General features: G+C 42.9%; 103 protein-coding genes, 2 pseudogenes, 1 riboswitch and 2 other annotated features (2 of these 108 cut by a window edge). Of the genes and pseudogenes, 81 read left to right on the top strand and 24 right to left on the bottom strand.

What is annotated here, in order from left to right; all coding sequences use genetic code 11:
* The 9 genes from ACIFOD_RS06760 to murC form a co-directional block, all read left to right on the top strand.
* Positions 1-217: the 3' end of a hypothetical protein gene (locus ACIFOD_RS06760; protein ID WP_430314015.1), read on the top strand. Its footprint begins 290 nt before the window's first position; 217 of the gene's 507 nt are visible here — the last part of the coding sequence; its start codon lies beyond the left edge, outside the window; the stop codon is at positions 215-217.
* 717 nt (positions 218-934) lie between these two features.
* Complete coding sequence (locus ACIFOD_RS06755; protein WP_430314014.1) at positions 935-1,966, top strand: PTS transporter subunit IIC; 1,032 nt, start codon at positions 935-937, stop codon at positions 1,964-1,966.
* 1 nt (position 1,967) lies between these two features.
* A complete protein-coding gene (locus tag ACIFOD_RS06750) occupies positions 1,968-2,285 on the top strand; it encodes a thioredoxin family protein (RefSeq protein WP_430314013.1) in 318 nt (105 codons plus the stop codon).
* Positions 2,286-2,452: 167 nt separating this feature from the next.
* Entirely contained in the window at positions 2,453-3,262 is an 810-nt protein-coding gene (locus ACIFOD_RS06745) for a DUF1444 domain-containing protein (RefSeq protein ID WP_430314012.1), read from the top strand.
* A complete protein-coding gene (gene ytpR / locus ACIFOD_RS06740; protein ID WP_430314011.1) occupies positions 3,262-3,867 on the top strand; it encodes a YtpR family tRNA-binding protein in 606 nt (201 codons plus the stop codon). Before ACIFOD_RS06745 ends, ytpR begins: the two co-directional genes overlap by 1 nt.
* Positions 3,868-4,326: 459 nt before the next feature.
* Positions 4,327-7,221: a DNA translocase FtsK gene (locus ACIFOD_RS06735; protein ID WP_430314010.1), complete on the top strand. Its 2,895-nt coding sequence runs from the start codon at positions 4,327-4,329 to the stop codon at positions 7,219-7,221.
* Between the two features lie 108 nt (positions 7,222-7,329).
* Positions 7,330-8,433, top strand: coding sequence for a nicotinate phosphoribosyltransferase (locus ACIFOD_RS06730; protein ID WP_397551819.1), 1,104 nt, complete (start codon positions 7,330-7,332; stop codon positions 8,431-8,433).
* An 8-nt stretch (positions 8,434-8,441) separates the two neighbouring features.
* Positions 8,442-9,110 carry a hypothetical protein gene (locus ACIFOD_RS06725; protein ID WP_430314009.1) on the top strand — a complete coding sequence of 223 codons (669 nt, stop codon included), beginning with the start codon at positions 8,442-8,444 and terminating at the stop codon, positions 9,108-9,110.
* A gap of 157 nt (positions 9,111-9,267) precedes the next feature.
* A complete protein-coding gene (murC, locus tag ACIFOD_RS06720; protein ID WP_430314008.1) occupies positions 9,268-10,584 on the top strand; it encodes a UDP-N-acetylmuramate--L-alanine ligase in 1,317 nt (438 codons plus the stop codon).
* A gap of 198 nt (positions 10,585-10,782) precedes the next feature.
* Here the strand turns inward: murC and ACIFOD_RS06715 are convergent, their stop codons facing one another.
* Positions 10,783-11,898 carry an aminopeptidase gene (locus tag ACIFOD_RS06715; RefSeq protein WP_397551821.1) on the bottom strand — a complete coding sequence of 372 codons (1,116 nt, stop codon included), beginning with the start codon at positions 11,896-11,898 and terminating at the stop codon, positions 10,783-10,785.
* A 205-nt stretch (positions 11,899-12,103) separates the two neighbouring features.
* Here ACIFOD_RS06715 and ACIFOD_RS06710 point away from each other — a divergent pair, with 205 nt between their 5' ends.
* The 4 genes from ACIFOD_RS06710 (at position 12,104) to ACIFOD_RS06695 (ending at position 14,975) form a co-directional block, all read left to right on the top strand.
* A complete protein-coding gene (locus ACIFOD_RS06710; RefSeq protein ID WP_148970968.1) occupies positions 12,104-12,616 on the top strand; it encodes a DUF948 domain-containing protein in 513 nt (170 codons plus the stop codon).
* Positions 12,617-12,633: 17 nt separating this feature from the next.
* On the top strand, positions 12,634-13,122 hold the full coding sequence (locus tag ACIFOD_RS06705) for a YtxH domain-containing protein (RefSeq protein ID WP_428976615.1): 489 nt from the start codon (positions 12,634-12,636) through the stop codon (positions 13,120-13,122).
* A gap of 131 nt (positions 13,123-13,253) precedes the next feature.
* Positions 13,254-13,568 (top strand): bacillithiol system redox-active protein YtxJ, encoded by a 315-nt coding sequence (gene ytxJ / locus ACIFOD_RS06700; RefSeq protein WP_430314007.1) that lies wholly within the window; start codon positions 13,254-13,256, stop codon positions 13,566-13,568.
* Between the two features lie 822 nt (positions 13,569-14,390).
* Complete coding sequence (locus ACIFOD_RS06695) at positions 14,391-14,975, top strand: YtxH domain-containing protein (RefSeq protein ID WP_430314006.1); 585 nt, start codon at positions 14,391-14,393, stop codon at positions 14,973-14,975.
* A gap of 55 nt (positions 14,976-15,030) precedes the next feature.
* On the opposite strand, the gene ACIFOD_RS06690 is transcribed toward ACIFOD_RS06695, so the two are convergent.
* Positions 15,031-17,184, bottom strand: a complete 2,154-nt coding sequence (locus tag ACIFOD_RS06690) for a cell division FtsA domain-containing protein (protein ID WP_430314005.1) — start codon at positions 17,182-17,184, stop codon at positions 15,031-15,033.
* A 204-nt stretch (positions 17,185-17,388) separates the two neighbouring features.
* On the opposite strand from ACIFOD_RS06690, the gene ACIFOD_RS06685 reads away from it, so the two are divergent.
* The 4 genes from ACIFOD_RS06685 (at position 17,389) to motS (ending at position 21,584) form a co-directional block, all read left to right on the top strand.
* Positions 17,389-18,465, top strand: coding sequence for a bifunctional 3-deoxy-7-phosphoheptulonate synthase/chorismate mutase (locus ACIFOD_RS06685; protein WP_113969781.1), 1,077 nt, complete (start codon positions 17,389-17,391; stop codon positions 18,463-18,465).
* 517 nt (positions 18,466-18,982) lie between these two features.
* Positions 18,983-19,981: a catabolite control protein A gene (ccpA, locus tag ACIFOD_RS06680; protein ID WP_430314004.1), complete on the top strand. Its 999-nt coding sequence runs from the start codon at positions 18,983-18,985 to the stop codon at positions 19,979-19,981.
* A 60-nt stretch (positions 19,982-20,041) separates the two neighbouring features.
* On the top strand, positions 20,042-20,857 hold the full coding sequence (motP, locus tag ACIFOD_RS06675; RefSeq protein ID WP_397551828.1) for a flagellar motor protein MotP: 816 nt from the start codon (positions 20,042-20,044) through the stop codon (positions 20,855-20,857).
* Complete coding sequence (motS, locus tag ACIFOD_RS06670; RefSeq protein ID WP_430314003.1) at positions 20,847-21,584, top strand: flagellar motor protein MotS; 738 nt, start codon at positions 20,847-20,849, stop codon at positions 21,582-21,584. Before motP ends, motS begins: the two co-directional genes overlap by 11 nt.
* 108 nt (positions 21,585-21,692) lie before the next feature.
* On the opposite strand, the gene ACIFOD_RS06665 is transcribed toward motS, so the two are convergent.
* The 3 genes from ACIFOD_RS06665 to ACIFOD_RS06655 are packed head-to-tail and all read right to left on the bottom strand — an operon-like array spanning position 21,693 to position 24,181.
* A complete protein-coding gene (locus ACIFOD_RS06665; RefSeq protein ID WP_113969777.1) occupies positions 21,693-22,868 on the bottom strand; it encodes an acetoin utilization protein AcuC in 1,176 nt (391 codons plus the stop codon).
* Positions 22,865-23,512 carry an acetoin utilization AcuB family protein gene (locus ACIFOD_RS06660; RefSeq protein ID WP_397551830.1) on the bottom strand — a complete coding sequence of 216 codons (648 nt, stop codon included), beginning with the start codon at positions 23,510-23,512 and terminating at the stop codon, positions 22,865-22,867. Before ACIFOD_RS06660 ends, ACIFOD_RS06665 begins: the two co-directional genes overlap by 4 nt.
* A gap of 36 nt (positions 23,513-23,548) precedes the next feature.
* A complete protein-coding gene (locus ACIFOD_RS06655) occupies positions 23,549-24,181 on the bottom strand; it encodes a GNAT family N-acetyltransferase (RefSeq protein WP_113969775.1) in 633 nt (210 codons plus the stop codon).
* A gap of 253 nt (positions 24,182-24,434) precedes the next feature.
* Here ACIFOD_RS06655 and acsA point away from each other — a divergent pair, with 253 nt between their 5' ends.
* Positions 24,435-26,153 carry an acetate--CoA ligase gene (gene acsA / locus ACIFOD_RS06650; RefSeq protein ID WP_397551832.1) on the top strand — a complete coding sequence of 573 codons (1,719 nt, stop codon included), beginning with the start codon at positions 24,435-24,437 and terminating at the stop codon, positions 26,151-26,153.
* Between the two features lie 131 nt (positions 26,154-26,284).
* On the opposite strand, the gene ACIFOD_RS06645 is transcribed toward acsA, so the two are convergent.
* Positions 26,285-29,233 (bottom strand): transglycosylase domain-containing protein, encoded by a 2,949-nt coding sequence (locus ACIFOD_RS06645; RefSeq protein ID WP_430314002.1) that lies wholly within the window; start codon positions 29,231-29,233, stop codon positions 26,285-26,287.
* A gap of 188 nt (positions 29,234-29,421) precedes the next feature.
* Positions 29,422-29,631, top strand: a binding site (T-box leader).
* A gap of 52 nt (positions 29,632-29,683) precedes the next feature.
* Here ACIFOD_RS06645 and tyrS point away from each other — a divergent pair.
* On the top strand, positions 29,684-30,946 hold the full coding sequence (gene tyrS, locus ACIFOD_RS06640) for a tyrosine--tRNA ligase (RefSeq protein WP_430314001.1): 1,263 nt from the start codon (positions 29,684-29,686) through the stop codon (positions 30,944-30,946).
* Between the two features lie 132 nt (positions 30,947-31,078).
* Here tyrS and rpsD read toward each other — a convergent pair whose 3' ends face one another.
* Positions 31,079-31,681: a 30S ribosomal protein S4 gene (gene rpsD / locus ACIFOD_RS06635; RefSeq protein ID WP_430314000.1), complete on the bottom strand. Its 603-nt coding sequence runs from the start codon at positions 31,679-31,681 to the stop codon at positions 31,079-31,081.
* 346 nt (positions 31,682-32,027) lie between these two features.
* On the opposite strand from rpsD, the gene ACIFOD_RS06630 reads away from it, so the two are divergent.
* The 3 genes from ACIFOD_RS06630 (at position 32,028) to megL (ending at position 35,853) form a co-directional block, all read left to right on the top strand.
* Positions 32,028-32,636, top strand: a complete 609-nt coding sequence (locus ACIFOD_RS06630; RefSeq protein WP_430313999.1) for a hypothetical protein — start codon at positions 32,028-32,030, stop codon at positions 32,634-32,636.
* Between the two features lie 62 nt (positions 32,637-32,698).
* Positions 32,699-34,510: a sensor domain-containing diguanylate cyclase gene (locus ACIFOD_RS06625; protein ID WP_430313998.1), complete on the top strand. Its 1,812-nt coding sequence runs from the start codon at positions 32,699-32,701 to the stop codon at positions 34,508-34,510.
* Between the two features lie 161 nt (positions 34,511-34,671).
* Positions 34,672-35,853 carry a methionine gamma-lyase gene (gene megL, locus ACIFOD_RS06620; protein WP_430313997.1) on the top strand — a complete coding sequence of 394 codons (1,182 nt, stop codon included), beginning with the start codon at positions 34,672-34,674 and terminating at the stop codon, positions 35,851-35,853.
* A gap of 57 nt (positions 35,854-35,910) precedes the next feature.
* Here megL and ACIFOD_RS06615 read toward each other — a convergent pair whose 3' ends face one another.
* Together ACIFOD_RS06615 and ACIFOD_RS06610 are read right to left on the bottom strand one after the other, a co-directional pair.
* Positions 35,911-36,552, bottom strand: coding sequence for a phosphatase PAP2 family protein (locus tag ACIFOD_RS06615; protein ID WP_430313996.1), 642 nt, complete (start codon positions 36,550-36,552; stop codon positions 35,911-35,913).
* A 242-nt stretch (positions 36,553-36,794) separates the two neighbouring features.
* Positions 36,795-37,280 carry a GAF domain-containing protein gene (locus ACIFOD_RS06610; protein ID WP_430313995.1) on the bottom strand — a complete coding sequence of 162 codons (486 nt, stop codon included), beginning with the start codon at positions 37,278-37,280 and terminating at the stop codon, positions 36,795-36,797.
* Positions 37,281-37,564: 284 nt separating this feature from the next.
* Here ACIFOD_RS06610 and refZ point away from each other — a divergent pair, with 284 nt between their 5' ends.
* The gene (gene refZ, locus ACIFOD_RS06605; RefSeq protein WP_430313994.1) at positions 37,565-38,218 is read left to right on the top strand and encodes a forespore capture DNA-binding protein RefZ; all 654 of its coding nucleotides are present in this window, start codon (positions 37,565-37,567) and stop codon (positions 38,216-38,218) included.
* 54 nt (positions 38,219-38,272) lie between these two features.
* Here the strand turns inward: refZ and hisJ are convergent, their stop codons facing one another.
* Positions 38,273-39,064, bottom strand: coding sequence for a histidinol-phosphatase HisJ (gene hisJ / locus ACIFOD_RS06600; protein ID WP_430314040.1), 792 nt, complete (start codon positions 39,062-39,064; stop codon positions 38,273-38,275).
* 353 nt (positions 39,065-39,417) lie between these two features.
* Between hisJ and ezrA the strand changes: the two genes are divergently transcribed.
* Entirely contained in the window at positions 39,418-41,112 is a 1,695-nt protein-coding gene (gene ezrA / locus ACIFOD_RS06595) for a septation ring formation regulator EzrA (protein ID WP_430313993.1), read from the top strand.
* A 123-nt stretch (positions 41,113-41,235) separates the two neighbouring features.
* Here ezrA and brnQ read toward each other — a convergent pair whose 3' ends face one another.
* Positions 41,236-42,576 carry a branched-chain amino acid transport system II carrier protein gene (gene brnQ / locus ACIFOD_RS06590; RefSeq protein ID WP_430313992.1) on the bottom strand — a complete coding sequence of 447 codons (1,341 nt, stop codon included), beginning with the start codon at positions 42,574-42,576 and terminating at the stop codon, positions 41,236-41,238.
* A 342-nt stretch (positions 42,577-42,918) separates the two neighbouring features.
* Here brnQ and ACIFOD_RS06585 point away from each other — a divergent pair, with 342 nt between their 5' ends.
* From ACIFOD_RS06585 to rarD, 7 genes are all read left to right on the top strand, one after another.
* Complete coding sequence (locus tag ACIFOD_RS06585; protein ID WP_430313991.1) at positions 42,919-44,070, top strand: cysteine desulfurase family protein; 1,152 nt, start codon at positions 42,919-42,921, stop codon at positions 44,068-44,070.
* A complete protein-coding gene (gene thiI / locus ACIFOD_RS06580) occupies positions 44,067-45,278 on the top strand; it encodes a tRNA uracil 4-sulfurtransferase ThiI (RefSeq protein WP_430313990.1) in 1,212 nt (403 codons plus the stop codon). The genes ACIFOD_RS06585 and thiI overlap by 4 nt, the downstream gene beginning before the upstream one ends.
* An 85-nt stretch (positions 45,279-45,363) precedes the next feature.
* Positions 45,364-45,567 (top strand): alpha/beta-type small acid-soluble spore protein, encoded by a 204-nt coding sequence (locus ACIFOD_RS06575; protein ID WP_044339433.1) that lies wholly within the window; start codon positions 45,364-45,366, stop codon positions 45,565-45,567.
* Positions 45,568-46,425: 858 nt separating this feature from the next.
* Entirely contained in the window at positions 46,426-48,009 is a 1,584-nt protein-coding gene (mbcS, locus tag ACIFOD_RS06570; RefSeq protein ID WP_430313989.1) for an acyl-CoA synthetase MbcS, read from the top strand.
* A gap of 353 nt (positions 48,010-48,362) precedes the next feature.
* On the top strand, positions 48,363-48,653 hold the full coding sequence (locus ACIFOD_RS06565; protein ID WP_430313988.1) for a hypothetical protein: 291 nt from the start codon (positions 48,363-48,365) through the stop codon (positions 48,651-48,653).
* 16 nt (positions 48,654-48,669) lie between these two features.
* Positions 48,670-50,271, top strand: a complete 1,602-nt coding sequence (locus tag ACIFOD_RS06560) for an amidohydrolase (RefSeq protein WP_430313987.1) — start codon at positions 48,670-48,672, stop codon at positions 50,269-50,271.
* 74 nt (positions 50,272-50,345) lie between these two features.
* Complete coding sequence (rarD, locus tag ACIFOD_RS06555; RefSeq protein ID WP_430313986.1) at positions 50,346-51,260, top strand: EamA family transporter RarD; 915 nt, start codon at positions 50,346-50,348, stop codon at positions 51,258-51,260.
* A 230-nt stretch (positions 51,261-51,490) separates the two neighbouring features.
* On the opposite strand, the gene ACIFOD_RS06550 is transcribed toward rarD, so the two are convergent.
* On the bottom strand, positions 51,491-52,291 hold the full coding sequence (locus tag ACIFOD_RS06550) for an NAD kinase (RefSeq protein WP_430313985.1): 801 nt from the start codon (positions 52,289-52,291) through the stop codon (positions 51,491-51,493).
* 159 nt (positions 52,292-52,450) lie between these two features.
* On the opposite strand from ACIFOD_RS06550, the gene sppA reads away from it, so the two are divergent.
* The 9 genes from sppA (at position 52,451) to ACIFOD_RS06505 (ending at position 60,014) form a co-directional block, all read left to right on the top strand.
* Complete coding sequence (gene sppA / locus ACIFOD_RS06545; RefSeq protein ID WP_430313984.1) at positions 52,451-53,461, top strand: signal peptide peptidase SppA; 1,011 nt, start codon at positions 52,451-52,453, stop codon at positions 53,459-53,461.
* 65 nt (positions 53,462-53,526) lie between these two features.
* Positions 53,527-54,012: an RDD family protein gene (locus ACIFOD_RS06540; protein ID WP_430314039.1), complete on the top strand. Its 486-nt coding sequence runs from the start codon at positions 53,527-53,529 to the stop codon at positions 54,010-54,012.
* Between the two features lie 387 nt (positions 54,013-54,399).
* Positions 54,400-55,110, top strand: coding sequence for a DUF2953 domain-containing protein (locus ACIFOD_RS06535; RefSeq protein ID WP_430313983.1), 711 nt, complete (start codon positions 54,400-54,402; stop codon positions 55,108-55,110).
* A 15-nt stretch (positions 55,111-55,125) separates the two neighbouring features.
* The gene (gene ytfJ, locus ACIFOD_RS06530; protein ID WP_428976641.1) at positions 55,126-55,608 is read left to right on the top strand and encodes a GerW family sporulation protein; all 483 of its coding nucleotides are present in this window, start codon (positions 55,126-55,128) and stop codon (positions 55,606-55,608) included.
* A gap of 130 nt (positions 55,609-55,738) precedes the next feature.
* Positions 55,739-56,239, top strand: coding sequence for a thiol peroxidase (gene tpx / locus ACIFOD_RS06525; RefSeq protein ID WP_034756208.1), 501 nt, complete (start codon positions 55,739-55,741; stop codon positions 56,237-56,239).
* A 134-nt stretch (positions 56,240-56,373) separates the two neighbouring features.
* Positions 56,374-57,360 carry a class I SAM-dependent methyltransferase gene (locus tag ACIFOD_RS06520; protein WP_430314038.1) on the top strand — a complete coding sequence of 329 codons (987 nt, stop codon included), beginning with the start codon at positions 56,374-56,376 and terminating at the stop codon, positions 57,358-57,360.
* Between the two features lie 106 nt (positions 57,361-57,466).
* A complete protein-coding gene (locus tag ACIFOD_RS06515) occupies positions 57,467-57,664 on the top strand; it encodes a hypothetical protein (RefSeq protein ID WP_430313982.1) in 198 nt (65 codons plus the stop codon).
* 164 nt (positions 57,665-57,828) lie between these two features.
* Positions 57,829-59,022 (top strand): acetate kinase, encoded by a 1,194-nt coding sequence (locus tag ACIFOD_RS06510; protein ID WP_148970924.1) that lies wholly within the window; start codon positions 57,829-57,831, stop codon positions 59,020-59,022.
* Between the two features lie 152 nt (positions 59,023-59,174).
* Positions 59,175-60,014, top strand: a complete 840-nt coding sequence (locus ACIFOD_RS06505) for an EcsC family protein (protein ID WP_397551852.1) — start codon at positions 59,175-59,177, stop codon at positions 60,012-60,014.
* A 19-nt stretch (positions 60,015-60,033) separates the two neighbouring features.
* Here the strand turns inward: ACIFOD_RS06505 and ACIFOD_RS06500 are convergent, their stop codons facing one another.
* Positions 60,034-60,351 (bottom strand): hypothetical protein, encoded by a 318-nt coding sequence (locus ACIFOD_RS06500; protein WP_430313981.1) that lies wholly within the window; start codon positions 60,349-60,351, stop codon positions 60,034-60,036.
* Between the two features lie 210 nt (positions 60,352-60,561).
* On the opposite strand from ACIFOD_RS06500, the gene ACIFOD_RS06495 reads away from it, so the two are divergent.
* The gene (locus ACIFOD_RS06495) at positions 60,562-61,773 is read left to right on the top strand and encodes an argininosuccinate synthase (protein WP_430313980.1); all 1,212 of its coding nucleotides are present in this window, start codon (positions 60,562-60,564) and stop codon (positions 61,771-61,773) included.
* Entirely contained in the window at positions 61,770-63,164 is a 1,395-nt protein-coding gene (argH, locus tag ACIFOD_RS06490) for an argininosuccinate lyase (RefSeq protein WP_430313979.1), read from the top strand. Before ACIFOD_RS06495 ends, argH begins: the two co-directional genes overlap by 4 nt.
* A 62-nt stretch (positions 63,165-63,226) precedes the next feature.
* On the opposite strand, the gene ACIFOD_RS06485 is transcribed toward argH, so the two are convergent.
* The gene (locus ACIFOD_RS06485) at positions 63,227-63,679 is read right to left on the bottom strand and encodes a universal stress protein (RefSeq protein WP_113969746.1); all 453 of its coding nucleotides are present in this window, start codon (positions 63,677-63,679) and stop codon (positions 63,227-63,229) included.
* Positions 63,680-63,788: 109 nt separating this feature from the next.
* On the opposite strand from ACIFOD_RS06485, the gene ACIFOD_RS06480 reads away from it, so the two are divergent.
* From ACIFOD_RS06480 to ACIFOD_RS06470, 3 genes are all read left to right on the top strand, one after another.
* The gene (locus tag ACIFOD_RS06480) at positions 63,789-63,941 is read left to right on the top strand and encodes a hypothetical protein (protein WP_430313978.1); all 153 of its coding nucleotides are present in this window, start codon (positions 63,789-63,791) and stop codon (positions 63,939-63,941) included.
* Positions 63,942-64,215: 274 nt separating this feature from the next.
* Positions 64,216-65,181 (top strand): quinone oxidoreductase family protein, encoded by a 966-nt coding sequence (locus ACIFOD_RS06475; protein ID WP_430313977.1) that lies wholly within the window; start codon positions 64,216-64,218, stop codon positions 65,179-65,181.
* A gap of 73 nt (positions 65,182-65,254) precedes the next feature.
* Complete coding sequence (locus ACIFOD_RS06470; RefSeq protein ID WP_430313976.1) at positions 65,255-65,911, top strand: YdbC family protein; 657 nt, start codon at positions 65,255-65,257, stop codon at positions 65,909-65,911.
* Positions 65,912-66,057: 146 nt separating this feature from the next.
* On the opposite strand, the gene ACIFOD_RS06465 is transcribed toward ACIFOD_RS06470, so the two are convergent.
* Complete coding sequence (locus tag ACIFOD_RS06465; protein ID WP_430313975.1) at positions 66,058-66,612, bottom strand: TetR/AcrR family transcriptional regulator; 555 nt, start codon at positions 66,610-66,612, stop codon at positions 66,058-66,060.
* 171 nt (positions 66,613-66,783) lie between these two features.
* Between ACIFOD_RS06465 and ACIFOD_RS06460 the strand changes: the two genes are divergently transcribed.
* The 6 genes from ACIFOD_RS06460 to ACIFOD_RS06435 all read left to right on the top strand — a co-directional run bounded on the left by ACIFOD_RS06460 (position 66,784) and on the right by ACIFOD_RS06435 (position 73,208).
* Complete coding sequence (locus tag ACIFOD_RS06460; protein ID WP_430313974.1) at positions 66,784-68,841, top strand: efflux RND transporter permease subunit; 2,058 nt, start codon at positions 66,784-66,786, stop codon at positions 68,839-68,841.
* A 2-nt stretch (positions 68,842-68,843) separates the two neighbouring features.
* Positions 68,844-70,634, top strand: a complete 1,791-nt coding sequence (locus ACIFOD_RS06455; RefSeq protein ID WP_430313973.1) for a YhgE/Pip domain-containing protein — start codon at positions 68,844-68,846, stop codon at positions 70,632-70,634.
* A gap of 163 nt (positions 70,635-70,797) precedes the next feature.
* Complete coding sequence (locus ACIFOD_RS06450; protein WP_430313972.1) at positions 70,798-71,460, top strand: hypothetical protein; 663 nt, start codon at positions 70,798-70,800, stop codon at positions 71,458-71,460.
* Positions 71,461-71,568: 108 nt separating this feature from the next.
* Positions 71,569-72,108 (top strand): GNAT family N-acetyltransferase, encoded by a 540-nt coding sequence (locus ACIFOD_RS06445; RefSeq protein ID WP_430313971.1) that lies wholly within the window; start codon positions 71,569-71,571, stop codon positions 72,106-72,108.
* A gap of 99 nt (positions 72,109-72,207) precedes the next feature.
* Positions 72,208-72,579, top strand: a complete 372-nt coding sequence (locus ACIFOD_RS06440; protein WP_430313970.1) for an iron chaperone — start codon at positions 72,208-72,210, stop codon at positions 72,577-72,579.
* Positions 72,580-72,617: 38 nt separating this feature from the next.
* On the top strand, positions 72,618-73,208 hold the full coding sequence (locus ACIFOD_RS06435) for a YdeI family protein (protein ID WP_397551865.1): 591 nt from the start codon (positions 72,618-72,620) through the stop codon (positions 73,206-73,208).
* 359 nt (positions 73,209-73,567) lie between these two features.
* Here ACIFOD_RS06435 and ACIFOD_RS06430 read toward each other — a convergent pair whose 3' ends face one another.
* Entirely contained in the window at positions 73,568-74,050 is a 483-nt protein-coding gene (locus ACIFOD_RS06430) for a hypothetical protein (RefSeq protein WP_430313969.1), read from the bottom strand.
* Positions 74,051-74,557: 507 nt separating this feature from the next.
* Here ACIFOD_RS06430 and ACIFOD_RS06425 point away from each other — a divergent pair.
* The 3 genes from ACIFOD_RS06425 (at position 74,558) to ACIFOD_RS06415 (ending at position 76,517) form a co-directional block, all read left to right on the top strand.
* Positions 74,558-75,379, top strand: coding sequence for a sugar nucleotide-binding protein (locus tag ACIFOD_RS06425; RefSeq protein WP_430313968.1), 822 nt, complete (start codon positions 74,558-74,560; stop codon positions 75,377-75,379).
* A 141-nt stretch (positions 75,380-75,520) separates the two neighbouring features.
* Positions 75,521-76,006 carry a hypothetical protein gene (locus tag ACIFOD_RS06420; protein ID WP_430313967.1) on the top strand — a complete coding sequence of 162 codons (486 nt, stop codon included), beginning with the start codon at positions 75,521-75,523 and terminating at the stop codon, positions 76,004-76,006.
* Positions 75,999-76,517, top strand: a complete 519-nt coding sequence (locus tag ACIFOD_RS06415; RefSeq protein WP_430313966.1) for a hypothetical protein — start codon at positions 75,999-76,001, stop codon at positions 76,515-76,517. The genes ACIFOD_RS06420 and ACIFOD_RS06415 overlap by 8 nt, the downstream gene beginning before the upstream one ends.
* A gap of 67 nt (positions 76,518-76,584) precedes the next feature.
* On the opposite strand, the gene ACIFOD_RS06410 is transcribed toward ACIFOD_RS06415, so the two are convergent.
* Positions 76,585-77,523 carry a DMT family transporter gene (locus ACIFOD_RS06410; RefSeq protein WP_430313965.1) on the bottom strand — a complete coding sequence of 313 codons (939 nt, stop codon included), beginning with the start codon at positions 77,521-77,523 and terminating at the stop codon, positions 76,585-76,587.
* A gap of 211 nt (positions 77,524-77,734) precedes the next feature.
* Here ACIFOD_RS06410 and ACIFOD_RS06405 point away from each other — a divergent pair, with 211 nt between their 5' ends.
* On the top strand, positions 77,735-78,211 hold the full coding sequence (locus ACIFOD_RS06405; RefSeq protein WP_148970901.1) for an Lrp/AsnC family transcriptional regulator: 477 nt from the start codon (positions 77,735-77,737) through the stop codon (positions 78,209-78,211).
* A 171-nt stretch (positions 78,212-78,382) separates the two neighbouring features.
* Here ACIFOD_RS06405 and ACIFOD_RS06400 read toward each other — a convergent pair whose 3' ends face one another.
* Both ACIFOD_RS06400 and ACIFOD_RS06395 read right to left on the bottom strand, forming a co-directional pair.
* A complete protein-coding gene (locus tag ACIFOD_RS06400; RefSeq protein ID WP_430313964.1) occupies positions 78,383-78,733 on the bottom strand; it encodes a DMT family transporter in 351 nt (116 codons plus the stop codon).
* A 12-nt stretch (positions 78,734-78,745) separates the two neighbouring features.
* Positions 78,746-78,898: a hypothetical protein gene (locus ACIFOD_RS06395; RefSeq protein WP_397551872.1), complete on the bottom strand. Its 153-nt coding sequence runs from the start codon at positions 78,896-78,898 to the stop codon at positions 78,746-78,748.
* Between the two features lie 323 nt (positions 78,899-79,221).
* Between ACIFOD_RS06395 and ACIFOD_RS06390 the strand changes: the two genes are divergently transcribed.
* Together ACIFOD_RS06390 and ileS are read left to right on the top strand one after the other, a co-directional pair.
* Complete coding sequence (locus ACIFOD_RS06390; RefSeq protein WP_219927342.1) at positions 79,222-79,311, top strand: putative holin-like toxin; 90 nt, start codon at positions 79,222-79,224, stop codon at positions 79,309-79,311.
* Between the two features lie 279 nt (positions 79,312-79,590).
* Positions 79,591-79,846, top strand: a binding site (T-box leader).
* Between the two features lie 51 nt (positions 79,847-79,897).
* Positions 79,898-82,990, top strand: a complete 3,093-nt coding sequence (ileS, locus tag ACIFOD_RS06385) for an isoleucine--tRNA ligase (protein WP_430313963.1) — start codon at positions 79,898-79,900, stop codon at positions 82,988-82,990.
* Positions 82,991-83,117: 127 nt separating this feature from the next.
* Here the strand turns inward: ileS and ACIFOD_RS06380 are convergent.
* A pseudogene (locus tag ACIFOD_RS06380) lies at positions 83,118-83,467 on the bottom strand (GIY-YIG nuclease family protein).
* An 83-nt stretch (positions 83,468-83,550) separates the two neighbouring features.
* Here ACIFOD_RS06380 and ACIFOD_RS06375 point away from each other — a divergent pair.
* The 17 genes and pseudogenes from ACIFOD_RS06375 (at position 83,551) to ACIFOD_RS06295 (ending at position 101,538) form a co-directional block, all read left to right on the top strand.
* Positions 83,551-84,129: a GNAT family N-acetyltransferase gene (locus tag ACIFOD_RS06375; protein WP_430313962.1), complete on the top strand. Its 579-nt coding sequence runs from the start codon at positions 83,551-83,553 to the stop codon at positions 84,127-84,129.
* Positions 84,130-84,402: 273 nt separating this feature from the next.
* Positions 84,403-84,921: an MgtC/SapB family protein gene (locus tag ACIFOD_RS06370; RefSeq protein ID WP_187443304.1), complete on the top strand. Its 519-nt coding sequence runs from the start codon at positions 84,403-84,405 to the stop codon at positions 84,919-84,921.
* Positions 84,918-85,094: a hypothetical protein gene (locus ACIFOD_RS06365; RefSeq protein WP_430313961.1), complete on the top strand. Its 177-nt coding sequence runs from the start codon at positions 84,918-84,920 to the stop codon at positions 85,092-85,094. The genes ACIFOD_RS06370 and ACIFOD_RS06365 overlap by 4 nt, the downstream gene beginning before the upstream one ends.
* A gap of 105 nt (positions 85,095-85,199) precedes the next feature.
* Complete coding sequence (locus ACIFOD_RS06360; protein WP_397551875.1) at positions 85,200-86,645, top strand: spore germination protein; 1,446 nt, start codon at positions 85,200-85,202, stop codon at positions 86,643-86,645.
* A gap of 313 nt (positions 86,646-86,958) precedes the next feature.
* Positions 86,959-88,155 carry a sensor histidine kinase gene (locus tag ACIFOD_RS06355; RefSeq protein ID WP_430313960.1) on the top strand — a complete coding sequence of 399 codons (1,197 nt, stop codon included), beginning with the start codon at positions 86,959-86,961 and terminating at the stop codon, positions 88,153-88,155.
* Positions 88,156-88,812 (top strand): response regulator, encoded by a 657-nt coding sequence (locus ACIFOD_RS06350; protein ID WP_430313959.1) that lies wholly within the window; start codon positions 88,156-88,158, stop codon positions 88,810-88,812. It begins immediately after the preceding gene.
* Positions 88,813-88,958: 146 nt separating this feature from the next.
* Positions 88,959-89,634 (top strand): annotated as a pseudogene (locus ACIFOD_RS06345) (ABC transporter ATP-binding protein); the annotation flags it as partial.
* Between the two features lie 271 nt (positions 89,635-89,905).
* Positions 89,906-91,120, top strand: a complete 1,215-nt coding sequence (locus ACIFOD_RS06340) for an ABC transporter permease (protein ID WP_430313958.1) — start codon at positions 89,906-89,908, stop codon at positions 91,118-91,120.
* Between the two features lie 13 nt (positions 91,121-91,133).
* Positions 91,134-92,291, top strand: coding sequence for an ABC transporter permease (locus tag ACIFOD_RS06335; protein ID WP_430313957.1), 1,158 nt, complete (start codon positions 91,134-91,136; stop codon positions 92,289-92,291).
* Between the two features lie 219 nt (positions 92,292-92,510).
* The gene (locus tag ACIFOD_RS06330; RefSeq protein WP_430313956.1) at positions 92,511-93,788 is read left to right on the top strand and encodes an ABC transporter substrate-binding protein; all 1,278 of its coding nucleotides are present in this window, start codon (positions 92,511-92,513) and stop codon (positions 93,786-93,788) included.
* A gap of 89 nt (positions 93,789-93,877) precedes the next feature.
* Positions 93,878-94,768 carry a carbohydrate ABC transporter permease gene (locus ACIFOD_RS06325; RefSeq protein ID WP_397551881.1) on the top strand — a complete coding sequence of 297 codons (891 nt, stop codon included), beginning with the start codon at positions 93,878-93,880 and terminating at the stop codon, positions 94,766-94,768.
* A gap of 15 nt (positions 94,769-94,783) precedes the next feature.
* Positions 94,784-95,593, top strand: a complete 810-nt coding sequence (locus ACIFOD_RS06320) for a carbohydrate ABC transporter permease (protein WP_430313955.1) — start codon at positions 94,784-94,786, stop codon at positions 95,591-95,593.
* A gap of 11 nt (positions 95,594-95,604) precedes the next feature.
* Entirely contained in the window at positions 95,605-96,345 is a 741-nt protein-coding gene (locus ACIFOD_RS06315; RefSeq protein ID WP_430313954.1) for an MBL fold metallo-hydrolase, read from the top strand.
* A 114-nt stretch (positions 96,346-96,459) separates the two neighbouring features.
* Positions 96,460-97,245, top strand: a complete 786-nt coding sequence (locus tag ACIFOD_RS06310) for an HAD-IIA family hydrolase (RefSeq protein ID WP_430313953.1) — start codon at positions 96,460-96,462, stop codon at positions 97,243-97,245.
* A 312-nt stretch (positions 97,246-97,557) separates the two neighbouring features.
* Positions 97,558-98,475, top strand: a complete 918-nt coding sequence (locus tag ACIFOD_RS06305) for a proline dehydrogenase family protein (RefSeq protein ID WP_430313952.1) — start codon at positions 97,558-97,560, stop codon at positions 98,473-98,475.
* A 53-nt stretch (positions 98,476-98,528) separates the two neighbouring features.
* On the top strand, positions 98,529-100,160 hold the full coding sequence (pruA, locus tag ACIFOD_RS06300) for an L-glutamate gamma-semialdehyde dehydrogenase (protein WP_430313951.1): 1,632 nt from the start codon (positions 98,529-98,531) through the stop codon (positions 100,158-100,160).
* 106 nt (positions 100,161-100,266) lie between these two features.
* The gene (locus ACIFOD_RS06295; protein WP_430313950.1) at positions 100,267-101,538 is read left to right on the top strand and encodes a PucR family transcriptional regulator; all 1,272 of its coding nucleotides are present in this window, start codon (positions 100,267-100,269) and stop codon (positions 101,536-101,538) included.
* 182 nt (positions 101,539-101,720) lie between these two features.
* Here the strand turns inward: ACIFOD_RS06295 and ACIFOD_RS06290 are convergent, their stop codons facing one another.
* Positions 101,721-102,392, bottom strand: coding sequence for a permease (locus tag ACIFOD_RS06290; RefSeq protein WP_430313949.1), 672 nt, complete (start codon positions 102,390-102,392; stop codon positions 101,721-101,723).
* A 504-nt stretch (positions 102,393-102,896) separates the two neighbouring features.
* Entirely contained in the window at positions 102,897-105,878 is a 2,982-nt protein-coding gene (locus ACIFOD_RS06285) for a lamin tail domain-containing protein (protein WP_430313948.1), read from the bottom strand.
* A gap of 407 nt (positions 105,879-106,285) precedes the next feature.
* On the opposite strand from ACIFOD_RS06285, the gene ACIFOD_RS06280 reads away from it, so the two are divergent.
* Positions 106,286-106,807, top strand: a complete 522-nt coding sequence (locus tag ACIFOD_RS06280) for an MgtC/SapB family protein (RefSeq protein ID WP_430314037.1) — start codon at positions 106,286-106,288, stop codon at positions 106,805-106,807.
* A 44-nt stretch (positions 106,808-106,851) separates the two neighbouring features.
* On the opposite strand, the gene ACIFOD_RS06275 is transcribed toward ACIFOD_RS06280, so the two are convergent.
* Both ACIFOD_RS06275 and ACIFOD_RS06270 read right to left on the bottom strand, forming a co-directional pair.
* A complete protein-coding gene (locus ACIFOD_RS06275; RefSeq protein WP_430313947.1) occupies positions 106,852-107,421 on the bottom strand; it encodes a glycerol-3-phosphate responsive antiterminator in 570 nt (189 codons plus the stop codon).
* A 404-nt stretch (positions 107,422-107,825) separates the two neighbouring features.
* Positions 107,826-108,998, bottom strand: a complete 1,173-nt coding sequence (locus ACIFOD_RS06270) for an iron-containing alcohol dehydrogenase (RefSeq protein ID WP_430313946.1) — start codon at positions 108,996-108,998, stop codon at positions 107,826-107,828.
* 516 nt (positions 108,999-109,514) lie between these two features.
* A riboswitch (SAM riboswitch) is annotated at positions 109,515-109,619 on the top strand.
* A gap of 119 nt (positions 109,620-109,738) precedes the next feature.
* Here ACIFOD_RS06270 and ACIFOD_RS06265 point away from each other — a divergent pair.
* The 6 genes from ACIFOD_RS06265 to ACIFOD_RS06240 form a co-directional block, all read left to right on the top strand.
* Entirely contained in the window at positions 109,739-110,764 is a 1,026-nt protein-coding gene (locus ACIFOD_RS06265) for a methionine ABC transporter ATP-binding protein (protein WP_430313945.1), read from the top strand.
* Entirely contained in the window at positions 110,754-111,416 is a 663-nt protein-coding gene (locus tag ACIFOD_RS06260) for a methionine ABC transporter permease (RefSeq protein ID WP_430313944.1), read from the top strand. Before ACIFOD_RS06265 ends, ACIFOD_RS06260 begins: the two co-directional genes overlap by 11 nt.
* A gap of 11 nt (positions 111,417-111,427) precedes the next feature.
* Positions 111,428-112,264 (top strand): MetQ/NlpA family ABC transporter substrate-binding protein, encoded by an 837-nt coding sequence (locus tag ACIFOD_RS06255; protein ID WP_430313943.1) that lies wholly within the window; start codon positions 111,428-111,430, stop codon positions 112,262-112,264.
* Positions 112,265-112,276: 12 nt separating this feature from the next.
* Positions 112,277-113,473: a M20 family metallopeptidase gene (locus ACIFOD_RS06250; RefSeq protein ID WP_430313942.1), complete on the top strand. Its 1,197-nt coding sequence runs from the start codon at positions 112,277-112,279 to the stop codon at positions 113,471-113,473.
* A gap of 379 nt (positions 113,474-113,852) precedes the next feature.
* Positions 113,853-114,815, top strand: coding sequence for a helix-turn-helix transcriptional regulator (locus ACIFOD_RS06245; RefSeq protein ID WP_430313941.1), 963 nt, complete (start codon positions 113,853-113,855; stop codon positions 114,813-114,815).
* Between the two features lie 75 nt (positions 114,816-114,890).
* Positions 114,891-115,343 carry the 5' portion of a type 1 glutamine amidotransferase family protein gene (locus tag ACIFOD_RS06240; protein ID WP_430313940.1) on the top strand. It continues 180 nt past the right edge of the window, so 453 of the gene's 633 nt are visible here — the first part of the coding sequence; its start codon is at positions 114,891-114,893; its stop codon lies off the right edge, out of view.

The raw sequence follows: 115,343 nt of genomic DNA, 5'->3' as shown, positions 1-115,343 counted from the left end.
CATTAGTGACAATGAAAATCTCTTGAAACATGGGATTTTTAAAGAGGACAATCGCTTAGGATACTATGTCATTAAGAAACTGCCCGATACAGAAGAATACGAACTAATTGTTGGAGTGGGTGGAACGAAAGTAACGACACAGGCGGAATTAGATGATTTAGCAGATCATGCAGAGATGATGATGAAAATGGCAGCTTCAGTTAAACATAAATCATAACGATAGAAACCGATTTTCCACTTAGGTGGAAAATCGGTTTTTTTTAGGCTCTTTTTCAAAGATTGTTGTTCAATCACTTGGGATCTGCCAGGACTCTGTCAATCAGTATGCGCTTGATGGTGAGGGGAACCGCTCCGCTTTCCGCGGACGCTCGGCCGAGCCTCCTCAGCTTCGCTTCCGGGGTCTCGGCATGCCCGTATTTCCGCAGGAGTCTACGCAGTTCCCCTCACCATCTTTAAGAGATTTTTGGTGACAGAGCTACAAGGTGTCAAAAAACAATCTATTTAGAAAGTTGAATTATCCTTCTTTAATAAGACTAAACCTCTACTCAACTTAAGAAGGTTGTTTGCTAAAAGTTTTTGTATTATTGATTTCTTTTAAAGAATCATGCTCAGAAAGTTGATTGGAGCGGAAGGATGCTCGACTCCTGCGGGAATAGCTGGACAGGTGAGACCCCACAGGCGAAGCCGAGGAGGCTCACCGCCAGCCCCGCGGAAAGCGAGCATCCTGTAGCGGAAATCAACTACTACTTTCTACTCTAAGATAACCATAATCTTTGCGAAAAGAGCCAATTTTATTATACGTGAATAGGTACGCTTGATTAAAAGGAGAATAGAAAGAAATTGATTGTTGGGTAAAGGAAAATATATAGACAAAATACACAAGTGTCTTTACACTAGTAAAAGGAAGAAGGTTAACACAGAGGAGAGAAACCACGTGAGAGAATTCTTAAAGAGTAAAGGCATTACATTATCTGCAAAGGTGTATTTCATAGATGCGTTAAGTTATATGGCTTTAGGATTGTTCAGTTCGCTGATCATCGGATTGATCATTAAGACGATCGGGGAACAGCTTCCCATTTCCCCTGGTTTGAGTGAATTTTTCATTGAGATGGGTGGTCTGGCGATCAGCTTGATGGGTCCTGCGATCGGGGTAGCCATTGCCTTTGGTCTTGGGGCACCACCGCTTGTCTTGTTTGCTGCGGTTGTTACGGGAGCAGCAGGCGCAAGCTTAGGTGGACCGGCGGGAGCTTATGTAGCAGCTGTTATATCAACGGAAATTGGTAAGTTAGTCAGTAAAACAACGAAAGTCGATATCATTGTCACTCCATTCGTCACCATCTTTTCAGGGTTTACGATAGCTTACTTTATCGGACCGGGAATTGCCGACTTTATGAGCATGTTTGGCAGCTGGATCAGCTGGGCGACTGAGCAACGCCCGATTATCATGGGGGTTTTGGTGGCTGCCCTCATGGGTCTTGCTTTGACAGCCCCGATATCAAGTGCCGCCATTGCCCTTATGCTTGAATTGAATGGAGTCGCTGCCGGAGCCGCAACGATTGGATGTGCTGCTCAAATGGTAGGATTTGCTGTCATCAGTTACCGGGAGAATAAAGTAGGTGGATTATTGGCTCAGGGAATAGGTACTTCCATGCTTCAAGTACCTAATATCGTCCGAAATCCCCGCATTCTCATTCCTCCCACCGTAGCGGGCATGATATTGGCACCCATCGGAACCACGATATGGTTGATGGAAAACAATGCTGCAGGAGCCGGAATGGGAACAAGTGGATTCGTCGGTCAAATCATGACCTTTAAAACGATGGGATTCACCTGGGATGTAACATTGAGAATCCTTCTGTTGCATTTTGTTGGACCTGCATTCATAAGCCTGTTAATATCTGAATATATGCGTAAACTAGGTTGGATCAAACCTAATCAAATGACGATTGAAACAGGGGGCAAATAAAATGCGTAAACTTGAATCAGTGGAAGAGTTTCACCAGTTGAAAGAAAGCGGCAAGCATGTATTTATGTTTTCAGCGGACTGGTGTCCGGATTGCAGGATCATCGAGCCGATCCTCCCGGAAATCGAGAGCCAATACTCAGAGTACACATTCCTATACGTAGATCGAGATCAATTCATTGATCTGTGCATTGAATTGGATATTTTCGGAATCCCAAGCTTTCTGGCATACGGAGACGGCCGTGAACTTGGACGATATGTTAATAAGGACCGTAAAACAAAAGAACAAATCGAGAACTTCATGAACACATTATCTTCATAATAGGATGAAAAGGGATCACCTTATTTTGGGATCCCTTTTCTTTTTGCCTGAAATGAAACAGGTTCCTTTTGTATTCTAAGCATTTTGATGTAAAATGTTATAAGTGAATGCATCAGCGATGGATCGATACTTTCTATTATAATAGTACAACCAAAGGAGGATCAGATTTGGACATAAAAAAGCTAAAAGGTATACTCCAGGAACGATTAGAGAAACCGAATCGTACGTTTACATATGATCGAGATAAAGATTCACTTAGAATTGAGAACACTGATACAAAAAAAGGCATCAACGTCGCCCTGCCACCGATTGTATCCAAGTGGAAAGAAAACAATAAATCCATTATCGATGAAGTGGTGTATTACGTGGAAGAAGCTTTAAACGTAATGGGTACTGAAGCAGACCTTGGGAATAAAGAGAAGAAAGTGTTTCCAGTGATACGTTCCACTTCTTTTGCCACAGAATCCAATGAAGGGGTTGCCCTCGTTACAGATGATCATACAGCTGAAACACGTATCTATTATGCTGTTGACCTTGGGAAAACCTACCGCCTATTAGATGAAAATATGCTAAAGGATGAAGGATGGTCTCACGAGCAAATGAAGGAGACCGCTTTATTCAATGTGAGAAGCCTACCAACTGAAATGAAGAAGGATGAAGTGGCAGGAAACATCTTCTATTTTCTAAATAATAATGATGGTTATGATGCAAGTCGTATTTTGAATGATGCTTTCTTAAAGCAGGTAAGCAAGGATGTTCAAGGTGAAATGACTGTATCCGTACCTCATCAGGATGTTTTGGTAATCGGGGATATTCGCAATGAAACGGGCTATGATGTTCTTGCCCAATTGACGATGAGCTTCTTTACGACGGGAAATGTTCCGATTACGGCACTATCCTTTGTGTATGAAGAAGGGGAACTGGAGCCGATTTTCATTCTGGCAAAAAACCGCAAAAAGGAAAGGGAGAAGAAATAATGAACGTATTTTATAACTTAGAAGGTATTGGTGATACCCTGATCGTTACATTGGAACCAGGGTTTGAAGGAGAAGTTTTACACGAAAGAAAAGAAGATGCTGCACGTTTGTTTGATGAGAAAACAGGGAAAACACTTGGATATAACCTATTCCATGCATCAAAGTATATGGATTTAAGTGAAGTGGGACCTGTCGAAATGAATGAAGAGAAGCTCCAATTGATCAATGAAGCCATCAAAAAGAACGGTTTTGATGAAGTATTGGAAGCAGACTTTTCACCAAAATTCGTGGTAGGATTTGTGTCTGAAAAAGAAAAGCATCCAAATGCAGATAAATTGAACATTTGTACCGTGGATGTTGGGGATGAAACCCTGCAAATCGTGTGTGGTGCTCCTAACGTTGACAAAGGACAAAAAGTCGTTGTTGCGAAAGTTGGCGCTGTCATGCCAAGCGGAATGGTCATCAAGGATGCAGAGCTTCGCGGAGTGGCATCATCAGGCATGATTTGTTCTGCCAAAGAACTGGCACTTCCAGATGCTCCTCAAGAAAAAGGAATCCTCGTTCTTGAAGACACTTACCAAGTGGGTCAACCATTCACAGCTTAAAAATATATACCTGGGTCCGGAGTATGGGCTCAGGTATTTTTGTTTTTATTAATGTTAGAGGTCGTATGATTGAAAACTTATAGAAACTTGTTCATAGTAGTTTTTCATTAAGATTTTTTATTGAGTACTGGTACGTGACAGGATCATTCATAAGTTGATTGGAGCGGAAGGTGCTCGACTCCTGCGGGAATAGCGTGAAAGTTGAGACCCCGCAGGGCAAAGCCCGAGGAGGCTCAACTCACGCCCCGCGGAAAGCGAGCACCTGAAGCGGAAATCAACCACTACTGGCTTAGTAACACAGCTCTGAAATTAGCCTTGCAAAATTCGTATTACATTCTCTTTACACCTATGTTTATTTCGACACAATCCTTTAACAATTCTCTTATTCTATCGAAATGACTCGAATTTTTCTCTTTAACTGATAAAATAATAATAAGTATGAAAGAAAGAGTGATGTTTGTGAGCTGGATAAAAAAAATATTTGGTAAATTATCAGATAATGATGATCAATTTGAAGAGTACTATGATGAAACTAATGATGAAGTTCAGCATGTTGAACGTAAAAAGACTGAACGTAAAAATATAGTAGGGCCCAATCATTCACGTGATGTAGAAGCAAGGATGACGTATCAATATCCTAAAGGGACTTTTCGCTTTCCCCTCATTTCGGATGGAGAAAACATAGATCGTCCACGAACGAATAGAAATCGAAGAAGTCAAGAAAAGGAAGAGCCAGCTAGGGAACAAAAGAATAAGAGTCAGGACCACTCTTCTAAAAATAGAAAGTGGAAAGAAGAAAAACCAGCGGCTGCAGTCCAACCGAAGAAATCCCCTAAAGTGGAAAAGGGAAACAGCAGGCCGTTCACCCCTACGGAAATTCCTTCACCTATTTATGGTTTTAGAGGACGACCGGCAAAAAAAGAAGACCAGGTAGAGTTCGAGCTTAAGAAATTTTTACATAAGGAAGAAGAGAGCAAAGAAGCTGTGACTGATCATGAGGCTCTATCTGTAGTAGAGAATTCAATTCCTGTGGAAAATGAATCAGCATCCATTGTCGATGGTGAAACAACTGAATTGAAAAATTCCATTAAAGTTGAACCAGCTGAATCGGAAAAGCCTATTGACGATGAACCTGTTGGGATGATGATGAATTTCCCGGAAGAAAAACGTGAAGAATCTCTGATTGAAGATACGCTAATGGTTGAGGCTGAAGACATCAATGAAACCACTCCAGTTGAAGATCCAAATCAAAAAGTGGAGCTCACTGAAGAAGTTTCCCAGAAGCCAAATGAACGTGTTTCACTTATATCTGAAACGGAGCAACCAGCACCAGAGTATTCATCACATAAAGAGAAAGAGCTTATTAATCACTCTGTGCAAGAAGAGCCACCACAACCCGTTCATTCTGCGCGGGAAAATGAAGAACAAGTCCAGGAACCCGTTCATCCTGTTCAAGAGACACCTGTTCAAGAGACACCGGTTGAAGAGACACCGGTCCAAGAGACACCAGTTCAAGAGAAACCGGTTCAAGAACCCGTTGTACAAAGTGAATCTACGAGTGAGGAGAAACGAGTAGAAGAAAAGTCAGAACCTGCCCGTTCCCAACATGCGCCGAAGGAGGAAGAACCTCAGAGACGTAAGAGGTCTCACCTTCCTTTTAACGTATTGATGCTGAAACAGGATAAGCGACAGTTAGATACGCGAAAACGATCAGCTCTTAATGATTCGACTCCCACCCGCAAGGAAGGTGAGGGCGAAACATTAACTCAGACTGAAGCAGAACCCGAGAAGAGAGAACAACCTGTACGGGAAGTTAAGCAAGAAAAAGTGGAAGAAGCGACATCCATTCATCATCCTGAACAGAAAGCATCTCAACAAAGTTCTGTTCAAGGAGAAGAGGCGGTAAAGAGTTACAGCGAATTAAGCTCATCTTCCAAAAGGACAAGAGACTATGTCTTTCCTGAAATGGATTATCTAATGCCTCCTGTATCAAAGGAAATGAGCGAAGAGTGGCTCGATTCACAAAGAATATTACTCGACGAAACCCTTCATAACTTTAACGTAAGGGCCAAAGTAGTGAATGTCACACAAGGTCCATCCGTTACGAGGTTCGAGGTTCAGCCGGAACCTGGAGTGAAGGTGAATAAGATTACCAATCTATCAGATGATATTAAGCTGAGCCTGGCTGCAAGGGATATTCGAATGGAAGCCCCTATTCCCGGTAAGCATACGATTGGTATTGAAGTGCCTAACCGGGAGAGCCGTCCTGTCTGCATCAGTGAAGTGATCGCAAGTCCTGAGTTTCAAGAGCCAACTTCCCCTCTGACCGCCGCTCTTGGTCTCGATATTTCCGGACAGCCGATCGTGACTGATTTAAGCAAAATGCCACATGGACTCATCGCCGGTGCTACCGGATCGGGGAAAAGTGTATGTATCAACTCGATACTGGTGAGTCTCTTGTACAAAGCATCACCGGATGAATTGAAGATGCTTCTCATTGATCCGAAGATGGTAGAGCTTGCTCCCTATAACCGGATTCCACATCTCGTCAGTCCGGTCATAACAGATGTGAAAGCAGCTACTGCAGCTCTTAAATGGGCTGTTGAGGAAATGGAAAGAAGATACGAATTATTCGCTCATACAGGTGTAAGGGATATTAAACGCTTTAATGAACTGGCCAAACGGAATAAACAATACAGCGATATGCTGCCGTATTTAGTCATAGTCATTGATGAGTTAGCTGACTTGATGATGATGTCGCCTGCAGATGTTGAAGAAGCGATTTGCCGGATCGCACAGAAGGCCCGTGCATGTGGGATTCATTTAATCATTGCGACTCAGCGGCCTTCAGTCGATGTCATTACAGGCTTGATAAAAGCCAATGTACCGACACGAGTGGCGTTTTCCGTATCATCAAGCGTCGATTCAAGAACGATCATTGATGGAAGCGGTGCCGAGAGGCTTCTTGGTAAGGGAGATATGCTCTTTTTGGAAAATGGTTCATCAAAACCGGTCCGCTTGCAGGGAACCTTTGTGTCAGATGACGAAATCGATGACATCATCAACCATGTAAGAGAGCAAAGAGAGCCGGATTATCTCTTCCAACAGGATGAATTGATCAAGAAAGCACAGGTTACCGAGGAAGAAGATGAATTATTTTTAGAAGCCTGTGAGTTTGTCGTCGACCAGGGAGGGGCCTCTGCATCGGCCTTGCAGCGCAGATTCAGAATCGGTTATAACCGCGCGGCAAGATTGATGGAAATGATGGAGAGTAATGGAATTATTTCAGAGTCCAGAGGCAGTAAACCAAGGGATGTCCTGATTTCGGAAAGTGAATTGGAGACTCTGGCATAGACTAGTAGAATCACTTAATACATGGTATTCTGTTTATATGTGTCCTTTTAGGATTCAGTAAACAGAATACCTATTTTTGTGTAGGAAGAGCCATAAGGAGCTTTAGTGATGAAAGAAATAGAATTGAAACTTCAAGGAAAACTCAACAGATTGACCAATCATACATTTAAGTTTGACGAAAGAATCAAGGACGGCTGGTTTTCAGCGGTTTATTTTTTGAAAACGAAGGAAATTGCCAAAAAGTATAAACCGGATGCCTTTGTCACCATGCAATTCTTCCAAAAGAACCATGCCGTTATCTGCGGAACGGATGAAGTGATTGCACTTCTGCATAGTTTCGCTGATAATCCGGAAAATCTTGAAATCCATTCCTTAAAAGATGGAGATCAAATCTCACCCTTTGAAACGGTTCTGACCATCAAGGGTCGTTATCAGGATTTTGGCTATTTAGAAGGAATCATAGATGGCATCCTGGCAAGAAGAACGTCAGTGGCGACGAGTGTCTATAATGTGATGAAAGCTGCCTCTATTTCAGGTAAACAAAAACCTGTCATCTTCATGGGTGATCGGGATGATCACTTTACCCAGCAGGCCGGGGATGGATATGCAGCCTTTATCGGGGGATCCACAGCTCAGGCTACCCATGCCATGAACGAATGGTGGGGAAAGAAAGGGATGGGAACCATGCCCCACGCCCTGATCCAATTATTCAATGGCGATATCGTGGAAGCCACGAAAGCTTATCAGGAAACATTTCCTGAAGACGAGCTCATTGCCCTGGTAGACTACAATAATGATGCCATTACAGACTCATTAAAGGTAGCACGGGAGTTTGGCCCTGAATTAAAAGGGGTAAGGGTAGATACATCACGAATGATGATCGATAAATACTTCCTGCGTAATCAACATGTGCTTGGAACATTTGATCCCCGGGGAGTTAACATGCAACTGATTAATGCATTAAGACATGCCTTGGATGAAGAGGGGTTCCGCCACGTCAAGATCGTGGTGTCAGGTGGATTTAACGAAGATCGTATTCGCCAGTTTGAGGAAAATCAGGTTCCAGTCGATATGTATGGAGTGGGAAGCAGTCTTCTAAAGATCCATGTCGGGTTTACAGGAGATAACGTCGTAATTGACGGTTCCCCTGAAGCCAAGGCAGGAAGAAAGCTCCGTCCAAACCCCCGCCTGGAAAAAGTAGAATTCGAATAGGTGAGAGGATGCAAGAACCAGAAAGCCTTTTAAATCTAGAGCAATATAGACAAAAAAAGCAGGGAATGGCCGAGGAACATATAAAAGACCTCTATAGAAAAGCTTCCGTGTACGCTTTAAAGGAAACGAATATCAGAGAAAAGGTACGGGCCAAGATGATTTTCTCTAAACGTTTCCTATTACAGGATGAGACGCAAGTGGATGGAGAAGTCGATAAGCTGTTTCAGGAATGGTTTTTGTTTGATTATAAGACCATTAAAGGCCAAACTCTGTTCTTTCAATTTCTTCAGTCGCATTCACTGCATGAATCGGTCAAACTGCTTGGTGCCATCGTGCTGACTGCAGCTTGGGAACCCGTCATCATTAGAAAAAGCGATACCCAGAATGAACACATGGTCCTTACTTGTCAAAATGTGATTCAGGATGATGAAGTTTCTGTTAAAACAAACCTTGGTTGTAAAGAAAAGGGAATCGTTGAGGGTGGGGTCTATTTCATGAGAAAAGTCCCATTAGTAACCCATCAGTGGATCTTAGGTCCTGTTTTTCCCGTTGAATCAAAGGAGATTTTAATAGATGTGAAAAATCATTATGGTCAAATGAATCAAAATACTGGGGTATTATGGAGAACGTATTTAAAAGAAGAAGCGCCAAACTTCATTATCTCCAGTCTTTCGTAGCTTGTGCATGGTCAGGGATTTTAAAAAATGATATAATGTTTCAAGTTGAAGAAAGTTCGCTTTTTTTAATACTCAATATCAAAAGCTAAAGACAGATAGCAAAATAATATTCATTTCATATAATGCTTTTAGATAGACGATTGTTGGAGGTTCTATTATGACTATATATCATTTCGTAGGAATTAAGGGGTCGGGCATGAGTGCATTAGCCCAAATACTCCACGATATGGGCTACGAGGTCCAAGGATCTGACGTAGATAAATATTTCTTTACTCAGAAAGCTCTGGATGAATCAAATATAAAAATTCTCCCTTTCCAAAAAGAAAACATCGGAGGGGATATGCATGTGATTGCAGGAAATGCATTTCCGGATACACATGAAGAAATTCAGGCAGCTGTAGAGCAAGGTCTACCCCTCACTAGATATCATAAATTTCTTGGAGACTTCATGCAGAAATTTACAAGTGTAGCGGTAACCGGTGCACACGGAAAAACGTCTACAACCGGATTGTTGGCACATGTCATCAGTGGCGCAAAGCCAACATCCTTCCTGATCGGGGATGGAACAGGGAAAGGGGAAGTGGATGCTCAATACTTTGTCTTTGAAGCGTGCGAATATCGCCGTCACTTCCTGTCTTATTTTCCTGACTACGCCATCATGACAAATATTGACTTCGATCATCCCGATTATTTTGCCAATGTGGACGACGTTTTCTCTGCTTTCCAGGAGATGGCGATGCAAGTGAAAAAGGGAATCATCGCATGTGGAGATGACGAACAATTACAGAAAATCCAGGCTCAAGTGCCAGTCGTATTTTATGGCTTCGCTGAGGAGAATGACTTCCAGGCGAGAAACGTAACAAGGGACAGAACCGGCACTTCATTCGATGTGTTTGTCCGTAATGAATTTTATGCGGCATTCAAAATCCCGACATTCGGTGACCATAACATCATGAATGCTTTATCGGTCATTGCCATCTGTCATTACGAAGAGCTTGATACAGCCATCGTCCAGGAGAGATTAAGCTCATTCAAAGGCGTTAAACGCCGTTTTTCTGAAAAAGAAGTGGGCAACCAAATTCTGATCGATGACTACGCTCATCATCCGACTGAAATCAAAGCAACCGTAGATTCGGCAAGACAGAAATATCCTGAAAAAGAAATTATCGCTGTCTTCCAGCCTCACACATTTACACGTACGCAAACCTTCCTTTCTGAGTTTGCAGAAACCCTGAGTCTTGCAGACAAAGTGTACTTATGTGAAATCTTCGGTTCCGCACGGGAAAATCATGGGAAACTTTCGATCAACGATCTTGGAAGCAAGATTGAAGGATGCGAGATTATAGATGAACAAGATACGACTTCTTTACTCAAACATGAAGACGCAGTGCTGATTTTCATGGGAGCAGGAGATGTACAAAAGTTCCAACAAGCGTATGAAAAAACGCTGAAGGAACAGGTAGCAGAAAATTAATGTGGAAAAACCGGTTCTTAAGGGAGCCGGTTTTTTTTGTTTTGAGGTTTCCGATTTTCGGCCTGTTAAAAAATGAGGGGAATTCAGCAGTTAAAATTAGCATGAAATTTAACAGGTGGATGTGAGCAAGAATTCAACAGGCAAGTTATCAGACACAAAAAACCACCGTCATAAATCTTGACGGTGGTTTTATCAAATTTATTTCAAATTCTCAGGATTCAGCACTTCAAGTTCTTCAATGACAAACCGTCCATCTTTTCGAATCAACACATCATCAAAATAGATTTCTCCGCCGCCATACTCAGGACGCTGGATCATCACCATATCCCAGTGAATATTCGAGTGGTTTCCATTGTACGCTTCTTCGTAGCATTCGCCCGGTGTAAAGTGGAAGCTGCCATCAATCTTTTCGTCAAAGAGGATATCCTGCATCGGATGCTGGATGTATGGATTCACACCAATGGCGAATTCACCTACGTACCTTGCCCCTTCATCTGTATCAAAGATTTTGTTGATTCGGTCTGTATCGTTTGCAGTGGCTTCTACAATCTTACCTTCTTTGAATGTCAATTTTACGTTTTCGAAGGTAAATCCATTATAAGGTGACGGTGTATTGTAGGAAATGATTCCATTTACTGAATCCTTTACAGGTGCACTGTATACTTCTCCATCGGGAATGTTCAGGCGTCCCGCACATTTCACTGCAGGAATGTCCTTGATTGAGAATGTAAGGTCCGTCCCTTCTCCGACAAGGCGGACTTTATCCGTATGGTTCATGAGCTCAACCAGGTTATCCATGGCTTTGTCCATTTTGCTGTAGTCCAGGTTGCAGACATCGAAGTAGAAGTCTTCGAAGCCTTCTGTACTCATATTGGCAAGCTGTGCCATGGACGAAGTCGGATAGCGCAGTACGACCCATTTTTTCTTAGGGACGCGAATTTCTCTATGTACTTTTTTACCGATTGTATTTCCATGGATTTTCATCTTTTCGTCAGGTACATCCGATTGCTCGCTAATATTATCACCTGCACGCAAACCGATATACGCATCCACCTGCTCCATGACATTCGCCTCGAAGCTTGCGATCATATTGTATTGTTCTTCTTGTGCCCCCATCAATAATGCGCGGTCGACTGCGTGATCCTTGATGGATACGAAAGGGTATCCCCCGGCTGCATATGCTTCTTTTACGAGTGCCGTCACCAGTTCCCGCTGCAAACCGAAGTTTTCGATCAATACTTTCTCTCCAGGTTGTAACTGAACGGAATATTGAATTAAATTTTTTGCCAGTTTTTCTATGCGTGGGTCTTTCAAGTCATCTTCCCCCTTTTATATAGTCCATTTTATTGTACCCTAAAACATTTATTAATGGATGAAAGAAACAAAATGAGAAATGCTAAAACAAGAAATATTTTTATTTTTTCATGCAGGAGAATTCAAGGGAAAAGAAGAAATACTAGTATAATGTTTATTTGTTTATGATAAGGGTAAAGAATCTCTATACATGGAGGTGTGGCATATGGAAATCATTCTTTATCTAAGCGTGGCTGTGATAGCAGTTGCATTTTTTATTTTAGTTATGAGTGTCATGAAGACCTTGAAGTCTTTAGGATCTACCCTTGACAGTGTTTCGACGACATTGACGGGTCTAGAGAGTCAGCTTCAGGGAGTAACCAAAGAATCTACTGAATTACTACATAAAACAAATTTATTAGCTGAGGATATCCAGAAGAAATCTGAGGATCTGAACACTGTTGTTTATGCAGTAAGAGATGTAGGGCATTCCATCCAGAACCTTAATAACTCGGTTAAGAAAGTAAGTACTTCCATTTCAACTGAACTTGAACGCAATCAAGGGAAGATATCACAGGTGGTTCAGTGGGGAAATGCCTTTATCGAGTTAAAGGACAAATGGAAACAAAAACAGGAAAAACAGCCAAGTCAACCTGATGCAGCTGTTCAAAACCAAGCATCTAAAGAAGTTCGATCTCGAGAAAAATTGATTAAAAGAGCAAGATCTTATAACAATTAGAGAGGGGAATTTTAAACATGACACAACAGTACAATCAAAATCAGAACCAAAACCAGAACCAAACAAACGACAGCAACAACATTAATTCAAAGGACTTCATGATCGGAACACTGATCGGAGGAATCGTAGGGGCGGCATCAGCTCTTCTTCTGGCTCCTAAATCCGGTAAAGACCTTCGTCATGATATCAATGAGCAGGCTGGCGTGCTGAAAGAAAAGACAGGTCAGTGGAAAGACACGGCTGTAGAAAAGAGCAATGAGCTTGCTGCAGTAGCAAAAGAAAAATCATCTGCACTTTCAAAATCAGTACAGGAGCAATCCAACAATGTCGTTGGAAAGCTGAAAACATACCGCTCAAATAATAACGAGCTACAAGAAACAAACGATGAACTTCAAGCTGTTGCTGTGGGTGATACAACACCTGTGGAAGAAACAGAAGATGTGAATCAAAAGCTCGAAGAAACAAAAAAGGCATTTGACGAAACTGAAAAAACATACAAACAATAATAATTGATTCCAAGGGCGGTGAAGTGATATGATTACTTCACCGTTTTTTTGTTGGAATAAAAATGCTAAGAGGCACGTCTGTCTCCAGCTATCTAATAATGCAAATTTTTATGTAAAGGAGTATGAATGATATGCAAAAGATTGAAACCGTTCAAGAGTTTGAACAGCTTTCCGAAACGAATTCCCGCTTCTTTTTTATGAAGCACAGCTTAACCTGCCCGGTGAGCTCAAATGCTTTCAACGAATACCAGTCCTTCTTGAACAAGCATGAAGAGGAAGAAGGCTACTATTTAGCCGTTCAAGATTCAAGGGAGCTATCCAATCATATTGCCGAAAAATACGGCATCAGGCATGAATCACCCCAAGCCTTCTTATTTATTGAAGGAAAACCGGGCTGGAATGCTTCACATTGGAATATTACTGAGAATGAATTGAATAAGTTGTAGAAGTGAAAGGACTCTGTTTAATTGCAGGGTCTTTTTTTAAAAAGCTCTTTTCGTAAATATTATTGCTATGAACTAGTGTTTGTGTGAAAACATGGACCGTTCCTTTTCGCTCCAGGCACTTGCTTTCCGCGGGGAGGAAGTCGAGCCTCCTCGGGCTTTGCCCTGCGGGGTCTCGACCTTTCCTCTATATCCCGCAGGAGTCAAGTGCCTTCCGCTACAATCCACTCTGTGCTTCTACATTGTGAATGCTATAAGTATAGATACTTAATCTCTAAATTGCTCCTATTGTGACCTTGTTGAGCGTTGTTCCTAAAACAAACTATCAAGAAGATCATTGAACTATCTTTCAAATAAATGAATCAAACAATGCTCCCACGTTAAAAAAATTCATTGTAAGAGAGCGAATTCCGTTTTCTCCAGATAGTTTTTGTTACTTTAAAGCTCTGTCACGAAATTTTCTTATAGATGGTGAGGGGAACTGCGTAGACTCCTGCGGAAGTACGGGCGTGCCGAGACCCCGGAAGCGAAGCTGAGGAGGCTCGGCCGAACGTCCGCGGAAAGCGAAGTAGTTCCCCTCACCATCCAGCACATACTAATTTGACAGAGCCCAAGCAGATCTTATGTTAATGAACAACAATCTTTGTGAAAAGAACCTTTTTTTATGGCGAGGGAGGTTATGTATTTTTCTATAAGAGTACAGAAAGAATGCGTGCATTTATATAAAAATTTGGTAATTCCCTCCCAAGTGTTTATTTTCTGTCATAGAGGGAATTTACTCTATAAGAATAAAATTTATTTAAAGTAAATTAGGAGGAACGATTCATGACACAGACTGTACCTTATAATACTCAAACAAGTAATACGACAAATACGACTGCAATGAACGGCACTTCCGGTGAGAAGAACGGTAAGTTGTTAAAAGGCATGGTAGTGGGAGCTGTAGTAGGCGGCGCACTGGCTATGCTTGATAAAACAACGAGAAAAAGAGTTTCATCCAGAACAACCAATGTGAAGGACTCCACAATGGGGATGGTGGCAAAGGTAAGGGAGAATCCATCGGGAGTTGTGAACGACTGGCAGGATCGCCTTAAAACGGCTTCCACTGTATTAAAGGATGCGATCAACGACGCACAGAACCTTTATGAAAAGGTGAATGATGATGTAATCGATCAAGTGAATCAAGTAAAGGAAGATTCTTCAGAAATTATCGCTACAACAAAGGAAGCGGCAGAGGAATTGAAGGATATAGGCGGTAAAGTGAAAGAAGCAAGTGATGAAGTGACAGGCGACACGACTTCTTCAGTAAACAGCTCACAGACTTCAACGAGTTCAACGGCTAACGATAACAACAACAATATCCATCCAACGAATCGTACGAGCAGCGTACCTGGACAAGTTGGATCATAAGCAAAAAAACTGGCGTAAATGCCAGTTTTTTTGTTGTTTGCTGCTATTCTTTCATTCAGCGTGTGGACTGAGGCCAGACGATTTCGAGTTCATCCCCCTGTTGAATTTCTTCATAAAAGGTGGTTTCCTCTCCGTTTTTCAAAAGCACGAAGCTCCCGTTAGCATGAGAAGGCATGTTGATTTCCACAGTGTTAAATAAGTCCTGGAAAATAAATGAGCTTATTTGTTGTTCTTCCAGATCAATCGAATCCCCCGCAAATATATGATCATCCATTTCAAGTCTATTGCCATTGCGATAAACACGGCTGCTCTCTTTCATAAGCTCTACTTTCTTTCCGTTAAAAGTAATAGTGATAGTAGCCCTTGTGGTGAGCTGTTTCTTGGCGAGAAGCTCCTTTACCGTTGGAGTAAAGCCTGGTTTATATGAAATGATATCGCCCTGTTGAATCTTTGATGAGAGCTTCGCCTCAAAACCGTTGATGAACAGCTTTCCACTATAAGCAGGGAAGAAGGTGTCTTTACCATTGATGGAAATACGATAGGGCTTAGTGCTCTCTAACCATTCTTCATACCCTGAATGCTTTAACACGTCGAAGAGTGATTCCATTAATTCGATCCGGATAGAATCACGGTCCTGAATGATTTCCTCAAGAGATGCAGGATGATCGTTTCTGTAGACGAGTGGAGCTAGTAAAAAAGGGTTCTCATCTATCACAATCTGTTTTGAAGAGGTGTCTAATAGATCTCCAATCGTTACACATGGTGAAGTCCCGTTCTCTCCTTTGTGAACAGTGATCATATCGTTATGATTGATGTTTTCGTCCAGTGCACTGGGCTGACCGTTTTTTTCAATAAGAGGTGCCTGACCGTGACCTCCTGGTAAGGATATATCTTGGCCATTGACGGTTACAAAGAAACCATTCCCTGGAACCCCGTGCCACTTACTCAGTTTTAAGCCCGCAGCCAATATACAGTCCCCGACCGTTAAGTCCTTTACTTCAAATAATCGGACAGGTTGATTGTTCACGTGGGCTGTGACGTATTGAACAGGTGTCTGTTTAGCGGCAATGGCGATTCCGATAGGTGTAACGAGCTCGGGTCCTTTCGTGACTTCATCCAATATGGTGATATTCTGAATCGCCTCCACGCCTCTTACAGCGACCCGGTTGTGTGGAAGTTGTAAGGATGAGGCTAATTTGCCCGGCAGATCAGGTGTTAAGCTGCCTCCTCCTACAAGCATGACTGCTTGTGGAGGCTTCCCATTGTTCAGACGGAGAATCTCCTTAGAAATCTCCCCGGCTAAACGATCGACAGCTGGACCAATTCTCTCCACGACCTCCAGTGCAGGGAAACTCGTTTCAAAACCAAGAATATCGGTAACCGTAATCTCCTCTCCGGAATGAAGCTCCCTTTTTGCTTGCTCGGCTAAAGGAAAATCCAGCAATAGTTCATTGCTGATGGCTTCTGTTATTTCATCACCGGCTGTCGGAACCATTCCATAGGCAATGACTGTGCCCAGATTGGTAATGGCGATATCGGATGTTCCTGCTCCGATATCAACAAGTACTACATTGAGTCGTCTCATGGATTCTGGAATCAGCACATTGATCGCAGCGATAGGCTCCAATGTCAAGGCCTCCATTTCAAGGCCCGCCCGGTTCAATGCCGCAATCAGGGATTCAACCACGACACGTGGAAGGAAGGTTGCGATGATCTCGACGGTGGCCTCTTCCCCCTGCTGATCGATGAGGCTGCCGATTTCCTCACCATCCAAACGGTAAAAAAGGACAGAATAACCAACACAGTAATAGTGATAGCTCTTCGCATCATTTTCGTTCTCTGCAGCCAATGCTTGAGCCTGTTGGACAGCGCTTAATTCGAGATGGAGTATATCGTTTTTTTGAAGAAGTGGTTTCCCTTTTATAGTTAAAGTGGAAGCTGCGGTTTCCGTTTTTAGAGCTCTTCCGGCAGCTGCAACGCACACTTTATGAAGGGGGCCGTGTATCTTTTCCAATTGTGCTTTAATGGAGGAAATGACCTCGGCAACTGCTGGGACGTCATGAATCTGACCATCCAGCATGGCTCTCTTTTTATGCTCTTCTACTAAAATATCTGAAACTTGAAATATTCCGTTTATTTCTTCTAAAATAATCCCGACGACCGATCGGGTTCCGATGTCCAAAGCAAATATTTTTTGCGTATTTTTCAATTAGTGTTCACCCACTTTAGCCTATTCTCATACAATACTAAATACTTTAGCGCTTAAAAGCGTCTAATTAATAAAGAATTTTATCGTGACATTTTGGATATGTTCTATTATAATAAGTTTCAATATCAAAAATGTATCATACTTTCTTAAAACTATAACAGTTTTTACGTATGAACAGGATAAAAAAAGAAAGGGTGCTGTATTGTGAGTAATCAAGAGCTCGATCAATTACGAAAACAAGTAGACGAGATGAACTTAAAACTATTAGACACCATTAATGAACGTGCTAAACTAGTTCAGGAAATCGGGCGTGTCAAGGAAACTCAAGGAGTATACCGCTATGATCCTGTTCGAGAAAGAGGCATGCTTAATCTGATCAAAGAAAATAATAATGGTCCATTTGAACATTCGACCGTTGAACATATTTTTAAAGAAATCTTTAAAGCCGGTTTGGAGCTTCAAAAAGATGATCACCGTAAAGCACTGCTGGTTTCCCGTAAAAAGAAACCGGATGATACGATTGTAACGATCAACGGAGATTCAATTGGAGACGGAAAGCCTCACTTCATTTTCGGTCCATGTGCGGTTGAATCATACGAGCAAGTAGCAGAAGTGGCCAAAGCCGTCAAAGCAAAAGGGCTTAAATTGCTTCGAGGCGGAGCGTTCAAACCGAGAACATCACCTTATGATTTCCAGGGCCTCGGCATTGAAGGCTTAAAAATTCTTAAAAAAGTGGCCGATGAATATGATCTGGCTGTCGTCAGTGAAATCGTGAATCCGGCCGATATCGAACCCGCATTGGAATACATCGATGTGATTCAAATCGGAGCGAGAAATATGCAAAACTTCGAGCTGTTAAAAGCAGCAGGAGCAGTGAAGAAGCCCGTATTGCTTAAACGCGGTTTAGCTGCAACGATCGATGAATTCATCAACGCTGCAGAATATATCATTTCACAAGGAAATGGAGACATCATCCTTTGTGAGCGTGGAATTCGCACGTACGAGAAAGCGACTAGAAACACATTGGACATTTCAGCTGTCCCAATTCTTAAGCAAGAAACGCATCTGCCAGTATTCGTGGATGTAACGCACTCAACCGGACGCAGAGATCTGTTGCTTCCAACGGCGAAAGCAGCACTTGCCATCGGTGCAGATGGTGTAATGGCTGAGGTTCATCCTGATCCTGCCGTTGCCTTATCCGATTCTGCCCAACAAATGGATTTAGATCAATTTGATCATTTCTATCAGGAGCTGTTAAAAGGAAGAACGATCGAAGTATAATATATATAAAAGAAGGGTTGGATCCTATTTATGGGGTTCAACCCTTTGTTTTTGATTTTTAAAACGGTTTTTTGCTGTCATTTGGAGTTTTTTTTATTTATGAGCAGCATACGGTTTAAATAATTAGTGAATATCAGGTGACCAAACCGATTTTTATTAAGGATTTCAGCGGAAAATTCATTTTATCGGCGAAATTCTGATTATAACGGCGAAAAACCAAATATATCGGCGAAACGCATCCTCTACACCCAGTAAGCATGTATTCTGGTCGTCGCGTTTTCTGCATGCTATAATGAACTTTTTATCAAACGAAGGCTGAGTCGTTGCACGAATATAGAGACTGTCGTATGATTATCAAGGTAATTGCAGATAAATAACCTATATACATTGAAAAAACACTAACGTGAATATAAATATGTGCATTTTTTAACAAACTATTGTAATCGCTTTTTTCTTTAGGTTTATTTAGTGTAAAATAAGATAAATAAATGAGTAGAAGAGTAAAGGAGAGTTAGCTATGAACGTTACAATATATGATGTAGCAAGAGAAGCAAATGTTTCCATGGCAACCGTTTCACGTGTGGTCAACGGAAATCCCAATGTTAAGCCGGCAACAAGAAAGAAAGTACTGGAGGTCATTGACCGCCTTGGATACCGTCCAAATGCTGTAGCAAGGGGACTTGCAAGTAAGAAAACAACAACGGTCGGAGTCATCATTCCGGATATTTCTAATATTTTCTATGCTGAATTGGCACGTGGAATCGAAGATATCGCAACGATGTACAAGTACAATATTATCTTAAGTAACTCGGATCAAAATGTGGAGAAGGAACTTCATCTTCTCAACACGATGCTTGGTAAACAAGTGGACGGAATCCTGTTCCTTGGCGGGCACATCTCCGAGGAGCACGTTCAGGAATTCGAGCGTTCCCCGGTTCCAATCGTATTAGCTGGAGCAGTGGAAGAAACAAACAAGGTTCCTTCAGTTAATATCGACTACAAAGCGGCTTCCTACGATGCTGTTTCGGAATTGTTGGAAAAAGGACATAAGCGTATCGGATTTGTAAGCGGTCCTTTCCACGATACAATCAACATGAAGTTTAAATTAGAAGGGTATCGCGAAGCCCTCGCTAAAGCGGGAGTGGAATATAGTGACGACCTGGTTGTTGAAGGTGAGTACACGTATGACTCAGGACTTGAAGCGTGGCAGAAGTTTTCTGAGCTTGGGGACAAGCCGACCGCTATATTCGTCGGAAATGATGAGACGGCCCTTGGAGTCGTTCACGGTGCTCAGGATCAAAACGTGTCCATTCCTGATGAAGTTGAAGTAATCAGCTTTGATAACACAAGACTGGCGCTTATGGTTAGACCACAGTTAACCTCCGTTGTTCAGCCTTTATATGATATCGGGGCTGTGGCGATGAGATTATTAACGAAATATATGAACAAAGAAACGGTTGAAGAATCCACAGTTGTTCTTCCTCATCGACTTGAACATCGGAACTCAACAAAATAAGAAGTTTGTCGATATAAAAGGTAAAGACAAACAGAACTTATTTTTGTAGGGAGAGTCAAAATGAAAAAGCTTGATGTTCTTACACCGATCGGGGTTGTAGTTGGGTTTCTATTCGTCGCTTTCGCCATCATTACGAATGCTGGTATTACAGGCTTCAGTTCCTTCGTAGATCTGCCGTCCATGTTTGTTGTGATAGGCGGTTTGATCGCTGCCATGCTGGTCAGCTTCTCTATTAAGGAATTGAAGCAATTGGGGAAAGTGATGAGAGAATCCTTTCGTGACGAGGAATACGATCTTCAAGGCCTCATTCGCACGTTTGTGACGCTATCAGAAAAAGCCAGGCGTGAAGGTCTTCTCGCATTAGAGGCGGAAGTGGAAGAGGTCGAGGATCCTTTCATTCGAAAGGGAGTCCTGTTAGCCGTCGATGGAATTGAGCAGGACGTGATTGTCGATATCATGAATGCCGAGATCATCGCTTTAGAAGAGCGGCATCGTAAAAATAAAAGTTTACTGGATAAGGCTGGGGAGTATGCGCCTGCCTGGGGGATGATCGGCACCTTGATTGGTCTCGTACTGATGCTGAAGAATTTAAATGACCCAGCGTCATTAGGACCTAATATGGCCATCGCCTTATTAACGACTCTATATGGATCGATTCTTGCAAATCTTGTCTTCTTACCTATGGCATCAAAATTAGCGATGAAAACAGAAAAAGAAGTGTTTATGAAACAAATCGTGATAGAAGGTGTCGTTGGGGTACAATCCGGTCAAAATCCGAAAATATTGGAAGAGAAATTAAGAGTGTTCTTATCCAATGAGGAACTGGAAATGTACTTCAGCAGGAAACAAGAGGAGGCAACACTCGATGAAGCGTAGACGAAGACAAGCGTCTCAGCCCACGGGTGCACCGAAATGGATGGTAACCTTTTCTGATCTCATTACTCTTATTCTCGTATTCTTTATTTTACTATTTTCCATGTCTCAAATTGATATCGTGAAATTCAGGACCATCGCAGATTCCTTTCAGCAGCGTCAAATACTCGAGTTTTATCCTTCTGTCATCCCATTCGAGAATCCCTCTGCCGAGCCTGAAATGGAGAAGGAGAAAACTCAGCCTCAGAACAGTGAGGGAACCAATAAAGAGTTGAATCAACTTTTAGCCGATATTCAAAGCTACTTAAATGAAAACAAACTAAGTGACGTTGTAGTGGCCACAAGAACCGAGCGTGGACTCGTGCTGGTCCTACAGGAGCAAGCCCTGTTTGCTTCAGGTGAAGCAACGGTCCTTGAGGACGCTTATCCGTTCTTAAATAAAGTGGGCGATCTCTTATCGAGAATCCCAAACTTCGTGAAAGTGGAGGGACATACAGATAATCGTCCCATCGGTACATATCGGTTTCCATCAAACTGGGAGCTCTCCTCTGCAAGGGCAAGCAGTGTGATCCGATATCTCGTTCAAACCGAGAACTTAGATCCGAAGCGTTTCATTGCCGTCGGATATGGGGACACACGACCCATTGCACCTAATGACACAAGGGAAAATCTTCAAAAGAACAGGCGTGTGGAAGTGATCATAACAGATCCTGCATATGAGGAACAATAAAAACCAAGGACTTCTCAATGTGATGAGAGTACCTTGGTTTTTTTATTGAATCGATGGGGTCCTGTATGTAGATGGGGCATAATGTTTATCGCATCTGCCCCCTACGCTTTAGCTACCAGGTTTTTGCCTGAGCTGCTGCCGGATGGAGTATAGGGCTTTCTCCACGGTTTGTTTGTTTTTCTCCGTGATTTCGCCTTTTCTCGGGATCGGCTTGTAAATGTCAGGTCTATCCCACCATTCAGATGGCAGGGTGACCCCTGCTTTACTTTGCCAGCGTTCTGTCCATTTAGCAGGGAATGAAGAGGTGCGGTCCAATCGATCGGTCATTTGCATCCAAATCAGCGCCCAGGCTCTCGGAACCACTCTCCAAATGTCGTAGCCCCCGCCTCCAACGGCAATCCATTTGCCCCCGCAGTACTCATGAGCCAACTCGTGGGCGATACGTGGGATTTCCCGGTATATATTCATGGTAGCCGAAAGGTGGGTGAGTGGATCATAATAATGGGCATCTGCCCCGTTTTGAGTCAATATGACGTCCGGCTTGAAGAATTCAATCACTTCACGAAAGGACGTTTCGTAAGCTTCGAGCCACGATTCATCCTCTGTAAAGGCATCGAGGGGGATATTGAACGAATACCCATATCCTTTTCCGTGACCGCGCTCATTAATATTGCCTGTCCCTGGGAAGAGGTAACGACCCGTCTCATGGATGGAAAGGGTACACACGTCGGGATCATCATAAAAGGACCACTGAACGCCATCTCCGTGATGAGCATCTGTATCGACGTATAGGACCCGGGCCCCGTACTTTTCCTGCAAGTAGCGGATCGCCACCGAACTGTCGTTATAAATACAGAATCCTGATGCTTTTCCTTTGAAACCATGATGCAGACCACCGCCGAGATGGAGGGCATGCTTCGCTTTTCCTGTCATGACAAGATCAACGGCCGTTAACGTACCGCCTACCAAATAAGCACTCGCTTCATGCATTCCTTGAAACATCGGTGTATCTTCTGTACCAATTCCAAACCCTTCTGCCTGATCTTGAGAGAGTTGGCCGACACTCGCTCGTTTGACGGCGCTTACATAGTTGGGATCGTGATTAAGAAATAACTCTTCATCGGTAGCCATTCGTGGTGGAACGATTTCATCTGATTGAAGAGCGTTTGCTTCTTTGAGTAAGTCCATCGTCAGGGTCAACCGGGTTTGATTGAAGGGATGCTCATCAGAGAACCGATACCCGAGGAGTTCGTCTGAATAGATGAAAACAGCATCCTTGGTCATGATGAGATTCCTGGCATGTTTGGCCATAACACGTCATATCCTTCTTTCTTCAGATCATTGATCACATTCATCGGATTCATCGTTCTTACTCGGAACACAAGGATTTTATACTGTTCGTCCTTTTTATCCGGATACACGAGTACACTTTGAATATTGGAGTTATTCCTTCTGATGATACCGGCTACCTCGTAAAGTATTCCCGCTTTATGCGGGACTTTCACTTCGATTTGAGAGCCGGGTTGGTGGGCTCCCGTCAGTTGAATGAGAGTGTACAACAGGTCTGTTTCAGTAATGATTCCAACGAGCTTCTTTTCCTTCAAAATAGGAAGGCAGCTGATCCGGTGCTCATAAAAGAGTGCCGCAACCTCTTCGACAAAATCCAGTGGATGACCTGTGATGACATCTTTCTTCATGATCAATTTAAGCGGATTCTGCAATTCACTGGTTGAGGACTCATCATGAAAAATAGATGGGGTCCCATCTTTTACATCACGGTCACTCACGATCCCGATCACTTCCATATCACGATTGGTAATCGGGATATGCTTGATCTTTTTTTCCCGCATTAATTTTATGGCTGTTTCAATTGTATCGTCTGCCTTTAATGTTTCGACTTTCGTTTTCATAATTTCTTCTACAATCACGTTCTCCACCCCTTTAGAAAACTTGTCAGAATTCCATTAATACATAAAACGATTCATAAACCTCAGTTGATCAAATCGTTGGATGGAATCCGGGTCCACTCTGGTACCGATTCTCGCCATTAAACAATTAGCTGGATGGGAACTGATTTCAGGGTCATCCGTTGCGTAATATTCCAATCCGCCGGCGTTCATCATTTTTTCCATCACTTTACGATATTCCCACACGTTCAGGCCAGTCCCTTTTAAATCCCAATGCCAATAATATTCAGTCGTAATGACGATGTAGTCATTCATATAATCATCCATCATGGAAACCTTTAATAGATTCTTTCCGACGGAAGCCCCGCGGAATTTGGGGATGACTTCGATTGCTCCAAGCTCGATCAGATTATCCATTTTTCCTTGAGACCAGCGTTCAAGGGGATCTGGATATAAATATGTAACATATCCAACAATCGTATGATTATCTCTCGCAATCAGGATTCGGCCTTCTGGTAAACTCGCAATCTCTACAAGGGCTTTATGCTGCTGGGCAGGGGGCCTGAAAGCGACCAAGTCCTCGTGAAAGTCAAGCCTGGCTAATTCTTCAGCGGAAATAGGGCCTTCAATAATGATATTTCCCTTTGTTGTTTTCAATTCTGTTGCATTATAGGTTTTTTTCAATTTCATCTGGACACCACCTAAAGATATTCCTCAAGTCCATTATACATGAAATTGATAAATGTATAGCGCTTTCACAAAATTTTCAGACGTTTGAAGCAAGGAAATTATTCTGCAATACCTATCTGGAACAAGGGTTTGAAGAGTTTTTATAAGAAATACACCAAAGAGTACTTTTAGGCAGATTTTTTAAAAAATTGAGAAAATATTAAATTTATACTATAATAAGATTGTAATTTCTTACATAAGGGGGATGCGGTATATGAAAGTGGAAGCGTTACCAGTAACTAAGGGAAACTATAATCTTGAAAGCTATGAAAATACGTATGAATCATTTGATTGGAAAGATGTCGAAAAAGAATTTTCATGGGCGGAAACAGGACGAGTCAATCTGGCTCATGAAGCGATCGACCGACATGCAGTATCTTTCAGGAAAAATAAAGTCGCTCTTTATTACCGAGATGCAGAACGTGATGAAAAATATACGTACTCTGATATGAAGAAGATGTCGAACAAAGCAGGAAATGTATTGAAACGTTTTGGGGATGTTGAAAAAGGTGACCGTGTCTTCATCTTCATGCCGAGATCACCGGAACTGTATTTCTCCGTATTAGGTGCAATCAAACTGGGTGCCATCGTCGGTCCACTGTTTGAAGCATTCATGGAGGGAGCCGTTCGTGATCGTTTAGAGGATAGTGAAGCAAAGGTACTGATCACAACTCCCGAGCTATTGAAGAGGGTTCCCGTAAGTGAACTTCCGAACCTAAAGCATGTTTTCTTAATTGGAGAAGATGTACAGGAGGACGATGTCCATGTAGACTTTATGACTAAATTTGCTGAAGCGAGCAATAAATTGCAAGTAGAATGGGTAGACCGGAACGATGGGTTGATCCTTCATTATACATCAGGGTCCACCGGTAAACCAAAAGGGGTCCTTCATGTCCATAACGCTATGATCCAACATTATCAAACTTCCAAGTGGGTGCTCGACCTTCAGGAAGAGGATGTGTATTGGTGCACAGCGGATCCGGGCTGGGTCACAGGGACTTCGTATGGAATCTTCGGTCCGTGGCTGACAGGTGCCTCGAACGTCATTGTAGGGGGACGCTTCAAGCCGGAGAACTGGTATCAAACGATTGAAGATTATGGGGTGACGGTCTGGTACAGTGCTCCAACGGCCTTCAGGATGTTGATGGGTGCCGGTGATGAAGTAGTGAAACAATTCGACTTAAGCTCCCTTCGTCATATCCTGAGCGTAGGAGAGCCTTTAAACCCTGAGGTTGTCCGCTGGGGAATGAAAGTATTCAACCTGCGCATCCATGATACTTGGTGGATGACTGAAACAGGCGGTCAATTGATCTGTAACTATCCGAGCTTGGAAATCAAACCGGGATCCATGGGGAAACCATTCCCGGGAGTGAAAGCGGCGATTGTGGATGATCAAGGAAACGAAGTGCCTCCTTACCGTATGGGGAACTTAGCGATCAAAAAAGGCTGGCCATCCATGATGAACCAGATCTGGAATAATCCACAGAAGTATGACTCATACTTCATGCCTGGCGACTGGTATGTTTCAGGAGATTCAGCTTATATGGATGAAGACGGTTATTTCTGGTTCCAGGGCCGGATTGATGATGTCATCATGACGTCCGGGGAACGAGTAGGTCCGTTTGAGGTAGAAAGCAAGCTTGTAGAACATCCGGCAGTCGCCGAAGCAGGTGTCATTGGGAAACCTGATCCGGTTCGCGGCGAAATCATCAAAGCGTTTATCGCTCTTCGCGACGGCTACGAAGTGACAGATGAGCTGAAAGAAGAGATTCGTCAATTCGTGAAAAAAGGATTGGCTGCCCATGCGGCCCCTAGAGAAATCGAATTCCGAGACAAACTTCCAAAGACAAGAAGCGGAAAAATCATGCGCCGAGTATTGAAGGCATGGGAGTTAGACCTGCCTACCGGTGATTTAAGTACAATGGAAGATTAATAGTTGGAAGAACCCCCGCTCGTGAAGTGGGGGTTTTTTTGTGATTACTTTTTTGGAGGGATGTGAAATTTGCATTCATCAAAAAAACGAGCGAAAAGTAAACACTTTTCGCTCGTTTTTTAACTTGTTAACTAGTTCTCCTCAGCAGGTGGCTCAGGCTCAGCAGGTGGCTCGGTTCCGCCGCCATCGTCACCGCCTCCGCCATCACCGCCGCCATCATCAGCTGGCGGTGGTGGCTCAGGCTTGTCTGGTTTAGGGGGAGGATCGGCCGGTTTATCACCAGGCGGTTTCGGATCCGTTGCCGGCTTCTCAGGCTTCGGTTCCGGTTTTGGCTCTGGTTTTCCGATTTGTACAGTGTTGGAAGATGCAGATTGTTTACCGGCTACATCAACGGCAACCACATAGAAATCACCATTTCCAACGGAAACTGAATAACTCCCGCCAGAATTGACACTGCCGACTTTGCCGCCGGATTTACTATATACACGATATCCAACGACATCTCCGCTTGCAGACGGGGTCCAAGTGATGGTATTACCATTGGCACTTGCTCTTACCGTCCCTGGAGCTGCTCCATCGTCTGAAATTTTGTTTTCTGCAATCAGAACATTTTTGAATCGATTGTCACCTTCCGGAATGAGTTTGTTTGGATCTCCAGGTACAGAACCAAATACATTCTTCACAAAGTCAGGATTCAAGATCACTCCCGGCTGTGAAAATTCTTCCGGCGTATTAGGCAGAGCTAAATATTTCTTTCCGTTTACCATGACATAGCGGCTCATGAGTAAGCTGTCATCGGTTTTGGTCGGTACATATTTAGCGTTGAATAAGTCACTTTTCACTAACCCGGCCTGACTGCATGCTTCTGATGGCAGCAATCCCGAAATCGAGCAGAAGGATCTTCTTACAACACCTTCCGGCTGCTGGAATTGTGCATCGGGATCAATCAGCTCAGGAGCCAAGTCCCTCGTGTCATTCAATAAGTAGGACCATAAACGGATATTACGTAATCCATAATGTCCATACTGTGCCCGGGATCCCGGTGTATTTAAGGAAGAAGGTGTGTCATATCCAAACCACGTTCCGAATGTAATGCTCGGATTGGATGCGACAAACCAGTGATCCTTGTATTCCTGACTCGTTCCGGATTTCCCGGCCCAGTCAGAACCAAAGTTCAGGAATTTCTTCGCATAACGTCCCGTACCTAGTGAATGATCCAGGGTATCCCTCATCATATCGATGGCAAGGTAAGCAGTCTGCGGACTGAATACATCCACCGGTTCTACTTTATGTTCGAATACCACATTGCCATCTTGATCGACAATTTTATCGATCATGTAGGCATCTATGAATTTCCCGCCATTAGCAAAAGTAGTATAGGCATTTACATTTTCTTCGACTGTTACACCACTTGTAGTGGCTCCGAGTGCAAGTGACAGGTTATTGTCATATCGGCTGGTTAGTGATGAAAAGCCCATCTTCAGAAGGAATTCTTTAAATGGATTTCGGTTATAGATGTTGGCATATGTTCTTACAGCAGGTAAGTTCAATGATTCTGCCAGTGCATGTCTTGCAGGGAAAAGTCCACGTTCATTAAGCGAGTAGTTTTCAGGCGTCCAGCCATTGATGTTTACACCAACGTCAGGAATAGGGGATCCAGGTGAAATGTATCCGTATTCCAGTGCCGGTGCATATGCAAGTAATGGCTTCATGGTAGAACCGTTTGATCTCAGGGACTGGGTGGCGTGGTTGATTTGTTCTGTTTTAAAGTCACGTCCGCCGATGAAACTGATGATGCGTCCCGTTTTATTTTCAATCATGATCGCTCCGACCTGAACCGGTTCCTGTACTTCCACTTCTTCTCCTGTTTCAGGGTCAGTTGCCGATACATATTTAGAAGGTCCATACATTTCGTAGGCATCTTTAGTCTTTTGCATTTGATCATAGATTTTTTTATTGATGGTTGAGTGAATCTGATAACCGCTTTGACGGACATTGCGGTCCGCGAGGGTTCGGTACTTTTCTTCCAGTTCATCATTATTTTCAAGATCCTGTTTTGAATAGCCGTCTTTTTCGGCAAGTACATCCGTCATGATATCCACTGCCCTGCTTTCAAGTTCGGCAGTCAGCCAAGGATACTGTTCACTCGGTGATGGTTTAGGCTTGATGAAATCTTTCGATAGATCATAAGCAACGGCTTCACCGTACTCTTTCTTTGTAATATATCCTTCTCGGTGCATTCTGTAGAGTACTGTGTCTTTACGGCTCATTCCGGCTTCCAGGTTCTCTTTCATTTCCCCACTATTCGTAAAGGGAGTGTAAGAGAATGGAGCTTGTGGAAGTCCTGCAATGAACGCAGATTGAGGCAAGGTTAAGTCCTTGGCATCCACTCCGAATATCCCTTGGGCAGCAGATTGGACCCCGGCGATATTCCGACCGGAAGAATTACGTCCAAGTGTCGCTACATTCAAGTACGCTTCCAGAATTTCGTCCTTTTCAAAGAAACGTTCCAAGCGAAGGGCGAGGAGTATTTCCTTTGCTTTTCTTTCAAACGATACTTCATTCGTCAATATTTGGTTTTTGATTAGCTGTTGTGTGAGTGTACTTCCACCTGATTGAGTGGAGGAATTGGTGAATTCCTGAAGTACGGCACGCATGATCGCTTTCGGTACGACACCGTTATGTTCTTTGAAGTATTCATCTTCCGTGGCAATAACAGCATTTCGCAGATCTTCTGAAACATCTTCAAGCTTCACTTCTTCGCGCTCTAAGTCTGTTCGGAATTTCCCCAAATATACATCATTGGCGAAGTAAAGCTTCGACGTTTCTTCGTAATTGTAAATATCCTTTTTCATTTGGTCATAAGGACGTATCGGTTCTTCCTTCACGAGAGAAGCGAAATATCCCGCTCCAACTCCTCCTGCAAATACAAAACCTAATACAAATAGTACCAAAAGGATCAAGGATAGGTTCCAAAATACTCCGTATGTAATTCTTGCTCGTTTTTGAACTCCAGTATTTGAAAAGAACCTGATTGCAGGGTCTAGTTTTTCGAGTAATATGTTCCATTTTTCCTTCATATAATCATTCCCCCCAGAACATTCCCATTATAGCATATTTACAGGAAGGCTGTCGTAAAAAGTCAAAGAAAAGGGTCTTTTATCAGGCATTTAGTTGACTATTATTTGAGAATATGGTAAAAACCTTATATAACGAATAGAATGACAATCTGACTTACAGTCGGATTTACTTACAAAAAAATGAACGTGTGATCGCAATGAGAGGAACAAGTAGTCTGCCTTCCCTGTTATAAAGAGAGTCAGTGGTTGCTGTGAACTGACACAAATGGCAGATGAATTACATCCTGGAGCTTTTGCTGTGAACCTTTAGTAGCAGCAAACGGTTAAAGCCGTTATCTTTAATGAGTGAAGGATGTAATTCCTTAATTTGGGTGGTACCGCGCGACAGCGTCCCTGCATTTATGCAGGGACTTTTTTGTTGTCTTGTTTTACAAAAAAGGAGGAAATAACATGGATTTGATAAAGGACTTGGAATGGCGTGGAATCACGTATCAACAAACGGACGCTGAAGGGTTGAAGGGCCTGTTGAATAAAGAGAGTATCTCCATTTACTGCGGGATTGATCCGACAGCAGACAGTATGCATATCGGGCATCTCCTTCCATTTTTAACATTGAGACGCTTCCAGAATCAAGGGCATCGTCCACTTGTACTAGTGGGAGGGGCAACCGGATTGATCGGTGATCCGAGCGGTAAAAATGAAGAGCGTAAACTGCAGACAATTGAAGCGATTCAGGGGAATGTGGCGAGCATTAAAGTGCAGTTGGAAAGCATCTTTGATTTCGAAGGGGAAAATGGTGCAGTAATGGTGAATAACTATGACTGGATCGGAGCGATGGATGTTGTCACATTCCTTCGTGATTTCGGTAAGCATGTGGGTGTGAATTACATGCTGGCAAAAGATACAATCGCGTCACGCCTGGAATCAGGTATTTCGTTCACTGAATTTACGTACACCATTCTGCAGGCACTGGACTTCAATCATTTATACGACAACTACAATTGTAAGCTTCAAATCGGAGGCAGTGATCAGTGGGGGAATATCACGACTGGCCTTGAGCTGATCAGGCGTACCCATGAAGAAGAAACGAAGGCGTTCGGTTTCACGATTCCACTTGTAACGAAAGCAGATGGAAGTAAATTCGGTAAAACTGAAAGTGGAGCAATTTGGTTGGATGCGAAAAAGACGTCTCCTTACGAGTTCTACCAGTTCTGGATCAACGCAGCCGATGCAGATGTCGTGAAATACCTGAAATACTTTACATTCCTTTCACACGAAGAGATCGATGCTCTGGCACAGTCTGTTGAAACGGAACCTCATCTTCGTAAGGCGCAAAAGGCACTGGCTGAAGAAATGACAAAACTGATTCATGGTGAAGAAGCTCTTGATCAAGCCATCCGCATTACACAAGCATTATTCAGTGGTGAGATCAAATCTTTATCGGCTTCTGAAATTCTAGAAGGATTCAAAGATGTTCCATCATTCGAACAGGCTAAAGGAGAAGAGATCGGATTGATCGACCTTCTTGTAAATGCAAAAATCTCACCATCCAAGCGACAGGCTCGTGAAGATGTCGGAAATGGTGCAGTATACCTTAACGGTGAACGTGTAACAGACCTTCAACATGTGATGGATGAAAAAGATATGATCGAAGGACAATTTACCATCATTCGCCGTGGAAAGAAGAAATATTTTAGAATTCAGTACGTATAATACTAGTATTGAATCTGACAGTGCGGTATCCGTTTCTCTTTTGTGGAGCGGGTACCGTGCTTTTGTTGTGGTTCCGGATTTGAACACAAAAAAGCACTGTCCATAAAATGGACAGTGTTTTTCTTACAAAGATTAACGAGAGTAGAACTCAACGATAAGAGCTTCGTTAATTTCAGCTGGTAATTCAGAACGTTCAGGAACGCGTGTGAATGTACCTTCTAATTTGTCAGCATCGAAAGTTAGGAATTCAGGAACAAAGCTGTTCACTTCCATCGCTTCTTTGATGATGTCAAGGTTAGCTGATTTTTCACGAACTGAGATTGTTTGACCAGGAAGAACGCGGAATGAAGGGATATCTACGCGAGATCCGTTCACTGTAACGTGACCGTGGTTAACAAGTTGACGTGCTTGACGACGAGTACGAGCAAGACCTAAACGATAAACAACGTTATCCAGGCGGCACTCAAGTAGCGCCATGAAGTTTTCACCGTGTTTACCTTGTAATTTGCCAGCTTGGTCAAATAGGTTACGGAATTGACGCTCAGTTACTCCGTACATGTGACGAAGTTTTTGCTTCTCTTGAAGTTGTAAACCGTACTCAGAGATTTTTTTACGTTGGTTAGGACCATGTTGTCCAGGAGCGTAAGGACGCTTTTCTAATTCTTTACCCGTTCCGCTTAGAGAGATTCCAAGACGACGAGATAATTTCCAGCTTGGGCCAGTATATCGAGCCATGAATGACTCCTCCTTTATTGTTTTTATTTTGTTGTAAAATAAAAACACCTGTGAATAAACAATTATGTGCATTTTGTTTTCATGTACCTTCGCCCTAGCAGCAGAGGGTTACAAGATACACCTCAATATGTAGAGGAACAAAATACGAACATAAAGGACTTCACTGAAGCTGCATTATTTTACACAAAGAATATTATATGACGGGAGAGACTAGAAGTCAAGGAAGGATTTTAAGATGAACGGATTTCATAGATTCTTGCGAGTGTTGTTCTCTAAACAAAATAGTCCAAAAGTCATTTCTTGTGATATAATAAAAGTGGAAAATATGTTGAATAGGTGAATGTCGTTGAAAGAATCAAAAAGAGAAAAGACCCTTCGATTTGTATTGATCGGTCTGTGCGTCCTGGTTGTTTTCGGAGGGTTTGTTTATTCTTCCGATTCCCCGGAAAGAGTGGATGAGTCCGGGCAATCGATCCATGCGGAGGTACTAACTGCAGGAAATAGAGAGCAGAACCCCGTCATCGCTGTAGCAAAGATGGCTCAAGATCAGCCTGTCCTTATTATATATGAACTTGATAGAAGCAATCAGTATTATTTTAAGGTATTACATAGTGTGTCGTTACAGAAAAGAGTGAAAAAGATAGGACTCACCAAAGATAAAGATGGAATTTGGGTCCGATTAGATAAGAAACAATGGGTGTTATTTTCGAACTCTTTAGAGGTTTTACAAGAGAAGAAGGATGCTCCTTCTTCGGTGATTTCCAGTAAACAACCTTTTAAACATGAGGAGCATAAGCATGTGATAGATGTTTCCTTTAAAGAGGACAAAGACCCGATTTCACTGGATTGGTCAGGTCAAAAAGATGATCCTGTGGAAGTCCATTCTTTATCGGCAGATAAGTCCTTATGGCTCGTGGTATTACAAGAAGATCTGGTGCTGGCTCAAGGTCAATGATGTTAATAGTTTCACAAACCTTTCAGGTGTGGGTGAGAAAAATGTACGTTGTTCATAATTCTTTGCTTGAATATAAGTCAAAGCTGTTTGATTTAATCTATGAAGAAATGTCAGTTGAATTGGGGCATTCTGCTCATTTGCAAAAGTGGCTGACCATGATTAAAGACTGCCTTGATATTGATCGGGCATTTTTATATTTTTATAGCGAGTCTGCCTATTTCTTATATCACCCCAGTGACAATGAGGATGTTCCCCTTACGCTTGCTGAAACTAAGGAGAAATACATGGTTCGTCCTGTTATGGTTGAGGAAGAGGATGATTTCACCATCCGTTTTCACTTTACGAATAAAGATGGAAGTCCTCTGGCGATTCTGTTAGTAAAGAGGGATGATCGCAAAGAAGAGGCAGACGATAGCTGGCTCCAGTCCTTTTGGGAAGCCAGCAATCAATTTTTACAGCATACAGATGGAATCCAGACCGTGCTCGATGATGAAAAACGGTACAGGGAATTATTTAAAGTAACGGAGATCTTTCACTCGACCAGGGATGTTCATACGCTTCTCGTGCAGATCATTGAAACGTTGAAGCAGGTGTTTCCAATCGATGAATTCCACTTATTATTGTCTAACGACCGGTATGAATTCGGGACACTCCCCATTAAAAACTTTGATTTTGATCGTGCCAATGAGTCTGCCATGCAGGCATTTGTCAATGGGAGTATCGAAGTGAAGGAAAAGGATGTCCTGTATGCCCCTTTAAAAGGAAAACAGGGGATCTATGGCGTTCTTGAAGTGAAGTCAAAGGCCCATTTCACCTTTACGGAACAGAAGATCGAATTCATTCGCTTACTTGCCTATACGGCAGGGAATGCCCTTGAAAATGCCAAACTTTATGAACAATCCAAAAGACTCATTACCGATTTGCAGCTTATTAATGAAACGTCCCATCAGTTAAATTTGAATTTACGATTAACGGATACGGTCCTGTTTTTAAAGAAACAGATTCAACGATCCTTTCAAGCATCAGCCATCGGATTTGTTCTTGTTCAAAAAGGGGAATACAGAATCCTGGAAGAAAGCTCTTCAGTTTTTTTTGAACAAGAAGGTGAAAAGTATATCTCTTATGTAAAGGCGAGAATCGAGAAGGAACGGGATGCCATCTTTTTAGGTGATGTAAGCGATCGATTCGATATGGGAGTGGTCTTTCCTTCCGTCATGGCTGTGCCAATGATTCAAAATGAAGCCCTGTTAGGGTTTTGCATAGTGTTACATAAAGAACCGTATATGTTTTCATTTGATATGTACAAGCTGCTTCAGTCGTTTATCCATCATTCGACCTTGGCGATAACCAATGCAACCCTTCGTGAGAAACTCGAGCATATGGTCATTACCGATCATATGACCAAATTATTCGCACGGAATTATCTTGATGAAGAAATGGAATCTTCGATGAATAAGGATTCAATGGGAACCTTGCTGTTGATCGATATAGATGATTTCAAGGCGATTAATGATAATTACGGTCATCAAATTGGTGATGAAGTCATTATCGGGGTGGCGAACTTGATTAAAGGAATCGTCAGTCATCATGGATTTGTTGCCAGATGGGGAGGAGAAGAATTAGCGGTCTATCTGCCTTCTCTTGATCATGAGGCTGGTTCTGAAATTGCTCAACGCATTATCGAAGAGATTCCTGTGAATACAGATCCTTCAGTGACGCTGTCCTGTGGCTTATCCACTTGGAGAGTAAGGGACGACCAGTGCCCTAAGTCTGTAAAAGAATTAGTGAAGAAAGCAGATGAAGCACTCTATCATGCGAAAGATAATGGTAAGAATCAGGTTGTGAAAGATTGTGATGGAATCATCATGGAATGATAGTGTTCAGGAACCCGGAGCCGACATGAGTCTTCCGGGTTCTTCTTTATTGGCCATTTCCCTTTACCACTTTAGTGTAACCGCTTTCTTTTTTGTGGTGGTTATCATATTCTAGAATAGTAGTTACTTAGACTTAAAGGGAATACTGGGAGGAATACTGTATGAAAGAAGAGAAGCGTTTTGAAACAAGGGTGATTCATGAGGGTTATGAATCATCTCAGCATTTTGATAGTTTAGCGCCACCTTTATATCAAACTTCTACTTATACCTTTGCAAATGCGAAACAAGGGGAAAATCGATTTGCCGGTGAAGAGGAAGGATATATATATTCAAGATTGGGAAATCCGACAGTATCGATTCTGGAAGACAGAATGGCATCGTTAGAGGGAGGCGGGTCTGCCCTTGCCTTTGGTTCCGGTATGGCAGCTGTATCTGCCGTGTTATTCTCTTTGACCAAATCAGGGGATCATATCCTATGCTCCCAAGGGGTTTATGGCTGTACGTTCGGTTTACTTCAGCTCCTCCAAGAGAAATTTGCCATTCAACATGACTTTTCTTCCATGAGTACAGAAGAGGAAATCCGGGAGAAAATCACAGAACAAACGAGCTGTATTTATGTAGAAACACCCATCAATCCGACTATGCAGTTAATTGATCTTGAGCTAGTCGTGAAGGTAGCCCGTGAAAAAGGGATTCCTGTAGTGGTCGATAATACATTCTGCTCTCCATACTTACAACGACCATTGGAACTGGGATGCGATATTGTCATCCATAGCGCGACGAAGTACATCGGAGGTCATGGAGATGTGGTCGCGGGGCTTGTTGTGGGATCAGAGGAGAAGATGGCTGAAATTCGCATGACGACTCAGAAGGATATTGGAGGAATCATTTCTCCCTTTGATGCATGGTTATTATTGCGAGGGTTAAAAACATTGGCCGTGCGAATGGATCGTCACTGTGAAAGTGCTGAGAAGATTGCGGATCTATTAGCCGAGCACCCGGCAGTAGAAACCGTCATCTACCCGGGGCATTCCAATCACCCGCAGCATAAGGTCATGAAGAAACAAATGAAAAAAGCCGGCGGAATGATTTCCTTTACGATAAAAGGTTCGAAAGAAGAGGCCCAGAAGCTTATGGATGATCTGGAGATGATCAAGATTGCCGTAAGTCTGGGGGATGCAGAAACATTAATCCAGCATCCGGCAACCATGACTCATGCAGTCGTACCCGAGGAGTCGAGAAAAAGCATGGGAATTAGTGACACGCTCTTAAGGCTTTCCGTAGGATTGGAAGCACCGGAGGATATATGGAATGATTTATCACAGGCGTTGAATAAGGCATAAGGAAAAAGGAAGGAACCCATTTTGCGGTTCCTTCCTGTTTTTGTAGGGGAGGGTGTTTTATTCTTTCAAGTAGGCTTGATTTGACTTCTTTGCACTTTCTCCATAAAGCTCAAAAATAATGCTGTAAATGAACACCGTTAAAAAAATCGAGCCAACCATGTCGAGAATATAATGTTGTTTAACAAAAAGAGTTGAAACGATAATCAATGAGCCCATTATCGGCACAAAGGCAGAGTGAAACGAATGTTTATTCTTAATGTTAATATTGGCGAGAATGATTGAAAATGTCGTTAAAACATGGATGCTTGGAAAAGCATTATACGGCTGATCATGACTATAGATCATACGAACAAGATTGACAAACACGCCGTCTCCCACAAGATCGGGACGGGGTACTGTTGTCTGAAAATAAAAATAAATAACGAAACAAACCAACTCACCAATGACAATGACGCTCAGTGTTTTAATAAAGATAGGGATGTCTTTATACCAAAAGTAAAAAAGATATCCTAAAATAAATGCGTACCAGATTATATATGGCACAATAAACACCGGCACGAATGGGATCAATGCATCAATATCTGTAGAAAGGATGACCGCTTCACGGGTATCCGTATTTAAAAGTTTATATAACAACCCTAATGCCGGCATCACTAGAAAATATAATAAATAGGGTAAGTCTTTTTTCTTATCGCTCATATTACACCCCTTCTTACCTGGAATTCCTTCTGGATATTGTATGGAATATAGAGTGGAAATTGCCTGTTCCAGTTTAAAGCTCTCTTTTACGTTACTCTCTTCCCTTTTTACACGGTAGAGAAACGCAAACTTTTATTCGTGGCAGGTTTTGACAACTCCAAACTTTCATTCTGAACAAAAAAAGACCCTGCCGGATATGAAAAATCATATTTCCAGCAGGGTGCTATCTTAATGATCCCGTATTAAAGATGCTTTAAAAGCTCATCCACAAAGATCTCCAAATACTTCTGATCCTCTTCGTCAAATCTGGCTTTTTCCGGACTATCAATATCAAGCACCCCGATGAGCTTTCCCTCTTTCACAAGGGGAATGACAATCTCTGATTGAGAGGCTGCATCACATGCGATGTGCCCGGGGAATTGATGAACATCATCGATCAAAAGTGTTTTTTGTTCACTTGCCGATGTACCGCAAACGCCTCTTCCCAATGGGATCCTTACGCATGCAGGCAGCCCCTGGAATGGTCCTAACACCAATTGATTGCTTTCTTCTTCATATAAATAAAAGCCTACCCAGTTAATACGGTCCATAAATTGATTTAAAAGGGCAGAAGCATTGCTTAAATTCGCCATTTGATTTGATTCGCCTTCTAATAGAGCTTTTAGTTGTTTCGTTACAAGACCAAAGCCCTGTTCCTTTGTACCTTGATATTTTTCTGCTTTAAACACCAACAACTCCCCCAATTCTACAAAATGTGCGTTATTTCATGTCCGGTTGTTCCCCTGAGCCCTCTAAACAACAAATACTGTCGAGAAATACTTAAAGGAAATCCACATGAAAACACGAATTCTTTGAGTAAACAAACTATAATAGAAACATCTATTGAACCATTTTTAGCATAATTCATCCAAACCTTCAATGATTAAGATTTTTTCATCAAAAGATTTTTAATATAGTGAATCCTCGTCACTGTTTTTTTCATACGCCTATCATATTTGAAAGAAGGGGAAATATGAAAAAACTAGATACTTCCATTACGACGAAAGAAGCCATTTTTCAAGCAGCCGTGTATTTGTTTTATGATCATGGCTTTGATGGGACCTCTGTCCGGGATATAGCAAAAAGAGCGAAGGTTAACCCCGCTACCATTTCCTATTATTTTAAAGGGAAGCAGGGTGTGCTGGAAGCGTGCTTCACTCATTTCTTTGAACAGTATCTGCGCTTTCTTCAGGAAGAAGTGGAAGCCTTGAACTATGTTAGTGCAGATTTATGCTTGAAGCGGGCAGTGTATAAAATCTTGAAATTCCAAAGTGAACATCACCAATTATCCAGGTTCATCTGGAGGGAAGTTTCGATTGATTCGCAGGTTGTGCGTGAAATCATTTCGTCCTACTTAATGAAAGAAAGACATTATATGAAGCGATTATTTGAACAAGGGATGAAAAATCATGCTCTGAAGAAACAGCCTGTAAGCTTTTTGGTGATTCAGCTCAAATCCATGCTGACAATGCCGTTTCTCAATAGTCAGCAACTAAGGGAAGTGTGGCAAATGTTCCCACAGGAATATTATTTTATCGATCAATACTATAAAAATATTGATCAGTGGATTGATTTACTTCTCGTTTCCGAAGCGAAGGAAATCATGAAGAAAGAACTTATTATCTAAGCAGGGAAAAGCCACAAAAGAACTCTTCGCAGTTAATAGAAGAGTTCTTTGTTTTTATCCTTGCATCTCCGCTCTGCCTTGACCGACACCTGCGGCTGTATGGGCATCGGACCCATACACGGTTTTGATTCCTAAGGAAAGGGCTTGTTGAATGATATCAGTTGGCGGGTAGGGTTCACCACAGTATGGCTTCACCAGGCCGGCCCCATTATAGTCCAACTCCAAATTCCTAGCTGCCATCTCTTTTAAAATCAAAGAGGTTTTATCAGAAAAAGCATGAGAGGCAGGATACAGCTGCTGGAATTTCTTCACGAGGGTCATATGACCGATACGCTTTGGCTTAAAGGGACCCAAATCAGCCCTGACCGACTTTACTACCGTATCATAATAGCGTTCGTAAATCGCATCGACGGATCCGTAATAATCAATCATAGATTGGAACACATCAGGACTGAAGTCCAGGCAATCCCATTTTCCCCCGTGCTCCAAAAAATGGACGGAAAGAATACTATCATCCAATCGAGGTCCGTAAGTATTTAAAAAATCAGCTGTTTCTTTTTCAAAGCCTGCAATGAAATCGACCTCTAATCCTGACCGAATCGTAATTCTATCTTTATATTTCTTCTTAAGGATATCCAGAGTTTGAAAGTATTCCAAAAGATGCGATGGATCCATTCCGCTATCCTTGTCCGGGGTTGTATCTTCAAAGCCCTGGGGAAGTGGCGCATGCTCCGTAAATGTTATATCAGAATAATTTAAGGTGAGCGCTCTCTCGATATACATCTCAAATGTATCGTCACTTCCATGAGGACAAAAAGGGGTATGAATATGTCCGTCCACCTTCACCAAAAGACTTCACTTCCTTGTTTTTTAGTATGAAAAAATTCTGTTAATAAAAGGGCTGAAGTTGATTGGAGCGCCATGTAGCGGAAATCAACTACTACTCGCTTCAGTTTTAATAACAACAATCTTTACGAAAATAGCCATAATAATAAAAAGTAATATTAAAAATACATATAAAAAAGTCAATTTTCCCTTGAAATTGCTGAAAATGACTTTTTATCACTGAAAAATTAGAAATTAATAGTCAAAAATTGTCGTTAACATGGTATCATTATAACAATGAGAATTTATTAATGAAACAATGAACATTCAAATTGATATAGATGTCTACTGAATAGTTGAACAGGGGGCTTAAGATGCAATACGTCATCGCTGGAATAATACTTATCTTAATCGTATTCCTTATCGGATTTATCTCTAGAAAAAAATATTACGCTGAAATTGATCGCTATGAAGCTTGGAAAATAGATATTATGAACAAGCCGGTTTCAGACGAACTCTCCAAAGTGAAGCAACTGAATATGACGGGTCAAACAGAAGAATTGTTTGACGGTTGGAGACAAGGATGGGATGAGATTGTTGCTGTGCAGCTTCCTGATGTTGAAGAACTACTATTTGATGCAGAAGAGTACACCGATAAATTTCGTTTTACGAAAACAAAAGAGACACTCTCCCTAATCGACAAGGTTCTGACTGAAACAGAACAGAAAATCGAGCAAATTCTGACAGAGTTAAATGAACTGATCGGCAGTGAAGAGAAGAACCGTGAAGAAATTCAAACTCTTCAAGAAGAATATCGGAACAGTAAAAAGCAGTTACTTGCGTATCGTCATACATATGGTCAAACCGCTAAGTACATAGAAAACATTCTAGATAAGCTCTCTGAACAAATGGTTCAGTTCAATGACTTAACAGAGCAAGGGAATTATTTGGATGCGAGAGAAATCGTCCTTAGTCTGGCACAGGAAATGAAGGATGTTTCCTACAAAATGGAGACGGTTCCGAAACTGATCACCGATTGCGAAAACCTTCTGCCTACACAGTTGTCCGAGCTTGAAGCGGGTTACGTGGAGATGAAAGGTCAAGGATACATGCTTGATCATATTGATGTAGAGAATGAGGTTGCATCCCTGAAGGATACCTTGCTCCACTTTAATAAAAACCTTGAAGAGCTGAAGGTAGAAGAGGTAGAAGAAGGAATTCAGGAAATTAAAGTAAAGGTCGAGAACCTTTATGATTTGCTGGAAAAAGAAGTACATGCCAAACATTTTGTCCAACAGTATAAAGATCAAACGACTGAAGGATTGATCAAGGCCAAGGAAGATAATGAAGATATTCAATCTGAAGTAACACTTGTGAAACAAGGCTACCATCTTCAAGATGCGGACCTTGATACACCGTACGAAATTGAGACGAAGATCATTCAGCTTTCAAAGCGTCACGAGATGTTGATGAATAAAGAAGAATCGAATGGAACTGCGTACTCCTCACTTAGTGATGAGCTGAAAGAAATCAGAAACGGCCTGGAAGAACTGAATCGGGAACAGAGTGAGTTCTCCATCTACTTACAAAACTTGCGTAAGGATGAACTGGCAACCCGGGAGAAAATCCAGGAGCTTAAGAAAAAGGTGGCTGAAGCGAGCCGCATGATTTCAAAGAGTAATGTACCGGGCTTACCTGCTGATTACAAAGATCTTCTCGATGAGGTCCATCGGAAGATCGAGCAAGTGAATGCCAGCTTAACCGAGAAGCCTTTAAACATGAAGTTTGTTCAAGAAACGCTACTGGGAGCAGAAGACACTGTCGATCATTTTTACACGAAGACGGGAGACCTGATCGAAAACGTCCTTCTATCCGAGAAAATCATTCAATATGGAAATCGCTATCGCAGTAAGTATAGTTCTGTCAGGGAAGGTCTTCAGTCTGCTGAAGAATCCTTCCGTCACTATGATTACCGCAAAGCATTGGAAGAAGCCGCAACGACAATTGAAAAAGTAGAGCCTGGTGCTCTTAAGAAAATCGAGAAAATGATGGATCTTGAGGAAAAATAATATTCATCATAAATAAAAAGGACTGATTTAGAAGATTTATTCTAAATCAGTCCTTTTTCATATGTGCTGCCAAGTTCAATGGGCTAGAGGCGACAAGCCACTGGCCCATTTTAGTTTATGGTCTTAACTGGCTTCAATCGTCCGCTTTGTCTGTCCTGCAAGTGCGGCAATAACGAATCCAATGATTGCACCGATCATGGCCGGCACTAACCAGCCGATCCCTTGTGTATAGAAAGGAAGGAATTCTAGTGATTGACTAATGGCTGTCACGTCGATTCCGGCAGTTTTAATCCCATCAATTAAACTGATCAAGCCTGTTGGAATTAAAGCTCCCACGTATACGAGAGAATAGCCGTTAAATCCGTTATGCATGAACGACAGTAAGATCAATACGATGGCCAATGGATAGATGAAGATGAGTACCGGTAATGATACAGCAATCAGCTGAGTCAACCCAATATTGGCAATAATCATACTAAATAGAGACATGATGATCACTAGCTTCGGATAAGATATAGGAATAATCTTTGCGAAATACTGTGAACATGCAGAAACGAGTCCGACTGAGGTAGTGATACATGCAAACGTAATCGCCAGTCCCAGGATGATTGTTCCTGATGAGCCGAATAAATGACTCGCTGCCGTAGATAGTATGGCACCACCATTAGCTTGTGTACCGATGGAATCTGTGCTTGTAGCTCCAATGTAACTTAAGGATAAATACACAAGTGCTAAACCGATGGCCGCGATGACCCCTGCAATGATTGTAATGCGCGTCAGGTTTGCTTTACTCGTCACACCACGGTCTTTAATGGAATTAATGACTACAATCCCGAATACTAAAGCGGCGATGGTATCCATCGTCAGATACCCCTCGATGAATCCCTTGAACAGCGCTCCATCCTGATAAGCGGGGTTAGGTGCTCCAAAGTCTCCCATAGGAGTTACGATACTCTTGACCACTAAGATCGTAAGAATCACGATCAGGGAAGGTGTTAATATCTTTCCGATTCTGTCTACGAGCTTTGAAGGATTCATCGCAAGCCATGCGGTTAATCCAAAAAAGATGATCGTATAAATGAATAATGGTGTTCCGTATTTTGCAACATCTTCAGGTAAAAATGGGATCACTCCGATTTCATAAGCTACCGTACCGGTTCTTGGAATCCCGAAAAATGGTCCAATGGCCAAGTACATCACAATCGTGAAGATTAGTCCATATAAAGGATGAACACGGTTTGCAAGTGTCTGAAGATCTCCTCCAGATTTGGCGATGGCGATAACGCCCAATAAAGGAAGTCCTACTCCAGTAATGAGAAAACCGATAATACCCGTCCAAACATGTTCCCCGGCCTGCTGGCCTAAGAATGGCGGGAAAATCATATTACCTGCTCCGAGGAAAAGAGCAAAGAGCATTAATCCTATCGTAAAGATCTGGCTGAATGACAGCGCTTTCTCTCTCATATATACCCCTCCGTTTGTAATCGTTATCATAAGCAAAATTATCTTATCATAAGATTGTAGAAAAATGCTGAAAAACTAAATAGTCTCACAATTTAGTATATTTAAATAACTTCTGTGATTATTTCCTTTATGATTCTCGCAAAAATTCTGTCATTTATCAATGATTATTTTTGGAAATTGCTAAAAATTATCGAAAAATCTTAGAAAATTAGTATTGCTACAATAATATCTTGCCCTGCATGTTGAATAAGATTTGGGTTCGGGATGATTTATGGTAAGATTAATGATTGAATATATTACTGTGAAATCTGCAGGTCACCACAAGTAAAAGAAGGTGAAATCTTGATTTATTTAGATAATAGTGCAACAACCAAGCCATATAAGGAAGTATTGGATACATTTCTTAAAGTGAATGAACACTTTTATGCGAATCCTTCATCGATTCATTCCTTTGGAGGGCGGATTGAGAAATTAATTCAACAGTCCAGGGAACAAGTGGCTTCATTATTAGATATAAAGCAGAAAGAGGTATTTTTCACCTCTGGTGGAACCGAATCGAATAACCTGGCGATAAAGGGGACGGCTTTACAATACGGGCACAGAGGGAAGCATATTATTACGACGAATATTGAGCACCCTTCCGTCCTCAATGCCGTTAAACAATTAGAGATATTCGGGTACTCAGTGACCTACCTCGATGTCGATTCCCAAGGAAGGATTCAACCTGAACAAGTAAAAGCCGCCATTCAGGAAGACACAATTCTCGTATCTGTCATGCAAGTAAACAACGAAATCGGGAGTGTTCAGCCTATCCGGGAAATAGGGATGCTACTTTCGGACTATCCAAAGATCCTTTTTCACGTTGATGCTGTTCAAGCATGCGGGAAGGTCCCCCTTATTCTCCACGAAAAGCATATTGATTTATGCAGCATTTCCGCTCATAAAATACATGGCATTAAAGGAACTGGAATGCTCTATGTGAGGGACGGACTTGAGCTTTCTCCGATCATTTCAGGGGGAGAGCAGGAAGGGAACCTCAGAAGCGGTACGGAAAATACAGGTGGAATCGTGTCCTTTGCAAAGGCATTAAGGATGCACCTGGCAGAAAGTAAACAACAGCTTCCTATCATGGAGGAAAACCAGCGATATGTAAGAAAAGAACTGGAAGAAATGGCAGGTGTGACTGTTCATACACCAGTGGAGCATCATGCTCCTCACATCCTTAATTTTTCTATAGAAGATTTCAAAGGTGAGGTCGTCGTTCACGCATTGGACCTGCATGAGGTGTTTGTGTCCACAACAAGTGCATGTTCATCAAAGCAAAGTAAGCCAAGTCGAACGCTTCTATCGATGGGTGTATCAAAAAACCAGGCGAACAGCTCCATCCGGGTCAGTCTATCTTTTCACAATACGATGGAAGAGTGCCGGCAGTTCATACAGTTACTAAAGAAAGAAATAGAACTATTACAAAAGACAATGAGGAGATCACGATGAAATATAATCGCATATTAGTTAGATACGGTGAAATTTCAACAAAAGGTAGAAATCGAAAGATGTTCACGGCAAAGCTGCGGGAAAATATTTTGCAGGCATTGAAGGATTTCCCGACGATTTCAGTTTCAGCAAGCCGGGATCGCCTTCATATCCAGTTAGGGGACGAGAACGGGGAAGAGATCATTCCAAGATTGGAGAAGATCTTTGGAATCCAATCCTTCAGTCCGGTGGTAAAAGTGGCTCAGGATATCGAAGAAATAAACAGAGCAGGATTGGCTCTCGTGCAAAAGAGTTTCGCACCGGGGAAAACCTTTAAGGTATCTGCCCGCAGAGCGGATAAAAAGTTCTCCATGGATACAAACGAATTGAATTACGAAGTGGGATCCTACATCCTCCGAAACATGGACGGATTAAAAGTGGATGTGAAAAAGCCCGATATTAACCTGAATGTAGAAGTAAGAAAAGAGGGTGTTTATCTCTCCTCCGAAATCTATCAGGGCTCAACAGGTATGCCGGTTGGTGCAAGCGGCAAAGCTATGCTCATGCTATCAGGAGGGATCGATAGCCCGGTAGCCGGTTATTTAACGATGAAAAGAGGCGTCGAGGTAGAGGCGGTTCATTTCCACAGCCCACCCTTTACAAGTGAGCGGGCAAAGCAAAAGGTGATCGATCTTACCAAGAAACTGTCTGCATTCAGTGGAAAGGTGAAATTGCATATCGTACCGTTCACGAAAGTTCAGCAAACCATTCATGATCAGGTTCCTGAAAATTACACGATGACTTCAACAAGACGGATGATGCTCCGGATTGCAGATGAGATTCGTGAAAAGAATGAAGGTTTGGCCCTGGTGACCGGGGAAAGTCTTGGACAGGTGGCGAGTCAGACGTTAGAAAGCATGCAGGCCATTAACGATGTGACGAATACACCGGTACTGCGACCGCTCATCGCCATGGACAAGCTTGAAATCATTGATATCGCTCAAAAGATCGATACGCATGATATCTCGATTCTTCCATATGAAGACTGCTGTACCATTTTCACGCCGCCTGCACCAAAAACAAGACCTAAAAAAGATAAAGTAACGTATTATGAAAGCTTTGTTGATTTTGATACTCTTATTAAAGAAGCCGTCGATGAAACCGAAACCCTTACGATCGATGGATCGACAAGTTCAAATGTAGAAAAAACCTTTAACGAACTACTCTAAAAATTTAGGATTATTTACCAACAATATTCCTTGCATGAAGCCATGTGTTTTTACACAATCTATACTCACAAGGAGGTGAAAACACATGGCAAACAGAAGTTCAAATCAATTAGTAGCTCCAGGAGCTCAACAAGCAATCGACCAAATGAAATACGAAATCGCTTCAGAATTCGGAGTTCAACTTGGTCCAGATGCAACAGCACGCGCTAACGGTTCTGTAGGTGGTGAAATCACTAAACGTTTAGTTCAAATGGCTGAACAACAAATCGGTGGCGGATACGCAAAATAATTAAATACAATGGCTACAAGGAGCGAGATTCTCTCGCTCCTTTTTATTTTGTGATAATACAAAGTTCTCTTCGCAGAGATTGTTTTTTTAACATATGGTCTTCCTAGGCTCTGTCAATAAGTGTGTGCTAGATGGTGAGGGGAACTGCTCCGCTTTCCGCGGACGTTCGGCCGAGCCTCCTCAGCTTCGCTTCCGGGGTCTCGGCACGCCCGTACTTCCGCAGGAGTCTACGCAGTTCCCCTCACCATCTTTAAGGGAATTTTCGGACAGAGCTAAAAGGTTTCAAAAAACAATATAACTAGAAAACAGTATTATTCTTCCTCTAAAGCAAATTAAAATCGAAAATGTGAAGTTATCTTAGATTAAGAATGCTTGAAAATGAATCCTGGGTGGGTAACGACGATAAATATTTACTAAAAACTGATTTTTTAGTTGCTTTGAAGAAAGATTGTTTTCGGAATAAACTCTCAACATATCTACAATAGGAGCTTTTTGGTGTTTTCAATACGTCATTAGGTAGCCAGAAAATAGAAGCAAAGAGTGGATTGTAGCGGAAGGCACTTGACTCCTGCGGGAGATAGAGGAAAGGTCGAGACCCCACAGAAAGCCCGAGGAGGCTCGACTTCCTCCCCGCGGAAAGCAAGTGCCTGGAGCGAAAAGGAACGGTCCCTGTTTTCAAGCGGAAATCAACTTCTACTTTCTTCTCTCAGGTAGCAACAAACTTTATGAAAAGTGCCTTTTCCTTTGCGAGATAATGTTCCTCATAATTTGTATATAGGAAAAATATAAACGAATAATTTAAAAAATTTGAATTATTTTGTATAATAGAGAAGAATCGACAAACAAGGGGGAGTCAGAATGAAGAGGGAAGAACTTATTGCACCAGAAAAGTACAATTTAGTAGAGGAAGTAGAGAAGTACTCAAGTGATCAACAGAAGCTTGCAATTAAATGGGAAGACGAAGTGGGAACGAAAGCCGAAATCACCTACCAGGAATTATTGAAAAATGTAAATAAAATTGGAAACGTTTTCTTGGGTTCGAACCTGGAAAAAGGCGATGTCATTCTTGTGATGGTTCCCCGTTTAATTGAAGCTTACGCTGTGTACCTTGCTGCTCTTAAATCCGGGCTCGTGGTGATCCCAAGTTCAGAAATGCTTAGGACGAAGGATCTTGAATACAGAATCGACCACGGTGACGTAAAAGGAATTGTAGCTTACTCTCCATTTGTTGAGCAGTTTGAAAACGTAAGAGGAATTGAAAATCTCCAAAAGTTCGTTGTGGGAGACAAACAAGAAGGATGGATTGCGTTAGAGGATGAAATGAAAACAGCTTCTGAAGAATTATCCTTCGCTGATACAAAGCGTGATGATATGGCGTTCCTATCTTATACGTCAGGAACGACTGGAAATCCTAAAGGGGTTGTCCATACTCATGGCTGGGCATACGCTCACTTGAAGACGGCAGCTCGTGAATGGCTATCCATTAATGAAGGAGACACGGTTTGGGCTACTGCAGGTCCGGGGTGGCAGAAGTGGATTTGGAGTCCGTTCCTTTCTGTACTGGGATCCGGGGCAACTGGACTGGTGTATCAAGGGAAATTCGACCCTAATAAATATCTCCAATTGCTTCAGGACAATGAAGTCAATGTTCTGTGCTGTACACCAACAGAGTATCGCCTGATGGCCAAAGTGGATGATCTAGGATCCTATAAACTAAATCAATTACATAGTGCAGTATCGGCGGGAGAGCCATTAAACAGGGAAGTCATCGACGCCTTTAAGAGACATTTTAATATAGAAGTCCGTGATGGCTATGGGCAAACCGAAAACACGCTCCTCGTCGGCATCATGAAAGGCATGGAGCTGAAACCGGGCTCAATGGGGAAACCAACTCCCGGAAACAGAGTCGAAATCATCAACGAGGAAGGGTATCCATGTGAAGTCGGGGAAGTTGGTGATATCGCGGTTCATGTAGAAACACCGGCTCTATTCAAAAATTATTATAAAGATCCCGAGCGGACGGCGATGCAATTCAGAGGCGATTACTACATTACAGGTGATAAAGCGAAAAAGGATGAAGATGGCTACTTCTGGTTCGAAGGAAGAGGAGACGATATCATCATCAGCTCCGGATATACGATTGGACCATTCGAAGTGGAAGATGCCTTAGTCAAGCACCCATCGGTTCAGGAATGTGCCGTTGTAGGAAGTCCCGATGAAGTAAGGGGACTGATCGTGAAAGCCTTTGTCGTATTGCGAAATGATGTGAACCAAGAGGATCCCGAATTGATCCCTGCCCTTCAGCAGCATGTTAAAGACTTAACCGCACCGTACAAATACCCGCGTAAAATTGAATTTGTGAAAGAATTGCCGAAAACAACTTCAGGCAAGATTAGAAGAATTGAGCTGAGGCAAAAAGAAATGAGTTCAATTAAAAACTAATCAGGGATAGGGAGCCTTTAGGGCTCTCTATTTTTATGAAAAGGCTCTTTTTGTAAAGTTTGTTGCTTATTGTAGAGGGAGAAAGTAATAGTTGATTTCCGCTCCAGGATGCTCGCTTTCCGCGGGGCTGGCGGTGAGCCTCCTCGGCTGCGCCTGCGGGGTCTCACCTGTCCAGCTATTCCCGCAGGAGTCGATCATCCTTTCGCTCCAATCAACTTACTGAGCATGAATCCTTAATGAAAAACAATTAAAACAAGAATTTTAGTAAACAATCTCATTTAAGGGTATGTAGAGATTGATTTACCTTTTAAGAAAGAAGAATTTTTTTTAGTTACTTTGTTTTCTTGCACACCTTGAAGATCTGTCAAGAAAATTCTGTTAAAGATGGTGAGGGGGAACTGCGTAGACTCCTGCGGAAGTACGGACGTGCCGAGACCCCGGAAGCGAAGCTGAGGAGGCTCGGCCGAACGTCCGCGGAAAGCGGAGCAGTTCCCCTCACCATCCAGCATAAACTGGTTGACAGAGCTCTCGCAGATACTATTTTAGAAAACAACAATCTTTATGAAAAGAACCTTATGAAAAAGCTTTCTCTTTCAGATTCTTCCTATAATATGGTACATTTGAAAAACAGAATTTTTTTATAAAGAAGGGGTATACATCATGGGCACTTTATGGAAAAACGGAATCATTTACACAATGCAAGAGGAAGGACATCATGTTGAAGCGGTCTATACGGAAGATGGGGTCATCAAAGGGCTGGGCTCATCCGAAGACCTGCTAAAGAATGAACAATTCACGATTGAGTCCGAAGTAGATCTTGGGCAAAAAGTGATGTTTCCCGGGTTTGTCGATAGTCACATGCATCTGATCGGTCACGGCGAAACGTTAATGAGACTGGATCTTTCCAGTATGAATAGTAAGCAGGAAGTTTTAGAAGCAATTAAAGAAAAAGCAAATGGCCTTGAAAAAGGTGAATGGGTCATCGGCGAAGGCTGGAACGAAAACCTCTGGAGTGATGCGGCGGTTTTAACCAAGCGGGAAATTGATGAAGTCGTACCCCATCATCCAGTACTCCTGAAACGCATTTGCCGTCATGCCATGGTGGTGAATTCACTTGCTTTAAAAAATGCAGGTATCGATGAAGGGACTCCTGATCCTTCCGGAGGTTTGATTGAGAGGGATGAGGATGGAGCATTGAACGGTTTGTTAAAGGATAAGGCTCAGGATCTGATGATCGATGCCTTGCCGGCCATCTCCTCCGAGTATCTTGTGGGTGCCCTGACGAAAGGAATCGAAAGCTGCTGGGAGCACGGACTGGTAGGTGGTCATACAGAAGATTTAAGCTACTATGGAAACTTTAAGAAAACGTATGATGCATTTGTACAAACCATCACCGAAGGCCAGAAAAAATTCAGGGCTCATCTATTGGTTCATCATGAAGTGATAGAAGATTGGAAGGAAGACGGTCATCACTTCCTCAGCGGCACTCAATTTATTGAATTCGGCGCCATGAAGATCTTTGCTGATGGGGCTTTGGGCGGCAGGACTGCTCTATTAAGCTATCCATATGCCGATGATCCAAGTACGACCGGAGTCAGCATCCATACAAACGAAAAACTTCTTGAACTTGTGAAGAAGGCCAGAAAGTATGATCTTCCGATTGCCGTTCATACGATTGGTGATCAGGCATTTGAAAATGTACTGAATAGCATCATGAAAGAGCCATCTCACTTCGGAAGACGAGATCGACTCATTCATGCCCAAATCCTGCGTAAAGAGCTGATTGAAAAGATAAAGGATCTCCCGTTAATTCTTGATATTCAACCAAGGTTTGTTGCGTCGGATTTTCCTTGGGTGGTTGAGAGACTTGGAGAGGAAAACATGCAATATAACTATGCGTGGAAAACACTTCTTGAGGAAGGCATTCCATGTGCGGGCGGATCTGATGCGCCAATCGAGCCGATCAATCCTCTTTGGGGGATTCATGCGGCGGTTACGAGAACGAATCCATTGGACCCTGACAAAATAGAGTATCGTCCTGAAGAAAAACTTTCGATGTATGAAGCCATCTCCCTGTTTACAAAGGGAAGTGCCTATGCCTGTCACCATGAAAGTGACAGGGGGCAGATACGTGAAGGGTTTACGGCGGACTTTACCGTTTTAGACATGGATCCTTTCAAAGTGGATGCCGACCAATTGTTAAATAAAATAGTAGATATGACGATTGTAGACGAGACCATCGTTTATAAAAAAAATAAATAATCATTGCCCCCAAAACTTTTCACCGATATAATGGAGATATTTCGGAAACGGAAATAGTTTTTGGGGGTGTTTTTATGAGGCAAGATCAAGCTGGAATCATCTACACAGCTTTTTCATATTTTTTATGGGGAATTCTCCCGATCTATTGGAAATGGTTAAATCATGTTTCCGCCTATGAGATCCTAGCTAACCGCATTTTTTGGTCCTTTTGGTTTATGCTGTTATTTTTATTCCTAAGTAAACGGTGGAAGGACTTTACCGCATATATAAAAACATCTCTTACGAAAAAGAAGCAGCTGTTTGCCTTACTTCTTGCATCTTTATTGATCAGTACGAACTGGTTTATTTATATATGGGCCGTGAATACAAATCAAATGGTGGAAGCGAGCCTGGGTTATTATATTAATCCCCTGGTGAGCGTATTGTTAGGGGTGTTCATCCTGAAGGAAAGCTTGTCAAAGGCACAAATGGTCTCATTTGGATTGGCGGCGATCGGGGTTCTGATTTTAACGATATCCTACGGGGACTTTCCATGGATCGCGGTTGGTCTAGCATTCTCTTTCGGACTATACGGATTAGCCAAAAAACTCATCCAAGTCGAATCCTCCATCGGCCTGACCCTGGAAACCCTAACCATCGCTCCAGTGTCCCTACTCTACCTTGGCTACATGTACAATGAAGGTTCCATGTCCCTTTTCCATGTATCGTTAGGGACGGACCTCTTATTGATGGGTGCAGGGGCGGTAACCGCCATCCCTTTATTGTTCTTTTCAAAGGGGGCTCAGCTAATCCCGCTTTATATGGTCGGATTCCTGCAATACATTGCACCGACCCTCACGTTGATACTCGGCATATGGGTCTATAACGAGACATTCTCATTCACCCATCTCATTTCCTTTATGTTCATATGGCTCGCCTTAACGATCTTCACAGCTTCAAGAGTGCAATACGCCAGAAAGCGAAGACGGGAAGCGAGATTATCCGCTTGATGAAATGCGAAACGCTCCAGCATGTGCTGGAGCGTTTTGTATAGGGACGGACCTTGGTTTTGTTCACCATTTGGCGCAACGAATGGGGAAAGTGGCACTAGTTTGGTTGAAAGTGGCACAAGTTTTCCGGAAAGTGGCACAAGTTTGGTCAAAAGTGGCACATGTCCCCTGGTTTTCCCACAACAGAGAGGAAAAACAGGGTTCTGATACCCATTCAGAACCCCATTATTTTATAAAAACGAACGCTTCACTTTCTCCCAGAACGAATTATCCTTTAATTTTACCGTTTTAATGATTTTATCGCTTAGTTTCGCTTCGACTTTTTCCACGTGTTGAATACTAAGAGCCTCATTGTCCATCCCCATTGCAGGGTAGTCATTACCGTCCTGAACGATCTTGAGAACCAAGCGGCGCTTATCGCTTAGAATGAAGGAAGACCCGAGCGTACGGTAGCGGTTATTATTCAAGGACGCCATCTCACTCACTTGAAGACAAGGCAGCATCGGATCCACCACGGCTCCGCTTACTGATTTATTATAAGCCGTACTTCCCGTCGGAGTGGCAATGATCATTCCATCTCCACGGAACGTTTCAAAATGGTTATCATCGATGAATACGTCCATGACGAAGGTTTTGATGATGCCGGAGCGGATGCTGAATTCATTCAGGCAATGGAAGGAGGTTTGGTTATCGACGGTGATTTCAAGGGTAGGATATTTGCGTACCTCGATTTGCTCGGTTGTCATCGCTTCGATCATTTTGGACGTGTCATCAATATGGAAGTCACAATACATACTCAGGGTGCCACCTGTAGAAACACCAGCATACAAGCAATCCTGTCTGAAGCCGGTTTGGCGGACAGCTTGAAGAAACGTTCCATCCCCTCCGATACTGACAATGATATTCGCTGTCTTTGGAGAATCGACAATGTTGAAATCATAACGGTTGGCAAGCTCGTATAATCGATCCAGCTTTGCCTGCATCCCTTTTTCTTTTAAGGCATAGAAATAAATATTTCGACGGTTATTCATCGTATGTACCCTCCCTGAAATAAAAAAATAAGATAATTTTTCCCATTTACTTAAAATTTTGCTAGAATCTAACTTAGTGAATATTCTATCATGTTTTCACGTGAGAATGATATTCATATCCTTACATAAGATAGGGTAAACAAGGGAGGAATATACAAGATGAATGCAAAAAGATGGACGGCATTAGGGATTGCTGTAGTGTTATTCTTTGTTTCTGTCGTAGTCAATTTCGCTACATCTGCTGCGACCGGTGATTTTAATAAAGCCTTTGAAGACATGCTTGGCGCAACAGACAACCCTTTTTCAGAAGAAGTGATTGATGAGGGGAATGCTCAGAAACGGATCGCTGTTTTAGAAGTAGAGGGTGTCATTCAGGATACGGGAGGCGCTAATTCTCTATTTGAAAGCCCGGGATACAACCACGAACTCTTTATGGATAAGCTGGATGCGGTTCAAAAAGATAAATCTGTCAAAGGAATTATTTTAAAAGTGAACTCCCCTGGCGGCGGCGTAGTGGAGAGTGCTCAGATCCATTCGAAGCTTGTCGAAATCATGGATAAAGCGAAAAAGCCGATTTATGTATCAATGGGGGGCACTGCAGCTTCCGGAGGTTACTACATATCTGCACCGGCTACGAAAATATTCGCCAGCAAAGAAACACTGACCGGTTCACTCGGTGTGATCATGCAAAGCATCAACTACTCGGAGCTCGCAGAGAAATATGGAGTCGATTTCGTGACCATCAAGAGTGGACCGTATAAAGACATCATGAGCCCGACCCGTAAAATGACGGATGAAGAAAGAAAAATACTACAGTCGATGATCGATAATTCCTATGAAGGATTCGTCGATGTCATTGCAAGTGGCCGAGATATGTCAGAAGCAGAGGTCAAGAAAATCGCTGACGGAAGAGTATATGATGGAATCCAGGCCAAAGAAGTCAATCTGATTGACGAATTCGGCTATGTAGAGGATACCATTGAAGCCATGAAAAAAGATTATAAGTTAAAAGGTGCTCAAGTATTTGAATATACGGCAGGCGATCCTTTCTCCGAATTCTTCAGTATGGGTGCAAAGAAAATGATAGGGCAGGACATGGAAGCAGCCGCATTAATGAAGCTGCTATCTAAGCCAAATTCTCCGCGATTAATGTATCTATACTCTGAATAAGGAAGGTGAATGAAGTGAGTGACACACAAGATCGTTCTGTACTACATGATGAAGAGCGGGAGCGGATCGAAATCGATTCCCCATCTCCTGATTCATCAAGGCTCAACGACGGATATTACTTGGCAGGATTTTGGATAAGGTTCTGGGCGTACTTACTGGACCTTATCGTGATTGGCAGCATTACCCGGTTAATCGTGAATCCAGTCTTTAAACTATTGGACATTTCCCTTTCGGAAGGCTCCATGTTTGCACCGATTTCGATATTAACAAGTATCGTCTTCTATGGCTACTTCATTCTGATGACCAAATACTTCAGCCAAACGATCGGTAAAATGGTGTTCGGCATTAAGGTCATCGATTTAAAAGGAAGGAAGCCTTCGTGGGGAACGATTATATTTCGAGAGCTGATCGGCCGATTTATCTCTACCACGATCTTTATTCTCTACGTGGTCGTAGCCTTCACGAATAAAAAACAAGGGATACATGATTTGTTTGCAGATACGACGGTGGTTCAGGAAAAGAAGAAGCTGGAGTTTAATCCGGCACTATAAATAGAAACCAAACCTGTTTATATGGGTTTGGTTTTTTTTTGAGGTAAAAGCTTTGTGTTTTCCATTAAATGTAAAAAGACGCATATATGTTAAAAGCGACGCAATTAACCGAAAAACGACGCAATTAAGGTTAGAAATGACGCAATAAATGAAAAAAAGACGCAATTCCAAAGGAGAACGACGCAATCATTATAAAGGTGACGTCTGGATTGCCCTCGCGTTAACCTAGAATCATCCCGTGACCGGAAAAAATACAATATCGCAAGTGATTTCTTCAAATAATACTCTTTTTAGCCATAAAACAAGCCCGACCCCGCACAAAATCTCTCCTCCTTAGTTTATTTTCCCAGGCAAAGGCCATAATAAGAGGTTGAAGGGTGTGAAAATATGAGCTGGTGGATTTGGGCGTTACTAATCGTTATGGCACTTATCTTGTTGATCTTTTTTCTTCTTATTATTACGAAGCTGACCGTTACTCTCTCGTTGTACCACGGAAATGATAATGACCATTTCAAGGTGAAGCTGAGGGCATGGTTTGGCTTGATCAAGTATACAATCGATATTCCGTTAGTCAAACTCGATGACGATGGTCCGAATGTCGTGTTTGAGGAAGAGAAGAAAAAAGGTAATGAAAGCAATCCATCAAATAAAAAAGTTTCTAAAAAGAAAATCACTCCAAATGATTTTATAGATAGTTTGAATGATACGAAGGAGATCATCATACATGTCCAATCACTTCACAGAATCATCAGGTCGTTTCTCAAGAAGGTCAAATTGGATCATGTGCAATGGAAAACGTTATTCGGCACTGGTGATGCAGCTTCAACAGGTACCCTAACAGGAACAATTTGGGGAATGAAAGGAAGTATCATCGGCATTCTGAGTGGATATATGCGCCTTCAGTCCGTGCCCGTCATAGAGGTGACTCCGACTTTTCAGCACGCTGTGATCCAAACTCAATTTTCATGTATTATCCAGTTTCGCATAGGGAATGCTATCCTAGTAGGTTTCAAGATACTTCGGTACTGGAGAGGCGGTATGACTAAGTTCAAGACAAAACCCCTCTCCACACTTTCTGGAGAAAAACATTCAGTTTAATAAGGAGGTCTTTACATGTCAGAACATCCTATTGAAGGTCTAATGACCACGGCAATGGAAAATTTAAAAGAAATGATCGATGTGAATACGATTATCGGTGATCCCGTTGAAACACCCGATGGAAGTGTCATCCTGACTGTATCAAAGGTTGGCTTTGGATTTGCTGCAGGCGGAAGTGAGTTCATCATTGATGGAGGCAAAGGAAAAGATGACGGTGGCGGAAAAGGCGGAGACGGAGGAAGTGACAAGTCATCCCCTAAACAGCAGCCATTCGGTGGAGGTAGCGGGGGCGGTGTCTCCATCACGCCGATCGCTTTCCTGATCGTCAGTTCAAAAGGAATCAAGATGCTTCACTTGGATGAAAGCACTCATCTGATCGATCGCCTGCTGGACTTAGCTCCAGGTGCCATCGACAAAATCCAGGGTATGATGAAAAAGAACGAGAATAAGCAGGACAATAACAGTCAGGGTAATCACAATCAAAAACTTGATCTGTAAAAGATAGAGAGCTTACTCTAGTATGAGTGAGCTCATCTTTTTTTTTGAAAAGAACCCCTATGATTTGCTTTACCGTATCGTTTTTCTGTACTATTAACATGTACATATCATTATGGAGGAGGAACAAATAATGGCAAACATTACGTTTAAGAATAACCCTGTCACTCTATTAGGTAATGAGGTAAAAGTAGGGGACAAAGCTCCTAACTTCACAGTATTAGCTAATGATTTATCGGAAGTCACACTGAATGATTCCAAAGGCAAGGTGCGTTTGATCAGTGTCGTTCCTTCCATCGATACAGGTGTTTGTGATGCACAAACAAGAAAATTCAATGAAGAAGCTACCAAGTTTGATAATGTAGAAGTATTGACGATTTCCGTGGATCTTCCATTCGCTCAAAAGCGCTGGTGCGGGGCAAACGGAATTGAGAATGTTCAAACTCTATCCGACCACCGCGACCTTTCTTTCGGTGAAGCATTCGGCGTTCACATCCAGGAACTTCGTCTTCTTGCACGTGCTGTATTCGTTGTAAACAGCAATGATGAAGTAACGTATGTGGAATATGTAAGCGAAGCGACTGACCATCCGGATTATGACGCTGCCGTTGAAGCAGTGAAAAACGCGAAATAATCCTGTCCCAACCAGAATATTCTCGAGACATGCTGACCTGATTTACCCATGGTCAGCATTGTTTTTTTTTACAAACGTTGTGGACAGAGGTAAAATAGATGAATGAAATTGTGATAAAGGAATGAGTGCCGATGATTAATTCACCAGTCGAATCATTATTTGGAATAATCGATGAAACGGCTACACTGCTGCAAGAGGAATTAGCGTGCAGTTATTTAGAAGCCGTTGCCGAAACAGGGGAAAACCTATTTCAGGGTGACGTCCTGCAAGAGGAAATAAGTGAGCTGACCAAGAAACGCCTGAACAAAAAGTACGATGAAGTGAGTCTCTCTCAGCTGGAGAATGAAAATATCCGTAAAGCCTTTCAGTTCGCGATACTAAAAGGGATGAAAGAAAACGTACAACCCAACCATCAAATGACGCCGGACTCTCTTGGTTTATTTATCAGCTACTTAGTCAATAAATTCACCCGGGGTACAGACCAACTCACCATCCTGGACCCGGCGATCGGAACAGGAAACCTCCTGACGACGGTTCTAAACCAGATGCCAGGAAAAGAAACACAATCCATCGGGGTTGAAATTGATGAAGTATTAATCAAACTCGCATACGTGGGAGCAGACCTTCAAAAACATCCATTACAGCTCTTCAATCAGGATTCAATCGAACCGCTGTTCATCGATCCCGTAGACCTTGTGTTGTGTGACCTGCCAATCGGCTATTACCCGAACGATCTGAGAGCACAGGATTATGAGTTGAAAGCAGAAGAAGGCCATTCATATGCCCATCATCTGTTTATAGAACAAAGCCTGAAGCACACGAAAGACGGAGGATACCTTTTCTTCATCGTGCCAAATGGACTTTTCGAATCTCCATACAGCGCACAGCTGCAAACGTATTTGAAAGAGAAGGCAGACATCCAAGGCTTCTTACAACTGCCTCTTTCCCTGTTCAAAAACAAAAACTCAGCGAAAAGCATCCTGGTCCTTCAAAAGAAAAAAGATGGCCTCAAGCCACCTAAAGAAGTATTGCTTGCACAGCTGCCAAGCCTATCCAATCAACGTGCCCTGCAGGACATCATGTCCAAGATCGATCAATGGCTTGCTCAGAATAAACAATAGTAATCGACAGGACTGCCCTATGGCGGTCTTGTTTTTTTGTTTTATTCTCCTTCTGTTACGGGTATGAAGGAAACGAGGCATTCGATTTTAGGATATCGACCGTTATTTGGATTTATCAACCGTTATTTGGATTTATCAACCGTTATTCGGATTTATCAACCATTATCCAGATATATCGACCGTTAAAATAATATATCAACCGTTTTTTCAATATATCGACCGTTCTGCACGGTTCGACAAAACCCGCGTCGACTTCCAAGCTCCAACTTCCACGCTACTATCTCTATATCACTACGAATTCTAATTTTTGCGAAAATATTTAATTTAACATGAAAACGATGTCATTTCAAGCTTTTTCTTGAAATAGAGGGGAGTCAGTGATTTAATGGGGAATTGAGAGATAAAAAATGATTCAATGAACAGAATAAATAAGAGTCAAGAGATCGAAAACAAAAGGAGCGATACAACGTGGCAAAAAAAGTGATTGCAATTAATGCTGGAAGCTCTTCTTTAAAGTTTCAGCTTTTTGATATGCCTGAAGAAACGGTTATTACTAAAGGTCTTATTGAACGTATCGGACTGAATGATGCGGTATTTAATATAACGGTTAATGATGAGAAACGTGAAGAAGTGACAGATATTCCGAACCATGAGGTAGCGGTAAAGATGCTGCTTGAAAAGCTGACAGGCTTTGGCATCATCGATTCACTTGATGAAATCGACGGGATCGGACATCGTGTCGTACATGGTGGCGAGGTCTTTAATGAATCCGTTCTGATCACGGACGAAGTAGTGTCTAAGATTGAAGAACTTTCTGATCTGGCTCCACTTCATAACCCGGCAAACCTTACGGGTATCAAGGCATTCCATAATGTATTGCCGAATGTACCTGCGGTTGCTGTCTTTGATACAGCGTTCCACCAATCCATGCCGGAAAGCTCATTCTTATACAGCCTTCCTTATGAGTACTATGAAGATTACGGAATCCGTAAGTACGGCTTCCACGGTACTTCCCATAAGTATGTATCCGAGCGTGCTGCGGAAATGCTTGGTCGTCCGAAAGAGCAAGTCCGCCTGATTTCTTGTCACCTTGGGAATGGTGCAAGTATCGCAGCGATCGAAGGCGGTAAATCCATCGATACGTCAATGGGCTTCACTCCTTTAGCAGGGGTTGCCATGGGTACTCGTTCAGGTAATATCGACCCGGCTCTTATCCCGTTCATCATGGAAAAAACGGGATCAACGGCTGATGAAGTATTGAACATCCTGAACAAGAAATCCGGTATGCTGGGTGTATCCGGATTCTCAAGTGACCTTCGTGACATCGAGCAACAGGCTTCAGAAGGTAACGAGCGTGCAGAACTGGCTCTTGAAGTGTTCGCCAACCGTATCCATAAATACATCGGTTCTTATGCATCCCGCATGTACGGTGTAGACGCAATTGTCTTCACAGCAGGTATCGGTGAAAACAGTACGCTAATCCGTGAAAGAGTCCTTCAAGGCTTGGAATTCATGGGCGTATACTGGGATCCGGCACGTAATCAGGTCCGCGGTAAAGAAGCATTCGTTAACTACCCGCATTCACCTGTAAAAGTCATGATCATTCCGACAAACGAAGAAGTCATGATTGCACGTGATGTAGTGGAAAAAGGAAATATCTAATAAATATGCGCAGGATCGCCTTTCGGGGGATCCTGTTTTTTTAAGAAAAATAAATAACAGAGTATTCAAAAGACTTTCTTGCGTATAAGTGATGTCCTCCCTAGATATGGTATACTATACGTAATTTAACGAATGTAAAAGGAGTGGGAGAAGTGAATTGGTCAGAACGAGATAATCAGGTATGGCAGTCGATCAAAGCGTGGAGAGAAGAATTATTTGAATACGAAGCGAATGATTTGGAGCATACATATGTGAAATGGTTGGATTACGCATTTGAATCCATCCCTGAAGATGTTCAGGGCCAATTTTTCCAGCGCCTGGATGGCTGGTTGTTCCACATGCACTCTCTGATTCAAGGTTCACAGATGCAAAATGACGCCCGTGAGCGCATCCTTGTGACGGCACGAGCCTTTAATCAAGACATTCAGACGGTCGAGGATCTTCATTATTTAACGATTGATCAGCTTCATTACATAGCGGAACAGCATGCGGGACGACATCGCATCTACTCTCTGTTACAAGGAGGGGTTACGGGGACCGGCGGCCTGGTAGCGATCGGTTCTGATCTGCCTGCCATGCTCGTCATCAATCTTCGTTCGGTGCAACTCATTGCCATCACCTATGGATTTGATGTTCAGACCCCATTTGAAATGATGACGTCACTGAAGGTGTTTCATGCGGCGACCCTTCCGGCGAGGCTCCGTGCCCTTGCCTGGGAAGATCTGATGGAGGATTTAAATAAGAAAGATTCCAATTACTTCTATGATGGATCGGAGCAGCTGACAGACTACACGTGGCTGGAAGGATCTATGAAACAGGCGCTTAAAGCCATGGCCATCACTATGTTCAAAGGGAAGAAGTGGTCCGGTCTGCCCCTTGTCAGCATCGCCATCGGTGCGGGTTCGAATTATCAGCTTTCCAGAAAAATTACAGATTTTGCGGAAAAATATTATCAGTACCGCTATTTACGCGAAAAGAAAAATGACCAATAAACGAAGGGGAGTGATGTGCTTACATCATTCCCCTTTGTGATTTATCCGGAGTGGTCCGATACCAGATCCATAAATCATTGATCTCTGAAGCTCTCTCGGCAATCTCTCCATTGATCATGCAGGATCTCTCGAAATTGTCTTCCTGGGCTAACTCCGCCTGCAGTCTCTCAATCTCCACATCGATTTCCTGGATCCGGTCAGGAATCATTCCACGCATGCGTTCCCATTCAAGAAGAACCATTTCTTGTTCTAAAGAAGAATAAGCGTGCCAATCCTTCGACAACCGGGGAAGATGGATCCCGAGTCTTGAATTATATGAAAAAAATTCGTTTTTCATCTATATGGATGCTCCTTACGTTTCATTCTTCTTTCATCCTACAATAAATGAACCGACAAGCCCAGTACAAAGGGAATCTCACATTCCATCGATAAAATATTTATACAAATTTATGAATAAGTATTGATGTATCTCTCATTAACTGCTAATATAAATTCATCATAAAGAATAAATATTCATTTTATATAAAATCAACAGGAGGAGATACGGATGAATAAAAAAGTGGTATTAGCCTATTCAGGTGGTTTAGATACGTCAGTCGCGGTTCAATGGTTAAAGGAAAAAGGATATGAAGTGATTGCATGTTGCCTGGATGTCGGGGAAGGAAAAGATTTAGATTTTGTTCAAGCGAAGGCGCTGAAAGTAGGAGCTTCAAAAAGCTTTGTGATTGATGCTAAGGAAGAATTTGCGAATGAATATGCCCTTCTTGCCCTACAAAGTCATGCCATGTACGAAGGAAAGTATCCACTGGTATCCGCTCTATCAAGACCTTTGATTGCCCAAAAACTTGTGGAAATCGCTGAGCAGGAAAATGCTACGGCGGTGGCACATGGATGTACGGGAAAAGGGAATGACCAGGTGAGATTTGAAGTATCCATCGCGGCTCTCAATCCTTCCCTAGAAGTGATTGCACCGGTTCGCGAATGGAAATGGTCACGTGAAGAAGAGATTGAATATGCAAAGGACAAGGGTATTCCTATTCCGATCAATCTTGATTCTCCTTATAGCATCGATCAGAACTTATGGGGAAGAAGCAATGAATGTGGTGTTCTTGAAGATCCATGGGCTGCTCCACCTGAGGATGCATATGATTTAACGTCCAGTATTGAAGAGTCACCAAACGAAGCTGATGTGGTAGAGATTACATTCTCTAATGGTGTTCCTGTTGAATTGAATCATGTCGCATATCCGCTGCATGAGATCATTTCCAAACTGAATGTCATCGCTGGTAAGCATGGGGTCGGACGTATCGATCATGTGGAGAACCGCCTGGTGGGGATCAAGTCACGTGAAGTGTATGAGTGCCCGGCTGCCGTCACGCTGTTAAAGGCACATAAGGAGCTTGAAGACCTCACGCTTGTGAAAGAACTTGCTCATTACAAACCTGTGATCGAGAAGAAAATGACGGAATTGATTTATGAAGGATTATGGTTTTCGCCACTTAATAAAGCATTGAAAGCATTCCTTGATCAAACTCAGGTGTATGTGAATGGTGTCGTACGCGTGAAGTTATTCAAGGGTCATGCAATCGTGGAAGGAAGAAAATCACCGAATTCCTTATATGATGAAAAACTTGCGACGTATACTAAAGCAGATGAATTCGATCATGATGCAGCCGTTGGATTCATTCAATTATGGGGTCTGCCGACAAAGGTTTCAGCAATGGTCAACGCTGAGAAGAAGGAGAAAGTGACTCTATGAGCAAGCTCTGGGGAGGACGTTTCACAAAGAAGCCTGAAGAATGGGTGGATGAATTCAACGCATCCATCTCTTTCGATCAGGAGCTCGTTCTAGAAGATATTGAAGGCAGCATCGCCCATGTGAAAATGTTAAAAAAATGCGGGATCTTGACTGTCAATGAAGCGGATCAAATCCTTGACGGACTTCAAGTGCTGTACGGAAAAGCCGAAAAGAATGAACTTCAGTTTTCTGTAGAGTATGAAGATATCCACCTGAACTTGGAGAAGCAGCTGATTGATTTAATCGGTGAGGTCGGCGGTAAACTTCATACAGGCAGAAGTCGAAATGACCAGATTGCGACTGACATGCATCTGTTTCTAAAGAGACGAGTGGAAGAAATCGTGAAACTCGTTGAGGATCTTCAGGAGGCGATCATCCTTCAGTCGGAAAAAAATGTAGAAACGATCATTCCTGGATATACTCATCTTCAACGTGCCCAGCCGATCTCTTTCGCTCATCATCTGATGTGTTATTTCTGGATGATCAATCGGGATAAGGAGCGTCTCGTTGACTCTCTAAAGCGAATCGACATATCTCCATTAGGCGCAGGGGCACTGGCTGGGACGACATTCCCGATCGACCGGGAATATTCAGCTGATCTGCTCGGCTTCGGTTCATGCTATGAAAACAGTCTCGATGCCGTAAGTGATCGTGATTTCATCCTGGAATTCCTGAGCAACAGTTCGATTATGATGACGCATCTTTCCCGTTTAGCGGAAGAAATGATTCTGTGGTCGACGGAAGAGTTTCGATTCATCGAGCTTGATGACAGCTTCACGACAGGCAGCAGCATCATGCCGCAAAAGAAAAACCCGGATATGGCGGAGCTTGTCAGAGGGAAGACCGGAAGAGTGAATGGGAATCTCATTTCTCTACTTACCGTTTTAAAGGGCTTGCCTCTTGCGTACAACAAGGATATGCAGGAAGACAAGGAAGGTATGTTTGATACCGTTAAAACGGTGGTGGGATCCCTGAAGATTTTCACTGGAATGATCTCTACGATGAAAGTGAACACGAAACAAATGGAGGAAGCAGTTGGGAATGACTTTTCCAATGCGACGGAACTTGCCGATTATTTGGCGATGAAAGGAATTCCGTTCAGGCAAGCCCATGAAATTGTCGGGAAGCTGGTTCTCTATTGTATTGAAAAAGGCTGCTACCTGAAGGATGTTTCTTTGAAGGAGTACGGTGAATTTTCTTCCTTGATTGAAGAAGATATTTATTCAATTTTGACTCCGTATTCGGCGGTTGAAAGAAGAAAATCGTATGGTGGTACCGGGTTTGAACAAGTGAAGGTTCAGATTGAGAAGGGGAAAGCTCATTTGAAATACCATACTGCTCAATCAGTGTAGAAAAAGAGAGCCGTTGAACGTAGTGACAATCTACATTCAACGGCTCTCTTATTTTTATGAAATTACTCTTCCACTTCTTCTGTTCTTACAACAAGAACATCACAATGGGCAGCACGGGTGATATGCTCTGACACACTTCCGATGAGGAATCGTTCGACGGCGTTGAGTCCGGTTGCGCCGCATATGACAAGGTCTGCTCCTACGTTCTTTGTTGCTTCTCTTGGGATGATCACTTTCGGGGAGCCGTACTCGACATAGGTTTTGACTTTTGTTAACCCTGCTTCTGCAGCTTCTGCTTTGTACTCTTCTAACAATTCTTCAGCATACTTGATAGCTCTTTCTCCTACTGTACGATCATAGGATTCGATTGCCGCGAAGGAACGGGTATCGATCACGTGTATCAATGAAAGAATAGCATCATTCCGTTTAGCGATGGCGATCCCTTTTTTGAATGCCCATTCCGCTTCTTTGGATCCATCTACAGCTACTAATATGTTCTGATATTTTAAACTCATTGTTATCCCCTCCTTACCTTTATCATACTATATTTTTCCACTCATATCTGTATCCAATTTTCGAACAATATAAGGGAATAGATTACTTATTTTATAAGGGGGAATCGACATGAAGAAGAGGGATCCGAAAAAACAGTTAACATATGACGAGCGGGCAAATGAACAGGTGAGCCAGCAGATCATGGATTCGTATACGAGCGGAGTCATTGATACAGAGAATGGTCAATATGGCACGTATGAGAATGAAGAGAATGAGAAATAGGTAGTAAAGATACCTATTTTCTACAAGCTTCCATGCTTAGGGTAAAATATTTGAAGCTGAATAAAGGCAGTCAAGAGCAAGCAGGATATTTTCCTGCTTGCTTTTTATTGGTTGTCATGGACTGATTTTTCTTATATCAATAAGAGAAGGTAATGATTGTCCTTTCAGTTTTAATATTATTCGAATGCCTCTTTTTACAGTAGAATGAAAAGTAAGTGATGGGAAAATATGTTATACAGGAGATTCTACTTTGTTGTATAAGGGAGCTACAATAATGAAAGCAGTTATTCAAAATGAGTTCGGAAATTCAGATGTACTTGTATTCACGGATGTGAAATGCCCGGAAATTACTGAAGATGAAGTGTTGATAAAAACCGCATTTACTAGTGTGAATTATGCAGATATCAAGTCACGGAAAGGCACTAAAGTGAAGGGTAACTTCCCCTTCAGTCTTGGATTGGATGTTTCGGGAACCATTGTGAAGGCGGGGAAATCGTCTCCTTTTTCCGTCGGAGACCGTGTCATCGCCTTTCCCGTAGGTGGATCATACGCAGAATATGTGAAGGCAAATAAACAATTGGTATTCAAGATCCCAGACAGTCTTCCTCTTGAACAGGCGGCTGCCATGCCGACCGTATCAATCTTGTCTTACCTTCTCTTACATAATGTCGGTCAAGTGAAAAAGGGCGATACGATCGTCATCCATAGTGCTGCCGGTGGTGTTGGTTCAATGCTTGTACAACTAGCAAAACTTGCAGGGGTAGAAACGATCATTGCAACAGTGGGGAACATTCGGAAAGAAAACTATGTGAAGAACTTAGGTGCAGATCTCGTTTGTACATACGACTCGTTTAAAGAGGAAGTCCTTACGAGCACATGTGATCAAGGAGCAAATGTCATTTTCGACTCAGTAGCAGGTGAAGTCACTTCCAAGAGTCTGGAGTGTTTGGGTCTATATGGAACCCTTGTTCAATTCGGCAACAGCAGTGGAAAAGCCGGTACCTTTAGAACAAGCGATGTTCATAGTTCCTGCAGAAATGTAAAAGGCTTCAGCTTAGGGACGACCAGGAAACAGCGACCGGAACTTTTAGCTCCTGTTGCTGATACGGTCATAAAGTTATTTGCCTCCAAGAAAGTCATCCTGCCTGTTGCACAGATCTTTGATTTGAGAGATGCAGCAAAAGCGCATGAATTGATAGAGAGTCGTGATTATGAGGGGAAGGTGTTGATTAAGGTATAAATCCTTGCTGAGAAAGATGTCTCAGGTTAAAAGCTCCGTTACCCTTGAAATTTCTTAGTAGGGAGTTAGAATGATGATTATTAAAGTCATTACGTGTAAAGTGAGCGAGGAATGTAAGGAAGACTTTTTCGAAGAACAGAAAATTTGGAAAGCGCTGAGTCCGCTGAACGGATTTTTGGGCCAGGTTGGTGGGTGGAGTAATAAGGAACCATTAACAGCCTGTATTTTTGCTTTTTGGGAAAATCAAGTGGCCTATCAATATTTTATGGATAACTCACATGACGAAATCTTTTTTCGTTCCAATCAATCAAGTACCTATAAGTTTATCGATGTATCTTTATATGAGGAAACGATTACGATCCCTGGCTCGGAAAAGAGAATCATTCATGCATTTGAGAAGGGGAAATATGTTCGAATGGCCAGGGTACAAGTGAAACCTGATCATAGTGATCATTTTATTGAAATGCAAGAGACGATTTGGAATCCGGGAATGAGCGTAGCTGAAGGGTTGCTTGGGGGATTATTTGCTAGTTCTAAACAGAGAATGAGAGATTTTCTTGTGTTTTCTTGCTGGGAAAATGAGAGATTCCATCAAGAGTATGTGGAAAAGCATTTTCCAGTTTTGGTTGCTGCAACAAAGATGCAAACCGATGTGCAGGAAATTAAGGGAGAAGAACTTGTGCTTGAAGAAGCGTGGCGAGTTCTTCCAAGCAATAACGGTGGTCTGTAGTGGGTGCTGATAAACTCACTAACTCTATTTTAAGATCATGCATGAACAGCAGGCTTGGTACCAAAGAAAATGAATAATTAAAGAGCCTACCCGAAGACGTTAACTAAAAACGTTTTCAGGTAGGCTCCTTTTTTGTGGCAATATCCCTACCTCACTCCCGACAACCCCCGATTAATAAACCGGTGCAATATCGCCGCCATCTCTTCAGGCGTCTTATCCATTCCATTCTCGACCCAATTTTTGATAACATGAATACTTCCGCTCACCATGAACATATTGATGTATTCATAGGTTTCTTGATCGATCCGGCTTTCGGTGATCCAGTTTTTGAAGATGAATTCGTGGGTGATGATCATGCCTTTTTTTAGAAAGTACATATCGGTGTTCTCGCTTAGAAGGGCCTCGCAGATATCGCTTTTGTCGGCGATGTATTCGAATAGTTTTTCGGTCATTTGCAAGGCTTCTTCTTCTTTTGAGAAGTTATACTTACCCAGTGTGACGGTAAGGTCCTCGATGAATTCTTCTTCGATTGCTTCGAGCAGTTCGTATTGGTTTGAGTAGTGGGCATAATAGGTGGATCGGTTGATGTCTGCTGTTTCACAGATTTCTTTGATGGTGATGCTTGAGATTGATTGAGTCTGCAGTAGTTTCAAGAGGCTTTCTTTTAAAACCATGCGTGTATATTTTTTTCGTCGGTCCATTTTTGAGTTCAAAGATCAGCGTTCCTTTCCTGCTTTTTCTGAGTTATCCAACATACGCGAAAGATGTGTTGAGTATTGAACATTCCTTATGCAACTGTCCGTTGAATATCCAACACGGTGTTTATTATAATGATAATGTGAAAATGTGAAAGAGACAAGAGAGGATGAAAGATGATAAATATTGCATCTTGGATCATAAAGCATAAGAAAGCTGTTCTGATTGCGTTTATACTGGTGACGGTGCTGTCTACGGCGGCGCAGTTTTTTGTGAAGGTCAATTATAATATGGTCGATTATTTGCCTGATGATGCCCAGTCGACACAGGCTATGGACATCATGGAAAAGGAGTTCACGGGTGACGTTCCTGATACGCGGGTCATGGTTACGGGTGTGACGATACAGGAGGCACTCGAATTTAAAGAAAAGCTGGAAGCCATAGACGGAGTATCGGATGTGATGTGGCTGGATGATATGGTCGACCTGAAAACGCCTTTGGAAGTGGCGGACAAGGAGACGGTCGAGAATTACTACAGTGATCAGAATGCGCTGTTTTCAATCAGTGTCCGTACCGGCGATGAAGTCCGGATCACCGATGAAATCTATGAGCTGATCGGTAGTGATGGTGCGATTGCCGGTGAAGCGGCCAATACGGCAAGTTCTCAGAAAATGGCCGGAAGTGAATCGATGTATGCAGGGATGTTACTGGTACCCCTCATTATTTTGATTCTGGTGGTCTCAACGACTTCGTGGATCGAACCGCTGTTCTTCCTGACGGCGATCGGGGTGTCGGTTCTCATCAACCTGGGAACGAATATCTTCCTTGGGGAGGTTTCCTTCGTCACCCAATCCGTTGCGCCGATCCTGCAACTGGCGGTGTCGCTGGATTACGCGGTGTTCCTGCTTCATAGCTTTTCCGATTACCGGAAAGTGACGGATGATCCTGAAGAAGCGATGAAGCTGGCGATGAAGAAGAGTTTTCCTGCGATCACGGCAAGTGCGGCAACGACGTTCTTCGGCTTTATCGCCCTTACGTTCATGGAGTTTCAGATCGGGTCGGATCTCGGGGTGAACCTGGTGAAGGGGATCGTCCTGAGCTTTATCAGTGTGATGGTGTTCCTGCCTGCACTGACATTAGTTTTCTATAAATGGATGGATAAGACGAAACATAAGAGCTTTGTACCGAGCTTCACAGGTATCGGGAACAAGGTATTGAAATGGAAGGTTCCGAGCCTGATCTTTGTATTTGCGATTCTGGTCCCTGCCTTCCTCGGGCAAACGAATACGTCATTCATTTACGGGTCAGGTGAGCAGCCGGAAAACACCCGTGTCGGGAGTGACTTCAAGAAGGTGGAGGAGGCATTTGGTGAAACGACACCCATCGTTCTTTTAGTTCCTAAAGGAGATACGGCCAAAGAAAAGGAGCTCGTGGAGGACATCGAATCCCTTGATTATGTGACAGGAGTCATGGCGTATGTGAATCAGGTTGGTTCTGAGATCCCCCCTGAATATCTGGATAAATCGATCACGGATGAATTCTACTCTGAAAACTACAGCCGAATCGTCATTAACACAAGTCAGGGTACGGAAGGGGAGGTTCCTTTTTCCATTGTAGAGAAGGTGGAAAAAGCGGCGGCGGATTATTACGGAGATGAAGCATTGGCGCTTGGGGAAAGCGTGACGCTTTATGATATCAAGAATACCGTCAACAAAGATAATGTGGTCGTGAATGTGCTGACGGTCGTGACGATTGCCCTTGTGCTGCTGTTCAGCTTTAAATCGATTACGATTCCGGTGGTGCTGCTCATCACGATTGAAGCGGCCGTATGGATCAATTTATCGATTCCATATTTCACGAATACACCACTCGTATTTGTAGGCTACTTGATCATCAGTACGGTACAGCTTGCAGCGACGGTGGATTATGGGATTTTATTCACAGAGGCTTATACCCATTATCGCAAGGAAATGCCTGCTAAAGAAGCAATGGTGAGAACCCTGGATGAGAAGACATTCTCGATTTCGATTTCGGCAGCGATCCTTTCGAGTGTCGGCTTTATTCTGTGGATCACCTCCTCCAATCCGATTGTTGGATCCATCGGTCTATTGATGGGCAGGGGGGCGCTGCTAGCCTTTATCATGGTCCTCTTGGTCCTGCCGGCTATGCTCCTGGTATTCGATAAAGTCATTAAGAAAACAACGTATAAAGCAAATTATTATGAGGAGAAATGATGATGAGAAAAAAACAATTACGTTATTCTGCACTCGCGTTGATGCTATTCTTGCCTTCATTTCTTAGTGTACCAGCCCAAGCGGCAACGGAAGGAAAGGTCACTTCGAAGGATGAAGTCGTGTACGCGACATTGGACGCAGCTGGGGACCTGGATTCTATCTATGTCGTGAATACCTTCGAGGTTGAGAGGGCCGGAAAGATCCTCGATTACGGGGAATTCAGCAGCGTCAAGAATCTGACGGATCTGAAGAAGCTTGAGCTGGAGGGGCAGAAGATTGAAATGGATGCCCCGGAAGGAAAGTTCACGTATCAAGGAAACATGAAAGAAGATACAAAGTTACCATGGGATGTGACGGTATCGTATAGCTTGGATGGGAAGAAAATCGATCCATCACAACTTGCAGGTAAAAGCGGACACCTCGAAATCAACATCGATACTGCTGAAAATAAGAATGCAGGTACTGTCTTCTATGAGAATTATTTATTGCAGGTTTCCCTGAACCTGCCGAATACGTATGAGAACATCGAAGCGGCAGACGGAATGGTGGCGAATGCCGGGAAGAATAAGCAAATCACCTTTACCGTCATGCCTGGAAAAGAGAAAAAGCTAAGCGTGGAAGCGGATGTAGCGGACTTTGAGTTCGAGGGTGTTCAAATCGCGGCGGTCCCTTCCACACTCCCGATCGATACCACGGGAACAGAAGGTATGACGGATGACATATCGGAACTATCAGATGCCATCGGGAAATTAAATACCGGGGTGGCCGACCTGAAAAATGGTGTGTCCCAATTGAACGATGGGGCATCGAGCCTGCGCGACGGTTCGGCTCAATATAAAAATGGCATCAGTGAATTGAACGGTTCTTCGTCTCAAATTGTCGGAGCCTCGAATTCTATCGGCGATGCACTGCGAACCATCAATCAGTCACTGGCTGCAAATCCTGCTGAAATGGATTTATCAGCTTTGAATGAGCTGCCAGCTGGTTTGACGCAATTGGCAGATGGCCTTACACAAGCCGCGAATGGATTATCGACCCTGCAGAAGAACTATTCTTCAGCCTACGCAGCATTGGATGCTGCGATATCGGGAATCCCTGCTTCCGAGCTTTCGGAAGAAGAAATTGCCGCATTATATGAAAGCGGAGCGGATCCCCAGGTAGTGGATAAACTGGTGCAGTCCCATAAAGCTGCGCAAAAAGTGAAGGGGACCTATGCAAGCGTCAAGGAAGCCTTCGCGGCCGTGGAACCGACCTTGAATCAGGTGAGTGGTTCCGTCAACGAGATGAGCGGACAGCTGACTTCCATCTCGAATAATTTGTCTGCATCATTGAAAGAAACGGATATGAGCGGGTTTGCCCAGCTGCAAAGAGGACTGGGTGAACTGTCCGCCAACTACGGCGACTTCCACTCCGGATTGGTCCGCTACACAGAAGGCGTAGGTCAGTTATCCACTTCTTACGGGAAGCTTCATTCCGGCATTGCTGAACTGGCTGGAGGAACAAACGAATTAGAAGGTGGAGTCGCAGACCTTCACAGTGGAACAAGTGAACTGCATCAGGAAACGAAAAATCTTCCTGACAAAATGCAAGAGGAAATCAATAAGATGATGGCTGAATATGACAAATCGGATTTCAAGCCGGTATCCTTCGTTTCCCCCAAAAACGAAAAAGTATCTTCCGTGCAATTTGTGATCAAGACAGAAAGCATCGAAAAAGAGGAACAGGAAACGAAGAAAGCAGAACCGAAGAAAGAAAAAGGATTTTGGGAGTTACTGATGGATTTGTTTAAGTAACCGGATAGTATTTGATGAATGACACAAAGGTGGTTGGTTAGAGTAGCCACCTTTGTGTCATTTTTTAGTGGAATAAAAGATTGTGTAAATTTGAATATTTTGAAATAATTGGTATGGAAAAGAATAGATTTTCGAAGGAATTCAATTGGATGGAGGTGAAAGTATGGTAAAGAACAAAGGAGCACTTATTGGCTCAGCTGTAATTCTATGTGTATGTATGTCTTTATTTTTCCCGTTTCCTGATAATGAAATGATACATGCGCGCACTACTTTCATGTCATTTCCAATCAGCGATCAAAACGGATATAATCTGCTTGGTATCATTGGATCCTTTTTATTCATCATCGCCATGATTTTACTTGTCAGGGGGCTAAATAAATACCATTTTCGAACGGTGGTAATCACTGTATTCGTTTACGCGTTATTCCCCCCTTTGTTACTCATTCCGGTGTATCAGGAAACGTTAGCCGGTGGTATTGCAGCCATTTCTTACGATGGAAAGGGTACATGCGATTTTGAGAATGTGGGTGAAGACGAAAACGTATTAAATGGTGAATGTAATCTCCTCCTCCATAACCGCAGTAGTGAAACAGTGTCATTTCAAATTGAATTCCTGGATAGAATTTTCACTGAAAATGATACAAGATTGACTTCACTCATGAATGTGAATGGCCCCTATATCATTACAATAGAAGCAAACAGTGAAAAGTCCATTCAGCTCAATGAATTACTCGACTTATCAGATGTTCCCAATCATAGTTTTGGTGGGGGATCAATGAATATTAATATAAAATTAATAGATGGAGAGGCTACACGTATCTTGTAATGCCACTTTCCTTACAAGCGCAGTTCAAGCTAAAATGTAATGGAGACTATGAATTGTTTCTGGACCAGATTCAGCGGTATATTCATTGATTAAATGGGGGACGTAATGATGAATCTTAAATATGAAGTGATTCCAGAAGAAAAGGCAGAATACTGCCGTGACCTGTGCAATGAACTGATGGACTTTCAACAATCAAAGGCTACCATTACACCTGAACGGTTTGACAGCATGAATTTTGATAGCAGGATGCTGCCAACGATCCAAAGTGCCTTACATAATTACATTGTGGTAGTGAAAGATCATGATAAGAATGATGAAATTGTAGCCTATGTCTATACCAACATTTCACCTAAAGAATCGTATTCAAATGATTTTGCCACGTTTTTCGATCTTTCATCGATTAAGAAAGAAAACGTAGGCTGTCTTTCCCAGTTTTATATTAAAGAAGGATATCGACAATTCGGTGTGGGATCCAGGCTTTTTAACATGTCTATGGATTGGATGAAAACCTACGAGGATGTGGAGGATTATTTTGTGTTTACATCGAATGGGAATCAAGAAGCGTTGGAATTCTATCAGCGGAAAGGGTTCTCGATTTCTCATGACATCCTGGACGGATTTATCACGGTTTTACGAAGTCAACGCTGAGGGTAGGGGCGTTTTTGACTATCCGGGTTGTAAAATATATAGTAAAAATCAGATAAGGTTTATCTTGAACGGCATCATTTTAAAATAGGAGGGAACAAGATGGATGTTTTTGAACCATATTTAGCAGGTATCGATAATCCCGACCATCGCAATCGAATGGAGGAAATTCTGACGTGGGTTGCGGAGAAATTCCCGCAAATGGAACCAGTGATGAAATGGAATACCCCTATGTTTACCGATCACGAGACATTTATCCTCGGTATTGACGCAGCGAAGCATCATGTAAGCGTAGCACCTGAGGCGGTAACCATGACGGAGTTTGCCGAAAGGATTGAACAAGCCGGCTACAGTGCCACTAAGGGCTTGTTTCGAATTAAGTGGAAAGACCCGGTGGATTATAAATTGCTTGAGGATATGATTACATATAATATTCAGGATAAAGCAGAATACACGGGATTTTGGCGGAAGTAGATAACACTTAGAGTTCATATAAGAAGGAGTGTTCCATGATGATAAAGCCGAATCGTAAGGTTGATGGATTTATAAAAAAAACCAAGACGTGGAAGGAAGAATTTGAGAGGTTGAGAAGCATCCTTCTTGGCTTTGAGGAGTTGGACGAAGAAATCAAGTGGATGCATCCTTGTTACACGCTAGAGGGTAAAAACATAGTATTAATGCATGGATTTAAAGACTATTGTGCGCTTCTGTTTCACAAAGGTGCCTTATTAAAGGACCCCGACGGTATTCTCATCCAACAAACGGAGAATGTGCAGGCAGCACGTCAGATCCGGTTCACGAACGTTCAAGAAATCATAGAAATGAAGCCAATCTTGAAAGCGTATATTCAGGAAGCCATTGAAGTGGAAAAAGCCGGTTTGCAAGTGGAATTAAAAAAGACGGAAGAATACACCATCCCTGAAGAACTTCAAGCTAAATTCGACGAAGTCCCTGCCTTGAAGACGGCTTTTGAAGAATTGACGCCAGGAAGGCAACGAGCCTACATTCTTTATTTCTCTAAAGCCAAACAATCCAAAACCCGCGAATCCAGGATTGAAAAATATATGGAGCATATTCTTGAGGGTAAGGGATTGAATGATTAGAATTTGATGGTTGAAGTCTAATATAGCTGCATCTTACTACTTTTGGTATAAGAAACTGTTTATTTTCTGAGGTGTCTCAATGATAAGGAAATTAATTGCAACGATTTATTTGTTGATTGTTTTTACTATTAATTATTTTTATGATTTAAATAATATCTCTTTAATTGTTTTGTTTGCAATTTTCCTTATATTTTTATGGGTTGAAGATATAGCAAAGCTAAAATCAGGTGGAAAATGAAATATTATGTTATTGAACGAACAAGGCAGTAGCCAGGCGGTTCTATGGCTATTACCTTGTTTAGCATTCGTGCACCTGCCATTAACAAACTACGAATCCTTCAGTATAAGAAATTACGAGGTTATTGCAGTTGTATCGCATGTTTATCATCAATATTTTCAATGTGTGTTAAGATACTCCCCCCACTCTGTTTGTTATCATAGTGCACCAGGTAAGTTTGATCTTCTTCAATTAAATTCCATACCATAGGATCTTTAATATGTATTTTAGTTTTTGCGTCCTTCCAATACTCGCTGGACTGATCCCCACCAGGAGGAATTACTATCATAAAAGCTTCTTCTTGCTCTTCTACATAATTCTTTTCCAATACTGTAACGATAGCGGTTGTTGAACTTGTAGCAACCACCTTAGCTAAGATAAATAAGACGACGATTATCAACATAACGGATAGAGTGAGTATCCTTTTTTTATTCCACATAAAGCTCTCCCCTGAATAAAACGATTTCTCTTTAATATTAACAATAAATTTGATGTACCAATAGTATAAAATCAGGGAAAACGGATGGGATTTATCCAGAACTGGATGAGTTTCTTTTTTTTGCAAATGTTCCTTGAGTATAATCATAACAGGCGCCGTTCTCGCATTGGCTTGGATTGTAGGAAATAATGAGAAGGCTAACGAACAAACCAAGTGAAATAGAAGATCCCATGAATAATGAGGACGAAGGCAAAATAGGTATATAGAAAGACTGTTGTACAAGTTCCATTTTGTACTGAGCTCTGGATTGGGGCTGATTCTATGTATCGAAATAGAGATAGTATTGTGAATATCGTCATTGTATTGCTCTTTTGCATCCTAATCTTTCATATCATCCGGATCATCCTTCACGTTAAAGTTTACTTCGTGTATAGCATGGGGATGGGATATCTTTTATTTATTGGACTAATCATCTTCCTGATTATGTTCCTATATTTTAAAAGGTGACGGTCCTCAAGGAAAACGCAATTAAGGAGATTGCGTTTTTTTTATTGGGCAATTAAAGGGTTTTCACTTGAGTTTAGTAGAATATGAAAAGTGAGATAACAATTTCTGAGAATGGAGGGATGTCACATGAGAAAACTGCTCGTGTTCGGCGCAAGTGGATTATTGGGGAAAGCGTTGGTGGAAGAGTGCAAGGATTCCTTTGACGTATATGGGACATATGCAACCAGACCAGGAGCTCTCCCTGAAGAAAAACAATTTCAATTAGAAATCAGCGATATGGATAAGATGAAAGAAATCGTTCAGTCCATCAAACCCGATGGCATCATTTCATGTTTAAGAGGTGATTTCGATCAACAGCTTGAATTTCATAGGAAGCTGGCATTGGAAATCGAAAACACAGAAAGCGTACTCTATTATTTCTCCACGGCAAATGTGTTTGATGGGGATTTCACGAAGCATCATTCAGAAGAAGACATTCCTAACGCTGCATCACCTTATGGACAGTTCAAAATTGAGTGTGAAAATATGCTGCAGGAAGTATTAAAGGAACGTGCGGTTATGATACGAATACCGCAAATTTTGGGGAAGAAGTCTCCGAGATTGGATCAAATCAGAAGTGGAATTGAGAATAACTCGATCGATGTATACAGCAATCTGGAGTGTAATCATCTAACGGATGAATTACTTGCAAAACAGCTGAAATACATCATCCTTCATAAACTTAAAGGAGTTTTTCACCTGGGTGCAGTTGATATGATGACACAAGATACTTTTATTGAAAAATTAGTCAGCAGCCTTACGGACAAAGAAATAAAATTTCATTATCGTTTGCTTCAAGATACACCGGATACATATTATTTTGGATTGAAGAGCATTCGAAACGATCTTCCGGAGAGTTTGTTGAAAACGAACAGTGAATTGATAGCCAATGTAGTTGGTTCATCATGAAGAATACGTATGCAGGAGGGGAAATAACGGAAAAGATCAGAGGTGATCTCTTCCGTTATTCTCCCTCTTTTTTTAATCACATTCACAACAATAAAAAGCCAAAAAGCGGGAAGTCTAATACGAGAAGGGGTGATCAGGAAAATGATACTGATCTTATTCACGTCATTATTTTCACTCGTATTGTTGTACTCTCTAAAGGGATTATTCAAAAGATTCAGGGCGATCGAGGTATTAATCCTCAGTTTATTTAATTCCTTTTTATGCCAACACATCAATTTCAAAATCTTTTCTGCATATGATCGACTTTCCGTTAAGGAAGAGATCATTCCCAGAGTAGTAAGTTATCTTCATTATGGATTATTACTGCCGCTCTTATTAATGTGGGTATTGTATTTCTTTCGTTCAAAGATACCAACGGTTTTTAAACTTATGATTGCCATGGTCTGGATGGGGATTGATGTTGGATCAAAATATTTTTTATTACAAATAGGGATGTTGAAATCTGAGACTGCTGGATGGTCTCCAATAGTAGATGTGTGTATCACGGCTGGAATTCTTCTATTTTCGTATATTTTCATGGTTCGTTTTGCCTTTATTTTAAAAAAGGAGATCGTTTTTGTTGACTAACATATCAAAGATCCTAGAGCCTCTGACACCTAAAACATTCGATGAAAATGAGATTTTTGTCCTTTCTATTGTTGTCCTATGCGTGTGTATTTTGGCATTGGTCCATCATCTGGAGCCACACCTACTTCAAACAGAAATCATAGCTTTGTTTGTTTTTAACATTTTACTTGGCACAATAGGAGATCGAATGCTGGCAGAACCACCACTGGATTTTTATGACACACTCGATTATGGGCATGGGGAATTTTTTGACTCCATTCTGCAAATAGTCGTATACCCCATCCCGATCATCCTTTTCATTCACTTCTATCGAAAATGGAAGCCAAACAAGATTGTTTATATATTATTGTATGGCTTCTTTCTTGTTGGGCTTGAATGGATTTCAGCAGAATACTTTGACGTTTTTCAATTTAAAACGTGGAAGACATCCTATTCTTATGTTTTCTATTGTTGTGTCTTAACAGTCAATCTGATTTTTGCTGGGCAGATTAAAAAATATTTCGGGTCATAAAGTGAAAAATCGTTGTCTAAATACTTGGTATGAAAAAAATCAGTGCCATTAATCGGCACTGATTTTTTTATGAAGTCTTGACAGGTTGACTTGCTAACAACTTTGAAGGAACTTCGATCCCCTTTTCTTTGATGAGACGAGGCTTGGACTTGAAAAGAGAGAACATGACACACCCTGCTATGACAATGATGCTGCCGACAGCTTGTAGCCCATTCATCTTTTCCCCGAGAAAAGCGAAGGCCAATAAGGCTGTGAATACAGGGTTGAAGTTCAAGAACAATCCTGAAGTACTCGGCCCCAGGTTATTCACACCGATATTCCATAAGACCATGCAGACAACGGTGGAAATAATGCCGGTATATAAGATTGATTGCACGAAAGAAGCGTCAATATTGGTCACCCGGAATGTAGAAAGATTAAAAGGAAGAAGGATGAGAAGGCCAAATATACCGGAGTATAAAATGGACATCATGGGAGTGACGGTCTTCATTGCCCACTTACTGCAAACGGAATAGATCCCCCACATCACAACAGCAGCCAGCATATAGAGATCCCCTTCATTAAATTGCAAGGAATAGACCATCTCCACATTCCCTTTAGACAGGACGAGCAACACGCCAAAGAGCGAGATGAACATGGATGACAGTTGAAATGCGTTCATCTTTTCCTTCAGAAAAATAAAAGAGATTCCGGCGATGGAGAACATATTTAACGTGGAGATCAGGCCCACATTGGTGGCAGATGTCTTTTCCAAAGCCATGAATTGAAGTGCCTGAAAAAGGGCTGCCCCTGTCAGGCCCATGAAAAATAACGGCAGGATCGATTGAATGGGTGGAACCAGCTTTTTTTCTTTCCACCAAACAATCGGGAACAGGCAGACGACGGCGATCGCCCATCTTAATATGGTCAACGTTCCCGGGGATGCATGTTCCACAAGGTTTTTCCCCACAATGAAATTCCCTCCCCAGAGAAGACTGGTCAGTAACAACAGATAATAATATTTCACGTCATTTAGCCCCTTTTCAAAGAGCCATTGTGCACAATGACATTGTCTATAAGAATAATTTTAACATTTTACTGAAAATACAAAAGAACATCTTGTATAATAAGAATTATTCAAAATAATTGAAAGTGTAATAGAATATAAGAATATAAAAATTCATATTTACATTGTTTTGCTAGTGGTTTTTGGAACAATTGAAAAGGGTGGATGGAGCATGGAGACGATTGTAAGCAGGGTTCTGGACCAGATGGATCTCAAGCTATTGGATTTGCTTCAAAAGGACGGGCAACTCAGTAATCTGGAACTGTCAAAGCGGGTCAATTTATCAGCACCAGCCGTACACGCAAGAATCAAACGGTTGGAAATGGAAGGCTATATCAAGAAGCAGGTAGCCATTCTCAACCATGAAAAACTCGGCTTTGACTTATTATGCTTTGTATTTATGAGCACTAATGAACACCGGACAGAAAAGTTGGAAGCAGTGGAAGAGACATTGGAATCCATGGAAGAAGTCCTGGAATGTCATTGTTTGACCGGGGAATATGATTATCTCTTAAAGGTGGCCTGTAAGGATCGCAAGGGACTGGAGCTCTTTATCAGAAGGCTGAATGAAATGGGGATCACGAAGATTCAAACGAGCTTGGCGTTGAGGGAGATCAAGGATTCTACGGTGTTACCGATACAGGGGTAAAGTTAAAATCCAGTGGGGAAATGGTTACGAGTCTGCACTACAGCCCATCGGCGGAATACTGTGGGGCAGACCCGGCTGTTTATGATGAGGTTGGATTAACATATATCTTGTTGCAGCATCTCCACTCATTCGGCTCTACCGATTTCTTTGTCTTTCTGTCCTATTTCCTTTCTAAACAAAATAGAGGGCGAGCATCATGCTCCCCAATGCCAACCATCGCTTCCAGTCCAAGGAGATTTCCACACGGCCGAACCAGCCAAAGTGATTAATGACCACACCGGCAATGAGCTGTCCGATTACGGTTGAAATGTTGGCTGTATTCCCACCGATGATCGGTACTGCAAGAACCGTGAGAAACAGGTAGCCAAATCCACTCAGCTGCCATTTCGGCGCATAAAGCAAAGCAAGGACATCGCCTTTCCCAAAGAATAAGATGATCATGATGAGAAAAAGGGTCGAAGTTGCGAAAAAAATGTTGCACTGAGATGGATGAACTCCGTAAATAGTGCTATTTAAATCCAAATAGCTTCATGTTCACTTCGCTTTAACCAACCTGATATCTTCCGCTTTCGCTAACACACATTTCTTGTCTTTCGAACTCAATTCCACATATTCAGAATCGTAAATCCAGAATATGGTGAACAACTCATCTTCAAATTCTACAATATCGCCGAGATTATATTTCATTTTCTCTCCTTGCAGGAGAACGATCCATTCTCAGTGAACAGTGTATATTGTACCATTGCTTTAGAACTAAAAATGTTTCATTATGATGAATGAGAGACTGTTCAGGTTGAATTTCATAATGAAATATCGGGTGTATGCAGAAATTCATCTAAAATTATTCTTCTAAGAATGTATGTAGTGTAGCCCCCCCTTCCAAATTTCCGGACTGGTCCATTCGGAAGGGCGTAATCAATCGAATGCCTGTGATATAATGGAAGTACACAACATAATACGGAAGATGGGGTAGCGGCTTACACTCCCGAGTGAAGGGAGGTGATACGCTAATGATTGCTGTAGGAGATGTATTACAAATCATGATTGCCTTTGGAACATTGATTGTAGCAATTGTCGCGGTTACACAAAAAAAGAAGTAACCATCGTCCCCACCGCTCATGAGGATCATTGATGATTACTTCGTTTCGATTGACTCTAAAGTGAGCCGCTGCACTTTCGATGCAGTTTATGTTGTGGAGGAGTCCTGATTGCCGTCAGGCTCCTTTTTTAGTGTACTTAACTACTTTTATTATATACATAAGTTATTACGTTAGTAAAGAATAGTGAATAAGTGGATGAAGCACCGTCTATAATAAAATAAAAATATTGACAAATTTAACCTGTATCATTTACATTTGTTCTAACATATATTGGATCACTTACATTCCATGACGAGAACGAGTAGGTATGGAATCTGTTCTACAGAGAGTTGACGATTTGGTGGAAGTCAACGTTCAGATCATATTGAATATCCTCTCCGAGAAGCAAAGCTGAAGGTACTTTAAGCTTTGACGGGTTTCCGCCGTTAAAAGGAACGCGTATAATTGTACGTTGAATGAGCGCTGTCGACTAAACTTGAAATCGAGTTTATGGACAGAATCTGGGTGGTATCGCGGGTTAAAACTCGTCCCTAACATAGGTTAGGGACGGGTTTTTTTATTTACAAAAAAATAGAGGTGTGATGACATGAAAAAGGTGAATGTAAACGAAAAGTCGGTCGAAAGAGAGCAGCGGATCCAGGATTTCTGGAATTCGAATCATATTTTTGAAAAGTCAGTAGCCAACCGTGAAGGGCAGAAGTCATTTGTGTTCTATGAAGGACCGCCGACAGCAAACGGCCTTCCCCATGCCGGGCATGTCCTCGGGCGTGTGATCAAAGATTTCGTTGCCAGGTATCAGACGATGCGTGGATATCAAGTCAAACGTAAGGCGGGTTGGGACACACATGGCCTGCCGGTGGAATTAGGCGTCGAAAAGAAAATCGGCGTGTCCGGTAAACAGGAAATCGAGGAATATGGTGTTGAGAAATTCATTGATGAATGTAAAAAGAGTGTTTTCGATTATGAGAGACAGTGGCGCACCTTTACGGAGGCAATCGGATACTGGGTCGATATGGATGATCCCTATGTAACCCTTCAGAATGATTATATCGAAAGTGTCTGGCACATTCTTTCAAAGATCCATGAGAAAGGGTTGCTCTATCAAGGGCATCGGGTCGCTCCTTATTGCCCGAGCTGCCAAACCTCCCTCAGTTCCCATGAGGTAGCTCAAGGATATAAGGATGTAAAAGATTTATCCGCGACAGCTAAATTCAAGGTGGAAGGAAAAGAGTATGAATACTTTCTAGGGTGGACGACAACACCTTGGACGCTTCCTGCCAATGTGGCCCTCGCCGTCCATGAAGACGTGGATTACGTGAAAGCTAAACAGGGTGAAGAGACGTATATCCTGGCAAAGAACCTTGTGAACGATGTGTTGGGAGACGACTTCGAAATGGTCAGTGAGCATAAAGGGCACGAATTTGTAGGGGTTTCATATCATCCGCCATTCAACAATCTCGCGCTTGACCGCGGGCATGAAGTGATTTCGGCATCGTTTGTGACCGACGATAGCGGAACGGGGATTGTTCATCTGGCTCCCGCTCACGGTGAAGATGATTATAATGCCATCAGAGAAAGCGGATTGGATTTTGTCAATATTGTCGATGAAAAAGGCTGTTATACCAACGAATTCGCGCCTCTTGCAGGAGAATTCACAAAGGAAAGCGACGTGAAGATCATCAAGATGTTGGCGGATAGCAATCTTCTCTTTTCCAAGGAGAAGTATGAACACAGCTATCCACACTGCTGGCGCTGTGACTCACCGCTCCTCTATTACGCAATGGAAGGCTGGTTCATCAAGACAACGGCCATAAAAGAGACCATCTTAAAGAACAACCAATCCGTCGAGTGGTATCCGGATCATATGAAAGAAGGAAGGTTTGGGAAATTCCTTGAAAATATGGTGGATTGGAACCTGGGAAGGAACCGTTATTGGGGAACACCACTGAACGTTTGGGTTTGTGGGGAATGTGATCATCAGTATGTCCCGGGAAGCATTCAGGATCTAAAAGAACATGCGATCAGGGGTTGGAAGGACAATCTTGAACTTCATAAACCATATGTCGATGAAGTAATCGTGGAATGTCCGTCCTGTTCCCATGAAATGAACAGGACGAAAGAAGTCATCGATGTCTGGTTTGACAGTGGTTCGATGCCGTTTGCACAGTATCATTATCCATTTGAAAACAAAGAGTTATTTCATCAACAATTCCCGGCAGATGTGATTGCCGAAGGGGTGGACCAAACGAGGGGCTGGTTCTACAGTCTGTTGACGGTTTCCTCCCTCTTCACAGGGAAAGCTCCATATAAGCGTGTTCTATCACTCGGGCACATACTGGATGAAGACGGACGGAAAATGTCTAAAAGTAAGGGGAATGTCATCAATCCAATGGATCTCGTTGAGAAGTTTGGGGCAGATGCTCTCAGATGGGCATTGCTTGCAGATAGTGCCCCTTGGAATAACAAACGCTTCTCAGAAAACGTAGTCAGCCAGGCAAAATCGAAACTGGTCGACACGCTGAATAACGTTCATTCCTTTTACACCCTGTATGCAGTGATTGATGGATTCGATCCTCATAAACACGAGGCTGGAACTCCGTCTCTACTTGATCAGTGGATGTTATCACGACTGAATTCGGTTATCAAAAACGTATCGGACCATTTAGATCAATATGACTTTACCGCAGGAGCAAGAGAATTATCCATCCTGGTTGATCAAGTGAGTAATTGGTATATCCGCAGATCACGTGAACGCTTCTGGAGCGAAGGGTTGAATGAAGATAAATTGGCAGCATACCATACATTAAATCGAGTATTAGTCAGTGTCAGCCGGTTGCTGGCACCATTCACTCCGTTCATTGCAGAGGATATCCACATGAACTTAACCAATGAAAGCGTCCATCTGTCTGATTTTCCTAAAGTAAATCAAGAAGACATCAATCCAGCATTGGAAACGGAAATGGATCGCGTCTTACAAGTAGTCGAACTTGCCCGCTCCGCCCGTAATACGACGAATATCAAAACAAAGCAGCCTCTATCCAGGCTAACGGTAGTGGGAGCGAAGGGTGATACGGAATTACTTAAGAAGTATGAATACATCATTCAAGATGAAATCAATGTAAAGAATGTCCAATTGCAGGACCAAGCAGGAGATTCCGTGCAATATGAATTAAAGCTGAACTTCCCGACGGCCGGCCCGAAACTCGGTAAGCTCGTGGGACTTGTTCAGAAACATTTACAATCGTTAGACCCTGAAGAAGCAAGCAAGGTTGTAGAACAAGGGCATCTTGACTTTGAGTCTCCAACAGGAGAAAAAGTTTCGGTAGAGAAAGATGATCTCATCGTTCATCAAAAAACACATAAAGGTTTGGAGATGGCTTCAAACTCAACCTTCAGTGTTTTCCTGGATACAACCATCACAGAGGATTTGCGTAAAGAAGGAAAAGCCCGTGAGCTTGTTCGCGCCGTACAGCAATACAGAAAAGAACTGAACTTGCCTGTGGAAGAGCGTGTGAATCTTGTCCTGGATGTCGATTATTCAATGAAAGAGGTAGTGGAGCAATTTGAAGACTTACTGCAAAGCAGCCTCTTAATTAAGAGCATGGTGTTTGAGAAAAGGGAAAGCATGAAGACAGTCGAGATTGATGGTGACAGCATAAGGATATTTGTAGGAGTGTGATTAACATAACCATTTTAGGGCTTATCCGAGTTTGGGTAAGCCCTTATTTTGTCTTGAGAATGTTGAATGCTCAGAGATAAAAAATTCTGAGCGTTTTTCATGGCTGATTGTATTGTGATAACCATACCTACTTCTGATTATACCCCCGATCTCCATACGGCTGCAGTTTCTCCAACCACTTTTCTTCCAACTCATCCAGAGCTTCTTTTTCAGTGCAAATGGATCATCATTCTTTTTCAGTTTTTCCAACAGCTTGAATGTGAAAGCGTCTTTCCAGTACTGGTTCCATTCGGTTTGTAACGCTTTGCTGGTGGTGAATCCATTGTTTTCAAGCATGAACTTGATCCCGTTCAGGGTCTTCAGGTTTTTCGTCCTTCCGATATAGATTTTATTGTTTTGCTGATTCAAGATTTGAAAGACACCTGCTTCAACCGGTGTTTCTTTATACTGTTGTTTTAACTCTCTTTTACGATCCATGTTTAGGCCTAGTGTGGACCTGATGCAACGGGCGTGGTATCTTCAGATTATCAAGGTATGTAATGGAACGGAGGCCGAAATGGATGAACGACGTGAAGAACATTAAATGTGAAAACATAACAGATGATATCATTCAGGAATATCAACAAAAGGGCTATGAGTTGGTATTCCAAGAATATGTGATGGAACACTCCTTAACTGACATCCCCAGAATCGAAGCACCTTTTCCTTTGATTTTCAAAAGTTGGTCACCGTCATTGAAAGAGCCATTTTATGAAGTTTACGAGGCTTCATTTAAGGACCGTCCCGGTTTTCCAGGCTGGCCCAGGGAGAAGTGGGTGGAGTGGATATCGTCCGGTTCTGATTTTCTACCGGAACGTTCCTATATCGCGAATGTCAATGACCAGGCGGTAGGGTTCATAGCTACCGATCAGGAGACTGATACAATCGGGTATATCATTCAAGTGGGTGTGATTCCGGAGTGGCGGGGAAAAGGGATTGCTGCTTTATTGACTTGTAAATGCTTAGAAGACCTCCGACAAGATGGTATGAAATCCGTCGTCCTCCACGTGAATCAAAACAATCCGGAAGCCATAAAGCTTTATAAACGGTTAGGATTCAAGACTGTCCGGAAAAGAGGCACGTTTGGAATGACATCTTAGGGTATCCGGGATGGAAGGATACGCTTATTTTTGCTGTATTTTAAGGAGAGAATAACGAGAGTAGAATCTAAGTCTTTCAATTGTGTTGGAAATAAGATTGAAATCAAGAATTAAGTGGTGTACGATAAAAAGAATATTTTAAGGATTGCCACTTGGTAGAAAGAAAAGATGAGATACCCATGCGGCGAACTATATGATTTTTTCATAGTTGGTGAAGAAATCCTGTATTCGTTTTGTGGAGAGGTCTCTTTTTCATTTAAGGAGGAGGCCGACATGCTACATTACATAAATGGACTAGAGGACTTTTTCTGGCAGCATGATATTTATTTCCGGATCGTGGTGAGTGCGGTATTGGGATTCGTCATCGGATGGGACCGATCAGCGAAAAACAAGCCCGCTGGATTAAAAACATATACGTATGTGTCAGTGGCATGTACGTTGATCACGATCGTATCGATTGAAGGCGCAGAGATGCTCAGTCAGCCGGATAGCGGAAAAATGATGGATCCCTTCCGTCTGGCTGCCCAGATTGTATCAGGGCTCGGGTTCCTAGGTGCAGGCGTGATCCTGAAAGATGGACTGCGGGTGAAGGGACTCACTTCCGCTGCAATGATCTTCTACGTGGGCGGTGTCGGAATCGGAATTGGAGCAGGGTTTTATTCGATTGTCATCTTCGCCACCCTCGTCACGTTCATCATGACGAGGATTGGAAATTTCTTTGAAGAACGGGAGATCAAAGCCATGAGCCTGCCGAAGATGCGGAAGAAAAACGAGGAAAAAGATGAGCAATGAAGCTTGCAACTCGAGTGATGAGGTTTCTACTTGATGGGGGCAGGAAATTGGGGTCAGACCCTCGGCGAAGTGAAGTAGATGGAGATGAAGGATTCTGCTGTGTTGCCAATACAGGGAAAACTAAAATCGTGCGGAAAAAAACCTACTATGTTATTGAACAAATAAGGCAATAGCCAGGCGTCTCTGGCTATTGCCTTATTTAGCTTGTTATTTTAGGTTTCCTCCACAAAGTATAGTATCTTGGCAACTCCTCATACTAACTTTAGGGAGGATGAAGGATGCCTAAAATAGAAATGTGCCTAAAAGAAAATATAGAAAATATAAAAAATACCTTTCACGATACATCTGACCTTATCGTAAGAAATATAAAGTCTGGCAGCGAAGGTTCCCTCGAAATGAATATTGTCTACTTAGACGGAATTATCGATACAGATCTTATTCAGGATTATGTGGTAGGACCGTTATTAGAATCATTCAAGTCAATAGATTTTAATGAAACACTCATCGATCAAATCATTGGAAGGATAGTTGAATCTGCAGATGTGAAAACCACTTCTCAGTATCAAGAATTGATCGATGCCATCGTACAAGGAAGTACCGTATTACTGATTAACGGGTTTCGAGAAGGCATCATTATACCATCTCCCAAGTGGGCAGAAAGAAGCGTCGAAGCGTCAATTGGAGAACGTTCAGTAAGAGGTCCACAAATTGGATTAACAGAAAAGATGAAGACAAATATCAATTTGATAAGAGGTTCATTAAAAACGCCGGATTTGTGTGTGGAAATAGTAGAAATTGGCACCACTTCACCAACAACTGTTTCCATCTTATATATAGAAGGCACTGTCGATAAAGGGATATTAAAAGAAGTCAAAAAGAGGTTAAATAGTCTCAACTTAAAGTATGTCCTTAGTGAAAGAGTATTGGAGGATGTATTAGAAGGAAAGCCAAAATCTATTTTTTCCCGGCTTAGACATTCAGAACGAATTGACGGGGCAGTCTCTTCCTTATTTGAAGGAAGAGTGGTACTGATTGTGGACGGGTACCCTTTCGCCATCATAGCTCCTGCTTTATTTATCGATTTTATTCAGGCACCTGATGATTATCACATATCAATGGGCAAATTTACGAGCCGAATCATCCGTTTTATCGCCTTTCTATTAGGAGTGTACCTGCCAGCGGTTTACATAGCGTTAGCAAATTTTCATAAAGATGACTTACCAAACAAGATTTCAAAAGCAATCATTTCCGACGATGAACTATTGCCAACCTTTTGGGAGATCGCCATTCTTTTATTCTTGGTAAGAATATTAGTAGATGTTTCGTTTCGTCTTCCGCAAAGCGCGGTCATATTGGTGTCGTTAATCGGGACAATCGTCATTGGTGAAACGGCGGTCACCGCCAAATTGATCCACCCAGTCAGTCTGATCGTCATAGGGATAACCGCTCTTTCCAGTTTTTTGGGAGCTAACAGAGGACTGGTGGAACCTGATTCCACCTTAAGAATACTATTTTTGATAACGGCTAATTTTTTTGGATTTAATGGAATCATAATTGGGACAACCATTCTAATTTTGTATATGGTGAGTCTGAAATCGGTCGGTGTTCCTTATCTTTCACCTATCATTCCTTTTAAGATGCAGGAATTGAAGGATACATTCTATCGAGAAGATTTACAGAAGCTTACTAATAGCAAGCATTCTTATACTGAAGATGGTGATTGATGGTTGCATTGTGAAAAAGTTAATCATTATGGACTCGAATAGCCAACATCAATTGATGTTGGCTATTCCTTTGCAACTCAGGAATTGAGAAAGTTGATTCTCGCTTCAAGTGTTCAGCTTATTCTTGAACAATGAGCGCATAGTTTTCTTCCCCAAAGAAGCTTCTGTCCTTGAACATACCGTTACCACTCCCATCTATTGTTCATTATCACCTTACCAAACTACCAAATTAAGATTATAATGGTAATATATTCTACTTATACTATTCTGAAAAATCGAGCAGGAAGTAAAACCACACGATAGAGGTGATCCCGTGAAGCTAACGTTCTTGAGCAGTCTCCGTCTGGTCATGTTCATGATGATCAGTTACATCTACTATACTTCGGTTGGAACGCATACGACCGCTCAACTCATTTATGTGTTCATAGCCGGAATAGGCTTTATCGTGAATCATCTATTGCTGGTATCAACACGTGAACATACATATTATCCCCTTCCCTTGGCACTGGATTTCGTCTTGATTACCGGATTTGTGTTTTTTTATCCGGACTCAGCCCTCTATTTGATTCTGTTCGGTGTGAATGCGGTGACCCTTTTCTTGTTCACAGAAGATAAAAGGATTCTTTTGGGTTTCACCTTTGCCTTTTTCATTATCTGGGCTCTGTGCTTGTTTTATATTTACCGGGTTACCGGTACATTCTCGGTGATGGAAAATCTCATCAATTTCAGCTTGATTGTGTTTGAAGCAGTCGTCGGAAGGCTCATCCATAAATTGCTCCGTGCACAGGCGAAGATCGAAACCCAGTACGGGGAACTGCAGGAGACCCATACGGCGTTAACCTCCGCTCATGAGCAATTGCATCATTACGCCAGTCAGGTGGAGGAATTGACCCTGGTACGTGAACGAAACAGGATCTCTGGTGAAATCCATGATACGGTCGGTCATAAAATGACGGCGCTTCTCGTCCAGCTTCAGGTAGCTAGGGAGCTCCTGGAAGCCCGGCCAGAAACGAGCAAACAGAAGATCCAGCTATGTGAAGGTCTGGCGAGGGAAACCCTTCAGGAAATTCGCCTGTCGGTCAGGACCTTAAAGGATGATGATCAGCTACAATCTTTCGTCACGACGGTTCGAAAGCTACTGGAAGATTATCAGGTGATGACAGGGCTCACATCCAGTTTCTCTGTAAAAGGGGATGTCTCCAACATACCGATCTCCGTTCAACTGGATCTGACCCGGGTGATTCAGGAATCGATCACTAATGCAGTACGTCATGGTCAGGCGAAGGAATGCAGCGTCCGCCTGGAAATCTTTGAAACAAAAGTAGAAATCAGCATCCAGGATGACGGCACCGGTGCAGGGGAAGTCAACCCCGGATTTGGTTTGAAACATATGAGGGACAGAATCCATGAACATGGAGGGGCTACAGTGTTTGAAAGTTCGAAAGAAGGGTTCCTTGTGAAAGCAACGGTGCCGCTCATTGAGGTGAAATGGCAAATGGGGGGAATATAAATGGTCAAGATTTTAATCGTCGATGATCAGGAATTAATGAGGGACGGACTTGCTACGATTTTGGATCTAAGGAAGGAAATCGATGTGGCAGGGGTCGCGTCCAATGGACAGGAAGCGTTTGAGAAAGCCGGGGAACTCCGTCCAGACATCGTATTGATGGATATCCGTATGCCTGTCGCGAGCGGTGTGGAAGGAACAAAGCTTATCACATCCTCCTATCCGGAAATCAAGGTGCTGATGCTCACGACCTTCAATGACAGCGAACTCATCTTTGAAGCACTGGAAGAAGGGGCGAGCGGATACTTATTGAAGGATATGCCGACGGACGCCATCGTTCAGGCCATCATGACGGTTCAATCAGGTGGCATGGTCCTTCCCAAAGCACTGACGGCGGATATCGTCAGGGAAATGAGAAGGAATCAACCTTCAGATCAATCCACCACAGTCCCTGAAATCGTGAAGGAACTGACGGAACGGGAGCTGGAAGTCTTGAATCAACTCGGTCTCGGATTGAACAACAAAGAGATTGCAAGGGAACTGTACATATCGGAAGGCACTGTGAAAAATCATGTGTCCAATCTTATCAGTAAACTCCAATTAAGAGACCGGACCCAGGCGGCCATCTTTGCCGTCAGATATCATATCACGCATTATTAAAACATGACTTTTGGCATACAGACTCTATGAAATACAGCTACCAAGGCTGTATTTTTTTATGGGAATTTCTATCGCTGGAGGGATTTGGAAAGGGGAGATCCCCTCTATACTTAGGATATAGCCAATGAGAAAAAGGATGTGGAGATATGTTAGAGGTGAAAGACCTGAAGAAAAGCTATGGGAAAAAAGAGGTCGTGAAGAATGTGTCCTTTACGATCGAAAAGGGCGAATCATTCGGACTGCTTGGACCGAATGGAGCGGGAAAATCCACGACGATCTCCATGATTTGTGGTCTCGTGCCGTACGACCAAGGGGAAGTGCTGGTCTCAAGTCAATCTGTGAAAAAATTTCCGGTGCTTATCAAAAAGAAAATCGGAGTAGTTCCTCAGGAAATCGCCCTATATCCTACCATGTCAGCGAGGGATAACCTGTTGTTCTGGGGGAAGATGTACGGACTGACCGGTGCCAAGGCAAAGAAACGGGTAGAGGAAGTACTCGGAATTGTTGGATTGAAGGACCGGGGAAAAGACCGCATTGAAACCTTTTCAGGCGGAATGAGGCGAAGAATTAACATCGGTGCGGCATTGATGCACGAGCCGGAACTGTTGATCATGGATGAACCTACGGTGGGGATCGATCCACAGTCACGAAATCATATCCTGGAAACGGTCAAAGCCTTAAACGAAAAAGGCATGACCATCATCTATACGAGTCATTACATGGAGGAAGTGGAGTTTCTTTGTAACCGCGTCGGTATCATCGACCATGGAGAAGTGATTGCAATGGGGACGAAGTCTGAACTATGTAGCCGCTTAGCCGGAAGCAGCTTTATTCAAATGAAGGTCGAAAGCTTATCAGATGAGGCAATGAATATGTTGAAAAATGTAGCGGGAACTGCGCAAGTTGCTTTTCAACAAGAAGCCGGCATCATCGAAGTATTTGCGCCAAACCCCCAGGAAGTCGTAGCCTCCGTCATTACGGCCGCTGTCCATGCAGGCTTGAAAATAGAATCTGTTGAAATCAAAGAATCGAATCTCGAGGCGCTTTTCCTGCAGCTGACAGGACGATCTCTACGGGACTAGGGGGGATAGAAATGAGAATGTTCACCATTGCATGGAAAGATGTAAAAATCCGCCTCAAGGATGGAAAGTCCTTTATCACCCTGTTATTCATGCCCATTGTCTTGACGGCCATCCTTGGTTCAGCTTTAAGCGGGGCGTTCGGCGAAAGCGGCTCCCTTCCTGAACTGACAGCGGGAATCGTCGTTAGTTCAGAAGATCAACTGACGGAACAGTTCCTTAACGAGACCCTCCAGGGAAAAGAATTGAAGGAAAGCATAACCCTGAATGAATTTGATACAGAAGCAGACTTAAGAAAGGCACTCGAGAAGGGGAAGATAGACACTGGCCTGGTACTCCCTGAAGGCTGGGGAGAGGGAATTTTAAAGGGGGAAAAGATGCAGATTAAATTGTTGGAAGTTCCTGGGAAAGAAATCCAATCTTCCATCCTTTCCACCATAACCGAATCCTTCACCAATCGGGTGACCACCGTATCTGCAGCTTCCAGAACAGTGGCTGAGGAAATGACATCGGCTGTCCCAGTTTCCGATCAGGATATCTATCTCACCGGTACCATGGAGGACCTTACAGGAAAGCTTTCGGATATCGCAGGATCGGAGGTAAATGGAGTCACCTCTGAAAAAGATGGCAAAGAACCCCTTTCAGGCATGCAATACTACGCTGCCGCCATGGGAGTCATGTTTATTCTATTCAATACCACGATCGGTGCCAAAACGATCATCCAGGAACGAAATACCGACACACTATCCAGACTGATGACCAGTCCCATCCACCATTTGTCCATCATGGGAGGAAAGTTCCTAGGCACACTTTCATTTACCATTCTCCAGTTCATCGTGTTTATCATCGCTACTCACTTTCTATTCGGAGTGGATTGGGGAAGTAATGGATGGCAGCTAATCCTAATCGGCGTCGCATACTCCGTGTCCGTTTCGGGACTTGCGATGATGATCGCCGGCTTTATCTCAGAAGAAAAAACGGCAGACTCCATTGGAGGAATTGGCGTGCAAGTACTCGCACTCCTCGGTGGCTCGATGATTCCACTGGCTTCGTTTCCAAATGCCATTCAGCAATTTGCCAGCATCGCTCCAAATAAATGGGCACTTGGAGGCATACTAGACATCATGAACGGAACGGCCTGGAATACGCTTACCCTGCCCATCACGGTACTCGTACTGAGCGGTCTCACTGCATTGTGGATCGGATCACTGAAACTAAAGCATAGATAAGGAGAGAAAGAGGATGAGAAAAATCATAGCTATCGCCGTCTTTGAAATCAAACGAATCTTTCAAAAACGCCAGACGTTGCTGCTTCTGTTTGGAATGCCCCTCTTATTCACCTTCATCTTCGGAGGGGTTCTATCTGGGGATGGGGAGTATAAACCGGAAATTTCAGTAGTCGATGGGGACAAAACGGTTTTCTCCAAAGCATTGATTGATGATGTGAAAATGACAGACGCATTCCAATTCAAACTGGCTGATGCTGAATCAGTTGCCGAGAAGTTTGACAATCAGGAAATAACGGGATATATACGAGTAGAAAAAGGGTTTGAAGAAAAAAATCAAAAACAGGAAACACCGGAAGTCGTCTTTGTTTCCGCTCCTTCCTTCGAAGGAGCGGCCCTTGTGGAGCAGCTCATCAATGACAGTCTCGTGAAGCTTAACATCAGCACGGCGGCTGCAGGATTTTTTCAAGATATTACAGGGGAAGACCCAGCCGCCGTCCAAAAGAAAATATCAGAAGAACTGAAATCCGTCCCGAAGGCAGTTGAAACCGTCTCGGTGACCAAAAACAAAGACGTGCAAACGATGAACAATCTGACAGCACGTTCCACCGGCTTCACGATCATGTTCGTTATGATTGCCATGCTATCCAGTACCGGAATACTCCTCGAAGCGAGACATAATGGAGTCTGGTACCGGATGATGTCTACCCCTGCCACCAAAGTGGAACTATTGTGCGGATACTTGTTGGCATTCTTCCTGATCGGCTGGATCCAGTTCGGGATCTTGATGACCGTGTCACAATGGGTCTTTCATATTGAATGGGGCAACACGTTCGCAAACATCATCCTGGTTTCAAGCTTACTATTGTGCACCATCGGACTCGGCCTCTTTATCGCCGGTTTCGTCAAAACGTCAGAACAGCAATCCGTCTTCGGCAACCTCATCATCATCTCCACCTGTATGCTCGCAGGTGTCTACTGGCCAGTTGGAATCATGCCGAATTTTATTCAGGATGTGGCGAAATTCCTTCCACAGTATTGGGGGATGGAAGGGTTCGCTGAGTTGACGGTAAGAGGTGGGGGGATAGCAGATATCGTTGCACCAGTTGGCATCCTACTATGTTTTGGGGTTGTGTTTTTAATGGTGGGGGTGCGGAGGATTCGGTTTGAGTAGGGGAGTTTTTATTAACAATATGTAAAAAAAATGAAATCTCATTGCCAACTTTTAGTTAATATTGTATTATTGTGAATAATCAGACATATATATTAGACAGGTTATCGTCTAAGGGTAGAGATGCGGAAAATCCCTGTGACCAATGAAATGCATGACACTTATTTGTGATGCAGTTTATTGTTCATGGGTTTTTTTATGAAAAAAAGGGGAGGAATTGGCATGAAGTTCAAGGTTTTATCATTCGTTTTAGTGTTGATGGTCGTTCTTGCCGGGTGCAGCAGCAGTGAAACCGGGGGAGATGAAACGACTGAAATCGATTTCTGGTTCCCGGTAGCGGTTGGCGGGGATGTTGCGAAGATCGTTGATGGGTTTGTGGCGGATTTTGAAAAAGAGAATCCTGACATCAAGGTGAATGCTAAATATGGTGGCAGTTATGCTGAAACGATGACGCAGGTCATGGCATCGGCTCAGGCAGGAAATTCACCTGAGCTTGCCGTCTTATTCTCCATTGATCTGTTCACATTGCTTGAGAATGACCTGATTGAAGAATTGACGCCGATGTTTGATCAAGGGTATTTGGATGATTTCTATGATGGATTCATGGCGAACTCTTCCATCGATGATAAGGTGTACAGCCTGCCATTCCAGCGCAGTACCATCGTCCTTTACTATAACAAGGACGCCTTCAAAGAAGCAGGACTGGATCCGGAAGCTCCACCTGAAAACTGGGATCAGCTGGTGGAATACGGGAAGAAGCTGACGAAAAATGGAGGAAAGGACCAGTGGGGACTTGAAATTCCAAGTACCGGATACCAGTACTGGATGTTCCAGGCTTTAGCGCTTCAGACTGGAGACAACATCATGTCTCAAGATGGAAAGGAAGTACATTTCAACGCCCCATACTCAAAAGAAGCGATGGAATTCTGGTTATCCCTTGGAAAGGAACATAAAATCATGCCGGAGGGTGTCATTGAATGGGCGACGGTTCCTTCTGACTTCCTGAGTGGAAAAACGGCGATGATGTATCATACGACTGGGAACCTGACGAATGTGAAGAACAATGCGGACTTTGATTTCGGTGTGTCCTTCCTGCCGGCGAACAATGAGTATGGTTCCCCGACTGGAGGAGGAAACATCTACTTGTTCAAAGATCTTCCAAAAGAGAATAAGGAAGCTGCAATCAAGTTCATGAAGTTCCTTACAGAGCCTGAGCGTGTTGCTCAGTGGTCAATCGATACAGGCTATGTAGCCACAACCGAATCAGCTTATGAGACTGATTTGTTGAAGAAGTATGTAGAGGAATTCCCTCCTGCACTGGTTGCCCGCGAGCAGCTCGAGTATGCAGAAAGTGAACTCGCAACCTATCAAAATGGAGAGGTACAGAAAATCTTCAATGATCATATTCAATCGATCCTAACAGGTCAGAGCCCGGTTGACGAAGGGTTGGACAATGCACAAGAAAAAGTAGAAAAAGTGTTGGAGCCTTTTCAGGAATAAGGTTGCAGTGGAAGAATGAAGGGAGTGAGGCTCAAGTTGGCATTGTGCTGACTTGAGCTCCTACTTCAAGTGAAAGGTGGGTCCGATAGATGACAACGAAGCAAAGAAAACTCAGTACCGGGGCGAGAAATAATCTGTTTGCCTACGGGCTGCTGTTTCCTTCATTCATATTTTTGAGTTTGTTTACGTTTTACCCGACGCTCAAATCGATCCAGTTAAGCTTCTACAGTGGGCCGATGACCAGGCTGCAATTTTCGGGACTTGAACAGTATAAAGGAGTTTTGGAGGATGAGATATTCCGGAAGGTCATCCTGAATAACATCCTCTTCATGATCGGAACTGTGCCGACAAGTTTGTTCCTGGCGATGTATCTTGCCATCTGGTTGAATAAAAAAATGGCTGGAAGCTCTTTGCTTCGTACGTCATTTTTCTATCCGACCATCGTTCCGTTGATTGCGGTAGCGAATATTTGGCTTTTCATCTACACCCCTCAGTATGGGTTGCTCGATAACTTTCTGCAGATGTTCGGCCGGGGCGACACGAACTGGCTCGGGGATCCGGGTACCGTCATGATCGCGATGATTGTCATGATCATTTGGAAAGATGCGGGTTTCTTCATGATTTTTTATCTGGCAGGTTTACAGAATCTACCGAGGGATGTTTATGAAGCGGCTGAGATGGAAGGGGCGAAACCGTTCCAGATGTTCCGGCATATCACGTTCCCACTGCTGATGCCGACGACGCTGTTTGTCATGATTGTGGCGATTACGAATTCATTCAAAAATGTCGACCACCTGTACATAATGACCAAGGGTGGACCGGATAATGCGAGCAATCTATTACTCTATCATATCTATGAGGCAGCATTCACGAACTGGGATCTCGGCAAAGCCGCGGTTCTGACCGTGATTTTGATTGTCATCATGCTCGGTATCACAGCCTTCAACTATTTGTACCTTGATCGGAAAATCCATTATTAAGGAGGGGAAGATCTAATGAAAAAATTGAACTATGGAATCATTATTGTTTTAGGAATTATTTCATTCATTCCCCTCCTTTGGGTCCTCATCACCTCTTTCTCTCCCGGGAATCAAGTGATTAATGGGGGCTTTCCGTTCTGGGTCTCGAATCCAACGGTTGAAAACTATGTCAACGCGTGGAAGACTGCACCATTTTTGCAGTATTACTTCAATACGTTCGTCATCGTTTCTGGGGTATTGATTGTTCAGCTAGTCACCGTTACGCTGGCGGCATATGCGTTTGCACGGGTGAATTTCAAAGGGAAAAACGTCCTGTTCATCCTGTTTCTGCTGCAGCTGATGATTCAGCCTGAAATCCTGTTGTTCCCGAACTACCAGGTGATCAGCCAGCTCGGGCTCGTCAATACAAAACTTGCCGTTATGATGCCGTATTGGGCTTCAGCATTCGGGGTGTTCCTGATGCGCCAGACGTTCAAGCAGGTACCGTACGATCTTGATGAAGCAGCAAGAATGGACGGATGTAAATGGTATCAAACACTGTGGCATGTATATATCCCATCGGCAAAACCGACCTATATCGCATTTGCCCTTGTATCGGTCAGCCACCATTGGAGCAACTTCATGTGGCCGTTGATCATCACGGATTCTGTGGAGTCCAGGCCGTTGACCGTCGGACTTGCACTATTTGCACAATCATATGAAACGGGAGCGCAGTGGGGGATGGTCGCTGCCGGTACGGTAATGGTCATCATGCCTTTAGTGCTCGCCTTCTTCCTTTTTCAGAAACAATTTGTATCAAGCTTTATGCACTCAGGAATTAAATAGGTGGTGATGAGATGGACATTCATTTCTTAGGAACAGGGAGTGCGTATCCAGGTTCCGAACGCGACAATACATCAATCTGTTTCTCGAATAATGACTATCATGTGCTGGTCGATGTCAGCGGTAATCCTTGCCGGAAGCTGAAACAGTTTCATGTGGATTTAGGGGAACTTGATGCAGTGGTGTTCACCCATTTTCATATTGATCACATTTATGGATTACCTTCCTTGCTGTGGGGGATGTGGCTTGAGGACAGGAGAAAGCCTTTAAGAATTTTGTGTGATTACCGTAATGAGAAGAAGCTTAAGGAATGGCTCTCGACGATGGAAGCCGAGCAATGGCCGATTGCTTTTGCGATTGATATCGAGACATTTGATGGTGAAGGGGAAAAGGAACTTCTCTCTGGAGGTGGAATGACGTTTTCCTGCTTTAAGGCATTACATTCTGTTCCTACTGTCGGCCTTGAAGTACTATGTGCCGGCCGGCTACTCGTATATTCGAGCGATTCGGAAATCAACGCACGGATTGGTGAGTATGACCATATAGATATGTTAATCCATGAAGCGACTTCTGCCCGTAAAGTGGCAGGCAATCACAGCAGTCTCGTAGAAGTTGTAGAAAAATATGACATAGATAAGATCAAGAAAATCGTTCTCGTCCACTTATCCGACAAAGAACCGTATGAAGAAGAGGTGGCAAAGCTCGGCACTACAAAGGTTATCATCGGCGAAGATCTGATGACACAACGGGTATAAATGAAAAGATACAAGGATAGAGATCAGGAGATTCCTTGGGTATGACGAAAATCCAATTGTTCAATTGGGGAAATCGTCATGCTCAAGGAATTTTTTATTGAGTGGAGGGTACAAATGAAAAAACTAAAAGGATATATTTTTGACTTGGATGGCACCGTATATCTTGGTAAGCAATTAATAGAAGGAGCAGACACCATCATCAACTCTCTTCTCGATGAAGGGAAGAAGGTGCTGTTCCTGACGAATAAGACAATTGAATCCCGTCATCGTTATGTGAAAAAGTTGAACGGCTTTAAAATCAAGGCAAGCCTGGAGAACATTTTGAATCCAACGCTTACATTGATTGATTATTTACGGGGACATCATCCGGATGCCATATTGTATGTGATTGGTGAGCAGCCGATCAAGGATGAGCTGACACTTGCTGGATTCAGGGAAGGAATGACGCCAGCGGAGGTTGATGTCGTCGTGCTGTCATGGGACCGGGATTTTCATTACGATCATTTGAATTTTGCCTACCAGTCGATCAAGCTTGGTGCGAAGATGATTGCGACCAATCCGGACAGAACCTGTCCAGTAGAGGTTGGAGATGTTCCTGACTGTGCGGGGATGATCGGGGCGGTGGAAGCGGTTGTCGGTAGAAAGATCGATGTACAGATTGGAAAGCCTTCTAAGCTGACCATCCAGGCAGCTCTAAAAATATTAGAACTTAAGCCGGAAGAGTGCGTGATGATCGGTGACCGCCTTGAGACGGATATCCGGATGGGCATCGAAGCCGGGATGAAAACAGCACTCGTTCTCAGCGGGGTCACGACCGAGGAGGATTTGAGGGGGACGGTTTGGACGCCTGATTATGTGTTGCCTTCGGTCAAAGGGTTGTTATCGGATAAAATGAAATAAGTGCAAAGCTAAGACGGTTCTTACTCTACTTTTCGGGGAAATAGTAGAGTAAGAACCGTCCCTGATTTTTAAAGCCCCTTATCATATGTTTATTAATTAGACGGAAACCCATTACATAAATTTTCAAATCTTTGGTCCGCCTCCCCTTTTGTGCTTCCGCCATAACTCAACCCACAAATATTTGTGGCTCGAGCACGTTGTTTCCGAGCCACTATTCCCGTTATAATTTTCTTAAGATTTACATTTCTTCGTTTAATCACCCCGTGCTTGAGGTAACAGTCACTATAAGAAGTATAAGGAGGTGTTGTAATCTTGGAAGCAATAAGTAAGCGTTTTTTCTTGTTTCTTTCTCACAATAAGGCGTTGGATAAGATGGCCAAACGGTGGGGTTCAAGATTTGGGGCTAACAAGCTTGTGGGTGGAGAGACCTTTGTACAAGCGATTCCATTGATTACGCAATTGAACGAGGAGGGATTCCAGGTTACAGTCGATCATCTTGGTGAGTTCGTCGATTCCACAGAGGTGGTGCGGGAGAATGTCCAAGGATGCATCCAGAGTATCAGTGCCATTGCCTATCATGGGTTGGAGACTGAAATCTCTGTCAAACTGACTTCCCTGGGATTGGATATCAGTCAAGATCTTGTCATGGAAAGCATGGAGTTGATTCTCTCAAAGGCAAATGAAAGCGGAATCACGGTCACTCTCGATATGGAGGATTCCTCGAGGTGCCATGCCATCCTTGACGTTTACAAGAAGCTCCGTCAAAAGTACGACAATGTGGGGGCGGTGATTCAATCTTATCTCTATGTTTCAGAGAAGGATGTGGATGATCTCAATCAGTTCTCCCCTTATTTGAGGCTTGTGAAGGGTGCATATAATGAATCGGGTAAAGTGGCGTTCCAGGAGAAGAAAAAGGTGGATGAGAATCTAAAACATCTCATCAAGAAGCAGCTCTTGAACGGCCATTATACAGCGGTCGCAAGCCATGATGAAGCAATCATCGATTACACGATCGGATTAGTGAAAGAACACAATATCCCGAATGATCGCTTCGAGTTTCAAATGCTTTACGGAATGCGGAACCAACTGCAATCCGAATTACTGAAAAAAGGATATACCGTCCGCATTTACCTGCCATATGGCGAGGATTGGTTCGGGTATTTCATGCGACGTCTGGCGGAACGGCCGGCGAACATCGCATTTGCACTGAAAGGGATTTTCAGCAAGTAAACTTTTTAAAAAAACATCCAGACAGAATGTAATCAGAAAGGAATGTGAAGAGAATGAGTAACGGAATTTACAACATCCCAACACCTACAAATGAGCCTGGTAATACATATGCCCCAGGTACGAAAGAAAGAGAAACGTTAAAAGCTGAGTTAGAGCGCCAAGCTGGTCTCGAGGTTGAGATCCCGGTCATCATCAATGGTGAGGAAATCAAGACAGATACAGTGAAGCAAGTGGTGATGCCACATGATCACAAACATGTGTTGGCTACCTATTCACAAGCTGGAGAAAAAGAACTTCGCGATGCAGTAGAAGCGGCAATGGCTGCGAAAGAATCATGGTCCAATATGCCATGGCAGCACAGAGCATCCATCTTCCTGAAAGCGGCTGACTTAATCTCTGGTCCATACCGTGACGTCATCAATGCGGCAACGATGTTAGGACAATCCAAAACAGCGTATCAAACGGAAATTGATGCTGCACAGGAATTAGCTGATTTCTTACGCTTTGGCGTTGATTATGCAAACCAAATCTATCAAATGCAGCCGGACAGCATGAAAAACATTTGGAATCGCTTGGAATACCGAGCGTTGGATGGTTTCGTACTAGCGATCTCCCCATTTAACTTCACGGCAATCGGTGGAAACTTACCGTCAGCTCCTGCGATCATGGGGAACGTAGTTGTATGGAAACCGGCAACAACGGCTATACTATCAAACTACTACTTTATGCGTATCCTGGAAGAAGCAGGACTACCTAGGGGCGTTATCAACTTCGTGCCATCCCGTGGTTCACAAGTATCAGAAGTCGTATTAACAGACCCACGCATGTCCGGATTCCACTTCACTGGATCAACAAGCGTGTTCCAGACGATTTGGAAAACAGTAGGAGAAAACATCACTAACTACAAATCATATCCTCGTTTAGTTGGGGAAACAGGTGGTAAAGACTTTGTCTTCGCTCACGAAACGGCACAAGCAGACAAAGTAGTCGCTGCACTTGTTCGTGGTGCATTCGAATACCAAGGTCAAAAATGTTCAGCAGCTTCCCGTGCCTACATCCCTGCAAGCATGTGGGAAGAAGTGAAAAATGGTGTCGTGGAAGAAACAGCTAAGCTTAAAGTAGGGGATGTCAGAGACTTTAGAAACTTCATGGGTGCGGTCATTGATAAACCTGCCTTTGATTCCATCACAAGTTACATCGACTACGCGGCTGATTCTGAAGAAGCCGAAATCATTGCCGGTGGTACGTATGATGATTCTGTTGGATACTTCATTCAACCGACTGTCATCGTCACAACGAATCCAAACTTTAAATCGATGACCGAAGAAATTTTTGGACCGGTATTGACGATTTATGTATACGAAAATGACCAATTAGAAGAGACATTGACTTCTGTGGATACAGCTTCCATGTATGCATTAACGGGTGCGATCTTTGCACAGGATCGTGAAGCGATCATGCACTTGGAACGACGTCTTTCAGGTGCAGCTGGTAACTTCTACATCAACGATAAACCAACCGGTGCCGTAATCAACCAACAACCATTCGGTGGTTCACGCGGTTCAGGTACAAACGATAAAGCAGGCTCTATTTTCAACATGATTCGCTGGACCAGTCCTCGTATCATCAAAGAAAACTTCGCGCCAACAACAGACATTACCTATCCATTTATGGATGAGGAATAAATCGAACACGATGAGCTCTCCCGACCAGGGGGAGCTTTTCTTTTTTTATTGGGGGATTTAACGCTATAATAGGAATCACAAACACTCGTGGAAAGGTTAGATTCCTATGGAAGCACTTGATATCATCCTCCAAACAGAAGACATTCATAAAGCAACGGAATTGATCAGCTCAAAATTAGGCAATCCCGTCATCATTGAAAACAAAAATTTCGAACTGATTTCATACAGTTCCTCTTCTAATAAATTCGACCAAACACAGCTAAAGACGATCCTCACGAAAAAATGTCCGGTCTTCATCATCGATCGACTGAAAAAAGAAGGAATCGTACACCAGCTCGAAAAACATTCCGATCCAATCCGGGTGCAGGCGATGGAAGAGTTAGGATTCCACCAGCGTGTCGTCATTGCAGCAAAGTACCTGGGAAACACGATGGGATATATTTGGGTTCAGGAATCCAGCCGTCTCCTCGAAAATGAAGAGCTCGCTTTCCTGGAAGAGATCTCATCACACCTTGGAAACCTGATCAATGATATGTACGCAAAGGTCAATATCAAAAAGGACAGAAAAGAAGAAGTGCTCTGGCATCTTCTGCAGCACGAGTACGGAAGTGAAAGCCAGCTCCGCCATGACGCTTCCCTCGTCAAGCTGACCCTGCCGGAACGGTTCACGGTAGCGGTGTACTCAATCGCATCATCGCAATATAAGTCCATGCTGGACCAACTTGAGAAGCTGGTCCAGGAATCCAGCTTCAACACAAACATTTATTCATTGAGGACGGAATACCAGGTGATCCTGGTTCTCTACGGTAAAGCAGACACACCGTCATCTTCACTGGAATTAGCCAGGGACCTCGTCGATAAGGTGAAAGAACAAACAGGCGAAGAAGAATTCTACAATTTCCTCATCGGGATTGGGAAGGAATACACCACCTTATACCAAATGAGAAAGAGCTTCTTAGAAGCGTCTGAGGTCATTGAAACGGCTAACTTCATCAGTCCGCGTCCTGAATCAATGCCACGGGAATTTGCTCAATTGGGCATTTACCGTTACCTGCCAACGCTCTATGAGAAAAACACTTCAAAGGATTATTACAGTGATGATTTGTTGTCATTGATCAAGAATGATGTGAAGAAACAGACAGATCTGCTCAAGACACTTGAAGTGTACTTGGCGAATGACGGAAAGGGTAAGCAGACCGCCAATGAATTGTTTATCCACCCGAACACGTTGAATTATCGAATCAAAAAAATACAAGAACTGACTACGATTGATTTTAATGATTTTAATATGAAGGTATACTTGTATACTGAATTACTCCTCCTGAACAATGTTGAAGCATATTATCAGAGGTATAAGGATGCTTTGAAAGGGATTTGAAGCCGGGTATAGGATTTGATATAAGTACTTAAAAGAAAACCAGATTTGATTCGAAGGGGTTCCGTTTAGGCAGGGAGAACCTTAAATCACACCCAAATTAGCAGCAGAAATAGCAATGTAAATAACATTATATTTAACAGTGAAAAATCCAGAGCTAATGACTCTGGGTTTTTATGTTTTATTTATATAAATCTATTTATATATTCGCCAAATATTTTGTTCATAACTTTGGGGGTGTTTTCTAAATAAACATTCATTTGTTCGATGTTCGATTCGAATTGATCAGAGTTACTTTCTTCTGTTGGAAAATCAGATATTCCTTTTATAATAATGCACTCAACATCATTCTTCTTACAGATATAAGCAATTGCACCCGCTTCTGTATCGGCTATTGTAATTTCGTTTTCTTTAAGTTCTAAATAGTCCTTCCACATAACTACTGCTTTATCAGCGGTGCCAATTGTTCCGGTATAAAAATCATTTCCATATTTTGATAGATCAAAATCGACTATGAAGGATTGTTTAATAAGAGGCTCGATTTCTTTTACTGTGCAATCATATTGAACGGCTTTATCGGGTACAAAAATATCCAAATTACTGAACTTATCATCTATTCCTGCACATGTTCCAGCAACGATTACTTTAGTTAAATTAAATGTAGAAATCATATACTGATTACCACCAACACCATTTACTTTTCTTACACCGGTACTATAAAAAATAAGTTCGGTATCATTCATTGTTCTTATGAAATACTCGCCATAAGGATAACCGAAACGTTCATTATCTTTTATGCCGAAGTATTCCAATGTCGCTTCATATTCCCACTTCGTTGCTATACTTATTCCTATCATCGACTTATCACCCTATAAATATAATTTGTCACTATTGAATGTCTATACACGGTCTGAATTGCATTTTTAACACTATCCTTCTTTACTCTGTTCATCAACAATTCGTTATTAATATGTAAATATCCTTTTTACTAACCTGCTCCTTTAACGGAACAACAATTCGAATAAGTATGGGAAATTCTGATAACACCAATTTATCATGAACTATATTTCGCGGCGGCATCCATCAAATATTTCTATGGAAAAACACTCTAAAACAAAGAATAGCAGACCAAAAGTTTCACCATTGGTCTGCTATTTTTATGTTAATTGAGGTGTTAAAGAGCATTCTATTTTAGTTGCGAATTGTATTTTTCTCCTTATCAACAGAACGGGTTACTAATTTGGATTCTGGTTTTTTTCGCTGTCTGAATACAATGCAAAATGTTATTTCAGTTATGATTTAAGGTTTTCCCTCTCTAAACGGAACCCGTTAGATTGAACGCCGCTTCCTTTTTCGTGCTATTACAACCCTTTATCATCCTTCATCAATTTCTTCATATCGATCTTAAGCATCCGGTCCATCGGGTAGGTGGTCGTATAACGATATTTATCAGCACCGGATTCAAATACGACGTAGAGCTCTTTTTGTACTTCCACGATTCCCTCAGGCATCGGAATGGCTTCGATACTCTGACGCGGTTTTGCCGTGTGACCATCAAGGAACCAGAGAGGTACCTGTTTTCCTTCAACCGTAACATGGGAATGAGGGTCTTCTTTTAACGGGTATTCATATCGGTACAGCACACTGTCGTTGGCTCTTCCATAGGAGGTACTGAGAGTGACGCCATTCCTTGCCGCCTTCTGCATGATGGCTCCCTGGACTTTCCCTGTCGTCGAGAGAACGTAATCCGGCACGGCATTGTGGTCAGGCGAGCCATTCCAATGGGCTTCACTCAGCATGTCGTTGTTTCGTTCCAAATTAAACCCGATCATCCATGCATAGTGTATTTCCCCGTTACGGTTTTCGATATGATGCGATGGATCGGTCGGATAGGAGTTTGCCTCATAGAATTCCCCGACCCAGAGAATGCCTTCATCATAAACGGTGTAAGCTGCTTCGACCGGTAATGGAATCTGTTTTGTGAACTGGATTTCTCCGTTGTTTTCTGCTTGTTCTAGGTCGCTTAAATTGAAGCTGAACAAGTGATTTTCGGATGCTACCCAGCCGTGATCACGACTGACGGTAACTCCGCCTGCATGACCGGTATACGGTGTGCCGTCCGTATTGTAAAGAACAACTGATTTTACTAATTCTCCAGTTGTACGATCTGTTACGGTAATGGTACCCGGCCTAATCCCATCATCGACGTAGCTGACGGTAAGCAGCCAGTCTTTTTTCTTATAATAGGTCAATCCTTGAGGAACGAGTCCTTGGGATAGTCCAGCGATCACCGGGCCGTCGGAACTGATATCCCAGAGACCCTGGTAAGCAGAATCTTTTTCATGTTCCCACCGTTCCAGCTGCGTGATGATCTGGTGTTCCGGCGTTACGAGTACAGGGGCTGATTTCTCCGATATGTTTCCTGATGTATCCTCTGCGCTTACTTGTAACGTGTATGTTTGATTACCGACCAATGTATATAGTGTAAATTCCGTCTCGGATGGATCTACGGAGTATTCAAGTTCGCCATCTTTGTAAATGTGATACCGGTATAGATCGGTTTCAGTTGAAGCGTCCCAGGTTAAAACAGCTTCCCCGTTGCCCGGAGTTGCCTCAAGGTTGGTCGGTGTTTGCGGTGATTCTTCATCTGACACGGGGCGGTCCGGTGCTTGCTCTTCAACAACCCAGCCCGGAGTCGGATATTGGCCAGCTGCCAATTTTTCCATTGTCCGGGTATTATCCTTAGGATAGGAATAGGTGACGGTTTGTTTTAGAGAAACGTCCTCTCCGGAATATTCGGCTCTGACGACTTCGAGTCCATCAGGATCATACACGGTCAGTGTATTGCCACCGTTCACCAGGCCGGCGATATCCCCAAGGACGATTGTATCCTCTTCTTGAAGATACTTGCTTTTGTAAGAATAGAAATAGTTATAATTGAAGGCTTCGAGGGAAATAGGGCTGATGCTTGCGTTTCTAGTCCAGATCACCACAGTATCCCAAGGCTTCAAGATGTGAGTGTCCCCGATTTCTTCTTCCCAGTTATAGGAGGCGAATCGATACCCTTCCAGATCGATCGGGTCCGGGCTGTTGTTATAAAGCTCAAAGTATTCGAATGCATCGTAGCTTGCATAGTTATCTGTGTTCGGAATCAATTCGGTGATCAGCAGGTTTGGTGTCGGTACGTTTTCTGTCGGTCCTGTGACGAGTGGTGCAGAAGCTTCCGATTTATTTCCGACTTGATCGAATGCCGTCACCTCGAAAGTATATTCCCTGTTCAACTCCAGAGGAGATACGATCAAACTCGTTTTGTCAGCAGCGACTGTACCGTAAAGTGTTCCGTTAATGTAGACGCGGTCTCCGGCAAGATCACTTTCTGTATTGGCAGTCCAAAGCAACTTGACATGATCGTTCCCTGGATTTGCTTTCAGTCCGGAAGGCGTGGCTGGGGGTTCACTGTCCACGACCTCCTGTGGAACAACCCGGACTTCTTTTGTTGCCGGAGATTCGTTTCCTTCCGTGCCCACAGCCGTCACCCGGAACGTGTATGCCTGACCATTTTTCAATCCATCAATGATTGAAGTGGTCGCATCTGTAGAAGTGGTCGTTCCATCAGAGTGGTAGATCGTGTAGGAGACTGCACTTTCTGAAGCTTCCCACTCAAGGGTAACCGATTGGTTGGCAGGAGTAGCAGTTAGGTTAGATGGTGTAGTAGGACCTGATACTTGTTCAGGCAGTAAAACGGCAGGAGTTGGTGGTTCATCGTTGCCTAACTTCATCATCTCAGCTGAGCTGGTTACCTGGTAAATGATACTGCGGTTTGTAATACCATCGACTCCCCCATCATTGATGAGTGCAGTACTGAGAATATTGTCCTCCGCATCTGCAATCCCTACCTGGCGAAGGCTGCTGTCATGCAGTCCTTGACCGGAAGTCGTCAGCTTGATTTCGTATACGTCATGGGGAGTGAGGTACATGTCATAGTTGGAGTTGAAGTCCCACAGCGGTACATCAGGATAAGCGAATTTCTTTAACCAGAGGACCAGGGAATCCTTAGGCTGGATGGTTTTGTCTTCGATGGGCCATCGGTTGGCCGGGCTTGAGAAGTTACTCGTGAAGTATTGGAGTTGGTAATCTTGTAGATTGATTGCTTCTGAGGTGGTGTTGTAGATTTCAACGTACTCATAGGGCTGTCCTATTCCTGCGGATTTGGTGACGATTTCCGTGATGACAAGAGGCGGAGTGGATTCATTCGCACTTGCGCTGTGAGCATGAATCAATAAAAGTCCTGCGATTCCTAAAGCAAGAAGGACAACTATCCGGCTGATCGATCTGTTTTTCAACTTAATTTCCTCCTTTTAAAATGTTATTTATGTATAAATGAAAAGAACCCCATGGCAATGGAGTGCACGATAATCGTACACGCGATTGACACAGGGTTCTCCTCATCTCTACCCGCTATATTCACTAATTAAATCCATCATACAATGTGCTCTTACTGGAGGCAATGGTCATTTAGGTTTAATTTATTGTATATTTAGAATTTTTAGAAATATCATTGAAATGAAGGGAAGATTTGTGTATGATAAAAGGAATATTATGAGGAATGAAGCTTGATAGGAAGAGGAGAAGAGATCACCTATGAAGCGAACTGTATGGTTTTTTTCACTTTGAAGTGGGGGAAATCAGGCATTCGTTTTGTGGCGCGGTCTCTTTTTCATTTAAGGAGGATGGCGGCATGACACATTACATGAATGTAGTATCAGAATTCTTCTGGCAGCATGATATCTATTTCCGGATTTTGGTCAGTGCTGTATTGGGATTCATCATCGGATGGGACAGGACTTCTAAAAATAAGCCCGCTGGTTTAAAAACATATACGTATGTGTCGGTGGCATGTACATTGATCACAATCGTCTCCATCGAAGGGGCAGAGATGCTCAGTCAACCGGATAGCGGAAAAGTGATGGACCCGTTTCGTCTGGCGGCGCAGATCGTATCAGGCCTCGGATTCCTAGGTGCAGGCGTGATCCTGAAAGATGGATTGAGGGTGAAAGGCCTGACTTCAGCTGCGATGATTTTCTACGTTGGGGGAATCGGGATTGGTATCGGAGCCGGATTTTATTCCATTGTCATCTTCGCCACACTGGTAACCTTCATCATTACGAAGATAGGAAACTTCTTTGAAGAGCATGACATCACATCAGTGCGCCTTCCATGGACCCGGAAAAAAAGAAAGACAGAGGATGTAGAAGAAAAGGTTGGAAGTTAAATAGAGATTGAGCTCATCTCCCATGGGGTGAGCTCTTTTTTTGGTTAAAATTCGAGATTCCACAGCTTAGGATCCCCAGAAGATATGGCGAGTGCACCGGCTCTTAGTCCATTCAGAATATCTTGCTTATTACTGATTAGGCCACCAGCGATGATTGGCAGCGTAGTCATGGTCGTCAGGTTATCAATCACGGACGGCATAAGACCAGGAAGGACTTCAATCGCATCCGGCTTGCAGTTATGGGCAATATCAATTCCTTTGACAAGGGCATTGCGGTCGATGAGAAAAAGGCGCTGAATCGTCATCAAGCCTTCTTCCTTCGCATACTTAATCAGGTTGCTCCTCGTTGTAATGATACCAGCCGGCTTCCAAATTTCTGCTATGTATTTAATGGCACTCTTCGTATTGGACAACCCATCGATGAAATCAATATGTATAAACGTGGTTTTACCGGCTTCCTTCAGCTTTTTCAAATACCCGTCCATCGTAATCAAATTGCCGGTAAGGATGAACACGATGTTGGCGTTTGACTGTATGGCCTTTTCCAAGTCTTTTTCTTCCTTAATGGAAGCGATGACTTGGGATTGGACGATGTCGATAATGTTTGGTTTCATATATTATGCCCCTTTGAAGAGTCTGAATATTGTTTCTTTTAGTATAGCATAAATATTTAATAGTTAAGAGGGGCTTATCCTCATATTGGGGTCAGACCCCATTCTCTAACGACCGTGCGATTGTCGAAGATCGGAAAGAAAAAAGAGGATGAGAAAGAAGAGAAGAAGGCAGGGATGTAAAGCAAGGGTTCCGTTTTCTGGTGCTCTTCATATAAGTGAATGAAGGCTGACCTGTGATTTGGCATGGGGCAGTTTTTGTGTGCAATCAGACCAGTCTTCCCTTAGTTGCTAGATACAGACTTTCACATGACTAGTAACACTTGGGGAAGAATCATGCTCACTAGTAAAAAGCAGAGCCCAGGGAATCCCCTAAGCTCTGCTTTACTTATTTGTTCAATTGATCTTTACGCTTTCACTAAAGATTCCTTGCCATAGAAAGCGGCTTTAAATAGCTCTTTCATTTGTTCTTGACTCGTCTCACGTGGATTGGTGCCTGTGCATGGATCTTCCATAGCATTTTTAGCCATTGTATCAACATGCTTGTTGAACTCTTCTTCGGATACACCGTAGTCCTGAAGGGTAGTGGCAAGACCGAGGTCTTTGTTCAATTGATAGATATATTCAACAAGAGAATCAGTCAATTCGGTATCGTTATTTCCTTTCAGATTCAGACGGCGGGCGATTTCAGCAAAGCGATCTTCCACGACCTCACGGTTAAACTGGATTACGTAAGGCAGGTAAATCGCATTGGCATAGCCATGCGGAATGCCGAACGTTGGACCACTTTTGTGGGCAAGGCTGTGCACGTTACCGAGTACAGCGTTGGCAAAGGCCATGCCTGCCATGGCTTGAATGGTGTGCATTTTCTTAGCGGCTTCCTGGTCGCCCTGATAAGAAGCAAGAAGGTTATCTTTGATCACTTCAGCTGCGCCTAGTGACAGGATATCCGTATACATGGTACGCGGTTTCGCTACATAAGCTTCGATTGAGTGCGTGAATGCGTCCATACCTGTATAAGCAGCAATGTGCTTCGGCAGTTCATTAATCATAACCGTATCGATAATGGCGACATCCGGCGTTAATTCGAAGTCAGCAACTGGATATTTCACGTTTGTGGTTTCATCGGCTAGAACAGAAAGGTTGGATACTTCCGAACCACTTCCGCTTGTCGTCGGAATACCGGCGAATTTCGCTTTATTGCGAAGACGCGGCAGCTCGAATGGCTTAATTGCATCTTCAAAAGCAAGGTCCGGGTGCTCATAATAGAGCCAAATCGCTTTGGCAGAATCCATCGCCGATCCTCCGCCGATGCCGATTATCCAATCCGGCTGGAACTCCTCCAGGTCTTTTGCTCCCTTTTTGACCATTTCAAAGGTCGGCTCTGTATTGAAGCCTTCCAGTACTTTTGTTTCTATATTGGCAGCTGCCAGGTGTTCCTGTACCTTGGTGAGGTTTCCGTTACGTTTAACAGAACCTCCTCCAATAACGAGTGCGGCTTTTTTACCTTCAAAAGACCGTAACACTTCAAGTGCATTCTCTTCGAAATAAATATCGCGTGGAATTGTAAAACGACTCATAGTAAAAATAGCCTCCTAAAGTTTCATTAATTGATTATCGTTTTTAGTGAAAAAATTACCCTTACCGTTCATCGGAGGGCAATGGAATGTAATATTCCCATTTCATGAATGTATAAAACATCATCGATTGCTCGCAAAGCATCTGGAAAGTTTAATAAAGGAGTTGTGGGAAGACAGAATTCACATACAATGAAAGGTGAAAATCACCATGTTACTTGCCCCAAACTTAAGATCTCTCCATACTTCATAAGGATGGTACTCAACTATAAGTCTCTTTATCAACCATTGCTCTTTTTTAGGTTGGGCAGAATAATGGAAATATTTGCTTCTATTAAATTAGTGAATTGAAACGAAAAGAATTTATTAGACCAGTTGAAGACTGGTTAAAGTGACCCTAGTTGATTAGTCCTCAGTCATACAATTTATTCAAAAACAGGATTGACAAACCAATTAGATTCCTTTACCATAACCCTAATGCTTAAACGCATTATAACTTTAACTTAATAAAGCAATATCTTCTTATCCAGAGAGGTGGAGGGACTGGCCCTGCGATACCTCGGCAACGGGTTCTTATGAATACCGTGCCAATTCCATCAAGTCATATGACTTGAAAGATGAGAAGAGTGGACATATACATATTTGTGCCTCTCTTCTTATGAAGGGAGGCACTTTTTATTTTCAGCCATGTCCTTCAAACACAGGCTTCAAGAAGAATACATAGCGAAAGGAGCAAGTCCTGTATGATCAGAGTTCAGAATGTTACGAAAGTATTCGAGACGAAGGATGGCCCATTCACCGCTTTGAAGAATGTTTCCTTCGAAGTGAAGAGGGGAGAGATTTATGGTGTGATCGGATTCAGCGGAGCGGGAAAAAGCACGCTTGTCCGCTGTCTCAACTTTTTAGAGAAACCATCATCGGGTGATATTTTCATAGAGGGGCGCAGCCTGAAAGATCAGTCGGCAATCGATCTGAGGAAAGAGCGGCACCGCATCGGGATGATTTTTCAGCATTTCAATCTGTTTCAATCCCGGACGGTGGCAGGGAATATCGCCTATCCTCTGAAACTTGCAAAATGGCCAAAAGAAAAGATCAGCGAGAGAGTAAAGGAGCTGCTCGTGTTTGTCGGACTTGAAGATAAAGCGAAGCATTATCCGGATCAACTGTCAGGAGGGCAGAAGCAAAGGGTGGGGATAGCAAGAGCCCTGGCGACATCGCCTTCGATTCTGCTTTGCGATGAAGCAACATCCGCACTTGATCCTCAGACGACGGAATCGATTCTGAACTTATTAAAGAGAATCAACGCTGAGTATGGCATTACGATTGTGATGATCACTCACGAAATGGGGGTCATCCGGGAAATCTGTGATAAGGTCGCTGTCATGGAAAATGGAGAAATCGTTGAAGAGGGAAGCGTCTTCGATATCTTCTCCAACCCGCAGACCCCGACGACGAAAAATTTTGTGAAGAGTGTCATGAATGATCAGCTGCCGGCATCGGTTCTCGACAAATTGAATGACAGCAAAGAAGGGCGCATCTGCCGCCTCATTTTCAAGGGGGATTCGACGGGCACGCCGATCCTTTCCGAAACGGCAAAGAAATTCGATGCCCACATCAATGTGTTATTCGGCCAGATCACGGAACTCCAGGGTAAGCCGTTCGGGAATCTCATCGTACAGATTATTGGCAGCAAGAATGAAACGGAAGAGATCTTGGATTATTGGAAGAACAGATTATTCGTAAGCGAGGTGGAGAAGCGTGCAAGTTAACTGGGAATTATTCTGGCCAAAGATTATAGAAGCGACATGGGATACCTTGGCGATGGTGTCATTCTCCCTCCTGTTTGCAACGTTGATTGGGCTTCCCCTCGGCATCATCGTCGTGGTTACGCGGAAGGGGCACTTACTTGAAAATAAAATCGTCTTTTCCACATTGAGCAGCATCGTCAACGTATTCCGTTCGATCCCGTTCATCATCTTGATGGTGGCCATCATCCCCTTTACAAGATTGGTAGTGGGCACATCGATCGGAACGGCGGCAGCGGTCGTGCCGCTTGTCGTATTTGCGGCACCGTATATTGCAAGACTGATAGAGAGCTCGCTCCTTGAAGTGGAACCGGGTGTCATTGAAGCGGCGGATTCCATGGGGGCCGGGCCGTGGCAGATCATCTTCGGGATACTCATTCCGGAAGCATTGAGTACATTGGTCCTGAATATTACGATTGCGACCATCGGCCTTGTCGGTGCATCGGCCATGGCCGGGGCAGTCGGAGGCGGTGGCCTCGGGGATCTGGCCATTGCTTACGGATATCAGCGATTTGAAACATCCGTCATGATCGTGACTGTCATCATTTTAATCGTGATGGTGCAGGGACTGCAGACAGCAGGGAATACATTATCAAAAATCATTAGGAGACGTTAGGAGAGAGGAATATGAAAAAATCAATCAGCCTGGCAAGTATCGCCATTCTATTAATCACCCTTATCTTGAGCGGCTGCTCGGGAGACAGTGCATCCGGCTCAGGTGAAAAAGAAGTCGTTAAAGTCGGAGTGAATGGATCTGGGGTGCCGATTTGGGAGTATATGAAGGAGAAAGCAGCGAAGGAAGGGATTGAAATCGAGATTGTGGAGTTTGCCGATTACGTGAGACCGAACCAGGCGCTGGCCGATGGGGATATCGACCTGAACGCCTTCCAGACGATTTCGTATTTTGATTCTTTCGTTGAAGAACATAATCTGGATCTTGTACCGATCGGCACGACGATCATCGCGCCGATGGGAATCTATTCGGAAACATATAAATCGGTAGAAGACTTACCGAAAGGCAGTAAAGTAGCCGTTCCTCAAGAGGCGACGAACCTTGGCCGTGCCCTTCTCCTACTGGAGGAAGCAGGTTTGATCGAACTGAAAGAAGGATTTGATCAGTCACAGGGTCTCGAAGCTATAAAAGAAAACCCGAAAAACCTTGAATTCACACCGGTCGTCGCTGCCCAGACACCGAGGGTACTGCCAGATGTTGTGGCATCGATCATCAATAATGGTGTGGCTGTTGAAGCAGGGTTCGTACCGGTTGATGACAGCATCTATATCGAAGGAGCGGAATCCAAGCCGTTCATCAATATCATCGCAGCCCAGGAAAAAGAGAAAGACAATAAGACCTATAAAAAGATTGTGGAGCTCTATCAGGAAGATGACGTAGCAGAACATATCAAGAAAACATACAAAGATTCCCTGATCCCGACATTCGTGCCGGTCAGTGAATTGCATTAGGAGGGAAAAGAGATGAGTCAACCAGCAGCGATTGCCGATCGTAAAAACAACATCCTCTCGGCAGTGGATCAACTGGCTGTGAAACTCGTGTCGACCAGCCATCAGATCCACGACAATCCTGAAATCGGTAACGAAGAGTTCTTTGCTTCAGAGACCTTGACCACCCTCCTTGCATCCAATGGGTTCTCCATTGAACGGGGAGTGGCGGGTCATGAGACTTCCTTTGTGGCACGCAAACATTCAGGGAAAGAAGGGCCGGTCATCGGCTACCTGGCTGAATATGACGCACTGCCTGGACTCGGTCACGCCTGCGGTCACAATATCATCGGGACGGCAAGCTGCGGGGCGGCCATCGCCCTGTCGTCCGTACTCGATGAAACAGGAGGGGAAGTGGTGGTGTTCGGGACTCCTGCCGAGGAAGGCGGTCCGAACGGAAGTGCGAAGGGCAGTTTTGTAAAGGCAGGCTTGTTCGAAGGAGTGGATGCATGCATGATGGTTCATCCGTTCAACAGGACAACGCAGACAGGGAAAACCCTTGCAGTGGACCCCCTTGATTTCGAATTTAAAGGAAGGTCTGCCCATGCGGCAGCTTCCCCTGAAGATGGCATCAATGCCCTCGACGGTGTGATCCAGCTGTTCAACGGCATTAACGCCCTTCGCCAGCACGTGACCGATGATGTACGGATCCACGGCATCATCACCCACGGCGGGGACGCGCCCAACATCGTCCCTGACTATGCAAAAGCCCGCTTCTATATACTCGCTGCAACCAGGGAAGCATGCAATGAAGTCACGAAGAAAGTGAAAGCGATCGCTGAGGGATCGGCACTTGTCACGGGGACGAAACTGAATGTCATCAAAATCCAAAATGAAGTCGATCACTTTCAGCTCAACCGCCATTTCGATAAAGTATTCCAGCGCTCCATCGAGTCACTAGGGGAATACTTCGACGATACGGAACGAAAGGGACTCGGCTCCTCCGATGCCGGAAACGTAAGCCGGGTGGTCCCGACCGTCCACCCCTACATCAAAATCGGCCCCGAAGCCCTCGTCGTCCACACGAACGAATTCAGGGAAGCGGCTAAATCCACCGAGGGGGACCGTGCACTTGTGATTGGGGCAAAGGCACTTGCGCTTACGGGGTATGAACTGCTGACGGATAAGCAGCTTTTAGAGGGAATATGGAAAGAGTTCGGTTCAAGCAAATAAGGATGAAAAGACAGTCAAATTAGGGCTGTCTTTTTTTGTGTGAGAGCTTGCCCTTTATAGGAGAATCGGTAACAGTATAATAAGCGGAGGTTTTCCGCTTATGAATAGAAAATCACCTATTTTTGTATTTTTTGGAATAAATAGGCGTAATATTTCCGTCTATTTCAGTCATTTTTACTATTAAATTACTAATTAAGCGGAATTTTTCCGTCTATTTAACAGAACTTAAAAATCCGGTACATAAGTATCCAAAGCTTGGGTTATAATTTCAAAGATATATATAATGCTTATTCCACAAAAGGGGGATTGCTCAATATTACCATATTTGAAATAATTGGTATTGTAAGAGAGTTTTTATTATATATAGAGGTGGAATCATATGCCCAAAATTGACAATATGTTAGCAATTCTATGGATGCTTCGTTCAGGTGAAAAAGTTACTGCAAAACAAATTTCAGAGAAGTTAGAGATGAATATAAGGACTGTGTATCGTTATATTGATACTATTTCAACAAGTGGCGTACCTATCATTTCAGAACCAGGACATAACGGTGGATACTCTTTATTGAACCATTTTATTGAGGCTCCTCTTTTTTTTGATGTTGAGGAGCAAACTTCACTATTTCACGCGGCTGTTTTTGCAGAAGAAGCCGGATATTATGGAGGTGAAGCACTCAATAGGGCCATTTCAAAACTAAGTAAACACTCAAATCAAGAGCAGGAAACAAAGATAAACCAACATGTAACGAGTCTTGAAGTCATAAGTCGATTACGTTCATTCTCTATGGAACCTTTTTTGAAGGAGTTGGAGCAGGCCGTAGCTGAAGGGTACTCAGTAAACATTCTTTACCATAGAAGTGGCGAAAAGCCATTAAGTGAAAGATTGGTAGATCCGTACAGAATGATCTATTGGAATAATAAGTGGTATGTGATTGGATTTTGTCATGTTAGAAATGATATCCGTAGTTTTAGAGTAGATCGAATGGAAAGTCTCATGCTAACCCAAAATACGTTTAACCGGCCAGAAAATTTTTCAGCACGTGACTTTTTTATAAAAAACCTTCTTCCAACTATAGAAGATAAGGAAGGGATTATTCCTTTGGTTCTTAATGGGGATAAAAGTGTATTGGATGATATTTGCCAACATTGGTTTTTAGGACATTATTTACAAGAACGGACTTCAAATCAAGCCGTTTTTCTTCTTGAAAAAGATATGATCCATACATATGTACCTTATTTACTTTTACCGTACAACAAATCGATTAAAGTGATTGAGCCAATAAGTCTCAAGAAAAGACTGATTGAAGTTCTGTCGGAATTAATAGAATTTCATCAAGTATGATCACTTCCCTGACGCTAACTGTCAGGGAAGTTTTATTATAATGACTATATCAAATGTGATTAGGAGTGTGATTGGATGCAAACAAAAAAAGCTTTTCTATATGTTTTTGATACAATGTCGGACTGGGAATATGGATATTTAATGGCTGAACTAAACTCAGGCCGATATTTTAAAAAAGATTTAGCACCTTTAAAAGTAATGACAGTAGGAGCTAATAAAGAAATGATTACGACTATGGGAGGACTGAGCATAAAACCAGATATTTCCCTTGATGAATGTACTCTTGAGAGTAAAGATCTTTTAATCTTACCAGGAGGGACTACTTGGAGTGAAGAAATTCATCAACCGATCTTGGAAAGAATTGGCCAAGCTTTAGAGCTAGGCACGATTGTGGCTGCCATTTGTGGTGCAATTGAGGCCCTTGCGAATATGGGATACTTAGATACTAGAAAGCATACAAGTAATAACTTGGAATATACTAAAATGGTATGTCCTAACTATAAAGGAGAAAAGTTCTATGAGTTGGAA

It is taken from the genome of Rossellomorea sp. NRS-1567, assembly GCF_050467885.1.
GTDB classification, from domain to species: Bacteria; Bacillota; Bacilli; order Bacillales; family Bacillaceae_B; genus Rossellomorea; species Rossellomorea aquimaris_C.
This window is presented reverse-complemented; position numbering and strand designations above follow the sequence as displayed.

What these genes read in the sequence shown, in the direction of transcription:
- ACIFOD_RS06750 (WP_430314013.1), top strand. Translation starts at nt 1,968, where the DNA reads ATGCGTAAACTTGAATCAGTGGAAGAGTTTCACCAGTTGAAAGAAAGC.
- ytpR (WP_430314011.1), top strand. Translation starts at nt 3,262, where the DNA reads ATGAACGTATTTTATAACTTAGAAGGTATTGGTGATACCCTGATCGTT.
- ACIFOD_RS06730 (WP_397551819.1), top strand. Translation starts at nt 7,330, where the DNA reads ATGAAAGAAATAGAATTGAAACTTCAAGGAAAACTCAACAGATTGACC.
- ACIFOD_RS06725 (WP_430314009.1), top strand. Translation starts at nt 8,442, where the DNA reads ATGCAAGAACCAGAAAGCCTTTTAAATCTAGAGCAATATAGACAAAAA.
- murC (WP_430314008.1), top strand. Translation starts at nt 9,268, where the DNA reads ATGACTATATATCATTTCGTAGGAATTAAGGGGTCGGGCATGAGTGCA.
- ACIFOD_RS06710 (WP_148970968.1), top strand. Translation starts at nt 12,104, where the DNA reads ATGGAAATCATTCTTTATCTAAGCGTGGCTGTGATAGCAGTTGCATTT.
- ACIFOD_RS06705 (WP_428976615.1), top strand. Translation starts at nt 12,634, where the DNA reads ATGACACAACAGTACAATCAAAATCAGAACCAAAACCAGAACCAAACA.
- ytxJ (WP_430314007.1), top strand. Translation starts at nt 13,254, where the DNA reads ATGCAAAAGATTGAAACCGTTCAAGAGTTTGAACAGCTTTCCGAAACG.
- ACIFOD_RS06695 (WP_430314006.1), top strand. Translation starts at nt 14,391, where the DNA reads ATGACACAGACTGTACCTTATAATACTCAAACAAGTAATACGACAAAT.
- ccpA (WP_430314004.1), top strand. Translation starts at nt 18,983, where the DNA reads ATGAACGTTACAATATATGATGTAGCAAGAGAAGCAAATGTTTCCATG.
- motP (WP_397551828.1), top strand. Translation starts at nt 20,042, where the DNA reads ATGAAAAAGCTTGATGTTCTTACACCGATCGGGGTTGTAGTTGGGTTT.
- motS (WP_430314003.1), top strand. Translation starts at nt 20,847, where the DNA reads ATGAAGCGTAGACGAAGACAAGCGTCTCAGCCCACGGGTGCACCGAAA.
- ACIFOD_RS06665 (WP_113969777.1), bottom strand. Translation starts at nt 22,868, where the DNA reads ATGACCAAGGATGCTGTTTTCATCTATTCAGACGAACTCCTCGGGTAT.
- ACIFOD_RS06655 (WP_113969775.1), bottom strand. Translation starts at nt 24,181, where the DNA reads ATGAAATTGAAAAAAACCTATAATGCAACAGAATTGAAAACAACAAAG.
- acsA (WP_397551832.1), top strand. Translation starts at nt 24,435, where the DNA reads ATGAAAGTGGAAGCGTTACCAGTAACTAAGGGAAACTATAATCTTGAA.
- ACIFOD_RS06645 (WP_430314002.1), bottom strand. Translation starts at nt 29,233, where the DNA reads ATGAAGGAAAAATGGAACATATTACTCGAAAAACTAGACCCTGCAATC.
- tyrS (WP_430314001.1), top strand. Translation starts at nt 29,684, where the DNA reads ATGGATTTGATAAAGGACTTGGAATGGCGTGGAATCACGTATCAACAA.
- rpsD (WP_430314000.1), bottom strand. Translation starts at nt 31,681, where the DNA reads ATGGCTCGATATACTGGCCCAAGCTGGAAATTATCTCGTCGTCTTGGA.
- megL (WP_430313997.1), top strand. Translation starts at nt 34,672, where the DNA reads ATGAAAGAAGAGAAGCGTTTTGAAACAAGGGTGATTCATGAGGGTTAT.
- ACIFOD_RS06615 (WP_430313996.1), bottom strand. Translation starts at nt 36,552, where the DNA reads ATGAGCGATAAGAAAAAAGACTTACCCTATTTATTATATTTTCTAGTG.
- refZ (WP_430313994.1), top strand. Translation starts at nt 37,565, where the DNA reads ATGAAAAAACTAGATACTTCCATTACGACGAAAGAAGCCATTTTTCAA.
- ezrA (WP_430313993.1), top strand. Translation starts at nt 39,418, where the DNA reads ATGCAATACGTCATCGCTGGAATAATACTTATCTTAATCGTATTCCTT.
- brnQ (WP_430313992.1), bottom strand. Translation starts at nt 42,576, where the DNA reads ATGAGAGAGAAAGCGCTGTCATTCAGCCAGATCTTTACGATAGGATTA.
- thiI (WP_430313990.1), top strand. Translation starts at nt 44,067, where the DNA reads ATGAAATATAATCGCATATTAGTTAGATACGGTGAAATTTCAACAAAA.
- ACIFOD_RS06575 (WP_044339433.1), top strand. Translation starts at nt 45,364, where the DNA reads ATGGCAAACAGAAGTTCAAATCAATTAGTAGCTCCAGGAGCTCAACAA.
- mbcS (WP_430313989.1), top strand. Translation starts at nt 46,426, where the DNA reads ATGAAGAGGGAAGAACTTATTGCACCAGAAAAGTACAATTTAGTAGAG.
- ACIFOD_RS06560 (WP_430313987.1), top strand. Translation starts at nt 48,670, where the DNA reads ATGGGCACTTTATGGAAAAACGGAATCATTTACACAATGCAAGAGGAA.
- rarD (WP_430313986.1), top strand. Translation starts at nt 50,346, where the DNA reads ATGAGGCAAGATCAAGCTGGAATCATCTACACAGCTTTTTCATATTTT.
- ACIFOD_RS06550 (WP_430313985.1), bottom strand. Translation starts at nt 52,291, where the DNA reads ATGAATAACCGTCGAAATATTTATTTCTATGCCTTAAAAGAAAAAGGG.
- sppA (WP_430313984.1), top strand. Translation starts at nt 52,451, where the DNA reads ATGAATGCAAAAAGATGGACGGCATTAGGGATTGCTGTAGTGTTATTC.
- ACIFOD_RS06535 (WP_430313983.1), top strand. Translation starts at nt 54,400, where the DNA reads ATGAGCTGGTGGATTTGGGCGTTACTAATCGTTATGGCACTTATCTTG.
- ytfJ (WP_428976641.1), top strand. Translation starts at nt 55,126, where the DNA reads ATGTCAGAACATCCTATTGAAGGTCTAATGACCACGGCAATGGAAAAT.
- tpx (WP_034756208.1), top strand. Translation starts at nt 55,739, where the DNA reads ATGGCAAACATTACGTTTAAGAATAACCCTGTCACTCTATTAGGTAAT.
- ACIFOD_RS06500 (WP_430313981.1), bottom strand. Translation starts at nt 60,351, where the DNA reads ATGAAAAACGAATTTTTTTCATATAATTCAAGACTCGGGATCCATCTT.
- ACIFOD_RS06495 (WP_430313980.1), top strand. Translation starts at nt 60,562, where the DNA reads ATGAATAAAAAAGTGGTATTAGCCTATTCAGGTGGTTTAGATACGTCA.
- argH (WP_430313979.1), top strand. Translation starts at nt 61,770, where the DNA reads ATGAGCAAGCTCTGGGGAGGACGTTTCACAAAGAAGCCTGAAGAATGG.
- ACIFOD_RS06485 (WP_113969746.1), bottom strand. Translation starts at nt 63,679, where the DNA reads ATGAGTTTAAAATATCAGAACATATTAGTAGCTGTAGATGGATCCAAA.
- ACIFOD_RS06480 (WP_430313978.1), top strand. Translation starts at nt 63,789, where the DNA reads ATGAAGAAGAGGGATCCGAAAAAACAGTTAACATATGACGAGCGGGCA.
- ACIFOD_RS06475 (WP_430313977.1), top strand. Translation starts at nt 64,216, where the DNA reads ATGAAAGCAGTTATTCAAAATGAGTTCGGAAATTCAGATGTACTTGTA.
- ACIFOD_RS06470 (WP_430313976.1), top strand. Translation starts at nt 65,255, where the DNA reads ATGATTATTAAAGTCATTACGTGTAAAGTGAGCGAGGAATGTAAGGAA.
- ACIFOD_RS06465 (WP_430313975.1), bottom strand. Translation starts at nt 66,612, where the DNA reads ATGGACCGACGAAAAAAATATACACGCATGGTTTTAAAAGAAAGCCTC.
- ACIFOD_RS06460 (WP_430313974.1), top strand. Translation starts at nt 66,784, where the DNA reads ATGATAAATATTGCATCTTGGATCATAAAGCATAAGAAAGCTGTTCTG.
- ACIFOD_RS06455 (WP_430313973.1), top strand. Translation starts at nt 68,844, where the DNA reads ATGAGAAAAAAACAATTACGTTATTCTGCACTCGCGTTGATGCTATTC.
- ACIFOD_RS06450 (WP_430313972.1), top strand. Translation starts at nt 70,798, where the DNA reads ATGGTAAAGAACAAAGGAGCACTTATTGGCTCAGCTGTAATTCTATGT.
- ACIFOD_RS06445 (WP_430313971.1), top strand. Translation starts at nt 71,569, where the DNA reads ATGAATCTTAAATATGAAGTGATTCCAGAAGAAAAGGCAGAATACTGC.
- ACIFOD_RS06440 (WP_430313970.1), top strand. Translation starts at nt 72,208, where the DNA reads ATGGATGTTTTTGAACCATATTTAGCAGGTATCGATAATCCCGACCAT.
- ACIFOD_RS06435 (WP_397551865.1), top strand. Translation starts at nt 72,618, where the DNA reads ATGATAAAGCCGAATCGTAAGGTTGATGGATTTATAAAAAAAACCAAG.
- ACIFOD_RS06425 (WP_430313968.1), top strand. Translation starts at nt 74,558, where the DNA reads ATGAGAAAACTGCTCGTGTTCGGCGCAAGTGGATTATTGGGGAAAGCG.
- ACIFOD_RS06420 (WP_430313967.1), top strand. Translation starts at nt 75,521, where the DNA reads ATGATACTGATCTTATTCACGTCATTATTTTCACTCGTATTGTTGTAC.
- ACIFOD_RS06405 (WP_148970901.1), top strand. Translation starts at nt 77,735, where the DNA reads ATGGAGACGATTGTAAGCAGGGTTCTGGACCAGATGGATCTCAAGCTA.
- ACIFOD_RS06395 (WP_397551872.1), bottom strand. Translation starts at nt 78,898, where the DNA reads ATGAAATATAATCTCGGCGATATTGTAGAATTTGAAGATGAGTTGTTC.
- ACIFOD_RS06390 (WP_219927342.1), top strand. Translation starts at nt 79,222, where the DNA reads ATGATTGCTGTAGGAGATGTATTACAAATCATGATTGCCTTTGGAACA.
- ileS (WP_430313963.1), top strand. Translation starts at nt 79,898, where the DNA reads ATGAAAAAGGTGAATGTAAACGAAAAGTCGGTCGAAAGAGAGCAGCGG.
- ACIFOD_RS06375 (WP_430313962.1), top strand. Translation starts at nt 83,551, where the DNA reads ATGAACGACGTGAAGAACATTAAATGTGAAAACATAACAGATGATATC.
- ACIFOD_RS06370 (WP_187443304.1), top strand. Translation starts at nt 84,403, where the DNA reads ATGCTACATTACATAAATGGACTAGAGGACTTTTTCTGGCAGCATGAT.
- ACIFOD_RS06365 (WP_430313961.1), top strand. Translation starts at nt 84,918, where the DNA reads ATGAAGCTTGCAACTCGAGTGATGAGGTTTCTACTTGATGGGGGCAGG.
- ACIFOD_RS06360 (WP_397551875.1), top strand. Translation starts at nt 85,200, where the DNA reads ATGCCTAAAATAGAAATGTGCCTAAAAGAAAATATAGAAAATATAAAA.
- ACIFOD_RS06350 (WP_430313959.1), top strand. Translation starts at nt 88,156, where the DNA reads ATGGTCAAGATTTTAATCGTCGATGATCAGGAATTAATGAGGGACGGA.
- ACIFOD_RS06340 (WP_430313958.1), top strand. Translation starts at nt 89,906, where the DNA reads ATGAGAATGTTCACCATTGCATGGAAAGATGTAAAAATCCGCCTCAAG.
- ACIFOD_RS06335 (WP_430313957.1), top strand. Translation starts at nt 91,134, where the DNA reads ATGAGAAAAATCATAGCTATCGCCGTCTTTGAAATCAAACGAATCTTT.
- ACIFOD_RS06330 (WP_430313956.1), top strand. Translation starts at nt 92,511, where the DNA reads ATGAAGTTCAAGGTTTTATCATTCGTTTTAGTGTTGATGGTCGTTCTT.
- ACIFOD_RS06325 (WP_397551881.1), top strand. Translation starts at nt 93,878, where the DNA reads ATGACAACGAAGCAAAGAAAACTCAGTACCGGGGCGAGAAATAATCTG.
- ACIFOD_RS06320 (WP_430313955.1), top strand. Translation starts at nt 94,784, where the DNA reads ATGAAAAAATTGAACTATGGAATCATTATTGTTTTAGGAATTATTTCA.
- ACIFOD_RS06315 (WP_430313954.1), top strand. Translation starts at nt 95,605, where the DNA reads ATGGACATTCATTTCTTAGGAACAGGGAGTGCGTATCCAGGTTCCGAA.
- ACIFOD_RS06310 (WP_430313953.1), top strand. Translation starts at nt 96,460, where the DNA reads ATGAAAAAACTAAAAGGATATATTTTTGACTTGGATGGCACCGTATAT.
- pruA (WP_430313951.1), top strand. Translation starts at nt 98,529, where the DNA reads ATGAGTAACGGAATTTACAACATCCCAACACCTACAAATGAGCCTGGT.
- ACIFOD_RS06295 (WP_430313950.1), top strand. Translation starts at nt 100,267, where the DNA reads ATGGAAGCACTTGATATCATCCTCCAAACAGAAGACATTCATAAAGCA.
- ACIFOD_RS06290 (WP_430313949.1), bottom strand. Translation starts at nt 102,392, where the DNA reads ATGATAGGAATAAGTATAGCAACGAAGTGGGAATATGAAGCGACATTG.
- ACIFOD_RS06280 (WP_430314037.1), top strand. Translation starts at nt 106,286, where the DNA reads ATGAATGTAGTATCAGAATTCTTCTGGCAGCATGATATCTATTTCCGG.
- ACIFOD_RS06275 (WP_430313947.1), bottom strand. Translation starts at nt 107,421, where the DNA reads ATGAAACCAAACATTATCGACATCGTCCAATCCCAAGTCATCGCTTCC.
- ACIFOD_RS06270 (WP_430313946.1), bottom strand. Translation starts at nt 108,998, where the DNA reads ATGAGTCGTTTTACAATTCCACGCGATATTTATTTCGAAGAGAATGCA.
- ACIFOD_RS06265 (WP_430313945.1), top strand. Translation starts at nt 109,739, where the DNA reads ATGATCAGAGTTCAGAATGTTACGAAAGTATTCGAGACGAAGGATGGC.
- ACIFOD_RS06255 (WP_430313943.1), top strand. Translation starts at nt 111,428, where the DNA reads ATGAAAAAATCAATCAGCCTGGCAAGTATCGCCATTCTATTAATCACC.
- ACIFOD_RS06250 (WP_430313942.1), top strand. Translation starts at nt 112,277, where the DNA reads ATGAGTCAACCAGCAGCGATTGCCGATCGTAAAAACAACATCCTCTCG.
- ACIFOD_RS06245 (WP_430313941.1), top strand. Translation starts at nt 113,853, where the DNA reads ATGCCCAAAATTGACAATATGTTAGCAATTCTATGGATGCTTCGTTCA.